Below are 115343 nucleotides of genomic sequence, written 5' to 3'. Positions count from 1 at the left end.
AATGACTCTCAAACTGGAAATGCTTACTCATCGAAGGTTTCTCTTCATCTATTCTGCGATTCTGAGCATACTGATTTGCAAAAACTACCGGACTTAGCCAGGTCGTTAAGAAATCGGCACCGAGACTCACAATTACTTTTGCATTTTCAAAATGATAAGCAGGAATTGCTTTTTTACCATAAGATGCCTCGTTCGCCAATATCATCCCGCTGTAAGAAACAGCATCGTATTGAACATGGCGACTCCCTGGATATTTTGCAAGAAATTCTGAAATAATTTGCTTGGTGGAGGGTGAAGTAATTGATGAGGTTAATAGTACAACCGGCTTTCCGGCATTAGCCGTCAATCCTGCAGCTAACATTTTATCTATTGCTTCAAACGTAGCTTCTTTCCCATTTGCCTGCGGATAGCGAAGGCGCGTTGTGTCGTATAAATCTAGTACTGACGATTGGCATTGTGCCGAGGTTCCGCCATTAGTAAGTGATGAAAGATCATTTCCTTCTATTTTAATTGGCCTGCCTTCTCTTTGTTTAACCACAACCGGAACAGCATCTCCATCGTTTATATACGTTGATGCGTAATAATTTGAAATACCCGGGATCATATCATCCGGCTTGTGCAAAAAAGGAATCACTTTTCGAACGGGCATTTCACAACTTGCAGCAAGGGCTGCTGCAGCGGTGCTAAACCCCATGTATTTCAAAAAATCTCTACGTGGAGTTTTGGCATTAAAAATATTCTCGTTAGATAAATCTTCAAAAGGAAGCTCTTCTTTAAATTCTTTTTTCAACTTCTTTTGCTCAGCTTCGTTTTGATTAAGCTCCTCAAAATTTTGCCAATACTTTTTATCACTCATTTATTTCTATTTGAAAATTCTAAAATCCAAAAATTTAAAAGGCTTTATTATGCACTTTGCATCTATTTTTAACAGCGGTTATATTAATAGTGGCATTTCATACATTCGGTCCCGCCGATCTTTTCAACCGTTACACTATCGTATTTATTATTTTTAATATCCTCGTGAAATTTTTCGTAAATGCTATAAAATTTATTACCATGCCCCTGTGCATCATTAAACTGTACGTTGGTAGAGCGGTGACAGTTGACACACCAGCCCATGCTGAGGTCGGCAAATTGTTTTACTTCATCCATTTTTTGAATTTCGCCATGGCAGGTCTGGCATTGTACACGGCCTACTTTTACGTGTTGTGAATGATTGAAATAAACAAAATCAGGAAGGTTATGAATTTTTACCCACTCAATAGGCTTGCCTGGTTTGTCATAAGTTTTTGTAGAAGGATTCCAACCGGCATATTGGTATAATTTTTCAATCTCGCCATTTGCATTTACCGCAGTTCCATCTTCTTTCACTAATGGCTTGCCACCGTAGCTTTTTACCGCCATATGGCAATTCATACAAACGTTAACTGCCGGCACGGTTGCGTGCTTACTATCCTGGGCATTACCATGGCAATATAAGCAGCTGATTTGGTTGTCGCCGGCATGCACTTTATGTGAATAATAAATTGGCTGAACAGGTTGATATCCTTTCATTCTGCCCAAGCCCATGGCACCTTCAACTAAAAAATATCCTCCAAATAAAAAGAGAACAATTATTGCCAATAACAAATAAGCTTTATTACGATAAAAGGGAACAGGTGTAGGAGATTTTAATCCGTCTTTTTCATCAGTTAGTTTTTTAAGATTGCTGTTTACCTGCAAAAGAACAAAACCTATTACAGCTAGTATCAGCGTAAGCAGACCATATAAAATTGAATTATCAGATTGTGGTTCAGTTACTGGACCTTCAGGCGTTCCCCCTGGCTTGGTATATTTGTCCGCCCAATCAAGTATTGCATCAATTTCTTCTTTTTTCAAATCCGGAAACGAAGTCATTACTACATTTCCAAATTGAGATTTTAACTTCATGGCATACGGATCGGTATTTACCATTACTGTTGTATTGGGAACCCATTTATATACCCAATCTTTTGATGGTTCTCTTTGCCTTGCACCTTTAAGTGCCGGACCTACATAAGCTTCAAGAGGCTTGTGGCAACTTGCACAGTTTGCTTTAAAAAGGGTCTCTCCATCTGCTGCAAACAACAATTCCCTGGAAGAAATTAAAGTAAGAAATAAAAGTATCGCGGTTATTTTAAGAAAAAGCCTGGTGAGTTGGTTCATACACTTAGTACCTATCTTGATAATGGAATAATTTCTATTGGGTGCAAAAATAAGGCAGGATGTTGACAAAGTGTTAACATTTTTAATTTTTTTTTAGCCTTACCCAGCCTGCATTGTAGAAGATCATTAAAATTATTGTAAAAGAAATGTCACATAAATTAATTAAATAAAACTGCGAGATTTTTTAAAATCTGTAGAGCAATTAAAATCAAAAAAAATGCATCTTTGATGATAGTAAGCTTTTATAAATAAAATTATAACGCGTGGCGAATACTTAGTAATTCTTCGTGATGAGTTTATATAAATGCTATCAATTAATTCAACCTAAAAAATGCAGCCCAGTTAATAAATGAAACAAGAAATAAAACATGTTGCCATTTTTGCCTCCGGAACGGGTAGCAATGCACAAAAAATTATAGACCATTTTAAATATTCGGAGAAAATAAAAATCAGCTTAATTGTTTGCAACAAAGCCGGCGCCGGCGTTTTAAAAATTGCAGCAAATGAAAACATGCCAGTGTTACTTATAGAAAAACAATGGTTTCGCCTTACAGGATATGTTTCGGAATTAAAAAAACAACACATAGATTTTATTGTACTCGCTGGCTTTTTATGGAAAATTCCACCAGTATTAACTGAAGCTTTTGAAAATAGAATTATAAATATTCACCCGGCATTACTACCGGATTATGGAGGCAAAGGAATGTACGGAAGTGCTGTACATGCGGCTGTGCTAGCAGCAAAAGAAAAACAAAGCGGGATTACCATCCACTTCGTAGATGAAAAGTACGATCATGGAAAAATTATTTTTCAAAGTACTTGTCCGGTTGATGAGAATGATACGGTTGAAAGCCTTTCCAAAAAAATACACGAGCTTGAGCATAGATTTTATGCAAAACAAATTGAGAAATTATTGGAAGCCGGCGAATAAGAGTTTTTTAAAGCCCGGCCTGCTTTTTAAAATGCAAGTTTCAAAAAGCAGCGTTAAAATAAATATCACCAGGTAATTTGATAAAGGCAATAATGTAATATTACGAATTATAAAAAAATTTGAAAAAAATTATACTAAGCAGGCTTTTACCCGTTGTATTTTTATTACTGTCGCTGCAACTTTCCAAGTCTTTTGGGCAGGTTAGAATCTCCGGAACTGTTTACGACTCTACAAAACTTTATGGAGTTCCCAATGTAGTTGTTACCAGCACTTCAGGTTCCGAAGTCATTACCGATTCTTTAGGTGCTTATCATATAAATGTACCAGAAAGCGATTCAATAAGTTTTTTCTTCAGGGGAAAATCTACGTTAAAGTTTCCAGTAAAATCCATTACTGATTATACTTCTTTTGATATCTCCTTACGGGTAAGAATAAACGCAAAATATAAATTACTCAGAGGAGTAACCGTCTTTTCAAACACTTACCATCGTGACTCGACAGAAAACCGAATGGAGTATTCAAAAATTTTTAATTACGAAAAGCCCGGTATACAATCATCCTTTGAGCCTGGAGGTGCAGCTGGCTTAGATCTAGATGCTCTGATCGGTATGTTTAGCGTGAGAAGAAGAAAAGAAAATCTTGCGTTTCAAAGAAGATTGGTTGAGGATGAGCAGGACCGATATGTAAATTACCGGTTCAGCCCAAAAGTTGTGCACAGAATTACGGGTTTAAGCGGGGATACGCTTACCCGCTACATGAAATTATATATGCCTTCTTACCAATTCGTAGTATCCAGCACTTTGGCAGAGTTTTATCAATACATTTTAAATACATCATACGCTTTTAAAAAAGAAGAAGGAATTCAATAAGTATTTCACAAAATTCTTTCATTGGTCTTTATCTTTAGTAAGCTGAAGAACTCTCTATTATTTACACGTATTTACATGAATAGTTTTTTATGAAATCTTATCTCTTTTTTATCACATTTTCTTTTTCCATGTTTTCAATGCATGTAGTGAATGCTCAATCTTATAAAAAAATTCATAGGCGTGCAATTCTTGTTGATACACATAATGATTTGCTCACGCAATGTTTCGAAAAAAATGTAAGGTTTGATGATAATCTGAAAGGTAAAACCCAATCGGATCTACAGCGCTTTGCCGAAGGCGGCGTGGACGTGCAGGTATTTTCAATTTGGTGTGATGGGAAAAAAGAACATCCTTATAACTATGCAAAAACGCAGATAGATACTTTATACGCGACGATACAACGGCATCCCGGCAAAATTGCCCTGGTAAAAAATTCGACAGACTTATTAAAAGCGGTTAAACAAAAAAAGCTCGCGGCAATGATAGGAGTAGAGGGCGGTCACATGATAGAAAATGACATAAGTAATTTGGATACCCTTTATAATATGGGCGTTAGATATATGACGCTTACATGGAACAACTCGACTCCATGGGCAACTTCGGCTGAAGAAGAAACTGATGATTCTTTATTACACCAGCCAAAAGGATTAAATGATTTTGGAAAAGAAATAATTCATCATATGAATGAATTGGGGATGTTGGTCGACCTCTCTCACGTTGGTGAAAAAACTTTTTGGGATGCTATAGCAACCACATCAAAACCTGTATTGGTCTCTCACAGTTGCGCATACACTATCTGTCCTGTATTCAGAAACCTTAAAGATGACCAGATAAAGGCAGTGGGGAAAAATGGCGGGATAATTGATATAAATTTTTATAATGCATTTCTCGACAGCAATTACATAAAACGCGAAATGGTTTTTTTGTCAAAACATAAAAATGAAAAAGATTCTTTACTTAAAATTTATCCCGATAAAGACAAAGGCATGGTCTTCGATATTTTAAATACAAAATATAAAGACGAATATTTTAATGTGAGGCCGCCATTGTCGTTAATAATAGACCATATCGATTATATCGTAAAACTAATTGGTGTGGATCATGTGGGCCTGGGTTCAGATTTTGATGGGGTAAACAATAGTACCCCGCAGCAGTTGGAAGATATTACAGGCTACCCACAAATAACTAAAGCACTGCTGAAAAGAGGTTATAGCAGGAAAGATGTTTTTAAAATCCTTGGCGGTAATTTTATAAGGCTACTCGAAGAGAATGAAGAAAGTAATTAATTAACAAGCAAAAAATTATTTTATTCCAAACTAACGTACCAATGTAAACGCAACTTTTTTGAACACCTTTGAAAAAAATTTCAATATCCGGTACTTAAAGATGTGAGAATTTAAGCATTAAACAAACCTGGTTTTTAAATGTTATTCCTGTATTTATCCAAAAAAAAGCAGCATGTTAAAAGGAACGATGTTACAATATTTTCACTGGTACCTCCCGGCGGATGGAACCTTGTGGAAACAAATAAAAAATGATGCACCCCGCCTTAAAGAGCTTGGTTTCACAGCTATTTGGTTACCGCCTGCCTGCAAGGCCTCAACTGGCGGACACAGCACTGGCTATGATATTTATGATTTATACGATTTAGGTGAATTCGATCAGAAAGGATCGGTTAGAACTAAATATGGAACCAAACAGGAATACATTGAAGCATTGGAAGCTATACGTGCTACAGGAATGCAGGCAATAGTGGATATTGTTTTAAACCACAAAGCCGGAGGTGATGAAATTGAAAAAATTCAGGTAGTAAAAGTAAATCCTGATAACCGTAATGAAATCATTTCAGAACCATTCGAAATAGAAGGTTTTACAAAATTTACTTTCCCGGGAAGACAAAAAAAGTATTCAGACTTTGAATGGAATTACATGTGTTTCACCGGGGTTGATTATGCTTCCAACCTCAGTGAAGACGGCGTTTTCAGAATACTAAACGGCAATGGAGATAGCTGGCAGGAAATGATTGGCGATGAAAAAGGCAACTACGATTACCTCATGTATAACGATATTGACTTTCGAAATCCCGCCGTTAGGGAAGAACTACATCGCTGGGGAAAATGGTATTTCGAACAGGCACAATTTGATGGCGTTCGGCTGGATGCGGTTAAACATATTCCTGCGTCTTTTTACAACGAATGGTTAGATAATTTACGACAAAGCACTGGCAAAGAAATTTTTGCAGTGGGTGAATATTGGGCTCCGGGACATTTACCTCTGTTGGTAAAATATATTGAAGCAACCCATGGAAGAATGAGCGTTTTTGATTCTTCGTTGCATCATAATTTTCATAATGCCTCCAATATGGGGAATGATTTTGACATGCGGACAATCTTTGATGACACTCTGGTGAAAATTATGCCGGACAAAGCAGTAACCGTTATAAGTAACCACGACACGCAACCTTTACAAGCTCTTGAAGCGCCGGTGGAACCTTGGTTCAAGCCTATCGCTTATGCATTAACGCTGCTGCGGGATGAAGGTTATCCATGCGTGTTTTACCCTGATTTATTTGGAGCCAATTACAAAGATTATGGAAAAGATGGCAATGAATATGACATCTGGATGCCGGGAGTTGAGAACATTGAAAAACTATTACAGGCAAGGCGTGAACATGCCTATGGAACACAAAGAGACTATTTCGACCATGCCAATTGCATAGGCTGGACAAGGGAAGGTGATGATGAACATCGTGGATGCGCCGTTGTAATTTCTAATGGCGACAACGGAAATAAAACTATGGAAATGGGGAAGCGTTATGCAGGAAAAACATTTATTGATATGATGGGAAAAAATAAAGCAAAAGTCAAAATCAATAAAGATGGTTGGGGCGAATTTTTTGCACCCGCCGGCGGCGTTTCTGTTTGGGTCCAAAAAACTAAGTGACTCAAAAATTGGAACTATTCATCAATTCATAAACCTCTTTTGCAAATTTATTAAGCGACTGTACCACCACACATCCCTAAACTTCTTTTGCATAATAAATTTTTTACTACTTTACTCTCAATTTCTGAACAACTGCGTTTAGCCTCAAAAGACTCCTGCAAATTTTAAATATTAAAATGATCTCATGAAGAATCTATTATTGCTTTTATACGCTCAATTGCTTTTTACATCTCTATTTGCGCAAACCGATGCTGGTTTATACCGATATCCTGACGTTTCAAAAACACAAATTGTTTTTACTTATGCAAACGATTTATGGATAATGCCCAAGCAAGGCGGCGAAGCAGTAAAATTAAGTTCACCAACCGGAGTAGAAAGTTTCCCAAAATTTTCTCCTGATGGAAAAAGTATTGCCTTTACCGGAAATTATGACGGCAACAAAGATGTGTATGTTATTCCAACTAACGGCGGAATTCCTGTAAGGCTTACTTCACATGGTTATCCTGATCGTGTTGTTGGCTGGCAACCTGATGGAAAGAAAGTTCTCTTTGCATCGGGAAGAGAAAGTGGCCGCGACAGGTTTAATCAATTATACACCATTGCGCCTACAGGCGGACCCGCACTAAAACTTCCCTTGGCTTATGGAGAGTTCGCCTCCTATTCTCCTGACGGAAAAGAACTGGCCGTTACATTCCGCACACAGGCATTTCGTAACTGGAAAAGATACCGCGGCGGATGGAAAGCCGATATTCATATTTTCAATCTTACTAATAATACATCGGAAAATATTACTGCTCTTGATACGGAGGCTGGCAATGAATTTCCTATGTGGCATAATGATGAAATTTATTTTCTTACCGATCGTGGACCGGAAGTAAGAATGAATTTATGGAAATATGATACAAAAACTAAAGTTGCCCAACAACTTACTCATTTCAAGGATTATGATATTCATTTCCCTTCTGCAGGCCCTGATGAAATTGTTTTTGAAGAAGGAGGAAATTTATATCTGTATAATTTTTCATCCGGTAAAACAAATGAAATAAAAGTTTCATTGATAAGCGATAAGACTTTATTGAAATCTAAAATTGAAAAAGTTGATAAGTATATTCAGCACGCCGACATAAGCCCTGATGGCAATCGTGTTTTAATGGAAGCAAGAGGTGATATTTTTTCATTGCCTGCTGAAAATGGATTTGTAGAAGACATTACAAGAACTTCGGGTAGGGCTGAGCGTTATCCCGCATGGTCTCCCGACGGAAAAAACATTGCTTACTGGAGCGATCAATCCGGAGAATATGAATTATGGATTACTCCATCGACCGAGAACAGGCCACTCAAGCTTACAAGTTATGGAGCAGGTTTTCGTTACAACCTTTTTTGGTCGCCAGATAGTAAGAAATTGGCTTTTATTGATAAAGCCATGAAAATTCAGATATATGATATTGAAACAAATAAAACCGTAACGGTCGATCATGCAATACATTACTTTCATGATGCTTTAGAAAATTTTTCATGCAGTTGGTCGCCTGATGGACGATACCTCACCTTCAGCCACGACCTTGATAATAATCACAGTGCTGTTTTTGTTTTCGATTATAAAATTAAGAATCTTCACCAGGTTACCACAGGTTTTTATAGCTGCGCCGATCCTGTTTTTGATAGCGAAGGAAAATATATTTACCTGCTTACAAACGAATCTTTTTCGCCAAATTATAGTGATATAGATAATTCATTTATTTATTCAAACTCAACACAACTTGCTGTTATTACCTTACAGAAAAAAACTCCGTCTATTCTTTTTCCAAAGAATGATACTGTAAAAATAATCGCGTCAGAACCTATAACTAAAGTTGTTGAAGTAAAACGCAAATTTAAAAGCGCAACAGATACCGTTCAAAAAATAAGAGTAAAAGTAAATGCAGTAAATATCGATTTTGATGGAATAGAATCAAGGCTTGAAATTCTTCCGTTGCCTGCTGGTAATTATTCTAAACCCGGTTCTGTAAAAAATAAAATCATTTATATTAAATCTCCGCCAAGAGATGAAGATAAAGGAAAGCCTTCTTTAAAAATTTATGATATAGATAAGAAAGAAGAAAAAACGATTCTGGATAATGTTGATAATTATAAAATGTCTGCAGACCGGTTAAAATTACTGGTTCACCAGGGTGAATCTTATGCAATAATTAAGCCTGAAGAATCACAAAAATTTGACAAGCCTCTTCGCATTGCTGAAATGCAGATGCTGGTTAATCCAATGGAAGAATGGAAACAAATTCTTACCGACGCCTGGCGCATTGAGCGGGATTATTTTTATGATCCAAACATGCATGGGGTAAACTGGAACCAGGTAAAAGAGCGATATACAAAAATGCTTGAAGGTGCCGGTTCAAGAGAAGAATTAAATTATATTATTGGTGAAATGATTGGTGAGCTTAATTCTTCGCATACTTACCAGGGTGGTGGCGATCTTGAAAAAGAAAATAACCAGAACATGGGTTACCTGGGAGTGGACTATGAAGCAGATGGAGATTTTTATAAGATTAAAAAAATTATTAAGGGAGCGGCGTGGGATGCGGAAGAAAGATCCCCGTTAGATATGCCCGGCGTTAATATTCCCGAAGGAAGTTATTTACTCGCGGTTAACGGAGTTCCACTAACAACAGCCCAGGAACCTTTCGCCGTTTTCCAGGGACTTGCGGATAAAACAATAGAGTTAACTTATAATTCTTCTCCTTCGTGGAAAGGCGCTAAAACCGCGATTGTAAAGGCTATGAAAGATGAAGGAAGATTGCGTTACCTGGCATGGGTAGAAGCTAACCGTAAGAGGGTAGACGAAGAAACCGCAGGGGAGGTCGGTTATATTTATGTGCCAAGTACAGGTATTGACGGACAGAATGAATTGATCAGGCAGTTTAATGCACAATGGGATAAAAAGGCTTTGGTAATAGATGAAAGATTCAATAGCGGCGGCCAGATTCCTGATAGATTTATAGAAATGCTCAATCGCAAACCGCTTGCCTATTGGGCAATACGCGATGGTAAAAGTAATCCATGGCCACCCTTCGCGAACTTTGGTCCAAAGGTTATGTTGATTAATGGATGGAGCGGTTCCGGAGGCGACGCTTTTCCCGATTATTTCCGTAAAGCAGGATTGGGTCCTTTAATTGGAAACCGGACATGGGGTGGATTGATTGGAATCAGTGGAACTCCCGATCTTATAGATGGCGGTGTGGTTACAGCACCTTCTTTCAGAATGTTTAATCCCGATGGCACCTGGTTTAAAGAAGGACATGGTGTTGATCCTGATATATTAGTTGATGAAGATCTTGGCTTAATGGCAAAAGGAATAGATCCTCAATTGGAAAGAGCGATTACAGAAATAAAATCACTGATAAAAGATAAAGGATACAAAATACCGATTACTCCTGCATACCAGGATCGCAATTAATAATTCTTTGAGTTATTAACCTCTGAAAATTTTTTTTCGAGTAAAGCCTTGAGCTCTTTATAATTTGATTTAAGTCCATTCGTCGAAATTCCAATCGGAGTAGTGCTGTATAAATTGTAATTGGCTTGCATGGCTTTTCTCTTAAATCCACTTTTTTGTCTATCAATATATACTTGAGGGTTTTTTACAACTATGTTTATAAATTTTTGATTTACAACTTTGGTTTCTTTAATAGCTATAATATCTGTCCAGGGAATAAAACCAGCGCTCACGCCACTCGAATTATCAGTTATTCCTTCCTCAGAAATAATTAATCCGGGCGATTTATCCCAAACCTTTTTGAAAAGAAAAACGCCGATAAATCCAAAAAATAAAATACCTAAAAGGCCAGCTATAAATATTATTGTAGGACTCCTCATAATAAAGCTCATATATTTTGATGGATTTATCACGAAAGCTACTCCTATCCCTGCAAAAAGAAAACAAACAAAAAGCATCAACATTAATTTGGCTTTACTAAGTTGTATTTCAATTTGCCTTGAATCGTTCATACTTTTTATCTGATAATTATTACTATTCCCAGGAATTATTCCCCCTGTTACTATCCGGCAACATAGCTGCAGGATCAATAGTTACAGATTGTAAAGGCTGCGTTGTTGGTAAATGAATCGTATGCACTGCGCTTTGCAGCCATGTTTCAACAGGTAATTGCAAATTTTGTTTGCTGCCATCTTTCAAAACAATTTCAATATTAAAAGGCATAGCCATTTTTTGAAGATTGACAATCGTTATATCTGCCCCGCGTTTATAATCATTATTTCTATAAGAAACTGATTGAATCGTTAAATCAAGTTGCCAGTTATTTTGAAACCATTCCCTCCAGAACCAGTTAAGATCTTCTCCACCTTCATTATTCATTGTTCTGAAAAAATCATCAGGAGAAGGATGTTTGAAAGCCCAATGTTCAATATATTTTTTAAATGCATAATCAAACCTGTCATGCCCAAGTATCACTTCACGAAGTAAAACCAACCCAAATGCAGGCTTAAAATATTCAATGGGATGGCGATATTTTTCTATGACAGCATCGGCCCGGGCCATCATAGTTGGAGCTTCGGCATCTTTTAAATATGGAATAATTTCGTCAGCAGGATTTCCCTTGCCCGGCGCATACTCACCATCCCGCTTGGGCGCATACTCACCTTTATTAAAATCATCTGCTGCATATACATCTATAAAAGTATTGAATCCCTCATCCATAAAAGCATACCTTCTTTCATTGCTGCCTACAATCATGGGAAACCAGTTGTGGCCTATTTCGTGCGCAGTTACCCAATATAACTCTCCTGCTTTATCACGCCAGCCATCAAAAACAATTCCCGGGTATTCCATACCACCGGCTGTACCCGCTTCATTAACGGCTACCGGCCAGGGATACACGAAATAATTAGTGGAAAAAAATTCAATAGATTTTTTAAGATATTCGGTAGCTCTTCCCCATGCGTCTTCACCGGCGCTTTCAACCGGGTATACCGACATTGCCAATGATTTTTTACCTCCAGGTAAATTAACCCTGGCGGCATCCCATACATAAGCTTTGGATGCACCAAATGCCACATCTCTCGAATTATACATTTTAAAGTGCCACATTTTAGTTCCGTTGCTTACATAATGCGCTGTTCTCCGATTTACTTCACCAACGGTCCTTATCATTACAGTCTTATCACTTTTTCTTGCTGCCGCAAGCCTTTGTATTTGTTGATCTGAAAGAACTTCATTTTCATTTTGCAATTCACCACTTCCTGCTACAATCATATCATTGGGAACAGTAACCGTGTAATCAAAGTCTCCATATTCACAATAAAATTCGCCGCTGCCTAAAAAGGGTAATGTATTCCAGCCTTCCAGATTATCATACACACACGCGCGGGGATACCATTGTGCCATTTCATAAATTTTTCCGTTTTTCGTCATCAGGTAATCCGTTCTTCCTCCGAAAATCGAAATACTGTAATGATATTTTATGCTGATATCAATTTTACTTTTAGAAGATAGTGCCCGTGGCAAACGAATCTGCATTCTTGTATCAGTGATTATATAATCAGCATTAAATGATTTTCCCTTATACGTGACCGTTATACTCTCAAACTGGAAACCTTTTGTGTGTTGCTCTGCCCCGGGTCCGGAATAAAAATTAGAGCGGGCATCTTCACGGTAAGTATTTTGATCAAGTTGAATCCATAGTGATGGCAGAGAGTCGGGGCTATTGTTAGTATAGTGAATAGTTTCATTACAACTAAGCTCGTTCTTAACGGTGTCTATCGCAGCCTGGAGGTTATAATCTGCACGGTTTTGCCAATACTTAGGTCCGGGTGCGCCATTCGCGGAACGGATTTCATTTCCTTTATTTTTATAAAAGTTTTGCGCAAAAACTTCCTTTGGATTATATAACGATGCAACTGTAGTTTGTTGCTGACCAAAAGAGTAAATGATTAACAAAGAAAAGAAAAGCGCGAAAAAAAGTTTTTTATATTTCATCAGAGATAAGGTTTTTTAAATTATGGAATGCAAAGTAAAAGATTCAAAAAACAAATCCGGAAAAATTTGTCATTTTATTACATAGTTCTATACGCTCCGTGTAAAATTGCGACAGCCTCTTTTTACAATTAACCCGCTCATCGGTTAACTTTTGAGTTTGATAATTCTATCGTTTGTAATGATTTGTTTTATGCACATTTTGCAACAAATTATTTACATGAAAACAGTCATCGCGTTTTCTATATTTATTGTTTTAAGTGCTTTAGTTAATGCTCAAACGGGCAATGGCGGTAGTATAACCGTTGCAATAAAAAATGAAAAACACAACGCGATAGAAAATGCCACGGTCGCCCTAATTAAAAGCAAAGATTCAACGTTGATAAAACTTGATATCACAAATGATAAAGGCATTGCTGAATTTGAGCTTGTCCCTTTTGGCTCTTATTTTATAAAAGCCACGTTGGTAAATCATGTTGCCGGGTATTCCGCTCCCATCAATGTTTCACCAGGCAATAAAAAAGAGGTAACGATTTTATTAAATCAAAAAACTGCTGAAATGAGAGAGGTGGTTATTGCAGCAAAAAAACCTTTCATTCAAAAATTATCAGATCGTATTGTGGTGAATGTTGATAACAGCATTATTAATACCGGCAGTTCAGCAATGGATGTGCTGGAACGTTCTCCAGGCGTAAATATTGATCAGAATGATGTTATCAGCCTGAGAGGTAAACAGGGCGTTATAATTATGATAGATGGAAAAACAACTCCAATGTCAGGTACGGACCTGGCGAATTATCTCCGCGGCCTTCCATCGGACGCAATAGATCGCATTGATATAATTACGAATCCTTCGGCAAAATATGATGCAGCAGGCAATTCAGGGATTATTGATATTCACATGAAAAAGGATCAGCGTTTAGGCGCTAACGGTAGTATCACCGCTGGCTATGGCCAGGGCGTTTATCCAAAGTCAAATGCAGGAATGTATTTCAATTATCGCAATAAAAAAGTGAATGTATTTGGAAACTATAATTACGCTTACCGCAAAGGATTAAACCACCTTATTCTTGATAGGAATTTTTATACCCACGGAGTATTCGACGGAGAAGATAAAAAAGACAATTACACAACATTTCCTTTAAACTTTCATGTAGCGAGGCTCGGCGCAGATTTTTTTATGGATAAAAAAACAATTATTGGTTTTGTTGTAAACAGCAATTTTGTCAACTATCATAACTTCAATACAAATAATTCTACGGTTATCGATAATCAAAAAAATCCTTCATATACGTTTCAAACTCACGAAAACAGCACATCAGGAAATAACAATACGGTAGGCAACATCAACTTCAAACACACTTTTGATAGCACCGGAAAGGAACTTACCGCAGATATAGATTACGGTGTATATCATTCAAATGCTTTAACCAACAACTCCACAGACTATTATAACCTGGATGGAACTAAGATGCAACCTTCCTACATATTGTTAGGAAATCAAAAAGGAAAACTTACTCTTAAAACTACGAAAGCAGACTATGTAAATCCTTTTAAAAACGGCGCAAAGCTGGAAGCCGGCTTTAAAACCAGCGACGTATCTTCAGACAATGATGCAAAGTTTTTTGATGCAAGCAACGGTACACCGCAAAATGATACCACCAAAACGAATCATTTTTTATATGAAGAATTTAATAATGCTGGATATGTCAATTTTAGCAAGGAGTATAAAAAATTTAATGTTCAGTTAGGGTTAAGAGGGGAGCAAACTATTCTTAAAACACACCAGGAGAAAGGAGATATTCATTTTGACTCCTCTTATTTTCAATTATTCCCCAGTGCTTTTTTTAATTATAAAATAAATAAAGATCAAACCTTAGGCGTTTCCGTTAGCAGGCGAATTGACCGGCCAAATTATGGCTTATTAAATCCATTTTTATTTTTAATAGATGTGAGCACTTATAATACTGGCAACACGGGTTTATTACCGCAGTTCACGTGGTCGTACGAACTAAATTATACCGTGAACAATTTCAATTTTGCCTTGAGTTATAGCCGCACAAAAGATGTGATGAATATTGCTATTGCTAAATTTAAAGATGTATTTCCCAATAGTCATTTTGCTGATTCAAATATAACAGTTGAGATCCCAGTTAACCTTGAATCTTCTGATTATGTAGGTTTATCTGTTTCAGCACCCGTTCACCTCACTTCGTGGTGGAATATGATTAACAATGCAGATTTTTACTATAATCATTTCCGTGGTAACCTAGGCGGTTCTGCTTTAAATAAGGGAGCACCGGCCGCCAACGTCAAGACAAATAACAATTTCACTTTTAAAAAAGGTTGGACTGCAGAACTAAATGTCAACTTTAATTCGGGTGGCCGTGATGGTTATATGGTTGCCAGGCCACAGTGGGCGCTTTCCCCAGGTGTGCAAAAAACAATTTTAAATAATAAAGGCACTTTACGTTTTAATGTTACAGATGTTTTCTGGACCAACCTGCCTAAAGCGGTAATTACTTACCCCGGGAAATATATTGAGCGCTGGCATGCTTTCCGTGAGAGCCGCGTTGGCACAGTAACTTTCACCTATAGGTTTGGTAAGAGTACCGTACAAGGCGCAAGAAGAAGAACCACGGGATCGGAAGAAGAAAGGCAAAGGGCCGGTAATTAATAATTGCTTACTCTTATAAAAGTTAACGTAATCCTTCCAATAATTTTAAATGTGGCCTTAAATTTTGAAGTGTTTTTTTCTGCAAAAATTTTTTAAGATGTTTATAAAAATGGCTTTTATCATAATATCCGTATAATGAAAAATGGAAGTCAGCCGGTGAAGTTGCAAGGTGATGCGTAGCCTTTCTGATACGTAAGATTTGCAGCGCCTGTTTACTGCTAATGCTGGTAGTTATTTCAAAATAACGTTGAAGCGTACGCGTAGAAATATTATATTTTGCAGCAAACGTTTGAATGGGCGTTATAAAATTATTGGTGGCGTTACACTCTTCTAATATTTCTGTAACAATGTGAATAGGCCGCAAATACACAGGATGTTTTTCAAGTATATCCCTGAAATGCGTGTTTAAAACAGACACTCTTTCATTGAAATCTTTTGCGACTTTAACTTTAGTAATAATAGCCTGATCGAGTAAATAGCTTAATGGGAAAATGTATTCACGGTATTCAGAAAAATTTATTTTCTTTTCAAATATAACAGGAGACACCTTAAACTTAATTCCAAATAAGTGGTTATCCTTACTATGAAAACATTCAATGGATTTGTTTCTCGGCAAAAATCCATCGGATTTCATTTCGAAACTTTTTTCGTCTACCTGCATCACAAATGGGGTGCCGAGGTTAATGAGATAAGTATAGCCAATATTCGGGAATAATGCATCAGAAAATCCCTGCGGATTTTCCCTGAGCAAATTTTCAAATTTTGTCTCCCAAAAAAAATCTACGAAATGTGCAACCTCTTTGCATGGCTTTACCCGGTGATAATAATTTTCAAAATGATTGATATCAAAAAACTCGATGTGCTGCACAAGTAACGGTATATGCATAAAGATATAGCCATCGAGCTCAAAAAAATTCAGTTTTATTTAAACGGCCTTATTCTAGCGTAAACTTCTTCATTAATAATTAATCAGTTTTTGAATCGTTTCATCAAGTCTTGATTTAGCAAGAAAATTTTTCTCAAGCTCAATATTAAATGGAACCGGCGTATCGAGCGATGCGCAGCGCATAACAGGCGAATCCAGGAATTCAAAACAATTTTGCGCAATCCATGCAGCAATTTCTCCGCCTATTCCACCAGTGTAGGTGTCCTCATGAAGCACCAGCGCTTTTCCTGTATTGTTTACAGAGGTTCTTATCGCCTTGTAATCTAATGGCATCAATGTTCTCAGGTCAAGAATGTCTATTGAAATTTCCGGATGCGTATCTGCATATTCCGTTGCCCAAATAACCCCCATGCCATAAGTAATTATACTAACGTCCCAGCCTATACGAACTTGTCGTGCCTTCCCGATTTCTACTTCATAATATTCTTCAGGTACCTCCCCAGTCATACTTCTGTATAACGCTTTGTGTTCAAAAAACATGACTGGATTGGGATCATTAATGGCAGCGATCATTAATCCTTTTGCATCATGAGGAGTGGACGGATAAACAACTTTTAACCCAGGCGTATGAACAAACCACGCTTCATTGCTCTGGCTGTGAAAAGGCCCTGCACCTACGCCAGCGCCTGTTGGCATGCGGATTACAACGTCCGCATTTTGTCCCCATCGATAATGGATTTTCGCAAGGTTATTTATGATTTGATTAAACCCTACGGTAACAAAATCTGCGAACTGCATTTCCATTACACTTTTAAATCCTTCCAGGCTTAGGCCTAAGGCTGTTCCAACAATAGCGCTTTCACATAATGGCGTATTGCGAACTCTTTCTTTTCCAAACTCATTTACAAAGCCTTCGGTCACTTTAAAGGCTCCGCCATATTCTGCAATATCCTGTCCCATTAAAATAAGATTCGGATGCTTCAACATTGATTGATGCAATCCTTCTTTTATCGCATCAACAAAGCGGGTTTCTTTTTTTGAAAAAACATAACCATCTACTTCTATAAGCCTTTCTGCCTTTCGAACGGGAGCATAAACATCTTTTAACTCATTTGCTGAATTAACAGATATACCGGACTCTTCCTCATGAGACAACGGGCTTGCTTTTAATCCTTCTTCAATCCTTTCTTTTAATTCATCGCGTATATGCGCAAGCGTTAGGTTATCCACAATTTCTTCTTCCAGTAGAAAACGTTCATAGTTTTTTATGGGATCCTTTTCTATCCATTCCGCAAACATTTCTTTGGGAACATATTTCACGCCGCTCGCCTCTTCATGACCCCGCATTCTAAAGGTCATGCATTCAATTAAAAAAGGTTTTTGATTTTGGATACAATAATCACGAACGCCCTTTATTGTTTCATAAACGGTTAAAATATTATTGCCATCAATTTGCACGCCCTCCATTCCATAACCTTTAGCCTTGTCCGCCAAATTCTTGCAACGGTATTGTTCATTAATCGGCGTACTTAAGGCATAACCGTTATTTTCAATTATAAATATTACCGGCAAATCCCACACGGCAGCAACATTCAAAGCTTCATGAAAATCACCTTCGCTTGTTCCTCCTTCGCCGGTAAATGCTACGGAAACTTTTTCTTCCTTTTTTAATTTGGCAGCAAGCGCTACTCCATCTGCAACGGCTAATTGCGGACCCAGGTGCGAAATCATTCCGCAGATATAATGTTCCTTATTTCCAAAATGAAAACTACGCTCACGTCCTTTACTGTAGCCTTCTTCGGCGCCCTGCCATTGTGCAATCAATATATGCAGGGGCATATTACGACCAGTGAACACGCCAAGGTTTCTATGCAAAGGCATTATCCATTCATCGGGCTGCAAAGCATAAGTCACACCAACAGATATTGCCTCCTGCCCGATGCCGCTAAACCATTTTGAAATTTTTCCCTGGCGTAATAAAAAAAGCATCTTCTCTTCAATCATCCGCGGATAAAGAAGCTTTTTATAAAGATCAATTAGTGTTCCTTCTGGAAGTTCGTTTCTCTGGAATTGCATAGTACAAATTTCAGCTATTCAATGGTAAATAAAAAAGACAGAAAGAATGATTATCAGATCTTCTTTTCAAGATTAGTTAACATTGAAGATAAAAGGGACAACAAAAGACCAAATATAAATGCCCATAAAAATCCTTCGATGTGAATTCCTTCTACCATTTTATCCGCAAGCATAATCATTAATACATTTAATACCAGCAGAAAAATACCCAATGTGAGAATGGTTATTGGTAATGTAAGAAGAATTAAAATCGGTTTCAATATAGCATTCAGAAATGCAAGTACGAGTGAAAAAATTAGTGCAGTTATGTAAGAATCTATAATTACGTGCGGGCTTAAAATCATGGATAAACCATAAGCTACAGCAGCAGTAATAAGCAGACGAATAAGAAATTTCATAGCATTTTTTATGAAAGCTAAATCAAATTACCACCAACTCAAAAAATTCTTCGGGTTGCAAATACTTATTTGCAAGCTCTTTTAGTTCTTCTGCTGAAATATTTTTTATGGTACTCATTGAATCATAAAAATATGTTTCATCAAGATCATTTAAGATTAAACTCTTCCATCTTGCTATAACCTGGAACGGGCCATCAATATCACCGAGATGGGCTCCCATGATATAATTTTTTACCAACAGCAATTCTTCATCATCAATTAACTCTTCTCTCAATATTTTCATTTCTTTATATACTTCTTCAATGGTTGCCTCGCAAACATCTTTTCCTGCTTCGGTACTGATAACCCATGCACTCTCACGAATATGATTTTCAAGAAAGCTATGTATGCCATACGTGTATCCTTTTTCTTCTCTTATATTACTCATAAGTCTTGAGCCAAAAAATCCTCCGAATAAAGTATTCAGCACCGATGCTCTTTTAAAATCAGGATGATGCCTGTTGGGAAAAGGGCGGGCAATACGAACTGCACCCTGTACGCCATTCGGATCATTATTTATTCTTGATTTTTTTTCTGCAACCATTTCTGTTTTGTGGATAACGGAAGTAATATTTTCATTGAGATGCAGCTCACCAAAAGATTCATTCAAAAGGTTTTCAAAATCTGCGGGAAGCTTGCCGGCTGCAAAAATTTTACAGCTTGCCTTACGATAAAAGTTTGCAAAAAAATTCACCAAATCTTCCCGTGTAATAGCCTGGATATCTTCAACGCTGCTTACTCTTCCATAAGGATGTTGGGCGCCATACAAATATTGATCTATAAGCCTATTCGCAACAAAATCACATTTCTTAAGATTAACGGAAAGGTGTTGAATACTGTTCTGCTTAAATATTGCCAATTCCTCTTCAGGGAAAACGGAATCTGTAAGTATTTCCTTTATTACCGGGAGCAATACGTTGAGATGTTTCGATAAACAATGAAGCGTTAGAACCGTCGTTTCATTATTGCAGGTGCGATTTAAATAAGCTCCATAATATTCAAAATGTTCATTTATTTCAAGCGCCGTTTTTTTACTGGTACCATTTTTTAAAAGATAATTAGTGGCCGAAGCGATAAGGTTTTTATTTTCAAAAGAATTGCCGGCATTAAAAACTATTTCAACAAGGGCCACTTCTTCTGTTCCATCATTAATGTAATATACCGGTGCTCCGTTTGAAAGAGCATATTTAGTATAAGGTTTTAATGTAAGATTAAATTCTACCGCATCTTTAATTGGGGGTGGTATTGTTCTGTTCAAAACCAAATTCGTATCTATAATGGGGTTCATTTTTTTTAATTTAGGGGAGTAATAATATTGGTTCAGTAATTTTCAGTCCAATTAATTATCACTTAAGTAATACATTGTGCTGCAGTTTTCATCAACAAAAACAGCTTTGCATTCCTTTTGAATTTCATCAACTGTTACAGCCTGGTATCTTTCCAATTCTTTATTCATTAAATCGGCATCGCCAAGTAGTTCATAAGTGGCAAGACTGTTTGCCCGGTTAACAAGACTAATATCTTCAAAAGCCATCAAACTTTCTGTTTTGTTTTTTACTTTTTCTAATTCCGATTTTTCAACTAATTGATTCTTAATTTTATCCAATTCAACATTAATTGCTTTTTCGGCTTGTTGCATTGTTATTCCTTTTACTAATTTTCCATCAATAAAAAGAAGACCTGCATCAATACTTCCAAAATGAGAACATTGAATATTACTAAACAACTGCTGCTCTTTTACGAGGCTTTGATATAATCTTGAAGAGGCGCCGCCTCCTAATATTTCAGTTATAAGATCCGTTGCATAATATCTTTGATCGAGCCTTGAAGAAATATGCCAGCATTTATATAGAGCATCTAACGGAACAGGCGCTTTCACTTCAAGAAAAGCCGGTTCGGTTTGCTTTGGCTCCTGAGGAAGGTTTCTTACATATTTGTTTCCTGCCGGAATATTCCCAAACCATTTTTCCGCAAGTCTTTTTACTTCGTCTACGCTTACGTTACCAGCCACCGTTAGTATGGCATTTGCAGGTGTATAATGTTTAAAAAAGAAATTTTTTACATCCTGCAGTTGTGCATTCTCAACGTGACTTAATTCCTTTCCGATCGTCATCCATTTATAGGGATGCACTTTATAAGCAAGCTCCCGCATCTTATGCCATACATCGCCATAAGGTTTGTTTATATAGTGTTCTTTAAATTCTTCAACAACAACTTTTCTTTGAACTTCCAGAGAATTTTCATCAAAGGCAAGAGAAAGCATCCTGTCACTTTCAAGCCAGAAAGCAGTTTCAAGATTTTCCGTCGGAAGCTGCAAATAATAATTGGTGAGATCGTTGGTGGTATATGCATTATTTTCTCCACCTGCCATTTGTAATGGTTCATCATAAGAAGGAATATTCACGCTGCCGCCAAACATCAGGTGTTCAAACAAATGAGCAAAGCCGGTTTTGCCGGGTTCTTCATCCCGGGCTCCCACATCGTAAATAACATCAAGAACTGCCATAGGCGTGCTTTTATCTACATGCACAATTACCCTGAGGCCATTATTTAAAGTGAATTTTTCAAATTTTATCATGGCAGCAAATTTGAGCCAAACCAATTCATTTTCCCAAAAAGAATTTGAAAAGTATTGCTAATATATGCGGCCAACATGGAATGAAAACAGCATTGGCACATTATTCCGGTAAACAAGCAGCGTTATTTTTTGGCCCACCACCTGCATTAAATTTTTATAAATATTTATATCGTTGCTGAAATTTGTGTTCACTGCAACAATTACATCATCTTTTTTAAGCCCGGCCTTGTACGCCGGGGATTTATTAATTACTTCATCCAAAACAATTTTTCCATCTACATAATACAGATTGAGACCGGTATACGAATAATCAAAATCATCGTTGAAATGGCTGTTGGGCAACAGGTGAATTTCCCGTTTTGCATAATTAAACACAACATTGAACCGGCGTAAAATGTCGTTGCCAATGACTCCGCCTAAAAAAGGATAGGAAGTTGCATTGAATTCATCATCGAGTATATTGGTTGGCACTTTCCTGAATTTATAAGGGCCAATTTGCACTCCTTTAATTATGGTGAGCAACATTTGTTTTTTTCCGCCAAGGCCCTGCACCTGGATGAAAACGGGCTTGCGGCTCTTTTTTAAAACCTGGCTATCTTCCTCAAATTGTTTACTCATTAGAAAGCAAAGACCCGCGCCGGTATCGATATAGAAATTTGCGTTAACTGTTCTTGCATCTTTAATAATGAGCGGCTGAATGGGCAATGCGGTGAAAAGCGGGTGTAACAAATACCCGCTTCTTGGATATGGAACTTTGCCCTGGCTATATACTTCAATTTTCAGGCTATCATAATTAATTTTTACAATATACCGGCTCAGAAAACTATACCCGATAATCCCATCAATTTTTTCGCCATACACACTACTGAGAATATCATAGTTATTAATGTAAAAATCAAGACTATCTACCGTAAGGCCGGGTAATACGAGTTTATTATTCTGGCTATAATCAACTTCGGTTGTGCCAGCAATACCATTTATTGTCTTCCCCGACGGAGCGTGTGGGATATTAAATTCCGCTGCTGTTGAAGAGTCAAGTGAAATTGCTCCGCTACCAGTGTCAAGAATAAAATTAAACGGCTGGGCAATATTATTGAACCGTGCCTGGACAAGAATAACACCACCAGTAAGTTGTTTAAAAGGAAATTTGGTAAGCAAATGTGCTGGCTTCTCATAAGTTATTACCTGGCCATTTGAAAAGCAAAAGAGAAATACGAATGTTATTAAAAGCAATCCCCTTATCATAGCAGTACTGAAATTAAGTTATATGCACGTATTTTTGTGCATGTTTTTACGAACGGTAAATACGTTTGATGTAAATAAAAGATTATGAATATTTCCCAGCTTCTTCAAAAAGCTATGCGATTTGAAGACCTCTCAGTTGAAGAAGGCACCTTTTTATTTAATAATGCTGCGTTGTCCGAGTTAATGCTCATTGCCAATGAGCTCAGAAAAATACAGGTGCCCCATAATAAAGTAACGTGGATTATCGACAGGAATGTAAATACAACTAACGTGTGCATTGCCAATTGCAAGTTCTGCAATTTCTATAGAGTTCCCGGCCATGAAGAAGCGTACATAACCGATATAGAAACTTATAAAAGAAAAATTGATGAAACCTTTCGCTATGGCGGCGAACAGCTTCTGTTACAGGGAGGCCACCATCCCGGCCTTGGACTTGATTATTACGTTGACCTCTTTAAGCAATTAAAAAAATTATATCCGAATTTAAAATTGCATGCACTTGGTCCACCGGAAATTGCACATATAACGAAGATTTCCAAATCAACACACCGCGAAGTTTTGATTGCATTGAAAGAAGCAGGTCTTGATTCCTTGCCTGGCCCCGGAGCGGAAATACTAACTGATAGGGTTAGACGCCTGATTAGCAAAGGCAAATGCGGCACACAGGAATGGCTGGATATTATGACCGAAGCGCATAAGCTTAATCTTACCACCTCGGCTACGATGATGTTTGGCCATGTGGAAACGATTGAAGAAAGATTTGAGCACCTGGTTAAATTAAGAGAGGTACAGGCAAAAAAACCTGAAGGCGCAAAAGGATTTTTAGCATTTATTCCCTGGACATTCCAGGACGTAGATACACTTCTTGCAAAAATAAGAGGCGTGCATAATCTTACTACACCAGAAGAATATATCAGGATGATTGCCATGAGCAGGATCATGCTGCCTAATGTAAAAAATATACAGGCAAGTTGGCTAACGGTTGGCAAGCAGGTGGCCCAACTGTGTCTTCATGCAGGCGCCAATGATTTCGGAAGCATTATGATCGAAGAAAATGTTGTAAGCGCTGCCGGTGCCCCACACAGGTTTACCAGCAAAGGAATCCAGGAAGCAATAAGAGAAGCAGGCTTTGAACCCCAACTAAGAAATCAACAATATGAATTCAGGGAAATACCTGAATTAATTGAAGAACAGACCATCAACTACTAAATGCATCTGCCACTTTAATAGCGTTACCGCTCCTGTAATCGTTCCATTTATTTTTGGCATAATTAGTATTTTACAACGCTAATTTATTTTTCAAATCTAACATTATAAATAATGAGGAAAATCTCGATTGCCATTATTTTATGCTTTTCTCTCTTTAAAGCAAGTGCCGATGAAGGGATGTGGCTTCCTATGTTGCTTGGCCAACAGGTATATGATGATATGGTAAAGCATGGACTTAAGCTTACAAAGGAACAATTGTATAGCATTAATAAGCCTTCCATAAAAGATGCCGTTGTTATTTTTGGCGGCGGCTGCACCGGTGAAATTGTAAGCAACCAGGGTTTAATATTTACCAATCACCATTGTGGCTATGGTGTTATTGCGGGCTCGAGCACGGTTGAACATAATTATTTAAAAGACGGATTTTACGCTTACTCGAAAGACCAGGAAATAAAATCTGATCTTACGGTAACTTTTTTAGAAAGAATAACAGATGTTACGAACGAGGTTGAAAGTGCCTTGAAAGGTTTGAACTACACAGACCGGGCGAAGAAAACCGCCGACGTTTATAAACAAATTACAGATAAAGTTTTAGACACCACTAATGGAATATCGGGTAAGGTTTACAGCATGTTTAAGGGTAATCAATACATTATGTACGTCTATAAAATTTATAAAGATATAAGACTTGTTGGCGCTCCTCCTGAAAGCATTGGCAAGTTTGGCGGTGATACCGATAACTGGGAGTGGCCGCGTCATACCTGCGATTATTCAATCTTCAGGATATATACAGCTAAAGACGGAAAGCCCGCTACCTACAGCGCCGATAATGTTCCTATGAAACCAAAATGGTTTTTACCTGTTTCTTTAAAGGGTTATAAAGATGGTGATTTTTCTATGATCTATGGGTATCCCGGCGGCACTAACCGTTATGAAACTTCTTATGGTATAAAATTGAAAAATGAAATTGATAATCCATCATTGGTACACCTTCGTGACATTCGCCTGAAATATATGCATGCAGAAATGATAAAAGATCCTGCAGTTAAATTAAAGCTTGCGGAAAATTATGCTTCTGTTGCCAACTATTATAAATTTTTTGATGGTGAAACCAAGCAGCTGGAAAAATATCATGTGTATGAAAACAAACAAAATGCAGAAGCAAAATTTGGTGCCTGGGCAAAAGACAAACCTGAATATCAAAATGTATTGAGTGACTACGAAAAAAATTATGCGGCATGGACGTCTTATGCAAAAGAAAGAATGTATGTGCTGGAAGGAATTTTAGGTTCGTCGCTCGTTGATTTTGCTTCTTCTTTAATGGCTGTCGAACGGGCTTTAACCCAACAGGGCAAAACGCAGGCTGATGTAAAAAAGGCCTTGGATGCTGCAAATGAAGAAAGAAAAACTTTCCTGGCAGAAGAAGACCTTCCCAGCGATAAAAAAATTGTTGCCGCAACTGCAATGATGTATTACACTGACGTGGACAAAAGCCAGCACCCCATAGGTTTTTACCAGGGCATAAAAGATAAGTTTGGCTCATTGGACGATGAGGCAACTTTTAGGGCGTGGGCCAATTCAATGTTTGAAAATACTATGATTTTGGATTCTGCTAAATGGGCGGCTTTTAATGCGAACCCCGATGCGGTTACTTTGCAAAACGATCCGGCCTTTGCTTATGCTTCCGCGTTTATACAAAATTATATTTTAAAATACAGCAAGGACTATAGCGATTTTGTTGCAAAGAATAATGACCTTGGCCGGTTATATTTAAAAGGCATTATGGAAATGAATCCTGCGGCGGTAAAGAAGATGTATCCCGATGCTAACTTCAGCATGCGGGTAAGTTATGGTAATGTAAAAAGCTATAATCCCCGTGATGCTGTTCATTATGATTATGAAACAACCAGCAAAGGTGTTTTAGAAAAATATGTTCCCGGCGATTATGAATTTGATCTTCCTTCAAAAGAAATTGATTTGTTGAAGAAGCGTGATTTCGGGCAATATATTGATAAAGCAAGAAATGATTTGGTTACTGACTTTATAACCACAAATGATATAACCGGCGGCAACTCCGGCTCACCAGTTATAGATGGCAAAGGCAATCTCATTGGCCTTGCATTTGATGGAAACTACGAAGCGCTCAGCCATAAAATTCAGTTTGATAAAGATTTGAACCGAACCATTTGTGTTGATATCCGTTATGTACTTTGGTGCATTGATAAACTGGGCAATGCAAAAAATATTATTAATGAATTAAAACTCGTTCGATAAAGAATTACCTATGATAATGAAATGCGTTGTCCGTTAAAGACAGCGCATTTTTTTCCTTGCCCCAACGCCTTTCTTTGGAAGAACACCTAACGGCCATTACTCACGTTAGTTACTTTTTAATTTAATTATTTTTGATAATGGCTTTACAAAATTTCACTCCTGATCAGGCAATACCTAAAATAAAACAGTACTGTGCCTACCAGGAAAGATGCCATGCTGAAGTAAAAGATAAATTGTATTCATTCGGTTTGCATAGAAAAGAAGTTGATGAAATTATTGCTCATTTAATAGGAGAAAATTATTTAAATGAAGAACGTTTTGCCATTCATTATGCAGGCGGAAAATTCAGGATAAAGCATTGGGGGAAGAATAAAATAAAGCAGGCGCTTAAACAAAAACAGGTAAGTGATTATTGTATTAAAAAAGCACTGAAGGAAATCCATGACGCTGATTATATAAAAACTTTTAAAAAGCTGGTTGAGCAAAAAATGAAAACACTCACAAGCGAAAAAAATATTTTTATAAAGAAAAAAAAGTTGCAGAATTTTTTATTGATGAAAGGGTATGAAAATGATTTGGTGAGAGTGGAGGTGGGGAAGATTGGGAAGAGAGTCTAAAGTAAAAGCTCAGTCTACACCATTAGAAAAAAATTTTTAACGGGTTGACCTGTCTATATTAAGGAACATGAGAATTGTATATTTAATTCTTCTACAAATTGAAAATCATTAATCCATCGAATGCCCATATTATCGCAGACGTTTGGAATTTTTATTCTTGTAGTTTTTGGAACGGTTACTTTTTCCTCTTTGGTAACTACGCAAGCATTTTCTTTTAAAGCATGAGCAATTACCCAAGGATCAGCCAAAGACCGCTGTTTTGTATTATCAACTAGATATTGATGAATTGGATTAGCAGCATAAATCCTCTTTAGGCAATTGGTAACATCGCCATCTACTTCAAATATTGGAATTTTGCTATTTTTTAACCATGTTGCTAACTCATCTTCTGTTCGTATTATTTCTTCAAAAACGTTTTGGGGAAGAAATATCTTTTCATTTTCACCGAAGTCATTTAGTAAACTCCAATAGTCAGAACAAAATTTAGGAGAATAATATTTTTGCCACGCCTGAATAAGTACGTTAGCGTCCAAACAATATTTCTGACCTGACATACTCATTTATAAAGAAACGCTTCAAGTTTTGAAAAATTATTTACTTGTGTGTTTAGTAAAGTACTTGCTTGTGTAGGTTGAATATATCCTCCACGAAATGCATCCATAACAACTTTGGTAAATAGATGACTATTTTTATTTACAAGTAACATAAAGTAATCAGGACCACCTTTCTTTTTTTCTTTTGTTTTATTTGCTTTCTCTTCTTCCCGCAATAAGAATGCTTGAAAGTCTTCATCTGCCTGTTTCTTTAGCTTTTTATATTTATCTAAAGAAATTAAGTCAAGTGAAAACGCTCTATAAAGAAACGTAAATGAGCTTACTCCTAACTTTTTTGAAATACTAAATATATCTTTTGAAGAATTAAAAACAGAGTGGTCAAAATTTTCCATTATTTCTGTGGGAAGTAAGGCATTCGCTGCTACTTCATTGCAGAATAATTCAATTGGATGTAATTTGTCTTTATGTTTTAATTCGGGTTCTATGTCATTCGATATACCTGAAGCAGCAATCCAGATATGGGCTAATTCATGCACTAAGGTAAAAAGCTGAGGTGCGTTCCAGTCTTCCGAATTAATAAATATAAATGGCGCAAATTTATCAGAAATTGCAAAGCCTTGCAATTCTTCGCTATCTAATTTTAGTCTTGTATGAATAAAGCTTGTCCTTGAAATAAAAATTCCCTTCGCCTCGGCTTTTGTTATCCATTCCCTAATTGGATTTTCAGTAAAGTAGTGAAGTGGGTCTATTTCAAGTGTTGCAAGAATATCTTTGGCTACATTTTGGGCACTTGATTTGATTGAATATTTTCCTACAAACGATAAGGGCGATTCTTCGTTTTCTGAATATAATTCACTAATCCAATTCTGTTTTTGCTGAATTTCACGTATAATGAATATGGATGCTGTTCCAAGCTTTTTTGCAGTTTGTCTACGAAAGTCTTGTAATGTTTGAAAATCTCTAGGGATTTCCGGAAGAAAAAATATTGCAAAGGGTCTTCTATACGCTTTTGCTAAAGACTCAGCCTGTTTAATTGTTGGGTGGCTTATTCCTTCTTCCCAATCTTCGAGTTTTTCAGAGCTTACAGAAATCTTCGAGGCCGCCGACTCTAAAGACATCCGGGCCGATTCCCTTGCCCATTTTAAGATTTTAGGGGTTACGAAGGCTTTGTCAGACATGATTATTTTTTGCAATAATAAGAGATAGATATAATATTCTGAACCTTGTCACACAATTCAGAGTAAATTTAAGATAAACCTTAACTTACCGCGACTAAAACTAATCTATTATCATAATCTTCCAAAATCACAGGTTTAAATCAGTAGATTTCTTATTGTTTCTCAATCCAATAACTTTACAGCATGTCATCTCTCACCATAAACATCATTCAAACCAATCTTCACTGGGAAGATAAAAAAGCAAACCTCGATATGCTTTCAAAAAAAATTGAAAGCATTAAAGAAAAAACTGAAGTAATTATTCTTCCTGAAATGTTCAATACAGGATTTAGTATGAAGCCTGAAATACTTGCAGAAGAAATGAATGGTGAAACTATCCAATGGATGAAAAAGATTGCTGTCGAAAAAAAAGTAATTCTTACCGGCAGTGTGATGATAAAAGCCACTCCGACTAACGCTCAGGATGAAAACAACTATTTCAATCGTCTTATTTGGATGTTACCAAACGGCGAATATGGCAGTTATGATAAAAGGCATCTGTTTGCTTACGGTAACGAACACACGCATTTTAAACCAGGAAACAAAAGATTGATTGCTTCTGTAAAAGGCTGGAAAATAAATTTACAGATTTGTTATGATCTTCGCTTTCCTGTTTGGGCGAGGCAATCTTCTTCCAACTCGGCCCTTGAATATGATTTGCTAATTTATGTTGCCAACTGGCCTGAACAAAGAATTCATGCATGGAAAACTTTATTAACTGCAAGGGCAATAGAAAATCAATGTTATGTTATCGGTGTAAACAGGGTTGGCGACGACGGTAATGGAATCCATCATAGCGGGGAAAGTATGATTATTGATCCGCTGGGCGAAGTCCTTTACATTAAAAAAGATGAGGAAGATATTTTTACTTATATGTTACAGAAAGACAAATTAAACCAGGTGAGAGAAAAATTTCCGTTTTGGAAAGATGCTGATTCATTCAACATAAATATGTAATCTATGCTTACCGCTTATTCAGCAGATAAACTTTTTACGGGACAAGAATGGCAAAATAATTCAGCAGTAATTATTGAACATAATCTTATTGCAGATGTTGTTTCGTTAAATGATTTGCCCGCTTCAATTAAAGTAATACAACATGCGCCAATATTAGCTCCCGCATGTATTGATATACAAATCTATGGTGCTTCTTCAAAATTATTTTCAGTGTCTCCTTCCGCAGATACACTTTATACAATGAAAGCGCATTGCAATAATGGAGGAACAAAATATTTTTTGCCAACCATAGCAACCAACTCAACAGAAGTATTTAAAAAAGGAATTGATGCGATACATGAATACTGGAAAAGCGGTGGGGAAGGAGTTCCGGGTTTACACATTGAGGGGCCATGGATTAATAAAATAAAACGCGGTGCCCACATAGAAAGTTTTATTCATTCACCCGGAATGAATGAAGTGAAAGAACTCTTGGAATATGGAAAGGGAGCTGTAAAAATGATAACACTTGCTCCTGAAGTCTGCGCCAAAGAAATTATTGACTTAATAAAAAGCTACGGTATAATTATTTCTGCAGGACATAGCAATGCGTCTTATAATGAAGCAAGTGATTTTTTTAAAGACATTCATCTTGCAACTCATTTATTCAATGCCATGAGCCCTCTGCATCACCGTGAACCGGGGTTGCCTGCTGCTATAATGCTGCATCCGGAAGTTATGGTAAGCATCGTAGCAGATGGTTATCATGTTGATTTTACAATGATACGTTTGGCAAAAAAATTAATGGGCGAAAGATTATTATTAATAACTGATGCTGTTACTGAAACAAATGATGGGCCTTATCCCCATGAACTAAAAGGCGATAAATATGAATCTAACGGAATACTTAGCGGCTCAGCACTAACGATGATAAAAGCTGTAAAAAATTGCGTGGAGCAATGTGATATTACTTTAGGCGAAGCATTAAGAATGGCAAGCCTTTATCCTGCAAAAGTTTTAGGAATTGATACGCAAACAGGTAATATTAAAAAAGGGTACAAAGCAGATTTAGTTTTCCTGAATGAAAAATTTGACGTGCTAAATTGCGTGTAAGCTTACAATCATTCTCCCTTTTCTTTAACGGTTTTTCTCACCCATTCCATCTTTGTATCAATGTCATTAATTATGTCTTTATAAACGGGAGTAATATAAACATCCGGAAGTACCCCGGAACCTTTTACATTAAGATGATTGTATTGCACAATACGAAAAAAAGGAAGGCGTACACGCAGTTTTGTATTTGGCAATTTAATATCAGGAATCATAATGCCCGAGTTTCCATACCATCCGCCGCCTGTTTCTTCGCCAACTAACGTAACGTTTTGCTGGCCTTTTACTGCGTTGCAAAAAAGTGTGGCGGCAGAAAAAGTTAGGCCATTGATAAGCACATAGACATTTCCATCGAAATGATTTCTTCGTTTAGGCATAAACGTATGTCGCTCCCAGTAACCAAAATGATAATTACCGTCCTTGCCCTTATGGGTTAAAACCGATAAGCCGATATTATTAAAAATACCCGACGTTATATATCTTGTATACGGTCCGAAATTTTTACCTTTTGACCAGGCTGAATCTGCAACTTTGAACGGCAAGTTTCTTAGAAACTTTGTAAGTAGTACATAATTATTAATATCTCCACCACCGTTAGCTCTTATATCAATAACTAAGTTTGTAATTTTCTTTTTACGAATTTTCCTGAAAGATCTTTTGAAAAAATACTTTAAGTGCCCTTTAGAAAAACTATTGATGGTCATCAATGCGAAAGTTGTATCAATTTGCAGTGACCGGATATTTTCCCGCTTACTGGTTTTATTTAATTTCTTTTCATTTTTTTGCTGCTTTTCAATTTTCTTTAATGAATCCGCCGGTGGGTTAAAATAAGGAATCGAAATATTTTTTTGTTCCCCGGCACTATCGATATAACCTATATTATATGTTTTATATAAGCCGAAAATATTACGGTGAAAATATGGGAAGCTCGTACTGAGCCGGATATAATTTACATTTTCAGAATAGCCGTCTTCAACCATATAATCGAACATGATGTTGACAATATTTGCGCTAGTTATTCCATTAATTGATGTGATAATGGTTCCTTTTTTTATAATGGAATCGTTTCTGTTGAGGTTATAAATAACCTCCATGGTATCCTTCCATATTTTTAAAAATAAAGGGAAAGAAGGTATTCTTTTATGTCTTATAAATTTATTCCAGCCTTTGCTCATGCTAAAACTGGTGTGGCCACAATGGATGACAGAAGTAAGCGGGGCCAGTATTTTCCAGCCAAATTGCAGTTCAGTCATTGAATCTTTAATTGATTTATAACCTTCCTTGAAAAAGTAATTCATGCTGTCCCTGGACGTGTACCAGTACAATGAAGGATGCTTTTTCCCCAATATCTTCAATAGTAAATTATAGTCTTCCTGTAATTCTTCTTTGGAATATTTTTTATCTGGATTATAATTTTTAGAAACCGAGCAGGAACAGAAAATAGTAACAATAAATAGGGTAAAAAAAAGCCTCATGGTTTGCAAAACTCTGTATAAATACTGTAATTCGATAGTAATACTTTAATATGAGATTTTTTAGAACAATAACATTTACTTAAATGCATTCCAGCCCTGCGCTGTAAGTTTATGAGTGTTCCCGCCTTTTGTAACCAGGAGACAGCCTTCCTCCTGTTCTGTTATATGACCCACTATACTTATGTTATCATTAGATACAATTTTATTGTAATCGTTCTGGTCAATGGTAAAGAGCAATTCATAATCTTCGCCGCCGCTGAGCGCACATGCTGTTGGATCGATCTCCAATTTATAAGCAAACTGCCGGGCCATATCGTTTACAGGAATTTTTTCTTCATACAAAACACAACCTGTTTTACTTTGTTTGCAAATGTGCAATATTTCACTGCTTAATCCGTCACTAATATCAATCATTGAAGTGGGAATAATTTTGTTAGCCGCAAAAAATTCAATAATGTCTTTTCTTGCCTCAGGTTTTAAAAATCGGCCGATTATATAATCCTGGTTTTCAAGATCAGGTTGCACGCCCTTCGTTTCCAGGAAAACCTTTTTCTCCCGTTCTAAAATAGTTAATCCAAGAAATGCTGCGCCCAGGTCGCCGCTCACGCAAATAAGATCACCAATTTTTGCAGTGCTTCTTTTTACATATTTATCCGGCGCAACTTCGCCAATTGCAGTAACACAAATAATAAACCCTTTTTGTGAAGAGGAAGTATCTCCACCAATTAAATCAACGTTGTAACGGTCGCAGGCCGCATAAACGCCCTCGTAAAATTCGTCTAAAGCTTCAACGCTAAACCTGTTACTAAAAGCAATGCTCATCGTTATCTGTTGCGGAGTTGCATTCATTGCGTACACGTCGCTGAGGTTTACGATTACACTTTTATATCCTAAATGTTTTAACGGCGTGTACATCAAGTCAAAGTGAATTCCTTCTACCAGCATATCTGTAGTAACAACCACCTGCTTTCCAAAATGATCAAGAACGGCAGCATCATCACCAACACTTACAATAGTGGATGCATTTTTAATTTCATTATTTTTTGTAAGATGATCGATAAGACCAAATTCGCCGAGTGATGATATTTCTGTTCTTTCTGCCATAGTTATTTATATGTACGAAGTACGATGTTTGATGTACGATGTCGCTAATCCCGTCATTCTATTTTTTTCTTAATGTTTTTTAAGTCGGAAAATCACTTTTAAAAGTTGTTCTCCTTCTTTATAATTCACCCCAACCCCTCTCCAAAGGAGGGGAAAACATCAACTAATATTCCCCTGCACCCATTCGATCAATTCATCATGAATTACTCCATTGGTCGCAATTATCCCCGGTTGATAGGGAGAATAAGTGTCTCCCTTTAAGTCTGTAACCTTTCCCCCGGCTTCTTCAACGATAATAAAACCAGCAGCGCTGTCCCACGCATTTAACTGGTGTTCATAAAATCCGTCGAAACGGCCTGCGGCAACCCAGCACAAATCTATCGCTGCGCTTCCAAGCCTTCTAACGGGAATTCCTTTTCTTATTAATCTTTCGAAAACCTGCAACGGTCCGTTAGGCTGATCTAAATACGTATAAGGAAACCCGGTAACCAAACAACTTCTTAGAACTTCTGTTTTATTGCTCACGGAAATTTTCTTATCATTTAATGTCGAGCCTTGTCCTCTTTCAGCAAAATAAAATTCCTTAAATATGGGATTGTAAACAGCGCCCATAAGCATTTTGCCATTTTGCTCCAGCCCGATACTGACACAGCAAATGGGAATGCCGTTGGCAAAATTAACCGTACCATCAATCGGGTCAATAATCCATTTGAATTCGCTGTCGGTTACCTTTTCTGCTGTTTCTTCGCTAACAATTCCATGACCGGGAAAAGATTTTTTTATTACTTCCTGGATTGCTTTATCAGCGGCATGGTCTGCTTCGGTCACTAAATTATTTATACCTTCTTTATTACTAATGGTAAATGTACCGTTAAAGAATCGCATGAGTTCCGATGCTCCGGCTTCTGTTGCTTCAATGAGAGTTTGTTTATACATTCCGCAAAGATTATAAATGTTTATTTATTTTGCGTGATTAATTGATTTATTGTTTAATTGCAAAGTGTTATCACCCTATATTTTCCAATTAATGAATAGGATTAATAATTATCCTTCAATAAACCAGTCAACTTTTTAACCAGTCAACTTTTTAATTACTCTTGCTCCTTTCCGTAATCATAGTAAATTATAACGTAAAATATTTCCTGGAGTATTGTCTTTTTTCGGTGGAGAAAGCGATGAAAAATATCGAAGGAGAAATATTTGTTGTCGATAATAATTCTACCGATGGAAGCAGGGATTTTTTTGAGAATAATTTCCCGCAGGTAAAATTTATATGGAATATAAAAAATGAAGGCTTCGCGAAAGCCAATAATATGGCGTTGAAGATGGCTTCAGGCGATTATATTCTTTTTTTAAACCCTGATACAATCGTTCCTGAAGATTGTTTTGAAAAATGTATTTCTTTTATTCAATCGAAAAATAACTCGATCGCCTGTGGCGTAAAAATGATTGATGGCTCGGGAAAGTTTTTAAAAGAAAGCAAAAGAGCTTTTCCTTCGCCATTGACTTCTTTGTATAAATTATCAGGACTTGCCCGATTTTTTCCGAGATCAAAGCTATTTTCGAAATACCATCTTGGTTACCTGGATGAAAATGTAAATCATGAAGTGGATGTGCTGGCCGGAGCATTTATGATAATTCCGAAAAAAATACTAGATACAGTTGGTGGTTTTGATGAAAGCTTTTTTATGTACGGTGAAGATATTGACCTAAGCTACCGTATACAAAAAGCCGGCTATAAAAACTTTTATTTTGCCGAAAGTTGCATCATTCATTTTAAAGGAGAGAGTACAAAAAAGGGGAGTCTTAATTATGTAAAAATGTTTTATAAAGCCATGAGTGTTTTTGTGAAAAAACATTATGGTGGAACCAGCGCGGGTTTATTTAATTTTTTTATACAGGTTGCGATTTTCTTCAGGGCTGCATTATCTGTTACGGCCCGATTTTTTAGAAGGAGCAAAGCTGTGGACAATTGCTTGAATGCTGAAATATCCAATGCGATTATTGCCGGATCAAGGGAAGATTTTAATGATCTTTCGGTTCTGTTTCAAACATGTGGAATTAATAAAAGAGCTGTGGGGCATATTTTGGCAGAAGTGCTGGCTGATCCTGAACAAAAGGCGTTTTCTAATAAAATGGTTGAAATTATATCCGCCAAAAAAGCTAACGAAATAATTTTCTGTGAGGGCCAGCTTTCTTTTAAGAAAATTATTTCCATACTGCCATATATACCTCAACAAATCGATATTATTTTTTTTGCGGCAAAACTGCATTCGCTAATTAGCAGCTCCAATAAAAACGAAGCCGGGAATTTTACTTTGAAAGAAAATAAATAGCGTGTATGCCAGCCCGCTGAATAATAGAGAGCGCAGCTAGTTATGAGCGGTTTGCGTAAATGCGCACACCTATTAACTAATATATTCGAGGCCAAAAAACTTGTAACAATTGCTACTTTTTTCTTTTGGCATTAAAGCTCAATGTGTTAATATCGTTATCAATTATTTATTTCCAATAACTATTTCCGAAATTTGCACGCTAAATAAATTAATGAATGGCATATAATAATTACAGACCGTCTCAAAAGGTTCCGCCGATAGTTTTAAATCTTATCATAATAAATGCTATTGTGTTTGTGGCTCAATTAGTTTTCGACAGTACTCTCGGACTAACGAATATTCTCGCACTATATCCTTATAACAGCGGATTGTTTAAGCCTTACCAGTTAGTAACACACATGTTTGCCCACGGAGGATTTTTACATATTCTTTTTAATATGTATGCGCTCTGGATTTTTGGCTCTGTGCTTGAGCGAATCTGGGGTCCGAAAAAATTCCTGATATTCTATTTGGTTTGCGGACTCGCTGCAGGTCTCACGCAAATGTTTTTTGTAACAACCGGTGCAGCTATTGGTGCTTCGGGCGCTATCATGGGACTATTGGCCGCTTTTGCTTATACATTTCCTAATACTGAATTTTTTATACTTCCTTTCCCTTTTCCGATTAAAGCAAAATATATGGCAGCCATTTTTGCGGCCTTTGATATTTTCGGAGGGTTTGCCGGGAGCGATAATGTTGCTCACTTTGCCCACCTTGGCGGCTTAGTTATGGGCCTCATCCTTGTTATCGTCTGGAACAAAACAAATAAAAAAACGTTTTATTAAATTTTAAAGAGAAGAAATTTACTCAAAGGAAATTGGTAATTTTATATCCCTTCCCTTATAAAACGAACAAGAACAAATGGGAGAATCCGAAAGATATATTGACCGTCGTGCTAGAAAGATAACCCTTGGCGAAGACAATAACGCTTTAGTGGCCCTTATTGCCATCAATGCATTTGGGCTTATTATTCCTGGCTTAATCAGGCTTATTTATATTCTTACTGATTCATCTGCTGCAGTTTTTGCTTCAAGAATTTTGCCCTGGTTTATTTTACCAGCTAAGCTGGCAACGCTTGCTAAAGCGCCATGGACGATACTAAGTTACATGTTTGTGCACACGCACATTATTGCAGCTTTCACCAATATGCTTTGGTTATGGGCGTTCGGTTCTATTTTGCAGGACATGGCGGGCAATAAAAAAATATTTCCTGTTTATTTATATGGAGGTATCGCCGGTGCTATTGTTTTTATTGCAACAAATTATGCGATTCCACAACTCAGACCATTTATTAGTTCTTCTTTTTTTGAGGGTGCCAGTGCGTCTATTATGGCCGTAGCCATTGCCACTACTGCGCTTGCACCTGATTATAGAATTTTCAGAATGTTGAATGGCGGCATTCCTCTGTGGGTTCTAACCATTTTATTTATAATAATAGATATTGCAAGCGTTGGAACTGCTGCTCCTGCATACCTTTTGGCGCACTTAACCGGCGGGCTTACTGGTTTTCTTTTTATTGTTGCCCTTCGCCGAGGATATGATGGAGGCGCCTGGATGCTTAGATTTTACAATTGGTTCCTTGACCTTTGCAACCCTGATAAAAAAATATTAACTCCGCAGAAAACAAAAGAAAAATTGTTTTACAAAACCGGGAATCAAAAGCCGTTTGAAAAACATTCAATTATTACCCAGCAAAGAATCGATGAAATTCTTGATAAAATAAATCAAAAAGGTTTTCATTTATTATCCGAAGAAGAAAAAAATATTTTAAAAAGAGCTGGAGAAAGTGATTTTTAATAACTGTTTCTTGTTTTCAACTACTCTTACTAAAGCGTTATAATGTAAATGGAAAAACCATTTCTGCGCAGGCTTGCAAAAATTATTTTTATTGCCATTAACTTTGTCGTTGCAATATTTTTCCTCGCGGGTGCCTATGTTAAATATTTTAATCCGGCTGGTTGGTGGTTTTTGGGATTATTTACTTTTGTACTTGCCTATTTATTAATTGCTCTTCTCTTCTTTTTTATATTCTGGCTTTTTAAAAAGTCTTTGTGGTGCTTCGTTTCTCTAATTACTCTCCTGGCTGGCTGGCATGCTGTTATTAATATTTTTCCTCTTCATTTTTCTTCTTCTTTTACTATGCAGAAGAAACCGGGGAGTATTCGTGTGATGAGTTGGAATGTTGAGCAGTTTAATATTCTGCATCACAAAGATCATCCTGAAATTAAACAGGAGATGTTTGATCTTATCAATAAATATGATCCGGATATTGCCTGTTTCCAGGAAGTAGTAGCCGGCGATAAAAAGAAAGGTATCAATTATTTTCCCGACATTCAAAAAGCATTAAGGTTCGTTGATTATTTTTATTCGTACAGCCTTAAAGATGATTTTGATAATAATCATCATTTTGGTAGAATTATTTTTTCGAAGCTGCCAATAATAAATAAGCAAACTGTAGTTAATTATCCTAATAATTATAATGCAACTTTTCAATATATCGATGTGCTCTCAGGCACTGATACTATTCGTGTTTTTAATATTCATTTGCAATCATTAAAATTTACAAAGTCCAATCTTAATTATCTTGATAATGCGGGGTTAAATAGTGATAGCAACATTACCGAATCGAAGAGCATCATTTCAAAAATAAAAACAGGCTTTATTAAAAGATCTATTCAGGCAAATTTTATTAAAGATGAAATTGACCATAGCCCATACCCGGTAATTATTTGCGGAGATTTTAATGACGTCCCTAATTCTTATGCTTATGAAACTATTGGCACAGGTCTTAAAAATGCCTTTGTAGAAAAGGGTTTCGGTATTGCAAGAACTTTCAGCACTATTTCTCCCACACTGCGCATCGATAATATTTTTGCTGATAAAGATTTTTCTATAACACAATTTATAAGAGTTAAAAAGTTGCTCAGCGATCATTTCCCGATAATAGCAGATTTAATTCCTCCGCAAAACACAAAATAATTTTTATCTTTATCGAAATGAATACAAGATTTTCTTTTCTTTTTTATTGTTGCTCCTGTTGCCCATAGGGCATACAACATACCTTTGCAGAATTACGCTTTCAAAAAAATTTATTTTTCGTTTTTTAAAGACAAGAGACTTATATGCCGCTTAAATTATATAACTCACTCACCAGGCAAAAAGAAATTTTCAAGCCCATAACTCCACCTCATGTGGGAATGTACGTTTGCGGCCCTACCGTTAGTGGCGAAAGCCACCTGGGTCATGCACGACCTTATATAACTTTCGATGTGGTTGTTCGATATCTTACTTACCTCGGATATAAAGTACGTTATGTCCGCAACATAACGGATGCCGGGCATTTCGAAGAAGAGGGCCGCGAAGCTGAAGATAAAATATCTAAAAAAGCGCAACTCGAAAAAGTAGAGCCGATGGAGCTCGTACAGAAGTACACTAATCTTTTTCATTGGGCAATGAAACAGTTTAATACGCTGGATCCAAATATTGAACCCACTGCAACGGGCCATATTGTTGAACAAATAAACATGATTGAAAAAATTATTGAAGCCGGTTATGGTTATGTTGTAAACGGATCAGTATATTTTGATGTAAAAAAATATGCAGCAACACATAACTATGGAGAGCTGAGCGGGCGTATTGTTGATGATCTTTTGGAAACAACCCGGTCGCTGGAAGGACAGGATGAAAAAAGAAACAAGGCCGATTTTGCTTTATGGAAGTCAGCTCCGCCACAGCACATCATGCGCTGGAAAAGCCCGTGGGGAGAAGGTTTCCCTGGGTGGCATATTGAATGCTCCGCTATGGCAACGAAATATTTAGGTTCAAGGTTTGATATTCACGGAGGTGGAATGGACCTGCAGTTTCCACACCACGAAAGTGAAATTGCCCAAAGCTGGATTTGCAATCATGTTGAGCCTGCAAAATACTGGATGCACAATAATATGATAACCATTAACGGGAAAAAAATGGGTAAGAGTTATAACAATGTTATAAAGCTTACCGAAATGTTTAGTGGCAATCACCCCTTGTTAACCCAGGCTTTTAACCCCATGACGATCCGGTTTTTTATATTACAAACTCATTATAGAAGTACGCTGGATTTTAGCAGTGAAGCCCTTGTTGCTGCCGAAAAAGGTTTAAAAAGATTATGGGAAGCCTATGAAATTTTAAAGAAGCTGAAAAGCGCGAATATTGATTTACCGGCCGATTCAGAATTAGACAATAAAATAAATAAGCTTATAGATGAATTTGATGAATTTATGAACGATGATTTCAATACTGCAAAAGTGTTAGCCAATATATTTGAAATTGTTCCTGTTATTAATTCATTGAAAGATGGGCTTATTAGAAAAGATGCAATTTCTTCGGCTACGCTTCACCGTACGAAAGATGTCTTTACAATTTATCTTGAGAATATTCTCGGGTTGCAATCGCTTTCTCAAAATAATGAAACCCTCAACGGGGTTATGGAATTATTGGCTGATATAAGGAAGGAAGCAAAGTCGAAAAGAGATTTTTATACTTCAGATAAAATAAGAAAACAGCTTGCAGAACTCGGCATCGAAATGAAAGATGAAAAGGATGGGAGTATCAGTTGGAGTGCCGGTTAATAAAGTAGAATAGAATATCATTACCTAATTATGGAACATATCATTCATTTATCACAAGATAAGAAACTTAAAACCCTTATTGATAAACAGGAACCTTATGTTTTATTAAAAAGAAACAAAGTCTATTTGCATTTATGCTCTTCTATTTTAAGCCAGCAATTGAGTACAAAGGTCGCTAAGGTTTTATACAACCGCTTTCTGGATCTATTTGGAAGCAAAGAACCTACTGCAAAACAAATTTTAGATATACCTGCGTCTGTTTTTAGAAGTATTGGTTTTTCAAATGCAAAAGCGTCTTACGTTCATAATGTTTGCCGGTTTTTTATAGAGAATAAAATAACCGATGCCCGGTTAAATAAAATGAGTAATGAAGAAGTGCTTGAATTACTTACTCAAATTAAAGGCGTTGGCAAATGGACGGTAGAAATGATTTTAATGTTTACGCTGGGCAGAGAAGATGTTTTTGCCATAGATGACCTTGGCCTTAAAAACAGTGTTATTAAACTCTATAAACTAAAAGAAACAGATAAAAAATTGTTGAGGGAAAAGATTGAAAAAATATCTCTAAAATGGTCTCCTTACAGGACCTATGCAAGCCGCTATTTGTGGGGCTGGAAAGATGGCGAATAAACTATTTCTTTTTCACCAAAGGATTATTTAACCCATTTACCACATTATCCACAACAACAAAATTGCGGAGTTTGGAAAAGAACTGCGTTAATGTTTTACATCCGTAAGTGCGCACATCAAAACTGGGATCGAGCTTTCTTAAATTAATACCGAGTGTTGAAATGTAAGCTTCATTACTTTCGTTTATGCTCATATCATAGGCCTTATTAATTAGTTTTATATTGATTGGCGCTTTTTCAACCTGCTTTTTTTCTGCTTCTTTTTTTGCAGGCATTTCTGCTTTGGGCTCGAGGTTCTCAACATAAGTAAAAATCTCACACGACTTTACAAACGCATTAGGTGTCTTTTGTTCACCGATTCCCATTACAAAAATTCCATCTTCCCGAATTCGCTTTGCAAGTCCTGTATAATCACTATCGCTGGAAACAATACAAAAACCATCTACCAGGTTATCATGTAAAATATCCATCGCATCAATAATTAATGCGCTATCAGTGGAATTTTTCCCGGTGGTGTAAGAAAATTTTTGAATTGGATTAAAAGCCATTTCGTTAAGCAGGCTTTTCCAATGATTCATGTGCTGCGTGGTCCAGTCGCCATAAACCCTTCGTATAGTAACCTTTCCATATTTGGAAGCTTCTTCCAGGATAAGGTCGATTAATTTTGCCTGTGCATTGTCACCATCTACAAGCAAAGCGATCTTTTGATTTTTAATATCCATAAAAAATAATTAGTGCAAAATTATGATTAAACGTCCAGAACGTCATTTCCGGCATTCGGGCCGCTGTTTAGAGGCCATTATAGAAGAAGCCAGCTTTGTTTCAATTTAATTTCTCTATATTGATTTCATTAATGCGAATCTTTTATCTTTGGCATTATTAAATATTTTTTATGAAGTTTATCGTTTCCTCAACACAGTTATTAAAACACCTTCAACAAATAAGCGGCGTAATAAATGCAAACACCGTATTACCAATTCTCGAAGATTTTTTGTTTGAGATTGAAAAAAATAAACTTACTGTGGTAGCGACCGATTTGGAAACTGTAATGAAAATAAATATAGATATAGAGGCAAAAGACAGCGGCAAAGTTTGTATCCCGTCAAAAATATTATTGGATTCTCTTAAAAATATTGCTGAGCAGCCTCTTACTTTTAATATCGATAAAAATTTTGGAGTTGAAATAACCAGCGATAATGGTAAGTACAAAGTAATGGGCGAAAACCCTGATAATTTTCCAAAAGAACCGGTTGCTGACGCCACTAATGCTTTTACGATGCCTTCATCTGCTTTAGTAACAGCGATAAATAAATGCCTGTTCGCAGTAAGCAATGACGATCTTAGGCCTGCTATGACGGGTGTTTTCTTTGAACTTTCTGATAAAGGAATTACGTGCGTTGCAACTGATGCGCATCGTTTGGTTCGTTTTACAAGGCTTGATGTGGCTTGTCCAAAAACGGATACTTTTATTGTTCCAAAAAAACCTTTGAATTTATTAAAAGGAGCGCTTCCTTCTAACGATGATGAATTGCAAATCTCCTACAACAAAAATCATTTATTTGTAAAACATGGCGGCACTGAGCTCGTTTGTCGCCTTATAGACGCAAGATTCCCGGATTATAAAGTGGTAATTCCAACTGATAATCCTTACAAGCTTACCGTTAATAAAAACGATTTCCAAAATGCATTAAGAAGAGTAAGCGTATTTAGTAATAAAAGCACCAACCAGGTTGCTCTCACAATTAGTGGAAGCGAATTGCAGCTTGCCGCACAGGATGTTGATTTTAGCTTTGAAGGAAATGAACGTATGACTTGCCAGTACGATGGTGAAGATCTTCAAATAGCTTTCAATGCTAAGTTTTTAATTGAAATGTTGAATGCTGCGGAAACAGAAGAAGTTGTTATTGAATTAAGTACTCCCACAAAAGCCGGCATTATAAAGCCTTCAGAAACAACTGAAGACGAAATTCTTTTAATGCTGGTAATGCCGCTTATGCTTAACAGTTAGTTTTACACATCCTTATATGGAATTGGTAACCGTAAGAACGTTTAGTAATTATTTTTCCGCAAATATTTTATTGGCAAGGTTAAGAAATGGAGGTGTTGAATGTTACCTGAAAGACGAATTCACTGTAACAATGGACCCATTGCTAACAAACGCCGTTGGCGGAATTAAACTCGTTGTTAAAAAAGAAGATGCGCCTGAAGTTTTTGAATTGTTAAAACAATTTGATAAAGACTATCAAAGCAAAGCCGTTTGCCCAAAATGCGGTTCACATAAAATTGACCAGGTTCCCAAAAGAGATGCCGCTAATATGATTACAGCAATTTTGAGCTGGATATTTTCAAGCTACGCAGTTTCGGCTGAGAATGTTTATAAATGCAGCAACTGCGGTTATGAAAGTAATACCTTACCAGAACCCTTAAATACAGATACCGCTATATTTAACCCGGAAAATTTGAATTAGTATTTTACACCAAAAAATAATCTGCCGGTAAAGGCTAAAGTTATATGAAATCAATTGCGCTTATTCCTGCCCGTTATGAAGCTACCCGTTTTCCCGGCAAGCTTATGAAAATGCTTGGTGAAAAAACAGTTATAAGACACACTTATGAAAACACGGTTGCCACATTATTATTTGATGAAGTAATTGTTGTAACTGACAGCCAGGTTATTTTTAATGAAATTGTAGAGAATGGCGGATATGCAATAATGAGCCGCGGTGAATACGAAAGCGGAAGCGAACGAATTGCAGAAGCTGCTGCAGATATTGATGTTGATGTAATCATTAATGTTCAGGGCGATGAACCTTTTGTAAAAAGAGAACCGCTTCAAAAACTCTTACAGGTATTTCAACATGATAATAACCATCATATAGAAGTAGCTTCTTTAATGCATGAAATAAAAGATGGCACTCTCATCGCCGACCCCAATTCGGTTAAGATTGTTGTTGATAAAAATTTAAATGCTTTGCTATTTAGCCGAAGCATAATCCCCTTTAAAAGAGATACAACAGCAAATGTTGTTTACTATAAACACATTGGCATATACGCATACCGAAAAGAAGCTTTGATGAATTTCACCCGTTGGAAGCAAACACCTCTTGAAACCTGTGAAAAACTGGAACAACTCCGGTACCTCGAAAATGGAATCAAAATTAAAATGGTACTTACAAACGAATCGCCGGTTTCTATAGATACACCTGAAGATCTGGAAAAAGCCAGGAAGCTTCTGATTTCTTATTAGAAATTTAATATCCTTAATCTTAGGCAGAATTATTGTAGATTTCAACACATAAATTATTGATATGCCTGGATTATCTTACTTAAAATTTTTTGTCTTTAGTGGTCTTATTATCGCCTTATCGTTTGGCTGTAATGAAAATGATAAAGCGAGCATAGAAAAATCTGCTTCGGTTTTTGATATAAAGCAAGCTGAAGCGTCCATTACACAAAGCAATGAGAACTTTATGAAATCGTTTAAAGCGGGTGATTCCCTGGCTGTGGCAAGTTGCTATACAACCGATGCAAAAATTATGGCAGCCGGCATGCCTACCATCAAGGGAAGTGATGATATAAAGCATTACTTCAACCAGTCGATGGAAAAAGGATTTAAGAAAATTGATATTTCTACAATAAACATTTGGGGAGACAGCAGTATCGTTGCCGAAGAAGGCACTTATAGCCTGTCCGACAGTTTAGGGAAACGAATTGATAAAGGAAAATATATCGTGCTTTGGAAACAGGAATCTGGTAATTGGAAGATGTTTCGCGATATCTGGACCACAGATCTTCCTGATACTGTAGCTATCAAAAAAATCAAACTTCATTAAACAAACTAACGGAAAGGATTAATCGAAAATATTGCCCGGAGTTTAATTTCGCTTTTTAAAAACCGGAACCGTACTGCAAGGCTCTCCGTACATTATACTTTGTACAACCGGTAACAATATTTTTGTTATTTCTGCATAAACCGAAGCGGGAATTTCTTTTTCGCCACAGCCTTTTATAACAACTCTTTTCCCCTCGAAATCTTTCGCATTTATTTTCCCAAGATTTTTTAAATATAATACTTCATGCATAAAAGATTCATTACCTACTACCACATCTTTGGCAACGGGCTGTAAGTAGCTTACGGCAAGCATATACGCCCATAAAGGAATTATTGCTTCTGCAGAGCAAATTATAGAAACATTTTTATTTTCATAAACCGACCAATCCTTCTTTTTAAGACTTTCCCGGTAATCTTTTTCTTTTAAAATAAGTTCCATGAATAAATAATCTTTCATATCGAAAACAATTGTGTCTCCTTCGGGGTAAAATTTCTCCAGGTCAATTGTCTCAAGGGAACTTTGAGATACTTTGTTTACAATTATTTCTTCCATATTTATATATTACTGTAAAGTTACGAACATCGCTTTTTATGATAAACAACTTAACAAACCGCTATAAAGGATTTCTAAAACGATAGACGTTCTTTAAAACAAAGAAGCCATCCGTTGTGGATGGCTCACTTTAAAAATATTTTTTTTTAAAAGAATTTACTTCTATAATCTTTTATGGTTGCCATCTTCTTTAGCGACCCGAAAGACTGCCCCATAGCTGATTGTAATGCCCGGTTTATTTCTGCAGTCTTTTGTTGTTCCGCCATTTCGGGAGTAACCGGCGGTTTGGCGGAAATGCTATTTATCTTAATTACAAACACACCGGTATTACCAGCAATTGCGGGAGAAACCTTTGATTGGTAAGTTTTATTAAAAGCAGCACCCGCAACCTTTGGTTCATTACCTACACCATTAATTAATTGTGCATCAAACGTAAGAGTTGAATCACCACCTGTGGTTAAAACCTGCTGGTTATAAACTTTCGCTGCGGCTTCTAAAGTGGAAGGATTATTTAATTTCCTTTTTATCTCTTCAGCCTTTTTCAGATTCCTTACAGTTGACTCAACCATCGGCCTGGCTGTCTTTACATCGGGTGTACCTTCTTTTATTTTCCTGTCGATCACCGCTACTATAAAGTCGTCTTTTATTGAAAAAGGTTCCGAAACTTCACCTTCTTTTGCATTGAAAGCCCATTTTACAACCTGTCTTGCATCCTGCAATCCTCCTAATTGAAAATCGTTTTCTTTAATTGGGGTCGGCACATCCACTTCTTTTAACCCGTTTTGAGCAACATATTTATCGAATGCCTGCTTATCTCTTGCTTGACCTGCAAGCTTGTTGGCCGCAGCGTTTGCATCATTAATCGTTTCATCGCTTGGAGCAATTTCTTTTGCCATGTAAGCAATTTTATAAGAAGGTTCCAAATTTTTCTTATCTAATATTTCTATATAATGCCAGCCAAATTGTGTTTTTACCACCTTTTTGGTTTCCCCTTTTTCATTCAATAAAAATTCTCCAAACTCTTTTGCAAAATCTTCACTTTGTATAGTGGTAAGATCAAAAGACATTACGCCTTTATCTTTATGCGCAACAGAGTCTGATGAAAATTTTGTTTCAAGCGAATCAAAATTAGCGCCGTTTTTAATTGCCGTTGCAATACTATCGGCTAATTTATGTGCGGTACTGTCGGGCATAGTTGGCTGGCCGGTTTGCCTGTCGCTCGTTGCGATTAATATGTGCCGGCATTTAATACTATCGGGTAATATTTTTGTTGAAACTTTTTTCGCTAGTACATAATTTTTTCCGTCAAGATATGGCCCAAAAACTTGTCCGTCCTGTAAATAAATAATTGAATCCTTAAATGGCACTTGCAGCTTTGATTTTGGTGTATAACCATCAAAATATGGAATGGCTGTAGAATTTCTTGCTAAAAAAGAAGAAGCGTTAGAATCGGCTCTGAGCTGAGGTTTCATGTCTTCTAAAGATTTCCTGATAGCCACGCTGTCTTTGCTATTTGCTGAAGCGCTAAAAGTTACGTAGGAAACCATCAGCCCGGCTTCCTGTTTATATTTTAATTTATTTTTATTGATGTAGCTTTCAATATCATCATCAGTTACCTTAACCGTACTGTCGCTAATTAAGCTATATGGTATGGCAACGTAAGAAATATTGGCAAAATTATTTTTTTGTTCATCCTGTTCTTTTGAAAGCCATTTTGGTATATATATACTTGCAGCAATCATAGCTGTATACTTTGTATAAAGGCTATTAAGGCGCATTGGTTCTATCACCTGCGAGTTAATTGCCTTTCTTTGCTCGTCATTTTTAGTTCTCTTTGTTTGAGCCCACCATTGTTGCGCCTGCACAATATCATATTCACCTGTCTGTTTATTCGTAAAAGCTTGCTTAAGCTGCTGAGGGGCATCGTTACTAAACATTATAGAACTCATTTCTTTGGGAGTGAAAGTAATTCCCAAATCATCAAATTGTTCTGTAACTATTTTTTCAGCAACCATTTGGTCCCAGGTAGATTGCCTTATTTGATCTGTTTGTGAGGAACCGCTATTTTGATATTGCTGTTCCATGTCTTTAACTTTGTCATTAAAGTCCGACAACTCTATCTTATCACCATTAACACTACCAATGGTTGTAGTATTTCCTCCACCGAATAATTTGCCCGTTCCGCTTCTTGAATCCATTAGTATAAATCCGATAAGGCTAATTGCGATGATGGCAATTACTATTACTGCTCCTCTCTCACGAATTGTCTGAATTATTGACATAATTTTTGTTCTCTTTATTTTAAATGGAGGGCAAAAATAGTGTAAAATAAGATAGGAACAAACTGTGGAAAACTCATATAAAATAGTACACGTAAGAGCTTCGGAGAAAAGTCTTTTAGCAAAAACTATTAATTTAATTGTCGTCTAAATTTTATCAACAATGTGTTGGGGGCAAATTTTATTTACTGTTAATAACCACGCATTTTAAAAAAATTGACCTTGATAAATTCTAATAAGAAAGCGGTTTTAGCAAAATTCTTAGTGATAATATTAAAAACAAACATTTTCTTCTTATTCGATTCACAAAAATATTGTACAAAATGAGCTGTTTTTTTATCCTCATAACTTTTTATCTACGTATGTTTATAAAACCCGTTCATGTAGAACCACATGTTAAAGATTGATGTTAAGTATTTGTGGAATGACGTGGATAAAACAGATGTTTTAATTTTGTATCAATTTAAAAATGCTGACTATCCACAAATTCACATACATAATAGTAATAAGCTATTAAATAAATAATGTATTAATATTAAATACTATGGCAGATATACACATTGAGGCCGCGAAAAAGAACTTAGAGAAAAAAGGTTTTCTTGATATCGATATTGATGTTAACTTGGACTTGTTTGCAGAAATTGAAAGATTAAAAAAGGAAAAAAATGCGATTATACTTGCCCACTATTACCAGGAACCCGATATACAGGATGTTGCAGATTTTATTGGCGATAGCCTTGGTCTTGCACAAAAAGCACAATCCACAGATGCTGATATAATCGTTTTTGCGGGCGTTCATTTCATGGCTGAGACAGCTAAAATTTTGAATCCGCAAAAAAAGGTTTTACTGCCTGACTTAAAAGCCGGTTGTTCATTGAGTGATTCCGCACCCCCTGAACTTTTTAAAAAATTCAGGGATAAATACCCGGATCATATCGTAATAACTTACATAAATTGTTCAGCGGGAATGAAGGCTTTAAGCGATATAATCTGTACCTCGTCCAACGCACAGGCGATAATCGAAAGCCTTCCAAAAGATCAAAAAATAATTTTTGCACCAGATAAAAACCTTGGTGCTTATTTGAAAAAGAAGACAGGCAGGGAGATGGTTTTATGGAACGGTGCCTGCATTGTTCATGAAATTTTTAGTCTTGAGAAAATTACTAAATTAAAAATCAGGCATCCAAAAGCAAAAGTAATTGCGCATCCGGAATGTGAAGAACCCGTACTACGAATAGCAGATTTTATAGGAAGTACTACGTCGCTTTTAAAGTACACTATTGAGAATGACGCACAGGAATTTATTGTTGTTACCGAAACAGGAATACTTCACCAGATGCAAATTCAATCTCCCGGAAAAACCTTTATACCAGCGCCTCCTGATAATATGTGTGCATGCAACGACTGCCCTTACATGAAATTAAATACGCTTGAAAAATTATATTTATGTATGGAATATGAAGAGCCGAAAATAATAATGGATGAAGAGTTACTAATTGCTTCAAAGAAACCAATAGAACGAATGCTTGAAATAAGCCACCGGTACGGTTTGTAAAAAGAAAAGTAAAAAAAAGAGGCATTTTTTTAATACCTCTTTTTTTAATACAGAATAGTAAAACTTACATTTTGGCCTTAATTGCCTGTATGGCGTCTAAATGTTTTTGAAGCGTGGGTAATGTATTAGTTATAAAATTTTTGATGTCATTATCTGATACATCTCCCTGTGCTTTTTTGAATGCTGCTATATCTTTTTTATGATCATCCACCATCATATCAACATAAGCCTTATCAAAGTCGGCACCTGTTTTTTTACTCAATTTATCAATATCTTTTCTTTGATCATCTGTAATAGCCGGAGGTAAATCTATATTTTTTTGAGTGGCAATCGTTTTAAGATTATCTTTTGCTTTAGTGTGATCATCCACCATCATTCTTCCAAAATTTTTTACCGCCTGGCTAGTTGCTTTTTGTTGTGCAAGGTTTCCAAGCTCAACTTCCAACATTCCGCCGGTGGCAGCATCTGCAGCAAAGCCTTTTGCTTTTGCATCTACCATAGCTGTCCCGGTTGTATTAGTCATCGTATCCATGCGGGTTCCCAAAGTATCTGTTGCTGTGGTTGATGTTGAATCACTTGTTGAACTTTCCGAACTTGTATTATGTCCATTACATCCATAAAATAAGCAGGAGCCCGAAAATAATAGAAATACGATCAAGAGCTTTTTCATTTTGTTAATTTTTAGTGTTAAGAATATTTTGATTTAAAATATAAAATCAAAATTCATTCCCATAAAATTTTCATTCTGGAAAGATGGTTCGTAAGCTGTAAAGTTTCTAAACTGTTGAAAATTTTAACCTATGTGAGCATGTTCCACAACACGTCTTATTTGAGAAGGGTTTAAGGATTGAATCTTAATAATCTTTCAACAGCTTCTGTTAAGGTGCTTTCTTTTTTTGCAAAACAAAATCTTAAAACATTTTTATCTACGCTGGCTCTATAAAAGGAAGATAATGGTATCGTTGCAACACGAGCTTTTTCTGTAAGAAGTTTCGCGAAATCAATTTCACTTAATTCGCTTACTTCAGAATAATTATAAAGTTGAAAATAACTTCCCTGCGAAGGAAGAGCCTTAAACTTTGTTTCTTTCATTAAACTATAAAAAAAATCTCTTTTTTGTTGTAGGATGTTCCCCAGCTCCAGGTAAATTTTCTTTTCTTTAAGAAATTCTGCAAGAGCAAATTGTACAGGAGAGTTGCAACTAAAACAATTAAACTGGTGGACTTTCCTGAATTCATTCATTAAATATGCTGGTGCGATGCAATAACCTATTTTCCAACCTGTGCAATTATATACTTTTCCAAAGGAAAAGGAAATAAAACTGCGGTTAAAAAGATCTGGATATTTTAAGATACTTGCATGTTGTCTTCCGTCAAAAACGATGTGCTCATAGACTTCATCGCTCATTATTAAAATTCCTGTACCGGAAACAATGGTTTGTAGCTGCAACAGATCATTTGCCTCAAGAATGTTACCCGTTGGGTTGTTCGGCGAGTTTATGATGATCATTCTTGTAGCATCAGAAATATTTTCTTTAACCTCCATCCAATTAATTTTATAATCCGGATACTGCAGTGAAATTTTTATAGCCTTTGCACCATTGATTTCGATATTTGGGATATAGCTATCGTAGGCGGGCTCAAAAACAATAACTTCATCGTCCTGCTGTAATACTGAAGTAAGGGCAGTATAAATAGCATAAGTAGCCCCGGGCGTTATAGTAATTTCAGTTTCAGGGTTAATATTTTTTTGATATAAAAAAGAAATTTTTTCGGATATGCTTTCCCGTAATGATATAAGCCCATCCATATGAACATACTGATTGTGATTGTTCTTCATGGCTGTATTAACCAGATCAATAAGTGTTTCATTCATTGGAAAATCAGGAAATCCCTGGCCAAGGTTTATTGCGTTATGCTTTACTGCAAGCGAACTCATTACCGAAAAAATAGTTTGGCCTGTGTTGGGAAGTTTGCTTTTAATAGATATGGTGTTCAATTGTATATTTTTTGAAGAAAGAGTAGTCAAAAGTATACAACGTTATTTTATTAAAAGAGCTTTTATTTTATACTCATATACAAGAAAGAGCAATGGAAAAATCCAGAGAATCTTTGAGAGAAATTTAGTTATAATTTGAAAAATTGATGCGTGCGGAGCCGGATCTGCATTAGGTTTTCCAAAAATAATAGGAGTAGCGTTTCCAAAGGTCCAGTTGAGATATTGATTGCCGCCTCTATAAAATTTTTTAAGAGAATCTGCAGAGCTTTTCCAATTGTTTTCTTTTCTTTCTTTAGGTTTGATTTTAGGCTCCAGATTCGAATCAAAAATATACCAGCTATTTTTAAAGAAAAGTTCAGTAGCATAGTGATGAGGAAAGCCAACACTCCTGAAAGGCACATTTTTTTCTTTCATAATACGCATCATCACGATGGCTTGTTGGGAGCACCCCGCATATGGAAATTTAAGTATTTCGTTAGGATCTACCGGTGAAGCCAAAGCTCTGCCTAAACTTGCTTGTGCAGCTACCGCAAGCCAGTTTTCTTGAAAGGTGTAATAGGAAAAGCCGTGGTAAAAACGCTTTCTTAAAATTGAACCAACTAAGATTCCATACTCTAATGTACCTATTTTTATGTGTTTGCAATTAGCCGAGCTATCAGAGTATTCAATAAGTTTATTTACTGAATTAAGCTTTGATAAAGAAGGATCAAACATTTCACTGTTATCATATACAGGTTTCTCACAGGCAGAAATATTAAACAAAAGAGGTAAAAATAGTAGCAGCGCTAAAAAAAGGGAAAATAGCTTCATGTGAAATTGTTAGGGACAAAATCGTGTAAAAGGAAAAAAACGAAAAAGCAGGAAATTTATTATCCTGCTGCATTTTTTGCCCCCAATCACTGAATTAGGATGAAATTAAAAACAGTAAAAGCTAAAGATATTTCTCGCCCTTGCTTCTTTTTACTTCAGCAACATATTCCTTAATGTGTTGCTCCTTTTCTTTTTTGCAAACCAATAAAACGTCTTCTGTATCAACTACGATAAAATCTTCGAGACCCTGTAAAAGCATAAGTTTATCATTATGAGAATGTACTATATTTTTTGCAGAGTCAAACAACATCACATTATTACCGGCAACGGCATTTTCGAGGTTATCTTTTTCGAGATTTTCGTAAGCGCTACCCCAGGTCCCAAGGTCACTCCAGCCAAATTCGGATGGAATAACATAAACGTTATCTGCTTTTTCAAGAATTCCATAATCAATAGAAATATTTACGCATTGAGGATAAATTGTTTCAATAGCTTCGTGTTCGAGGGATGTAGTTAGTTGTTTTTTAGCGCCATCAAATATTTCATGTATTTCAGGAAGATATTTTTCAAAAGCCTTAATTATATATTCAGTACGCCAAACAAATATTCCGGCGTTCCATAAAAAATCACCACTAATGAGAAACTGCTTTGCAAGTTCGAGGTCTGGTTTTTCAGTAAAGGTTTTTACCTTATAAACATTATCATTAACCGCGTATTGTTCGTGTTGTATATAGCCGTAGCCTGTTTTTGGAGAAAAGGGTTTCATGCCAAGTGTAATGAGCGCACTATTTTTTGCAGTAAACTCAAGGGCTTCCAGGCTTACCTTTCGGAACGAAGTATCATCGAGAATCAAATGGTCAGCAGGGGCACAAATTAAATTACTGTTGGGGTTTAGTTCGTTAAGCTTATAAGAAATGTAAGCTATGCAGGGAGCTGTGTTTTTTCTGGATGGCTCACATAAAATATTTTCAGGCTTTAATTGTGGTAACTGGCTTTCAACTATTTCTTTATATTGAGTAGAAGTTACTATATAAATATTTTCATTAGGAATGTATTGAGCAAACCTGTCGTAAGTGGATTGAATTAATGTCTTTCCAACATTTAATAGATCAATAAACTGTTTAGGGTAATTGAGCCGGCTTACAGGCCAAAAACGGCTTCCTATACCTCCCGCCATTATTGCAACATAATTGTTTTCGTTCATTTTTTGTTTTTATTAAATTATTCCTTCACGCACAAGATCGTGCAAATGTACAATACCCGCATACTTGCCGTTTTTAACTACTATTAGTTGTGTAATATTTTTTTTGCGCATAAGATCAAGTGCATCAACCGCCAGTTCAGAGCTTTCTATCGTTTTAGGATGTAAGGTCATTATATCATCGGCTTTTAAATTCTGCAATGAAATATTTTTCTCAAGCATTCTTCTTAAATCCCCATCAGTTATTATACCTAATATTTTTTGTTCATCGTCAACAATAACGGTGGCGCCTAAACGCATTTTTGTAATTTCTATTATAACGTCTTTCAACGGGCTATCTCGTTTTACAACGGGCTTTTCGTTGTTAATAATAAGTTCTGCCACACGCAGGTACAGCTTTTTACCAAGCGTGCCACCCGGGTGAAATTTAGCAAAGTCTTCGGTACTGAAGCCTTTGATTTCCATCAAGCAAATTGCTAAGGCATCGCCCATTACGAGTTGGGCAGTTGTACTGCTAGTAGGGGCGAGGTTATTTGGGCAAGCCTCTTCAGTAACTGTTGTATTTAAAACGATATCTGCTTGCCGAGACAGGTAGCTTTGCATATTGCCACACAAAGCAATAAGTATATTTTTAAAGTTCTTAATAAGCGGCACCAATATTTTTATTTCCGGGCTTTCACCGCTCTTGCTTAGGATCATAACGACATCATGTTGCTGAACCATTCCAATATCGCCATGTATCGCATCTGCTGCATGTAAGAAGATAGAGGGAGTTCCGGTGCTATTAAGAGTTGCTACAATCTTTTGGGCAATTATTGCGCTTTTTCCAATTCCACTCACAACAAGGCGTCCCTCGCAATTATTAATAGCTGTTATTGCTTTTTCAAAATTATCATCTAACAATTCTCCAAGTTCGCTGATAGAGCGGGCTTCGAGATCAATTGTTTTTTTGGCAATAGCAATAATTTTATTTTTCATTCTTAAGAGGTATGAAAAATTTTACGCATTAAGATAACTTCTAGTACATTTTAAAAAAAGCAAACCTACTTTAATTGCATGGTTGGGCAAAGTAAATGATTTAGGCCTGCTAATATAATTCTTCGTATCTTAACCATAATAATTTATATAAAAAAAGGTTATAATATCAGAAACCTCTTTTAAAAAATAAATTTAAAACGCATTTGGATTAACTTTGAAATCCTTTAAAAAACCAACGTGAAGAAGAAAAGAAATCATGCCTACAACTAAATTAAAACCCAAGAAAAATCCTGTAAAAAAAACTTCCGGCGGAGAAACAAAACCTGGAGATTCAGAAAGCCTCTCTAATCACCTTCAAAAGCATTTCGGTTTTGATGCGTTCAAAGAACCGCAGGAAAAAATTATTAAAAGCCTTTTGTCTGGTAAAGACACTTTCGTAATTATGCCAACAGGTGGTGGCAAAAGCCTCTGTTATCAATTGCCGGCAATTATCAGTAAAGGATGTGCAATTATTGTTTCGCCTCTTATAGCCCTGATGAAAAACCAAGTGGATTTGGTAAGAGGATATAGCAGTACCGATCATATTGCTCATTTTTTAAACAGCACCTTAAACAAGGGGCAACAGAAGATAGTAAAAGATGACTTAACGTCCGGAAAAACAAAAATGCTGTATGTCGCACCGGAGACACTGACAAAAGAAGAGAATATAGAGTTCTTTAAAGATCTTGAGATTTCTTTTTTTGCAGTAGATGAAGCACATTGCATCAGCGAATGGGGACATGATTTCAGGCCCGAGTATCGGCGATTAAGAGAAATCATGGACGAGATTGATAAAAATGTTCCCGTTATCGCGTTAACTGCTACAGCTACGCCAAAAGTTCAAAGTGATATTGTAAAAAATCTCGGCTTACGGGAACCTAATATATTTATTTCTTCTTTTAACAGGCCCAACCTTTATTATGAGGTGCAGCCAAAATTAAAGAAGGACCAGGTAGTTAAGAGTATAGTAAAATTCATTTCTCAAAACAAAGGAAAGAGCGGTATTATTTATACCCTTAATCGTAAGACAACCGAAGAACTTGCACAAATGCTTATAGCAAATGGTATAAAGGCTGTTGCTTATCATGCCGGTCTCGATTCCAAATTGAGAGCAGCAAGGCAGGACCAGTTTTTAGGTGAAGACGTTCAGGTAATTGTTGCAACGATAGCGTTTGGTATGGGAATAGATAAGCCGGACGTAAGGTTTGTTATCCATTACAATATTCCGAAGTCGATAGAAAATTATTACCAGGAAACCGGTCGTGCAGGACGCGACGGGCTTGAAGGAAAGTGTATTCTTTATTATTCTCATAAAGACGTGTCGAAATTAGAACATTTGATGCGTGATAAGTCTTTGTCTGAAAGAGAAGTGGGAGGACAATTAATTAACGAAACTGTTGCCTATTCTGAAAGTGCCGTTTGCAGAAGGAAATTGTTATTGAGTTATTTTGGAGAAGAATACGACAGCGATAATTGTGGGGGTAAGTGCGATAATTGTAAAACGCCTAAAGAATTGCATGAGGCTAAAACAGAGGCGTTGGTAGCTCTTAAAGCAATAAAGGAACTGGATGAACGGTTTCCAATTACTTATGTTATCCCTATAATTCTGGGTAAATTAAATCCGCAGATAAAAATGTATAGGCACGACGAGCTATCAGTATTTGCTACAGGAAGAGAAAAGGATGAACACTTTTGGAATTCCTTAATCCGGCAAATGCTTTTAGAAAATCTTATAAAAAAGGATATCGAAGATTACGGAGTTTTGAAATTAACCTTAAAGGGAGAGTCGTTTTTGAAAAAACCGACATCTTTCAAAATTGCGTTAAACCATATTTTTGAAGATAGTAGCGAAGAGGATGATGAAGAAAGCAATAGCGAATCGATAGCCACAGATGAGAAGCTTTTTGAATTATTAAAAAATCTTCGCCAGCAGGAGGCGAAAAAAAGGAACCTGCCGCCCTTTGTTATTTTTTTAGAAAATAGTCTTTTAGATATGGCGACGCTTTATCCAACATCCTTGAAAGAGCTTGAAAAATGCCAGGGAGTAAGCGTGGGCAAAGCATTAAAATTTGGTAAGCCCTTTGTAAATCTTATTGAAAAGTATGTTGAAGAAAATGATATAGAGAAACCCGATGATTTTGTGATGAAAAGTGTTGTCAATAAAAATAGCAATAAAGTTTTTATTATACAGAACGTTGATAAAAAAATGCCTTTGGAAACTATTGCTAAACATAAAACACTAAAGATTGAGGAATTATTGGAAGAAATGGAAACCATCGTTGCCAGCGGCACAAGATTAAATCTTGATTATGCGATTGAAGAGCTGGTCGAAGAGTATGAGCAGGAAGAGATAATTGACTATTTTAAAGGATGCCAGACCTCAAGTCTCGATATAGCCCGAGAGGAGCTTTCAGAAGGGAATTATAGCTTCGAGCAATTAAAAATTATGCGTATTAAATTTTTGTGTGAATATGGAAATTAAATCATGCAACTTTCTTCGTTTTTCATAAGCAGTAAAAATGAATTTTTATTTCAGGTGAATATTTATATTTTTGCCGCCCGTTGGTGCGGTAGCTCAGTCGGTAGAGCAAAGGACTGAAAATCCTTGTGTCGGCGGTTCGATCCCGCCCCACACCACTTTCAGGGGAAGTATACTTTAGGAATACTTCCCCTTTTATTTTTCTAAATGAAAGAGTTTTTCCTAATGACTGTAGCAACGGAACTAACGGTTATGGATAAACGTAATTATCTTCCGAAGTCATCCTGCACCCGAACAATATCTTCTTCATCGCTTGGATGATCCGGGTCTGTATGTTGCCAGATTTCTGCAACAATTCCCCACGAGTCAAGGCCAATGAGCCGGTGTCTTTCTCCCTGGTGAAGCGAAATAAGCGTATTTATTTTTTTAGTTTCGATAGGGCCTTCTACGTCAGTATTGCTTCTTTTTACACCAATCTCACCTCCAATAACTTTCCATATTTCCGATCTGCGGTGGTGGTACTGCCAACTCAGTCTTTTATCTCGTTCAACAATTAATATTTTAGGGCTTTGTTTACCTTTTCTTTCCTCGTTATCTTCCCCAGTCTCATTAAAAAAATAATGTTTGAATTTTGAGGATTGAGATTCGTCAATGACAAAAAACCCTCCCCAAGGCCGTTCCTGGTCGATTTTTATTATATTAAATCCTTTTTCAAGTAAAAATGTTTTTACCTTTTGAAAAACCTCTCTTTTCGAAGTTTGATTTGTAAATAAAAGATTCATTGAAAACTATTATAACAGTGTGTGAATGATCATCTTCCCATATATACCATAAGTATTTGCACATCGCTTGGATTTACACCACTAATGCGGCTCGCCTGCCCCAGAGTCTGGGGTTTTATTTTATTAAATTTTTGCCTCGATTCATTTGATAATGATTTTATTTTATCATAATTGAAATTATCGGGGATCACCTGACTTTCGAGGCTACTCATTTTTTTAACCATTTCTTCTTCCTTTTCCAGGTATACTGCATATTTTATTTCGATTTCTGCCTGTTCTATAACTTCTTCAGAAAAAGATTGTGTGAGCTCTTTCAGTACGGTTGAACAGCTTAAAATTCCTTTTAAACTAACATCGGGACGAACCAACAATTGTGCTGCTCTTGTTTTATGGTTTAATGATGATGAAGATAACCCGTCTAGGTAAGTATTAAGATCTGTTGGATCTAACTTAACATCTTGTAAAATTTGGATCAGTTGTCCTATTTCTAATTTTTTATTAATCACCTTTTCCAATCGTTCTGGTGAAGCGAGACCAAGCCTAAAGCTTTTTTCTGTTAAGCGTAAGTCTGCATTGTCCTGACGCAGTAGCGTTCTGAATTCAGCCCTGCTGGTAAACATTCTGTACGGTTCTTCCGTTCCCTTATTTACGAGATCATCAATTAAAACGCCTATGTAAGCTTCGTTTCTCTTCAGAACCAAAGGTTCTTCATTTATTACTGCCTGGTGGGCGTTAATACCGGCCATTAAGCCCTGACAAGCCGCTTCTTCATACCCAGTAGTGCCATTAATCTGTCCTGCAAAAAATAAGTTTTTAATTGACTTGGTTTCAAGACTGAGTTTTAACTGGGTTGGTGGAAAATAATCGTACTCTATTGCGTAGCCTGGTCGAAACATTTTACAATTTTCAAAACCTGGAACTTTTTTGAGGGCTTTGAATTGAGTCTGTTCAGATAAAGAGGAAGAAAATCCATTTACATAAACTTCTATAGTATTCCAACCTTCAGGTTCAACGAAAAGTTGATGTCTTTCTCTTTCTGCAAATCTGTTGATTTTATCTTCGATGCTTGGACAATACCTTGGTCCCTGGCCCTGTATTCTGCCTTGGAACAATGGACTTTCATGAAAACCAGATTGCAATAATTGGTGTACTTCCGGATTAGTATAAGTTATCCAGCAACTTAATTGTTTCTTAGGTTTTATAGTGTTTAGAAAAGAAAAGCCCTTAATTTCTAAATCTCCTTTTTGTTCGTCCATCTTTGAATAATCAAGCGAGCGGCCATCAATTCTGGGAGGAGTTCCGGTTTTAAGCCGACTACTTTCAAAGTCCCATTCAACTAATTGTTCAGTAATCCCTGAAGAAGATTTTTCGGCCATCCTTCCCCCTTTCGACTGTCTTTCCCCGATATGAATTATTCCATTTAGGAAAGTGCCATTTGTAAGAACGACCGATTTTGAATGAATTTCATGTCCCAGAGCCGTTTTTACACCCGTAATCGTGTCCCCCTTCTTAAGTAGACCAATTACAGAATCTTGATAAAAATCAAGATTCTGTATGCTTTCTAGCATTAATCTCCATTTTGCCGAAAATTGTTGCCGGTCGCTTTGAGCTCTAGGACTCCACATGGCAGGGCCCTTGCTTCTATTCAACATCCTGAACTGAATCATCGTTTCATCTGTCACGATGCCCGAAAAACCACCGAGTGCATCTATTTCTCGTACAATTTGGCCCTTCGCTATTCCCCCCATTGCAGGATTACAGCTCATTTGCCCCATGTTTTGCATGTTCATAGTAATAAGTAGCACCTTGCTACCTAAATTGGCGGCAGAGGCAGCGGCTTCGCAACCTGCGTGCCCGGCACCTACTACTAAAACGTCGTATTGTGGAAACATTTCACAAATTTACCCAATTTGAAATAAGTGGAGAATTTGTTTCACGTGGAACGTTTCACGTGAAACGATATTGAGAAAGATAAAAATTCTCTTTCTCTCGCATAATTTCCTTTTCTTTTGAGGAATGGTCCGAAAAGCCACATAGATGAATAATTCCATGAATCATAACCCGGTAAAGTTCTTCTTGAAAATCAATCTTTAGAGATTTTGAATTTTCAAGAACTCTTTCTATGCTAATATAAATTTCTGCTGTAAGTGGGGCTGATTTGTCTGATAATGTGAAAGTTATTATATCAGTGTAGGTATCATGATTCAAATATTTTCTATTCAATTCCAATAAAAATTCATCTTTACAAAAAATATAAGAGAGACGTTCAAAATCGACCTTTTCATCCGCAAATATTGAACGGAGAAAACCTTTCAATTTCTGTTTATTCTTTATTTCCGGAGACCCCCCTTGATTATAAAATTTTATTGTTTTCAAAACATGGTATTTCTAAAATCGAAAAAAAGTGTAAAGGATGAATGATATATTTACCTCAAGATTATTAAGATGAATTTATCGCAGGTAAAAACGGGTACAAAAGTAAAAATTAAGTCTTTTGAAAATGACGAGATTATATTGAAATTAATGGAGATGGGTTGCCTTCCGGAGGAGGAAGTTACAGTTTGGAAAAAAGCGCCCTTTGGTGATCCAATTTATATCATGGTTGCTGGTTATTCACTTAGCCTAAGATTAGATGAAGCGGAAAAAATTAATGTCGAATTCATATAATTACTAAAGAAAGATACCTTGAAAATCGGGTTGTATTTTGGGTCATTTAATCCAATTCACATCGGGCACTTAATTATAGCAAATCATGTTGCGAATAATACCACGTTAGATCAAGTTTGGTTTGTTATTTCACCGCAAAATCCTCTTAAAAACGAAATTTCTCTTTTGAATGAACATCACCGTAAACACTTAATAGATCTCAGTATAGAGGGCGAAAAAAAACTCAGAACATCGAACGTTGAATTCAAACTTCCAAAACCATCATACACAATCGATACCATGGCTTACTTGTCTGAAAAATATGCACAACACGCATTTTCGATAATAATGGGAAGCGATAGTTTTAGTAATATAAAACGTTGGAAAAATTTTGAAATGCTTTTAAAAAATTTTGAAATTTATATTTATGAAAGACCTGGATTTAAAGTACAAGTAACTCATGGCGCAAGGCTTACTATACTTACTGCACCTTTACTTGAAATTTCGAGTACCCATATCCGTGAGTTAATTCAATTAAAAAAATCTATAAAGTTTCTCGTTCCCGATATAGTAAAAGAAGAGATCGAACGGCACCAGTATTATAGCTGAGAAATTAAATAATTAACCCGAGAAGCAAGCATCCGATTACGATATAAGGAGAACGGATTTTCGTAAAGTTTAGGAGTAAAAAAGTACCTATAATAACAAAAATATTTACAAAACTTACTGTATTTAGTGCCGTAATCGAAATGTCTTTTAAAAGATAGAGAAAGGCAGCCCCCATTATTCCCACAACAACAGCATTAATTCCTTCAAGGGCCCTGAAAACAATTACATACTTTTTTAAATTATGCCACACAGGATAGAAAAACAGCACAAGCAAAGCACTCGGCAGAAAAATTCCAATACAACCAATTACACATCCTAGTAGCTGCATGTATTTTCCCTCGTCTCGTAACACCATTCCTCCCGTATATGAAGCCACGGAGAAAACCGGGCCAGGTATTGCACGAACAAGCCCCCACCCGGTCAGGTATTGCTCTTTGGTCATGTATTGGGTTTTTTTTCTTACCACATATTGCTCGTACATCATAGGCATAAGAACATCACCGCCGCCAAAAACAAGGCTTCCAAAACGATACACATTTTCTGTAAGATTAAATGCACGTTTATCTTTCCAATCGTGCCTACGGGCTGTTTCACTTAAAAAACCAACTATAATAAACAAGAGAACAAACAGCCAAATGTTGGTCCATTTTATTTGTTTGGGCCTTATGCTTTCTCTTTCCGGAATTCTTTTATCACTAAAGTTAGTAACAACGCCGCCTAGTATAATTAGAATTGGAAATACCCAAGGCGTCTTAAACAACAGGTAAGTTGCTAATACTCCAACAAGCATAATAACAAAAGTGATCGTGCTCTTTATGGATATTTTATACATTCTAAAAGCCGCAAAAGCAATGAAACCAACGGCCATAGGTTGCACATAAGAAAATATATTGAGGGTAACATGATAAGTATTTATGTAATACACAAGGAAGGAAAATGAACCCATTAATATACTTGCAGGTAGTATCCAGATTATAAGTGTAAGCACCGCTAAAGGAACCCCGCCTCGTTTGTATCCTATTAAAGTAAGAGTTTGGGTTGAAGTGGCGCCGGGTAACAACTGACAAAACGCAACATATTCCATTAATTCTTCCCTGGTAATATCCCGTCGCCTTTCAACAAAGGTTTTCATCATCATTCCGAAATGTCCCTGTGGACCACCAAAGGCAGAGATTGTATAAAAAAAAACCGCCTTTAAATACGGAACATGCCTGAACAATACCATTTTTGACTGCTATAAACTTTTAATAATATTTTATTCTAAATTTTATTGATAAAAATAATTTTATTTTTTTAACCCAATTTCTCTTAGTCTTTCGTCAAGGTATTCGCCTGCCGTGATATCCTTATAAACTTTACGGTGTCCTTCATCAACACAGCTTTCAAGAGCAGCAAGGCTCATGGCAGATTTTGGATGAAGAAAGAATGGAATTGAGAACCGTGAAGTATGCCATAATTCTCTCGGCGGATTTACAACACGGTGTGTTGTGCTTTTTAATTTGTTATTAGTTAAACGTTGCAACATGTCGCCAACATTTACTACTATTTGATCCGGAAGAGAAGTGACATTCACCCACTCATTCTTTTTAGTAAGAATTTGTAACCCATCTGCCGATGCGCCTACAAGTAAGGTTATTAAATTTATATCTTCATGTTGTTCAGCACGTATCGCACTTTTTGGTTCAGAAGTTATCGGAGGATAATGTATTGCCCTAACTATAGAATTCCCTTCTTCAATAAAATCATCAAAATAATGTTCATCTAAATCTAAATATAATGCGATTGCTTGTAACAAAAATTTTCCTGATTTTTCAAATGCCCTGTAAGCGTTCAAGAATGTTTCATTAAACCCAGGAATATCATCAACTTTTACGTTATCAGGATATTCGGATTTTAATCGATGGTCTTGCGAAACAATTTGTCCATATTGAAAAAATTCTTTCAAATCCGGCGCATTGCTTCCCTTTGCATGTTCCTTTCCAAATGAAGTATAGCCTCTTTGCCCCACCAACTCTGGATTTTCGAAATTCTTTTTCTTTTCCGACGGAAGAGAAAAAAATTGTTGAACAAACTTGTATAAGTCTGCAATAAGTTCTGATGGAATGCCATGATTTTTTACTGCAACAAAACCAACATCTTCATACGCTTTACCAAGCTGCTGAACGAAGGCCGATTTTTGTTTAGAAGCTCCTTTTACAAAATCTCCTAAATCCACAACAGGAATATTCATATTGTTATTATTTTCAAATTAAAATTGTGAATGTAGTTTTGAGTATGACAAATTACAAAAGAAATTTTTTATTAAGAGTTTTAATAATTGTTATTTTATTTGTTCCCTTCTTTTATACATCTTCCTGTACCACTCAAAAATATATTAGATCTATTAATTATAATTTTAAAAAAGATAATAGCAAACCAGATTACAGCAAATTAAATTATTGGGCTGCACATCCTTTTAAATATGATCCATCTGATAATATCCCGAAAGGGATAAAGGATAAATCAAAAGACTCCTTAGCAGATGTTTTTTTTATTTATCCAACTACATACACGGATAAAAAAATGCCCATGGGATGGAATGCAGGTATTAATAATAAAAAGCTTAACAAGAAAACAGACAACTCAACTATACTTTACCAGGCAAGTGTTTTTAATAAGTATTGCCGGGTGTTTGCTCCCCGATACAGGCAGGCAAATATTGGGGCGTTTTATACTTTAGATACGGCAAAAGGAGAAGAGGCTTTTAACACTGCTTATGAAGATGTGAAAGCAGCGTTTATATTTTATTTAAAGAATTATAATAATGGACGGCCGATTATAATTGCCTCCCACAGCCAGGGAACATTGCACGCCGGAAGATTGCTTAAAGAATTTTTTGAAGGAAAGCCTTTACAGAAACAATTGGTTTGTGCATACATTATTGGTTTGCCGGTTTTTGATAACTACTTTAGCCAATTGAAGCCCTGCTCAGTTTCGACAGCGACAGGATGCTTTATTAGTTGGCGAACATTTAAAGAGGGCTATACGCCTGGGTATGTTAAAGAGGAAACTTTAAAAGCCGATGTGATAAATCCTCTTACCTGGACCATGGATACAACAAAGGCGCCGGTACGTTTAAATAAGGGAGCAGTTTTAAAGAATTTTAAGAAAGAAAATGCAGGGTTGGTTCATGCACAAATTCATAAAAACATTTTATGGGTGAATAAGCCTAAATTTTTTGGAAGTGTTTTCCTAAGAATTAAAAATTATCACATCGCCGACTATAATCTCTTTTATGAAAATATAAGAGAAAACGTTGGAACAAGAATATATTCTTTTTTAGAAAGAAATAAACGTCTTAATTAAAAATCAGCATTCTTTGGAAATCTTGGAAAGGGAATTACATCTCGAATATTAGTCATACCGGTAACGAACTGAACCAGGCGTTCAAAGCCAAGCCCAAAGCCGGCATGCGGGCATGTCCCAAATTTTCGGGTATCAAGGTACCAAGACAATTCTTTTACAGGAATGTTCATTTCTTTCATCCGCTCTTCAAGTTTTTCTAATCGCTCTTCTCTTTGTGAGCCGCCAACAATTTCACCAATTCCGGGTGCAAGAATATCCATTGCAGCAACTGTTTTTCCATCATCATTTTGCCGCATATAAAATGCTTTAATTTCCTTTGGATAATTGGTTAATATCACAGGTTTTTTAAAATGTTTTTCTACTAAGTAACGCTCATGCTCACTTTGCAGATCAACGCCCCACTTGTCAATTAAAAATTGGAATTTCTTTTTCTTGTTATGATTTGATTCTTTTAAAATTTCTATGGCTTCAGTATAGGTAATTCTTTCAAAATTATTATTGATTACAAATTCAAGTTTTTCAATAAGCCCCATTTCATTACGTTCATTCTGCGGCTTCTGTTTTTCTTCGTCCAAAAGGCGGGAGGCGAGAAAGTCAAGGTCTTCGCGATTATTATCTAACGCATATTTAATAATATATTTTATAAACTCTTCTGCCAGATTCATGTCATCCTCAAGATCACTAAAAGCCATCTCAGGCTCAATCATCCAAAACTCAGCCAGGTGACGGGCAGTATTAGAATTTTCTGCTCGAAAAGTTGGACCAAATGTATATACGTCGGACAATGCCAATGCACCAAGTTCTGCCTCAAGTTGCCCACTTACAGTAAGGTTTGTAGGGCGGCCGAAAAAATCCTCTTTATAATTTATAGTACCATCCTCATTTTTGGAAGGATTTTCAAGGTCAAAATTTGTTACATGAAAAGTTTCACCGGCCCCTTCCGCATCAGATGCTGTTATTATGGGTGTATGTAAATAAATAAAACCCTTATCATTAAAAAACTTATGAATCGCATAAGCTAACGAATGTCTTATCCTAAAAACTGAACCGAAAGTGTTTGTTCTAAACCGCAAATGGGCAATTTCCCTCAAAAATTCAAGGCTATGTTTTTTAGGTTGTAATGGAAATTTCTCAGCATCACTATCACCTATGACTTCGATGATTTCTGCCTTTAGTTCAAATTTTTGTCCTTTTCCTAAAGAAGGAATAATGGTACCCTTTACTTTTAATGCAGCTCCGGTTGTAATTCGTTTTAATAATTCCTCATTGTAATGGCCAAGTTCTGCAACAACTTGTAAATTATTATTGGTACTACCGTCATTTAAAGCAATAAACTGGTTGTTTCTGAAAGTTCGAACCCAGCCCATAATAGTTATGTTATGGTTAACCATATCACTACCCAGAACTTCTTTTATACGTATTCTATCGTTCAGCATTTTATTTATCAATTATTGCAAATATAAAATAACACGAAAGAGAATCAAGTAAGAAAATTTTAATAAGCTTTGTAATGTGATTAGCCAAAAAACACCCAAAATGATTTATAAAAATTAATAATATTTTTCTTTTTTTGTAAATTTGGCGTATTATTGCAAAAGAAAGCTGACTGTTACTTTCTTTGCTACGGTCTCATAATAGTTTTTTTAATAGAATCCATTCCATAATAAATCATCAAAATTTAGATTTTGCAATTTTCAGGCTCGTTTGATAATTAATCTACACGTCTCTTTATGTATGACATTTTACAACTGAACGATATGCTCGTTCCGGAGTTGCTCGATATAGCTGAACAACAAAGCATTTCCAACGCAAACACATTAGAAAAGCAGGAATTAATTTATAAAATTCTTGATAAACAATCGATAATGAATAACACCGAAAAAAAGCCGCTTGAGACTGAAAAGCCTAAGCGGAAAAGAATAGTTAAAACACCATCTGCTGAAGCGGCTCTTGATGAAGCTGTAATTGCAGATCCGGCAAAAGAAATCAAACCTAAGAAGATTGAGGAAAAGAAAAAGCACGTAAAAAAACATAAGGACGAGGAGTCTGAGATAGTTAACGAAAACGAACAACCGATCAAAGTAAGAGAACAACTTTCAGACCCAAAATCTATTGCTCCAAGCCTTGTAGAATTATTGAATGATGAAAATGAGGAAGAGTTACAGGAACCGCCTTTAAACACAAATTATCAATCTCAACAAAAAACATTTCAACAAAAAAAAGAACCGGCGTTTAATATAGAATTTGATGGAGTTATTTTGGCCGAAGGTGTTTTGGAAATGATGCCGGACGGTTATGGATTTTTACGAAGCAGCGATTATAATTATCTTTCCTCCCCTGATGATATATATGTTTCACCGTCTCAAATAAAATTATTTGGCCTGAAGACCGGCGATACCGTTTACGGCTCTGTTCGTCCGCCAAAAGAGGGTGAAAAATATTTCGCCTTACTAAAGGTGGAAACCATTAATGGTAAAGGACCCGATGAAGTTCGTGACCGTGTTCCTTTTGATTATTTAACACCTCTCTTTCCGTTCGAAAAACTAAATCTATTTTTAACACCAAACAATCTCTCTACCAGGATCATTGATTTATTTACTCCGATTGGAAAGGGACAAAGAGGTCTGATTGTTGCCCAGCCTAAAACTGGTAAAACAATGTTGCTGAAAGAAATTGCTAATGCAATTGCAGCAAACCATCCGGAGTGTTACTTAATGATTGTATTGGTTGATGAAAGGCCTGAAGAAGTTACAGATATGGAACGTAGTGTAAAGGCTGAAGTAATAGCTTCAACTTTTGACGAACCCGCTGAAAAACATGTGAAAGTAAGTACTATGGCTCTTCAGAAAGCTAAGCGACTTGTTGAATGTGGCCATGATGTGGTAATTCTGTTGGATAGTATAACCCGTCTTGCCCGTGCCCATAATACCGTTGCTCCAGCAAGTGGAAAAGTTTTATCGGGCGGTGTTGAAGCAAATGCGATGCAGAAACCCAAGCAATTTTTTGGTGCAGCAAGGAAAATAGAATTTGGCGGTTCACTAACCATTATTGCTACAGCTTTGGTGGATACAGGAAGTAAAATGGATGAAGTTATTTTTGAGGAATTTAAAGGAACTGGTAATATGGAACTTCAACTCGACCGCAGACTATCAAACCGCAGAATTTTCCCTTCCATCGATATTGTTGCTTCATCTACGAGGCGTGATGATCTTTTACTTGACAAGGAAGTATTACAACGTATGTGGGTATTACGCAACCATATGGCAGATATGAACCCGGAAGAAGCCATTAATATTTTGATGAAAAATATGAAAGGCACAAAAGATAATATGGAATTTCTTACTTCAATGAATGGATAATTTATAATTAAATTTCAAGGATATTTATGAAACCACTTTGAAAAGTGGTTTTTTTGTTTAGAAAAAATTTCGATGAATGCCAATTGAACAAATTGATATTGAAAATTTTTTGCGACTCTCAAATGAAAGCCCCATTTTAGATGTGAGAAGTCCGGGTGAGTTTTCGCATGCGCATATTCCGGGAGCCGTATCATTGCCTCTTTTTACTGATGAACAACGAAAAATAATCGGCACAGCATATAAACAACAAAGCCGGCAAATAGCAGTAAAAATGGGACTTGAATATTTTTCGGAACGGATGAAACTTATTCCTGAAGAGGTAGAAGAAATATGCAAAAGCCGGCAAAAAGCAAAACTAAACGGGCAACTTAAAAGTGTTTCTATATTATTACATTGCTGGCGCGGGGGAATGCGCAGCGGTGCAGTTGCATGGCTTTTGAACTTATATGGCTTTAAGGTTTATACATTAAAAGGTGGTTATAAAGCTTTTCGAAAATGGGCTCTTGCACAGTTTGAAAATGAATATAAATTAAATATTCTTGGTGGATATACAGGATCGGGGAAAACCATGCTGCTGCAGGAAATGAAAAAAGTTGGAAATCTTGTAATTGATCTTGAAAAACTGGCCAATCATAAAGGGTCAGCTTTTGGTTCCCTCGGCGAAGAAGATCAGCCAACACAGGAGATGTTTGAAAATCTTTTTGCAACTGAATTGTACAAAGCAGTTGAAAGCGGAAAAGACATTATGACTAACGGAGAACATTACACGAAAAACTCAAGCGAAATCTGGCTCGAAGATGAAAGCAGGCATATAGGAAGGGTTGGCATTCCTAATAGGCTTTGGGATGCCATGAGAAAAAGCCCGTTATATTTTCTTGATATTCCTTTTGAAGAAAGACTTAAACATGTTATCGAGATATATGGAAGATTTGAAAAGGAAGAACTGGAAAAATCTATATTGAGAATACAGAAAAGGTTAGGGGGTCTTGAAACTAAAAAGGCAATTAATTTTTTGCATGAAAATAATTTGCATGAATGCTTTTCTATTTTACTTAAATACTATGATAAGTTTTATATGCATAGCTTGTATAAACGAGAAAATCTAGAAAGTGTTTTAAATAAAATATCCTGCGCAACCGTTGATTTAAATAATGCCCGAACCTTTTATAATCAAAGTGCGTGAGTTATTTAAAAAATAAATTATAACTATGAAAATTTTACTGGTTCTTTTTCTTTTGCCGTTAAAGCTTTTGGCACAAGATGTTACCGGTGTTTGGACGGGTACACTTTATAGCGATACAACAAAACAATATTTAAAATATGAGTTGGCAATAAGTGAAGATAATAGAAAACTTAGCGGTTATTCTTACACTATTTTTTTAATTGACAGTATTGAAAATATTGGTATAAAATCTATAAAAATAAAAAGATCCGGTAATCATTATTTTATAGAAGACAACAAGCTTATTGATAATAATTATAGTCAACCCCCGGCAAAAGGAGTTAAAACATATAGTGATTTGGTATTGTCAGAGACCGATAGCACTTTAATACTTAGCGGCCCCTGGAAAACCAACCGCACTAAGTTTTATGAAAGTATTACGGGTAATATTCTGCTTCATAAGAACAAGAAAATACTGGAAACTTTAATCATTCCCAAATTAATAAAATTAGGCCTTGCAAATACTTTGTCTTTTATGCGATACGATACCTATTCAAAGGATTTGACAATTAAAGGTAAGCCCGTGATAAATCCGGTGGAAAATAAAAAGCCTGATCAGAATCTTGAAAAAGATAACTCAACGGAGAAAAGCACTTCTTTTAATTCTCCCGGTAAGAAAGAAATGGAAAGCAAAGTTAGACCAACTTACACAGACACACAAAATGTAGCCACTATCAATAAACCTGCTTTAAATAACCAGATAAATAAAAGTCCGGGAAAGGATATTATAAACAAGAATCTTTCTGCAGATAACAAACCTTTAAACTCTTCGGAAAATAAAAAAATTCAAGGTAAGGCTAAACAGGTTTACGACAGCAGCTCTTTAAATATTACATATAATGCGGATCAAAAGAATCGACCCGATAATAATAAAAACGTAATTGAAGATTCTGACTTACATAAAAAAAGTGATACAACATTTTTAAGAAATAATGTAGCTATCAATAAAAAGGAACCTATAAAAACCATCAATAAAAAAGATAAGGAAATAGTAACGGAACGTTCATTAATCACTAAACCGGGTATCTCCAAAAAAGATGTATCAAAAATTCCATCAATAAATACAGAAAGCGGAGAGAATAAAAGCAAAAAGAAAAATGATCAATTGATTACTGCAAAAGATCTTTCCACGAATAAGGAAGTAATTCATCCTTATGCACCTCCCGTTATTAAGGCCGCTGCAGAAATTTCTTCAAGACAAATTGAAACCGTGAGAAGTGTGAATATAAAAAATGACAGTTTACTACTTACACTTTATGACAATGGAGAAATTGATGGCGATACGGTAAGTGTCTTATTGAATGGAAAGGTTATATGGCCAATGCAAGGCCTTACGGCTAACGGAATAAGTAAAACAATTTATCTTACGCCTCAGATGGGCGATTCTCTTGAATTAATTATGTATGCCGAAAATCTTGGAAGCATTCCTCCTAATACCGGGCTACTTGTTGTTCATGATGGGGATGCTGTTTATGAAATTCGTTTCAGTGGAGATCTTAAGAAAAATTCTGCAATTATTTTAAAAAGAAAGAAAAAATTAAATTAGTTAAACTGCGTTTAGTCATGACCGATATATTAAACTATACCGAAAAGGAAATTGCAATAAAGCTTACACAATTTTCTCATGGGGCCGGCTGCGGATGTAAAATATCACCACAGGTTTTAGACAAAATATTACACAGCAATCTTGTATTTCCTGATAATAAAAGATTAATAGTTGGTAACGATACCAAAGATGATGCAGCTGTTTATGACCTTGAAAACGGAACAGCGTTGATAGCAACAACAGATTTTTTTATGCCAATCGTGGATGATCCTTTTGATTTTGGCCGCATTGCTTCAGCTAATGCTATCAGCGATGTATATGCAATGGGGGGGAAGCCTGTTCTTGCTATAGCAATTTTAGGATGGCCTATAAACAAATTATCGCCGGAGGTTGCCCAAAAAGTTATTGAAGGCGCAAGAAGTATTTGCCTCGAAGCGGGAATTTCTTTAGCCGGTGGACATAGTATTGACAGCCCTGAACCAATTTTTGGACTCGCTGTAAATGGACTAATATCGATTGAAAATATCAAACAGAATAACAAATCGAAGGAAGGTGATTTACTTTTTTTAACGAAGCCTCTTGGCGTTGGAATTTTAACGACTGCAGAAAAGAAAGGGCTGCTCCTGGAGGAACATAACGGTATAGCAGCCACGCAAATGATGCAATTAAATAAGATCGGAGAATTATTGGGTAAAATGGAAAATGTGCATGCAATTACCGATGTAACCGGCTTTGGTCTATTAGGGCATTTGGTGGAAATGGCAGAAGGAAGTGGACTGAGTGCTGAAATATATTTTGATAGTATACCAGTTATTACTAAAGCAATAAAAGCTTATGTAGAGAATGATTGTATTCCGGGAGGAACAACCAGGAACTGGGATAGTTATGGAGAAAAAATAGGTTCGGTTACTAGCTTCCAAAAGGCCCTGTTGGCAGATCCACAAACCAGCGGCGGGTTATTAATTGCAGTAGATGCAAGTGAGGTTTCGAAAGTGCAAAGTTTATTTGCACAACATGGTTTAAATAAATTCATAAATCCTATTGGAAAATTTATTTCTAAAAATGAGAAGGTAATTATTGTAAAAAATTAAAATGAATTTTAACGATTGGATTGGAAGCCTTGGGGTTGCCATATTATTACTGGCATTTGTTTTAAACCTTACCAATAAGATTTCGAGGTCTGGATCAGCCTATTTAATAATGAATTTTATGGGAAGCGGCCTGGCCGCTATTGCATCATTTCTTATAAATTATGTTCCTTTCATAATATTAGAAATTGCATGGATGATTGCATCATTATTTGGAATATGGAAGCTCTATATAAAAAATACTTCACGAAGAAAATTGTTATAATGCATCAATTATTTTCGAAAGTTTTTGATCCTTTTCTGTAACTGTATTTCCTGCATCGTGAGATGATAACCAGATTTCCACTTTGTTATATTCATTTGTCCATTTCGGGTGATGGTCCATTTTTTCTGCTGCTAATGCAACACGAGTCATAAAAGCAAAAGCCTCAGAAAAATTTTTGAATTCAAATTTTTTATGAAGTGAATTATTTTGTTCCTGCCACATAAATTAAATTATTTTATTAAAAGATCAGATGTTGTTTATTTTTTATTTTTTCATTGGTTAGTTCTGTAATGAGTTGAACAGAAGGTATTGTTCTTATGGAGCTTGTAAGCAAACCTACATCATCATCATGCATAATATCGTCTTTAATAAGCCACAAAAAATCGAGGTGCTTAAATTCGGGCAATAAATATTCTCCATCATCTTCATTGTTATATAAATAATGTTTTATGGTACCTGCCTGTTCACCATATTCGTAAATAGGGAAAAAATATTTACGTGCTTTTTTATTTAATTGTATTTCTATACTATTATTTATTCTGAAATTGAAATTCAACATTTGATTGAGGTGCCAGCAAAACCGGTATTGTTCAATAGGCGCTACAATACCCAGCAGACGTGTATCTGCAAAAAATTCTTCTACCATTACATCGTTATCTATCCTAAGCTTCATTATTAAAACCGGGTTGCTTCACTTAAAAAACAATTTTAAAATTTAATTCATCTTTTCCCCTCATTACAGTTACTGTTGTTGAGTCTCCCTTTTTATATTTACTTAAAACATTCATATAGGAATTTAAATCAGTAACGGAATTTTCGCCCAGCTTAATAATAATATCACCTTGCTTCATTCCTGCTTGCTGAGCCACTTTTCCATCTATTATACCATCAGCACGAACGCCTTTGCCGCTAAAAGTATAATCAGGCATAATGCCTAATGTTACGGTAAAGCGTTTACCCTCGAGCTTAGGCTCACGCGTTTTTAAAAAGGAAAGTTTTCCAAGTTTATTGGTTTCTTCAATTACATGATAGATATATTTAATTACATCAAGTTCACCAGTAAAATTTATTTTATCTACATCATCACTTGGCTTGTGATAGTCTTTATGTATTCCTGTAAAGAAAAATAAAACAGGAATATTTTTTAAATAAAATGAAGTATGATCGCTTGGCCCAATCCCGCTCGAATCAAATTTTACACTAAATGCTTTTGTTTTTTCGTCTAAAATATTTCCCCAGGTTGGTGAGGTTCCAAATCCGCCAACTGTTATGGTATGCGAACTATCATTTAACCTTCCTACCATATCAGAATTGATCATATAATTTGCAGAGCTAAGATCGATTGTGGGATGTTCGGTAAAATATTTCGAACCAAACAAGCCCAACTCTTCGCCTGAGAAGCAAATGAAAAGATAATTGTTGTTTTTGAGTTTTGACTTTTTTAGCATTCGGGCAAGTTCAATAACAGCAGCAGTTCCACTGGCATTATCATCTGCTCCGTTGAAAATAGCGGGCGCACCTGTCCATAAAGAATTATGATCTTCTCCATATCCGAGGTGATCATAATGAGCACCAATAATTATCGTGTTGGCGGCACCGTTATTAACGAAGCCACTTACATTATGGCCGGTTCTTTTTTTGTCACCGAATGCTACTTTAAGATTTATTTCAAAGTCGGAAGTCTTATCATTTAAAAATTTTTCAGTCACATCCTTTGTAATAAAAACCACGGGTATTTTTACAGGCTCCACTTTCTCTTTGCTTTCAAAATTTAAACCATCGTCTATTGTATTAGTATTATAAACAATTACGGCTGTGGCTCCTTTAGCGGCAAAATCAATCGTTTTGTTTTTTATTGCTTCTTCAAGATCGAAATGCGGGTTAGTTTTATTTTGTTCAAGAATATCTTTTATATCCCAAAACCACGGGCTGCCTTTCTCAAGCAAAGAAGGAGACGCATTTGCTTCCACTGAACCCTCGGCACTAAAAATAAGGGGAAAAAAATCCTTTTCAACAGTAAGCGTGTTGCTGTTTATAGCAAGGCGAGTTGAAGGAAGAATTTGCTTTCCTTCGTTTATTTCAAAACTTTGTAGGAAAGAATTATTATCGCCCTTCGGGGTTAATCCTATTTTTTTAAATTGATCTGATAAATATTCGTACGCCAGCTTTTCACCCGGCGTTCCTGTTTTTCTTCCTTCAAGCTTGTCACTTGCGAGATAACCAATTTCGTTATGAAGATTATCAATTATAATTTTATCAGATTTCTTTAACCTTTGCGCAGCAACAACCTGTGTAAAAAGGATTAAAAAAAATAAAGCGTTTTTCATTTCGAATACAAATTTTTTGAAAACAAAAATAATATGAATAACCCAGTGAAGTAAATGATAAAAAATTTAACTTTTAAATCTCTTTTCTAAATTCGTAAGGCTCTCGTATCAGTTACTTTTAAATTTACCGATTATTACTTCGTAACTTGAACAAACAAATAAATATTGCATTAGTAGGAAATCCCAATAGCGGTAAGAGCTCATTATTTAATTCATTAACGGGCTTAAACCAGAAAGTTGGAAATTTCCCAGGGGTTACGGTAGATAAGAAAACAGGGATCAGTAAAATTTCTGAAAAGATTTCGGCCAAAATAATTGACCTGCCCGGAACTTATAGCTTATATCCAAAAAGAAATGATGAATGGGTAACTTATAAAGTTTTAATGGATGACGATAAGGAAGTGAAAGCTGATATTATCGTCCTGATTGCTGACGCTTCCAACCTTAAAAGAAACTTACTTTTTTGCTCCCAGATAATAGATCTTAAAAAGCCTGTGGTTGTAGCGCTAACGATGATGGATATTGCAAAGAAAAACAACATCCAGGTGGATATCCCGGGCCTGGAAAGAGAATTGGGAATATTGGCAATACCTGTAAATCCCAGAAAAAATAAAGGAATTCTCCAGCTAAAAAAAGCTATTGAGCAAACCGCGGAAAATATAAATAAGATTCCTGAACGTGATTTCATTAATGCAAATTCATTCGCTCCCGAGGCAATTAAAAAGGTGCAAAAAATTTTCCCTGAAATTAGCGATTACAGGGCTATTCATTATTTGATTAATCATGAATCATTTGCGCTGGAACAACCAATTCAGGAAGCCATAGGGAATATTGAGATAGAAACGAATTTTAATCCATCAAAAACACAGGCTGAAGAAATATTACAACGTTATGGAAAAATAAAAACGATTATGCAACAAACGGTAGTGGAGGCTGATCCATTACACAAAGCTTTATTTACCCAGAAGCTTGATGATATTTTGTTACATCGCACGTGGGGGTATGTTATATTGATAGGCGTTCTTTTCTTGTTATTCCAAAGTATTTTTTTGCTGGCACAATTTCCAATGGATGGCATTGAATGGACTTTTGCAAAAGCCGGCGGCTGGCTTGGAAATGTTTTGCCACCAGGCTGGTTTAGTGATCTTTTTATAAATGGACTGCTTGCTGGCCTCAGCGGGATATTGGTTTTTGTTCCACAAATAATGATTTTATTCGGGCTAATCACTTTATTGGAAGACACAGGTTATATGGCAAGAATAAGTTTTTTAACGGACAGGGTTATGCGTAAAGTTGGCCTGAATGGAAAAAGTGTTATGCCAATGATAAGCGGGTTCGCCTGCGCAGTTCCTGCAATTATGAGCGCACGAAACATAGAGAATAAAAAAGAACGGTTGCTGACTATTATGTGCACGCCATTAATGAGTTGCAGTGCCCGTCTTCCGGTGTATACCGTATTAATTGCATTGGTTATTCCTAATAAAAATTATCTTGGCTTTATAAGTTTGCAGGGTTTGGTTATGATGTTAATGTATTTGACAGGAACAGTAATGGCACTGGTTTCGGCTTACGTGATGAAGTGGTTTATAAAAAGCAAGGAAAGAAGTTTTTTTATATTAGAACTCCCGGTTTATCGCGAACCAAGATGGAAAAATATGTTTTACACTATGGTAGAAAAAGCCAAGGTGTTCGTATTTCAGGCGGGGAAAGTTATTATGGTAATAAGTTTGTTGCTTTGGTTGTTAAGTTCGTACGGGCCGCCTGCAAAAATGAAAATTGTTTCAGAAAAATATGCATCTCTCAACCAGCAGCAGCCGGAGAAGTCAACTGAATATGATAAATTAAAAAGAACAGAATTGCTGGAAAATTCATATGCAGGAATCTTAGGTAAAACCATTGAACCTGTTATCAGGCCTCTTGGTTATGACTGGAAGATTGGTATCGCTCTCATTACATCTTTTGCTGCACGGGAAGTGTTTGTGGGCACCATGGCAACACTGTACAGCGTGGGCGATGCTAAAGATGAAAATAATGCAACGCTCCGTCAAAAAATGAACGCTGCAGTGAGATCAGACGGAACCAAAGTATATACACTTGGCACTGGTTTGTCTCTTTTAATTTTTTATGTATTGGCCATGCAATGTATGAGCACGCTCGCGGTTGTAAAACGTGAAACGCATAGTTGGAAATGGCCACTCATTATGCTAACGTATATGACCGGCCTGGCGTATGTAATAAGTTTTATAACATATAATTTGTTTAAATAAAACATTTTCGTTTGTTTATGGGAGATTTCCAGCAAAGCCATCTAATCGTTTTATCTTTCTCAACGCTCCTTTGTCTATATGTTTTACTTTCTTTTTAAAAAATTTTGAGCTCTTCAAATTGGATGGTTGTCTTCGGTAAAAGAATAATTCTTAATGATGATTCAGCGTTATTCGTTTCTAATACCATTTATCACAAAATATTCCCACTCATAAATTTTTAAAAAATATTTTTCTTTATTCAAAATATTCCAAATCCTTATTTGGCGAGGGTTCTATTGCGCGAACAGAAATATTTAATGGCGGCTACCTTAAAAAAGCAGGTATTATGTATTGCATAGTATTATAAAACAATATATCTTTGTGTAAGAAATGAAAATTTAAGAAGGTTAATTCGAATAAAATTTAAAAAAAATGAATATAGATAACACTGCAAGCCAAATGCGAAAAGGGGTATTGGAATTTTGCATTTTGTCTGTTATAAAATTGGGGGAAGCTTACCCCAGTGATATTATAGATAAAATGAAAGCCGCCAATCTCAATATTCTGGAAGGCACTCTTTATCCACTGCTAACCAGGCTTAAAAATGCTGACTTTCTTACCTATAGATGGGTGGAAAGTAATAGTGGACCTCCACGTAAATATTTTTCGTTAACAGATAAAGGCGCCGAATTCTATAAAGAGCTTGAAAGTACCTGGCTGGAACTTGCGAATGCAGTAGAAGAAATAACCGGTAAGAAAAATTAACCAATTCAACTTCAACAAAAAATAAAAAGATAGTCATGAAAAAAGTAATTAATATAAATTTCCAAGGAGCTGTAGTTCCTATTGAGGAAACTTCTTATGAATTGCTGAAACAATATACAGAAAGCTTGCGCCAATATTTTGCTAATGAAGACGGACGGGATGAAATTATAAATGATATTGAAAGCCGTATCAGCGAGTTGTTTCAGGAACGATTGAAGAAAGGTTCTACCTGCATAACTGATGATGATGTAAACGCCATTATTAAAAATATGGGCCGACCCCAGGATTTAGAAGATGCTGAAGGTGGCGAGCAAGAAGCCACTAAAGAAAAAACAACTAACCAGAAAGAAGAAAGTACTTTCCAGGATAGCTGGAACTGGAAAGGTCCCGGCAAGCGCTTGTACCGCGATGAAAACCATAAAGTATTGGGAGGTGTTTGTAGCGGTATTGCTGCTTACTTCGGCATCGATCCTGTAATTGTAAGAGTATTATTTATCGTTTCCGGAATTGGATTTTTACTATATCTCCTTTTATGGATATTTGTTCCGGGTAGTAATATGCTTGTAAATGGCGTTCGCAAAAGATTATACCGTAATCCCGATGGAAAAATAATCGGTGGAGTTTGTAGCGGAATGGGCAGTTACTTTAATGTAAATCCATGGTTGCCCAGGATCATCTTTCTAATTCCATTTATTTCTTTCTTTTTTAGATGGGGTCATGTTGGTCCGCTTACTTTTCCAAATTTTCTCAGTTTCTCTTTCAGCCCCGGCACTTTTATAATCTATATCATTCTATGGTTGGTAATACCAGAAGCAACTACTACCTCAGAAAAGCTGGAAATGAAGGGAGAAAAAGTAGATCTTACTTCAATTAAAAACTCAGTGGTAGAAGAAATGAAAGGTGTAAAAGAAAGAGTTAATAAACTGGGTATGGAAGCGGGGAATATCGCAAAGGAAAAAGGGAGCGAAATTGGAAAGGAAATGCAATATGCGGCAAAGAGAACCAGTGGCGCTCTTGGTAATATAATCGTAACCCTTTTTAAGATTTTTGCATATTTCGTTTTAGGCTGTATTGCCTTAGCACTTATTATTGCTTTGTTTTCTATAGCAGTTGTGTCAATTGGATTATTTCCCTTAAAAGCATTTGTGCTCACTGATGGATGGCAAAGTGTGCTGGCATGGGGAACGTTAATCTTTTTTATAGGAGTTCCGGTAGTAGGCGTTATCACGTTTATAATAAGGCGAATTGCCAAAATAAAGAGCACGAATAGAATGATGCGCTTTTCTTTCTTAGGCTTGTGGATTTTGGGAATTATTTGTTTTGTGTCATTGATCGCTTCGGTTGGTAATGACTTCAGGAGAAGTAGTTCGATTACTGAAGAAAAGATAGCCTTAACCAATCCTGGTGTTCAAAGCCTTGAAGTGACCTCATTCAACAATAACAGGTATTATAGAAGCGACAGTTGGTTTCGGTTTGAGCCCTTTGCTAATTTCGATGACGATACTGTTTTCATCGGTAATGTGAGGATTAGAATTGAAAAGTCACCTACGGATAGCTTCGAGGTTGGCCTTATAAAAATGTGTAGCGGCGATACAAGGAGAGATGCTGATACATTGGCTGCTCTCATTAATTTTAATATATCACAAAGTGATTCAATATTGTTTTCCGATAGAGCAATTTCAATTAATACCAAAGACAAATTCCGTAATCAAAGCGTGGAAGTTATTGTGTACGTTCCGGTAGGCCATCGTATCAAAATCAATAAAAATATGAGTTATAACAGGATAAGAATAAATGGGCCATGGTGGAACAACAATGATTGGTATGACTGGGAGAATAACGATGATTACGATTACAAATATGATGAAACATATATAATGAAAGAAGATGGCTTATATACCTTAGATGGCATCCCGGCAAACAAAGAGAGTGATTACCGCAGAGACTGGAACTCTGACTACGATGAGGACCAAAACCCTGGCACGCTTCCTAATGATCAAAATTACCGATACAATCAGCATGATAAAATTGATTCATTGAGCAATGCCAAGAAATTGCAAATAGAAAAAATACAGGCTTCCTTGGATTCCTTAAAAAAAGAAAAAGAAAAAGAAGATACCAGGTTAAAAGATTCCTTAAATAATGCAAAGGAAAAACTGGAACAAAAAATTGAGAAGCTGGATGCAAAAACCGGAGCGTCAGCTTACATACGCATTGATAAACCGTCGTACAATTTTGTTATGCACATATAATTCGCTGAAACTTTTTAAGGTTGAAGTTGAAAGAAGGGCTTCATGTTTCGTACATGGGGCTCTTTAGTTTTATGGTATATATCTCCAAAACAATTTGGTTTTAAAATCAAAATCGGCATAACCTTAATTTTCGCATAAATTTGCACGCCTTAAAAAATTTTATGAAGAAAACTCCTTTCACCCAAAAACATATTCAGCTTGGAGCTAAGATGGCAGAATTTGCAGGATATAATATGCCTATCAGCTATACGGGTATTAATGAAGAGCATGCGACAGTTAGAAAAAACGCAGGTGTTTTCGATGTAAGCCACATGGGGGAATTTATTTTGAAAGGAGAAAAAGCGCTGGCGCTTATTCAAAAAATTACCAGCAATGATGCATCAAAGCTTACTGCCGGAAAGGCCCAATACAGTTGCTTTCCAAATACAACCGGAGGTATTATCGATGATCTTATCGTCTATTGCATAGAAGAAAACAAGGTGTATATGCTTGTTGTAAATGCTTCTAATATTGACAAGGATTGGGAGTGGATTCAGAAAAACAACAATGAAGATGTCGAATGCCACAATGTTTCCGACAAAACATGTTTATTGGCTATTCAGGGTCCTAATGCAACTAAAATATTGCAGCCACTAACTGAGATAGACATTATGAATCTTAAATATTACACATTTTTTAAGGGCAAATTCGCAGGAGTAGATAATGTTTTAATAAGCGCAACAGGCTACACGGGTTCTGGCGGAGTAGAAATTTATTTTGAAGATAAGGAAGGAGCTGCAGGTATTATCTGGGATAAGATTTTCGAAACAGGAACTCCTTTAGGACTTAAACCAATAGGCCTGGCTGCAAGAGACACGTTAAGGCTTGAGATGGGATATTGCCTCTATGGAAATGACATAGACGATACAACCTCTCCACTAGAAGCCGGGCTTGGATGGATAACAAAATTTACAAAAGATTTTACGGCAAAAGAATTTTTAGAAAAACAAAAGACAGAAGGGATAAATAGAAAGCTGGTTGGTCTTGAAATGGTGGAAAAGGGAATACCAAGAAAAAATTACGAAATAAAAGACAGTGAGGGCGCTGCGATTGGACGAATAACCAGTGGAACTCAGGCTCCCTCGCTAAATAAAGCAATAGCAATGGGATATGTTGATATAGCTTATTCCAAAATTGATACGCAAGTTTATGTAAAAGTTAGAGACAAATTACTTACAGCGAAGGTTGTAAAGATGCCCTTTGAATAATTTGCCAAAACAGTAAGCGTTTATATTAATGAAAGCAGAAAAAAACAAACTTCCTTCACTTAGTACCTGCCTTTCTCCGTCTTTATTGCATCTATACGATGTAAGTAGCAGCATAGTCGTAATAATTGATATCTTAAGAGCCACTTCTACTATTGCAACTGCACTTTACAACGGAGCTAAAAGTATTATACCAGTTGACAGTGTTGCTGAATGTATAAAGCTTGGTAAGCAAATGGATGTAATAACAGCGGGCGAAAGAGACGGTAAAATTGCAGATGGATTAAAGTATGGTAATACTCCGTTACAATACCAACCTGAATTTATTAAAGGAAAAACTTTGGTGCTTACTACAACCAACGGAACACGGTTATTACATATGGCATTAGCGGAAGGAGCCCAGGGAATTATCACCGGCTCATTTTGTAACCTTTCTGCAGTTTGCGATTATTTAGCCGTTCAAAAGAAAAACGTAATTCTTGCTTGCGCAGCCTGGAAAGATCGGGTTAATATTGAAGATACTTTATTTGCCGGAGCAGTTATAAGTAGGATAAAGAATAATTTTCATCAAAATTGCGATGCAAGCCAAATTGCTGAAACTTTATATCACCAGGCAAGTAACGATCTTTTTGCATTCATGAGAGATAAAAACGCCTCTCATTACCTGCGATTAATGGGTTATGGCCTTGCAGAAGATATTAAATTCTGCCTCACTACGGATAATGCCAATATCCTTGTTGTGTATGAATCCGGAAGACTCCTGCTACGTTAAAATGTATTTAAACAGCATCAAATTTTGCAAAAAACCCATTATCTAAAGTCACAGCCCACTAATTTTTCATACTTTTGCAAATTGACCTTTTTTAACTGTAAACGGCAGATCGATACCTGCAAAAATGTAAACAGAAGACATCTTGGCCCTACCTCATTTAATCAAATATGTTTATAATTCCGGAACTGATGAAGTAATTCGCAGGGGGAAAAAAATTCATTCTTCAGGTTATGTTGAATTAGTTGAGCATGATGAATTAATGCATACCGTTACTTTTAGAATTAAGGATGACAGTTACGCAACTTTTTATAAAGTAACGGTTCAAAAGTATGATGATCCTAAGTCTCTTTCTGTACGATGCACATGCCCGTACAACTTAGGCGATATATGCCGTCATGAGGCGGCAGCTTTATTCCAGTTACAGGATCTTGTAGACAGAAATTTGCTCACATCAGATAATATTTCTGTATACAATCAAAAGCACACTGTTATTAAAATGAAGTTTATTGATCTGAAAACTATCAGGATGCTGACAGGGCCAGACAACTATGAAGCAGCTGAAGTTATACTCAGAACCAATAAACTAAATATACTCAGCGCCAAAAATGAAAGAGTAGAAGCAAGTCTTGATATTGATGGAGAAAAATATTATTTGATTGTTCAAAAAAACGAAGAAAAGAATTTTGATACCTCCTGTACCTGCAGCGAAAACTTACACGCTTTATGTGAACATAAAACAACCTTGTTTCTTCACTTGTTAAATGCTTATGGCCCTTATTATTTTGATTCTATTCGAAACTGGGATAAAGAAAAGAATAAGTTACTTGAACTTTACGGCTATAGTTTAAATGAGGAACTCTCCGGCAAATTCGAATTCATTTATAAAGATGGTAAGCCATTTCTAAAAGTTCTTGATCCCTCAATTAAAAAAATAACTCCTGTTACTTCCAATTTCCCAAAGAGTTATGAACCGGTAACTCAATCGGCGGAAATTGCTATGGCTGTGGCAGTAAAGCGCAAAAAAGTAGCCATTGTATTTAATGCAAATCAAAAAGAATTTCCATTTTTTTCAATTGACGCCATACAGGGTGATTATGATGAAGACGGAGAGAAATTTATTGGCCGTGTTGAAAAGCTCGACCTTGGCAAATTTATTAATACAGATGTTTTTTCGATTAAGGACAAACAATTGATACAGCAAGCCCGAAAGCTACAGCAATCAGAAATTAATAAATATTTAAACCGCAATTCACCCTTTAGTGGTTTTTGGGAAAATATTATTCAACAGGAAAATGAAGAACTTCCTGAAGAAACTAAGTTGCTTATTACCGAATATATTCACCCTAAGCTAAAAAAGATTTTCCAGGAGCAGAATATTACCTTGTATTTACCTGCAGGAAAAAAATTTAATACAGAAAATTTGCAAAGCGTTGTTACTTCAGATGTACATCCTTTTGTACAGTTTGAGGTAGCAGTGAAAGACGATGAATATTTTTTGAATGCCGCCATTAGAATTAATAACGAAACTCTAAAAGCAAGCGACAATCAATGGGATAATTTTTTATTGTTTTTATACGACCAGGAAATCTTCTTATGGAAAAAGGCAGAGGATGCACTTATCGCCAAAAAATTTAATAAAACGCTTCATATATCCGAAAACGAATGGCCTTCTTTTTTAAAAGAAGTAATAATGCCGCTTACAAAAGAATATGAAGTAAAATTTGATGATCAGTTAGTAAAAGAAACTAAAGATGGCCAACCGGACATAAGCCTGATGCTTATAGAAAAGGGAGATTACCTCTTATTTCAACCCGTATATAGTTATAAGGGATTCAATGTCAGGCCGGGCGATAAAGAAACCATTATAGTTCCTGAAGATGGCAAAATATTGATGGTGCATCGGAATAAAGAAGCCGAACAGGAATTTCACAATAAACTTGCCGGCTTACATTCTCAGTTTTCAACTAAAGAAAATGGAAGCCTGGTTTTAAAGGGAACCGATGTACTTAAGAATAACTGGTTTTTTCTATTTGTGGATGCCATGAAAGAAATGAAAATCCCTGTATCGGGATTTAATGCATTAAAAAATTTCCGGTTTAACACCGCTAAACCATCTACGCAAATCCATTTGAGCAGTGGCCTGGATTGGTTTGATGCAAAAATTGAGCTTTCTTTTGGCGAGCAAAGAATTGGCATCTCTGAAATAAAAAAGGCTTTAATAAATAAGCAATCTTTTGTACAACTAAACGATGGCTCCCTCGGGATACTTCCGGACGAATGGATAAATAAATATTCGCTGCTTTTTAAGGTTGGCCAGGGAAAGGAAAATAAACTCAGGCTTTCTAAATTTCATCTTAGCGTAATAGATGATTTATATGAGAAAAGAGATGAAAAAGAACTTTCTTTTGAATTAGACGAAAAATACGCACGGCTAAGAAATTTTAAAAGTATCCCCGAAACTGAAGTGCCGCAAGAGTTAGAAAATAAACTAAGGCCTTACCAGGTTTCAGGATTTAACTGGCTTAATTATCTAAAATCTGTGGGCTGGGGCGGTATTCTTGCAGATGATATGGGATTAGGGAAGACGGTTCAGGCTTTGAGCATGTTAAGCCATTATGCAAAAGAGGAAGGCGGTTTAAAAGCTTTGGTAGTATGTCCCACCACACTTATTTATAATTGGGAGAATGAAATAAGAAAATTTACGCCATCACTTACCTGGTGCATACACCATGGAAGCTTACGTACGAGGAATCCAGCGGATTTTGAAAATTATAATGTAATAATTACCACCTATGGAACTTTAAGAAGCGACATTCAGTTAATGATGAAGATTTTATTTGATTATGTAATCCTGGATGAATCTCAGGCAATCAAAAATCCTTCTTCTAAGGTTACTAAAGCTGCTTGTTTACTTACTTCAAAAAACAGGCTGTGTATGAGTGGTACGCCATTACAGAATAATACTTTTGACGTATATGCTCAAATGAATTTTTTAAATCCCGGCCTGTTGGGTTCTGTCGAATTTTTTAGGAATGAATTTTCAACCCCCATTGATAAATTTGGTGAACAGGAACAAAAAGACCACCTGCGTAAACTCCTTTATCCGTTTATACTTCGCAGAACAAAAGAGCAGGTAGCTAAAGACCTCCCCGAAAAAACAGAAACTATCCTTTTTTGCGAAATGGAGGATGAACAGAAAGAAGTGTATGATGCGTATCGAAATGTTTATCGCGATAAAATTATGGGTGTAATTGAGGGAGAAGGAATTGATAAATCTCAGCTCACTATTTTGCAAGGATTAATGAAGCTACGGCAAATATGTGACAGTCCTGCTATCCTTAACGAAGAAGAAAAATACCCTAATCATTCGATCAAGCTTGACGAGCTTACAAGAGAAATAACTGAAAATATTGGCGAACATAAAGCCCTTATATTTTCCCAGTTTCTTGGCATGCTCGCATTAATTAAAGAAAAACTAACAGAAAATAATATTGAATTTGATTATTTCGATGGAAGTACTCCTCCTCAAGAGAGAGAACGTTCTATTCAAAATTTTCAAACAAACGATAATTCCCGTGTGTTCCTTATTTCTCTTAAGGCTGGGGGCGTAGGGCTCAACTTAACTGCTGCAGATTATGTTTATATTGTTGACCCGTGGTGGAATCCCGCGGTTGAGCAGCAGGCGATAGATAGAACCCATAGAATAGGACAAACTAAGAATATTTTTGCCTATAGAATGATTTGCAAGGATACAATTGAAGATAAAATTTTGCAGCTCCAGGAACGCAAACGTACCCTTGCAAAGGAATTAATTTCTGATGACCAGACTTTCGTAAAAAGCCTTAGTAAAGAAGATGTAGAATATCTCTTCAGTTAAGAATTAAGAGGTAATAAAATCCTTTAACCTTTGAAATTCTTTTTTATTGCCTGATTCAAAAAGTGCAATAAAATTTTTTGAAAGAGTGCTGAAGAACACTGAGAAGGCGGTTTTTTTTTGGTAAACTTGATTTTTCATAAAACTTGGTTTTAAAGAGGATTATTATATTTATTTCTGTACTCTAAAGTAAAAACATAGTCCCTTCTTTTGCAATAGCATAACCACTCAATTCCTGTTTCCGTAAATTCCGAAAGCATTTCATTTCCAAAATTCTCACCATGTCTTTTTCTGATTATAGGATTTATAACGGCTTTTAGTATAATGCCTGATATTATAAAATTCCGGGTTTTGCGTTAGTTTCCCAATGAAACCTTTTACAATACAACGGATTTGATCCATAGAACCAGTAAGATTTTTAATGTTCATAATAAGGAATTGGAAAATATAACGCATCAAATTAAAAAATTATTGTACCTAAGCTCAGTCTATTTAACGTGCGTTAGCTTTTTATTGCTGTAGTCAGGGCACAAAAAAAGGCAATTCGTAAAATATGGTTTTACAAATTACCTCTTACAAATTTTCTGAAAACTTTTTATTCGGTTCTTTCTAATTTTTTATTCAATCTGATAACACCTGTGGCATCTGATTCGATATTATACCAGTTTTTATTGTCTTCTAACACTATGTTATAAGTTACATTTTCACTATTGGAAACCTCTGTTATCCCAAATATTTTTTTACCAGGATATTTTTCATTCACTTTTGCCCTGATAGCGGGTGGAAGATTCTGTTCGGTATAATATCTTGTTGTGCTTAACAGGATTCCATCCGGGCTGTAATCAATTCTGCAGGAAGAGTTATCCGGGTTAGTAAAATATACTTCATAATAATTATCAAAAGTGTACCATGAAGGTTTTTTAACTTCCGGAAATGCTTCATGAAAAACTTTTAAAACTTTTTCAGTTACAAGAGATTTTGGAGCTGCAAAAACTGATGTTGCTGACACTATTGTTACAAGACATGCAAAAAAGATCTTTTTCATACTTTAATTTTTATTGGTTAAGGAATCGGAGGTAAAATTAGGAGTCTTTATAAAAGCGGGCAAGCAATTTGGTATCGCCGGTAATTCAGTGTGGGAGAGGCTTTCGTTAATGTAACGTTAACGAAAAAGATGAAGCATGGAAATAAGAAACTGAAGTCATAATTTTTATAGGTAAACACGTATTTAAATTAATCTAAAACGTAAAAATTAATTATCATTTTTTTTAAAAATATGGATAAATGGCATTTGTGATTTGAGAACTATAAGATTATATATTGCATCTTCAAAACCTTTTATGTTTCAGTAACTTTGTGCTATGCAGGTATATTTAGAGGGATTAAATGAGCAACAGCGCGAAGCTGTGCTACACCGCGATGGGCCTATAATGATTGTTGCAGGTGCTGGTAGCGGTAAAACGAAAGTACTTACTACGCGGATTGCTCACTTATTAGCAACAGGGGTAGATCCATTCAATATTTTAGCGCTCACTTTTACCAACAAGGCTGCGGCAGAAATGAAAGAACGTGTAGAACACATTCTTGGGAACAACGAAGCAAGAAATATTTATATAGGCACCTTTCATTCAGTGTTTGCAAGGATATTACGGGCAGAAGCAGAAAAACTTGGCTATCCACGCAACTTTACGATTTATGATACTGATGATGCAAAAAGTGTTGTAAAAACGGTAGTAAATGAATTGGGTCTTGATGATAAACATTATAAACCCAATACAGTTTACAACCGGATATCTTCTGCAAAAAACGCATTAATAACTCCTGAAGAATATATAAATGATTACGGACTTCAGCAGGAAGATATGCGGTCAAACCGGCCAATGATTGGCCAAATATATGATGCTTATTGTAAGCGCTGTTACAAAAACGGCGCAATGGACTTTGATGATTTGCTTTTGAAATTTTATTTGCTTTTGAAAACCCATCCTGAAAGCCTGAGCAAATACCAGCGAAAGTTTAAATACATAATGATTGATGAATACCAGGATACCAATACCGCCCAATACCAGATTATAAAACTATTGGGGGCCATGCATGAGAACGTGGCAGTAGTGGGTGACGATGCTCAAAGTATTTACAGTTTTAGAGGTGCTACTATTGAAAATATTCTGCAGTTTCAAAAAGATTATGATGAAGTTAAGGTGGTTATGTTGGAACAAAATTACCGCAGCTCTCAAAGTATACTTCATGTGGCCAACAATGTAATTGCCAACAATAAAGGACAGCTTCCCAAAAAGCTTTGGACCAGCAATGCAGAAGGAGAAAAAATAAAACTAGTGCGTACCGCTACCGATAACGACGAGGGAAAATATGTCGCCGACGCCATACAGGAACAGAAGCTGCGCAATCATTACCGGAATAATGATTTTGCTATATTATACAGAACCAATGCACAAAGCAGGAGCTTTGAGGAAAGTCTTCGCCGCATGAACATTGCTTACAGAATTTATGGGGGTATTAGTTTTTATCAAAGAAAAGAGATCAAAGATTTTCTTAGTTACCTGAGAGTTATTTTAAACCCGGGGGATGAAGAAGCGTTGAAACGTATTATCAATTTCCCCGCCAGAGGAATCGGAAAAACAAGTGTCGAAAAAGCAGTTCTCTTTGCAAACCAGAATAATGTTTCTATGTGGAACGTGCTGGGACAGGCTGCACAGTTTGGTTACAAGGCATCCACGCTTGAAGTGATCAACAACTTTGTCATCATGATAAAGATGTTTCAAAGTGAATTGCAGAAAAAAAATGCTTACGATCTTTCCATACTTGTTGGCAAAAATACCGGGCTGGTTAAGGAACTTTTTAATGATAAAACTACAGAAGGTCTTGCCCGTTATGAAAATATCCAGGAGTTACTCAACTCAATTAAAGAGTTTACAGAAACGCCTACGGAAGATGGTGAGCTATTAGATAAAAGCCTTGGAAGTTATCTTCAGCAAATAACTCTTTTAACTGATGCTGATGATGATAAAGGAGAAAGCGATGTGGTTAAATTAATGACTATTCATGCCGCAAAGGGGCTTGAATTTCCTGTTGTTTTTGTTGGAGGCTTAGAAGAAACGCTATTTCCTAACGCAATGTCAATTAATACCCGGGAAGAGCTGGAAGAAGAAAGAAGATTATTTTATGTAGCGATTACAAGAGCCAAGCAAAGGCTTTGGCTAACGTATGCGAATACACGATATCGCTTTGGCAATCTTACACAAAATGATCCAAGCAGGTTTATTGAAGAGCTGCCTGAAGAACGACTTGATAGGGCTTTTGCCGGAGGGAATATGCGTAATAATCAAAGTAATCAATGGAATTCATTTGATAAAGCAAAAACTGGTTTTCGTACATCATCACAGGAGAATCGTAGTGCTACAAAGGAAAAGCCAGCCTACATGGTTACCTCGCCTGTTGTAAAAATAAAAGAACATACACCCACGGAGGGATTTACACCAAGTGACACCAGCAATTTGCAGGAAGGGCAAAAAATCGAACACCAGAAATTTGGATTTGGAGAAGTTATAAAAATGGAAGGTGCGGCTCACAACCCAGTGGCAACGGTAAAATTTGAACATAATGGCGAAAAGAAAATTATGCTGAACTATGCTAAACTTCGTATTGTAGAATAAAATTTAAATAAGCACACTTTCGTAAAGCGGAAAAAATATAATTATAGGCGTTACTTAACACACCCGGTGTTACTATTCAACCCAATATTATTAGCTTTGTAGACTCAATCTTTTATTATGATAAAAACAGGAAATACACTTATCAGCATTTATACCGAAATGACTCCTAACCCGGAAACAATGAAATTTGTTGCGAACAAGCTTTTATACCCTGGGAAAAGTGTAGACTTCCAGGATGAAGAAAGTGCTAAGGCTTCCCCCCTCGCTATGGAGTTATTTAGCTTTCCTTTTATAAAATCGGTATTTATTGCCAGCAATTTTGTTACGCTGACAAAAACAAATGAAACTGAAGACTGGCAGGATGTTATTCCTTCGATAAAACAATTTTTAAAAGAATATCTCGAAGAAGGTAAAATTATAATTAATGAGGAAGAAATAGCATCAAGAAAAACAGTAAGCTCTAATGAAGTAAGTCTCGACGATGGTGATGTCGTAAAGCGGATAAAAGAATTGCTCGAAAATTATGTAAAGCCGGCAGTGGAAATGGATGGCGGCGCCATACAATTTAAAAGCTATGAAGATGGTAGAGTAAATTTAATGTTGCAAGGCAGTTGCAGCGGCTGCCCCTCTTCGATGATTACTTTAAAAGCGGGTATTGAAGGAATGATGAAACGTATGATTCCGGAAGTTAGGGAAGTAGTAGCGGAGGCAGATTAAATTTTTTTTTCAACACTATAACAGGCATCTTATCAAAGGATGCCTTTTTTATTTCATTGTATACTATTTTTGACAATCAACATTTTATTTGAGTCTTTCAGAAATTTACCGCCAGTTTATATCCGACATGCAGCATACTTCTTTGCTGGAATACATTGCCGTATTCTTTGGAATAGCAAGTGTATGGTATAGCCGTAAAGAAAATATTCTAGTGTACCCGGTAGGGTTAGTAAATACCATTATTTACGTTTATATAAGTGTAAATGGAAGTTTATTGGGAGAAGCTTCCGTTAATTTTTATTATACCGTTATGAGTATATATGGCTGGATTTTATGGGCAAGAAAAAATCAACAACAGGAGCATATTGTTTTAATTACAAGTTCGGACCTAAAGGAATGGTTGAGGCAATTACTTTTCTTTACCGTTTTTTATATTGGCATATTCAGCGGACTTACGTATCTGAAAAAAGATTTTGCTCCGGGCGCTATTCCATGGGCTGATGCATTTGCGAGTGCCACAGCGTTTACGGCTATGTGGTTAATGGCCAGGAAAAAAGTAGAAAGCTGGTATTGGTGGATTGCTACTAATGTTGCGTCTATTCCTTTGTATTTTGTAAAGCATTATGTATTTACGAGTATTTATTATATCATCCTCTTGATAATGGCTTTTTGGGGATTAAAGGAATGGATAAAAAGAGCAAAAAAACTCGTTGTTGCAAAAGAAGAAATACCTGAATGGAAACAATAAAAAAATTCGTAGTTATTGGTCCTGAATCAACAGGCAAAAGTACTTTATGCACCCAGCTTGCAGAATATTATAAAACTATTTGGGTGCCGGAATATGCACGCGAATATCTTGAAAAAAATGGAACAGAATATTCGTATGATGATCTACTGACTATTGCAAAAGGACAAATTGATTTGGAAGAATCCTTCGACAAGCTCAGGATGACAAACTCTTTATTATCTGTCACTCATCCTTCGCCACTTCTTTTTATTGACACTGATATGTATGTAATGAAGGTTTGGTGTGAATTTGTTTTTAATAAATGTCATAACTGGATATTAAATCGTATAGCCGGGCGGGGTTATGATGGTTATCTTCTCTGTGATACTGATCTGCCATGGGTTAAAGATAATTTACGAGAGTATCCTGACGTAGGCACAAGGAATAAATTGTACCATTTTTATAAAGACCTGTTAATTAATCAATCGGTGCCCTGGGTTGATATAAGTGGTAGTTATGAAGAAAGATTTGAAAAGGCGATACTGTTTATAAATGCCCTGACTGAAGAATAAAAAAAAGACTATTTAATCAATTCCTTTATATCAGGATCTGTCTCAAGATTATTCATCTGCCGCAATATCCACGGATAACGGGAAGCCACATGAGCAGACAATGGTTTTATCGTGTATCCCTTAGGGTTAGGCAGGCAGGCGGCTATTAATGCAGCCTGTTTCCTTGATAGATCTTTTGCATGCTTATTAAAATAATGCTCGGAAGCAGCTTCTACTCCAAATATTCCTTCTCCCATTTCAGCTACATTCAGGTACATTTCAAGAATCCGCTGTTTACTCCAAAAAGTTTCTATCATAAATGTAAAGTATACTTCAAGTCCCTTTCTCAAATAACCGCCATGCTGCCAAAGAAAAACGTTTTTTGCAACTTGCTGGCTTATGGTACTTGCACCACGCAATGATTTACTTTTTCGATTATGCTTCATTGCTTTTTGAATACTTTTAAAATCGAAGCCGTTATGATCGGGAAATAATTGATCTTCACTTGCCATTACCGAGAGCTTTACGTTAGAGTTCATTTCGTCGAACTTTACATACGTTCTATGTAGCCCATGGCCCTGTAGCAGGCTTCCGATTTGTGTAAGAGTAATTGGCGGGTTTATCCATTTGCAAAATAAAATGTACAATACAGAGAAGAGAAACCCGTAAACGATGGTTTTCAAAATGATTCGGAAAATTCTTTTTGCTAATCCTCTTTTATTTGTTTGTTTGGCCAATAAATCAATTTTTATTTCACAGCAATATATTCCAGGGTATATTTTTTACCAAGTAACTTATTTCTGCCGCTGGATTTTGCAAGAAGATAACCGATACCTGCAAGCAGGGCTGCTCCTCCCACAAGATAAGGACTTGCATAATATCTTGTTTTTGGTTTCGTAAATAGCCAGGTTCCCAGGCCAACTGTTGTTAGCAGTGTTCCTCCCCCTAGTAAAGCTCCACCTGAGCCGGACCAATTAAATTTTTTATTTCCAAATCTTCCAAATCCTGTTATTTCTTTATAATTAACAGCAAAGGGATAAGTACCTAACGTGTCGAGAATATATACACCAAGGCTGGTTGGCACCTGCTTTATATCATACTGAATAAGAAATAAAGAATCGTGATTTATTGATTCTATAAAGGCATCATAATATCTTGTTGATGTGTTGAAAATTATTTCATTGCCAGGAAAAAACGTTTGTATTGTACGGTTATTTTTTTTCAGAATTAGTAAATCAGATGACTGCGCTTCGCATGAAACAAATGAAAAAAATCCGATACAAAATAGAAATAAGGTTTTCATTGATTGAGGTGTTTTTTTACAAAGAACAACACGCCCAAAAGCAATACTGTACCAAAGATGAGTAGTATTAAACCCGAAATTTTATTAATAAGCCTTATGTTATGGACAGTAAGTTTGGACCTCAGTTTTCCTGCGAGTTTCACTTTTGCAACATCGGCACTCATATTTATAAGAAGTGTAGTTGTAAAAATAATAATGCGCTCTTTCACCGTATGGGTAACGGCAATAGCTGTAGCGGCAGTGAGCCAAAAAGCAATAACAGCAGGATTTAGTGTGTTTAGTAAAAACCCCTGTATTGCAATTTTTGCATGGTCGCTTGCTTTTAGCGGAGGTAAAGAAACATCTTCAGGATGTAACGGAACTTTTTTGAAAAAAAGATAATGCACTCCCATTGCAATTAAAAAAAGACTTCCTGTAATGCCAATCGGCTTTTTAAAATCGAGAAGACGTGTTACTATTTCTGAAAAAACATTACTTAAAACCACCAGTAAAAGATCGCTGACCCAAACTCCTATTACAAAACTAAACCCGCCTTCCTTTCCGTTATTAATACTTTGCTTGATGATTGTGAAAATTACCGGCCCTACAGAAATTACCAGTAGCAGGCCCATCGCAAGACCTTTGAGTATTGCTTCAAGAACATCTACCATTTACACGTGTGGTATTTAAGTTTTTAGAAATAGAAGGATTATAAAACTACAATTTAAATTACAACCTATGAAAAGGATAGAATTAATAAAAAGAAAAAATTAAACTTTTTCGCCCGTTAAAAATTTTTGCCAGTCTTCCAGCATTTTTCCTTTTAAGACCCTGGGAAACTTATGCTGGCCGCCAACCTTGCCTTTGGCTTTCATAAAATTCATAAAGGTTTGTTCACTTAGTACGTCAACAATAATTTCTTTGAGTGCATGTTTTCGCTCTACTTCATAATCATCATTGAGTTCTTTAAGCCTTTCATCGATCATGATTTTTAAGTTTTCGGAATTTACATTGTCATCAGTTGAGATGAACCAATGGTGGGCAAAAAAGTTGCCATAAGGTACACCGGCTACAGTAAACTCGCCAATGGAAATATTAAGTTCTTCACTTACAAGTTTAATGGCCTCGTTCATATTTTCCACGCTCAGGTGTTCTCCAACGAGGCTTAGAAAATGCTTCGTTCGCCCGGTTATAACTATTTCATTTTTTTCGAGATCGACAAACTTAACGGTGTCGCCAATCAAATACCTCCAGGTGCCGGCATTGGTGCTTATAAGAATTGCGTAATTTTTATTTTCTTCTACCTCGTGAATCATCAACACTTCAGGATTTGCAACCATATTGCCTTCGCTGTCAAAGTTTTTATAGTCGAATGGAACAAACTCAAAAAAAATATTATTATTGAGAGCGAGTTTCATCCCTTTAGCATCTTGCCTGTTTTGATAAGCAAGAAATCCTTCACTGGCAAGGTAAGTTTCAATATAAGTAATGGGCCTGCCTAAAAGTTTATTAAATCCTCTTTTATATGGCTCAAGAGCTACGCCACCATGAACATAAAAGGCCAGGTTAGGCCATATTTCATGAATATTTTTCAAGTTGTAACGTTCGATCACTTTTTCCATGCAAAGTTGAACCCATGCAGGTACCCCCACCAAAAAGGCAATATCCCATTCAGGGGCTTTTTCAACTATTTCATCCAATTTTTTTGACCAATCTGTATTTTTTGCAATTTTTTTCCCGGGTTTATACATGCTCTGAAACCAGAAAGGAATGTTTTTAGCTTGTATTCCGCTAAGATCACCAGCATAATATGTGGCAGATTTTTGTAAATGAGTACTGCCCCCAAGCATCAGCCAGCCCTTACCTACAGAAGATTTCGGTACATTATTATACGAGGCAAGGCTTATAAGTTGTCGAATACTGGTTAGCGTATTAGCCCTTATCAATTCTTTTGTAATAGGAATATATTTACTGGAAGATTCGCTGGTGCCACTACTTAAAGCAAAAAACTTAATTATACCGGGCCAGCACACATCCGGCTTCCCATCCAGTGCCCGATGCCACCATTCATGAAAAATTTTGCTATAGTTATAAGTTGGTACTATTTGTTGAAAAGCCTTACCTGGATGCTTGCTTAAGAGAATTTCGTCGAAAAGATATTTTTGACCAAATTCCGTAAAACGGGATTTTCTCAACAATTTTATAAGCACCTTCAACTGTTGCCGCTTGGGCGAACTTACTGGTATATTAAGTGCTCTTGAAATTGATTTTGGTAATTTGAATTCTATTAATGCCATTCAATTATTAAGTTGAGAGTAGAACAAATTTAGTGAATACTAAACGTCCATGTAACATTAATTTATAAGTGGTTTGTAACAGTAAAGCTATAAAAAAAATATTGTAAAAATTGCCGCTTGATAAGTGGGAGTTGCCGTTTGCTAAATGGAAGAATTTTTTTAAAGAAAAAGATAAATCTTAGCGCTCTGAAAGCCCTGGCAAATTGGACTTTCGCAACGAAAAGAAAATATTATAACAGATTTCTGGGAATAAAAAGTGTGTGTAGTTTTTAATCAGGAGGCTCCCGGCTCGTTTTGGCCGGGAGTTTTATTTATCGGGAGCCTGGAAATGTTGCCTTCTTTTAACACAATTTTTCAAACTGATATAACTTTCTTTCGGGGCTTATTTCTAAATTATTTATCGCGATAGAAAAATTACACTAATTTTATCCTAATTACGGTTAACCTATCTTTACATCAGGTAAACTGGATTCTTTCCGGATAATGCCCCTAAATAAAAATTAAATTACAATTCTTAATGTATAATCACATCTGGAAAAAATATCTACCCATTATAAGGATATTAATGAAGAAATCTGCCACAGAAGACCAGGTTCTGGACCTCAACAGGGTAGATTTTGAAAGAGCCGGTACAGGTCGAAAAGCCGGATATAAATTTACTATTGAATTTACAGATGGGAAAGTTGGAAATGTCATAAGTGGTTCAGCACTTGCAATGAATCTCGCATCTGTGATTCTAGAGGATGATAGCGCGAAGCAAATCATTAGTGAAAATAACTATGAACTAAGCCTCAATACTAAGTTTCAGCTATCTGTTAGGAACGTAAGTGCTGCAATTGATAGAACTCCCGCGAAAAAGAAAGGCAAAACTGCTGAGGAAGAAACAGAACAGTAATGATTGAAGAATCCTCGAGAATTCGATCTTCTATTTCAAGATGCCAATTTCGAAAAGAAAGATTATACTACAGTAAAGCAAACAGGTTTAAGAATACTGTTGTGGAAAATAAATCCTACATCATTCAATAAATCCTATGCCTGGTTAATTTCTTCCTCATGATCTACTGGGTTTTCCCGCAAAAAAATACTGTCAAAAATCAACCGATTCTGAATGTTAAATCTTTGGTTACATCATCAATAGGTTTAGGGTGTATGGTATGAGTAATTTTATAACGGTATTGGATTAAGTTTTACCGTTATTTTTTTTGAAATTATTGGCCTGGCGTTTGAAATAAGGCTTTTAAAATTATACATGCCTGAAGGTCCTTCTATAATAATTTTAAAGGAAGCAGTTCAACAATTTAAAGGAAAGAAAATTTTAAAAGTACTGGGAAACAGTAAAACGGATATTCAAAGAATGTCCGGAGAAAAAATAATTGATTTTAAAAGTTGGGGAAAACATTTCTTAATATGTTTTAAAAAATTTACGCTGCGTATACACTTGATGTTATTTGGAAGTTATCGCATTAACGAGCAAAAAACCACTGCTCCGCGTTTAAGCCTGCTTTTTAAAAACGGGGAACTTAATTTTTATGCATGCTCTATTAAATTTATTGAAGGTGATATTAATGAAGTTTATGACTGGAGTTCAGATGTAATGAATGATAAATGGAACGCCAAAACAACCAGGGAAAAACTACAACTTATGCCCGAAACGCTTGTCTGTGACGCTTTGCTGAATCAAAACATTTTTGCAGGAGTAGGAAATATTATTAAAAATGAAGTGTTATATCGGACCAGGCTTCATCCGGAAAACAAACTTAAAGATATTCCTTCGCGAAAAATAAATGAGCTTATTAAAGAAGCCCGCACGTATAGTTTCGATTTTCTTAAATGGAAAAAAGAATTTGTTTTGAGAAAACATTGGCTGGTTCATACAAAAAAAATCTGTCCGGGTAGCAACATTCCGGTTATTAAAAAATATTGCGGGCAAACAAGGCGAAGAACTTTTTTTTGCCCCGGTTGCCAGGTGTTGTATTCAAAAGAATAACATCAATAACTCTTAAATTTCTGCAGAAGAACTGGTTGAAACGGACAGGCGATTATAAATGGCATGCGTGTTGTTTTTCTTTTCCATAAAAAGTTATACAATGATTCGAAAATTAAAATCAGGTGAATACAGGTTGTATTCAAAGAAAACAGATCCCACAACAAAAAAGAGAAAAAATTTAGGAACTTTTAAAACAAGAGCTGCAGCAGAAAAACACGAAAAGGAAATTCAATATTTTAAAAGGCATTAAAATTTATCGCATAGTTACTGCGCCTGTGGCAAAAGTATCTCCCTGGCCTAAATCTCCTGTTTCATAGCCTTTTTTAAACCAATACATTCTTTGGGCTGAAGTGCCATGGGTAAAGGCATCAGGAGTAACTGTGCCCGTTGCTGCCTTTTGTAGCCGGTCGTCTCCAATGGCATTAGCGGCAGTTAGCGCTTGTTCTATATCGTTAGGATCAATTACATTTTTCATTTGCTGATCGTAATGTGCCCATACTCCAGCGTAAAAGTCTGCCTGAAGTTCCAGCTTTACAGAATATTTATTGTATTCTGTTTCGCTTACTTCCTGTTGAATCTTCTGCAGTTTTTGAGTAGTTCCAAGTAAGTATTGAACGTGGTGGCCCACTTCATGGGCAACAACATAAGCCATGGCAAATTCTCCGCCTACATTAAAGCGATCATTTAATTCTTGGGCAAATGAAAGATCAATATAAACATCATGATCAACCGGGCAATAAAAAGGCCCACTTTGAGAACTTGCCTCCCCACAACCTGAAGTGGTCGCGTCTCGAAAAAGCACTAAAGTTGGCTTAGTATAAGTTTTGCCCATGTCGCCAAAAATTTTGGACCATACGTCTTCAGTATCTTTTAAAACCACTTTTACAAAAGAGGCTTCTTTATCGTCTGCTGCTTTTTGTTCGGCAGTCATTTCCTGCTGTTGTGGTTGCTGCTGTTGCAAATCGTGCTGTAATTGATTTACATCTCCGCCGCCTAAAAGGAATTTAGCCAGAATAAAAATTACACCAATAATTCCTCCGCCAAAAGCTACGTGCCCGCCGGTTATACCTCTGCGGTCATCTACATTATCACTTCCCTGTCTTCCTAGCCATTGCATAATTAAAAGTTTAAAAATTAATAGGAACTATAACGCAGATAATTTTGTGCCAAATTTATTGAGAAATCTTTTTAGTAAGCATCAGTCCGCAACCTTTATAAAGTATTCCATTATATTTTATGATTACCTTATATTGATATAAGAGGTCACTCATTCCGTCATTGCAAAATTGGGGTAATATTGTAATGCGCCATTTTGTTGTGTCAGATTTTAATTTATAAACCGTACTGTCTCTGTCTATTGCTGGTTTTTGAATGCCTGCGATTACCGGCCTTTTCCAATCGGCGAGTTTAAAAACTATCGATTTTTGAAAATCGATCTCAAGGTTCCAGAAAGGCTCATTGCCAATCGCAACAAAGTCTATACCCGCCAAACGTTTTTTATTCCAGACAGGATTATCATCTGCAAGATTTCTTTTAGTAAGGCTATATTTAGATGAATCATTAACCATCACCCCGTTTATTGTCACTGCAAATAATGTGTCGTCTTTTTTATCAAAATCTATAACGGGTTTATTATTTTGAGTTAATTCTATTTTACCGTTTTTCCGCTGCCAGCTTCCTTCACTTATTTTTGGAGATTCATTTTTGCTCCAGATCATTTGTTCTTCCCTGAAAGTTCCGTCACTGTTGAAAAGAATCGTTTGTTGTATTCCATCACAATCTTTACATGGAAAAATTCCCTGGTAAGCGTCCAAAGGTAGGCTGTCTGCAATTGTTGAACTTAAAATAGAATCCTTTACAATTATAGTGTCCTGAATTTTTGTAGTATCCTTAATGATAACCGTCCTCTTAGCAGGTGGGCTTCCATTGCAGGAAAATAAAATTATAGCAATGAGTGTTATAGCGGAGATAAATTTCATTTGCTAAAATTTCGTGTTATGAAAGTAAAATAAAAACCTGAAATTGTTATCGCAGTTTTGAACTGGAAAAAAGGGGTTTGCATCTTTTATTAAAACAAAAACAACTAATATTTTTGTCAATAAATACTAAAGAAATTAGTGTTGATAACTTATAATATATATCTTTGTACATCTAATAACTTTACAGAATTATAAAAAGATCAATTAAATTTTTATGGCAAATACTGAAAAAAACGTAGATAAAAGTTCTGAAAAACTTAAGGCTCTAAGGCTTACTATTGATAAAATAGATAAAGATTTTGGCAAAGGAAGTGTGATGATGATGAACGAGCGTTCGCAGGAACCGCAAGCGGTAATTTCTACTGGCTCTATTGGACTTGATGTTGCATTAGGTATTGGCGGATTACCAAAAGGAAGAGTAGTTGAAATATATGGACCGGAATCTTCAGGTAAAACAACTCTTGCAATTCATGTAATTGCCGAAGCACAAAAGAAAGGTGGCATGTGCGCAATTATCGATGCCGAGCATGCTTTTGACAGCGCCTATGCTAAACGGTTAGGCGTAGACGTAGATAATCTTTTAATAAGCCAGCCCGATTATGGAGAACAAGGGTTGGAAATTGCAGACAGATTAATTCTTTCCGGCGCATTAGATGTGGTAGTTATAGATTCTGTTGCCGCGCTTGTGCCCAAAGGCGAATTAGAGGGCGAGATGGGCGACAGCAAAATGGGCTTGCAGGCAAGGTTAATGAGCCAGGCTTTAAGAAAGCTAACTGCTACAATAAGTAAAACAAATTGCTGCTGCATATTTATAAACCAGCTTCGTGATAAAATAGGAATTGTATTTGGAAATCCCGAAACCACTACCGGTGGAAACGCTTTAAAATTTTATGCATCTGTCCGGCTCGATATTCGTCGTATGGCACAAATAAAAGATGGCGATGAATCAATAGGTAACCGGGTAAAAGTGAAAGTGGTTAAAAATAAAGTAGCGCCTCCATTTCGTATTGCGGAATTTGATATAATATTTGGTACCGGTATTTCAAAAACAGGTGAAATAATAGATATGGGCGTTGAAATGGGCATCATACAAAAAAGTGGAAGCTGGTTTAGCTATGACACAACAAAACTTGGCCAGGGCCGCGATGCTGTAAAACAACTGCTGACAGATAACCCAGAACTGGCAGCAGAACTCGAAGGAAAAATAAGAGCAAAGATTGCGGAGATGAATGCTGCATAATTTTAATAAATGATTTTTTTACAAAAGCCATCTGTTTTAAACGATGGCTTTTGTATTTTTAATAACACGGCGAAAAGAAGTGATAATTATGTATACTTTTAAATTGCAAAGATCTTTTTAATAAATATGGTGAAAATTGAAACTCATCCTTTCGAACCATTCATTCCAATCAATGCAACCATACTTATTGTTGGTAGTTTTCCGGGAAGAGATATTACTCAAAAATTTTTAGGAGAAGACGATTGGTTTTATGGAACGAAGCGCAACCAGTTTTGGAATATTATTTCAGGCGTTTACAATATTGAATTAAAAAAGGCCACAGATAAAAAAGAGTTATTTAGAGTAAAGGGAATTGCCATTGCAGATATTATTTTAAAGGCGCGACGGAATGCAACAAATAATTCTGACACCAGTCTTGAAGTGGTTGCTTACAATGATAAAGCCATTAAAAACATTTTGGCGCAAACATCATTTCGAAATATATTTTTCACGAGCAGGTTTGTAGAAAAACATTTCTTAAAATATTTCCGGGAATAAAAAACGGCGAATGTCTTCCGTCGCCATCGCCACGATTTGGGAGAATGAGCGTGAAGGAGAAGATTGCCTATTATAAGATGATGTTGCCAGTTTGATGTTATCATTTCAACCACAGCTCCGCCACGCATTCAATATGATGTGTATGCGGAAACATATCAACAGGTTGTAATTTTTCAACGGAAAATTTATCACCGAGCAATTGAAGGTCTCTTGCCTGCGTGGCAACATTACAGCTTACATATACAATTTTTTTTGGAGCAATTTCTAAAAGCTTTTGAACTAGTTTTGCGTGTAGCCCTGCCCGTGGTGGATCAACAATTATTACATCAGGCCTGCCATGTTTATTAAAAAAATCATCGTTACATATTTCAATCACATCGCCACAAAAAAATGATGAATGCATGATACTGTTTAGTGCAGCGTTTTCTTTTGCATCTTTAATTGCATCTTCAACAACATCTACCCCAATAATTTTTTTAGCATCGTTACTTAAAAAAATTCCGATGCTGCCGGTGCCGCAATACAAATCATAAACAATTTCATTTCCATTTAATTGAGCAAAATCTTTTACAACATTGTATAATTTTTCCGCCTGTTTGGTATTCGTTTGAAAAAAAGATTTTGGTGAGATTTTAAAATTGAAATCCCCCAGCTTCTCAATTATATATCCTTTCCCGGAAACGATGTTTGTTTCTAGGTCATAAATAGTATCGTTCCATTTGGCGTTTATTGTATAAAGCAACGTAGTTATGGATGGAACTTTTTCCAGCAAAAGCTTGCAAATCTTTTCTCTTTCGTTTTTATCATCATAACCAAAAACAATATTTACCATCAATTCACTGGTTGTACAAATTCTTATGATAATATTTCTTAGCCAACCTTTATGTTCTTTAATATCATAATAGCTATATCCATTTGCAATGGAAAAGTCACGCATGGCATTGCGTATTGTATTATTTACATCATCCATTAACCAGCATTCGTTGATGTCAATTATTTTATCATACAAACGAGGGACATGATACCCTAATGCACCGCCCGGCCAGGTGTCATTTTGAAGTTCTTCTAATTGTTGTGGCGTTAAGAACTTTTTATTGCTGAAAGTGAACTCAAGTTTATTGCGATAATGAATTGTATTTTCGGAACCGATAATAGGCAACATCGATATTTCAGTAAGCTTTCCAATTCTTTTAAAAGCATCTGCGGCTTCCTGTTGTTTATATTCAAGTTGCTTTTTGTACGGCAGCATTTGCCATTTGCATCCGCCGCATATTCCAAAATGAATACAAAAAGGTTCAACCCTTTCGTTACTGAATTTTTTTATTTTTATTGCCTTCCCTTCTGCCCAGTCTTTCTTATTCCTGGTTATAAAAACATCAGCAACATCACCGGGTACGGCGCCTTCTACAAAAATAACCTTTCCCTCTACACGGCCCAGGGCCTTTCCTTCTGCTGCATACCCGGTTATGGGCAAATCTTGCAGTGTAATTTTTTTTCGTTTCATTACGTTATATCAGCCGTAAAAATACTATATGTGCACGATGCTTATGGTGGTTACTATAAAATGTTAAGTATTTTGCATGAACATTTGTTTTTAATCAATTTGAATAATTTTACCTCCAATTCAAAATCAATGAGAATATTCTTTAGCGTAAGCGTTCTTCTTATGTTATCTGCAGCTACAATTGCGCAGGGTTTTAAAGTTACTTTGCAATCACCCAATTATAAAAACGGGTTAACATATCTCACTTATTATTATGGCAAAAATATTAACATAGAAGATTCCGCAATTATTAGCGATAAAGGTGTTGCAATTTTTGAAAAAAAGGAAAAATTACAACCCGGCGTTTACTCGATAGTTTTTCCCGGCAAAAATAAATTATATGATTTTTTGGTTGATAAGGAGCAGGTAATTTCTATAAAAGCTGATACGTCAGATCTTATTAATAAAACAATTGTAACGGGTTCCAGGGAAAATATACTCTTTCAAAAATATCAAAAATTTGTCGCGTCGAAGGGGGACAACCTGCAGAGAGAAATTACTGCTTATAAAAATTCGAAAACCAAAAGTGACAGCCTTTTGCATGAAAAGAATTATAATGAGCTTAATAAAGAGCTGAATGATTACAGGGATAACATTATAAAGGAAAACCCTGAATCTATGTTAGCCGCCTTGCTCACCAGTATGAAAGAGCCAAAGATTTTAAATGCAAAGCCGGTTACCAGGCAAGATTCGATTGACAATTACGACTATTATAAAAAACATTATTGGGATGGAATTTCGTTTATGGATGACCGTATAATACGTACGCCGTTCTTTTTACCAAAGGTTGAAAGATACTTCCGGGAAGTTTTATCGCCTTCCCCCGATTCCATTATACGGGAATCGGATTATTTATTGCTGAGAGCAAGAACGGCCCCTGAAATGTATAAATTTTTATTAAACTGGCTTACGGATGAATACATCAATCCTAAATATATGGGTCAGGATGCTGTATTCGTGCACCTGTTTGAAAAGTATCATTCAAAAGGAGTTTCATCATGGTTGAATGAAAAGCAAATGACTGCAATTTCCAACCGGGCGTATATGCTCATGTCGAACCTTATTGGCGAGCAGGCAGCAAACTTAGAAATGGTTGATTCTACCGGTAATCCGCGCTCGCTATATGATGTGAATGCACCATATACTATTGTTTGTTTTTGGGATCCCACCTGCAGCCACTGTCGTGAAGAGGTACCTAAGATGGATTCAATTTTCCATGCCAAATGGGAAAAAGAGGGCGTAAAAATGTATGGTGTGCTTACTGATACTAAAGAACAACCAAAATGGAGGGAATTTATAAATAAGTACAATTTACAAAGCTGGATAAACGTTTATCAGACCGAAGGACAAAAGAAAATTGAAGAAGATGCTAAGAAACCATCTTATAAGCAATTGTATGATGTTACTCAAACACCCACTTTATATTTGCTCGACAAGGATAAACGAATTATTGCAAAAAAATTAACCTGGCAACAGATGGATGATGTTCTCCAAATGAAAATTAATAATAAACCTCTAAACAATACTAACAACGCTCAAAAATAAATGGCGATGATTAAACAAAGTTTAGTCATAGAAATGTTTATTACCGACCCAATAAATTCTGTCTGATGAAAAAACTTTTTTTGTTTGTTGCATTTATACTCCTTATTTCAATTACTTATAGCCAGGTGCTTTTTACTTATGGCAGTCATTCGGTTAGTAAAGATGAATTTTTGCGGGCATACAATAAAAATAAAACCGCTACTACCGACCCCGAACAAGCAATGAGGGAATACCTCGATCTTTACACCAAATTTAAACTGAAGGTCCAGGCCGCTAAAGACATGCATCTTGATACACTTCCTTCCTTACAATCAGATCTTCAAAATTTCACAACGCAAATAGAAAATAATTATTTGCAAGACGAGAAGGAAGTAGATGCTTTGGTTAATGAAGCATTTAACAGGAGCCAGAAAGATATTCATGTGCAACATTTTTATGTGTTGATTAATGATAAAATGTCACCTGCAGACACGCTTAAGTTATATAAAGCAATTAATGAAGCATATGATGAATTAAAAAAAGGCGGAACTGATTATGATGAAATAGTTTCCGAAATAAAAGAAAAAATTGCGCCGTTGCAGGGTAACGATTTAGGCTGGATTACCGTGTTTACGCTGCCGTATGAATTTGAAAATATTATTTATGGTTTAAAGCCTGGCCAGGTAAGTAAGCCTTACCGCTCTAAAAAAGGCTGGCACATTTTTAAGAATGAAGAAGAAAGGCCTGCGGTTGGAAAAATTAAGGTTGCCCAGATCTTATTCGCCGTGCCGGCCGGTAATATCAACATGAGAGATCATGCAAAACAATTAGCAGATTCTGTTTATAACGCACTGAGATCGGGAGCTGACTTCGGTGAATTGGCTAAGCAATACAGCAATGACAGAAGAACTTATATGAACGATGGAATATTACCGGAATTTGGTGTAGCAACTTACGACGGGGGTTTTGAGAAAGTTGCTTTTTCACTAAAGAATGATAGCGATATTTCAAAGCCATTTCAAACTGAATTTGGTTATCATATTATTAGGCGAATCTCACGCTCACCGGTACCCGAAAATAAAAGCGATGAAGCCTATATTGCCAACCTTAAACAGCAAGTGCTTGCCGATAGCCGTATTGCGCTAGCCAAAGAAAAATTTTTAAAAGAAGTACTTGTAAAAACAGACTACAAAAAAAATAATGCAATAAATGAAAAAGATCTCTGGAAAATAACAGACACTTTCGCTATTTCTAATAAGAAAATTTCTTCAGGTAATATAAATGAAAACACTACCCTGTTTTCTTTTAATAACGCAAAAGTAAAAGTTGGCGATTGGATGCAATATGTAAAAAATGTAAAAAACGCGTACGCTGCTCATGCATCTCAAACTCATGATGAGCTTTATAAAAGTTATGTGTCCCTGGCAGCATTAGAAAATTATAAAAGCCGACTGGAAAAATTTAATCCTGAATTTAAATACCAGGTGCAGGAATTTAAAGACGGCAATATGCTTTTTGAGGTTATGGAAAGAGAAGTTTGGTCCAAAGCTTCGGCTGACAGTGTGGGGCTTGAGAAATATTACAATGATCATAAAACTAATTACAAATGGAATGCGAGCGCAGACGCTGTTTTATTTTCATGCGCTAATGCCACTGCGGCAAAAACGGCAGTGGATGAAATAAATAAGGGAGAAAAGTGGAACGATCTTGTAAAGGATAATTCACAGATACAGGCAGACTCTGGACGATATGAACTTAGCCAGATTCCGGTTAAAGAAAAAACCAATTTTACTGCAGGTCTTGTAACGGCCCCGGTTGTAAACAGTGGTGACGGAACATCCATATTTTCATTAATCATTAAAATATATCCTGAAAACGAGCAACGCAGTTTTGCCGATGCACGCGGGTTAGTAATTAATGATTATCAAAATTTTCTTGAAAAGAAATGGATCGGGGAATTGAAGAAAAAATACCCCGTTAAAGTAAATGAAAAAGTTTTTCTCTCTATCAAACAATAAAACATATTTTCTTTTTTGTTAAATAAATAAGAAAATCTATTTGGTTATTCACGGCCAAATGCCTTTATGATAGATACGCCATGTTTAATATTCTTTTGTAAACCTGTCGATATTTTCAGATTGCTTACTGGCAACATATTTGAAAGTGTTGAATCCGTAAACCGTATAAATTTATTTGAAAACTAAAACTTAATCAATGAAAAAATTATTAATGATTGCAATGCTTTCGGGAACTATTACCTTGGCAAAATCTCAAGTGTATGTTCAGGGAGGAGTTAATCTTGCCAATATAACTCAAACAAAATCTGGTGAAACGCAGGATAACAATATGCTTACAACATTTAATGCAGGCATTTTAGGAAGGTTTAATCTTTCAAAACCTGTTGACCTTGAAAGTGGATTATTGCTACAGGGAAGAGGCGCTAAAGCCAATACTTATTTCTCCGGCTCCACTGATGATAATTATGTGAAATCAAAATTCAATCCTTTATACCTTGAGGTTCCTTTAAATGTAATTGTGAGACTTCCTATTCAAAAAGATATGAATGTATTTTTGAATGCCGGACCTTATGCCGCAATGGGCTTTGCAGGAAAATCTAAAACGGAAAGCAAGATTTTAGGAGCAACATCCACATCTTCTGAAAATATAAAATTTAGCAACGACAATCCTTTTACCTCACAACAGGATGACGCAGCTTATAATAAAATTAAACGCTTTGATTTCGGATTGAATTTCGGCGGAGGATTGGATCTTGGGAAAGTTTTATTAAAACTTAATTATGGCTTTGGTATTACAAAAATAAATTCAACTCAAAGTAATAACAGTGCAGATAATAAAAATAAATATCGTACACTAAGCATTTCACTTGGCATACCGCTAAGCTGATTATTATCAAAGAAGTTAATTAGAAGAGATAATGGCCGCTTGTAAGGTTTACAAGTGGCCTCTTTTTTTGGGGAAGAAAAGTTCACACCAGTTCTTTTACCACGTTTGCAATAACGTGAGGCTTACCTAAGGTATAATAGTGCAAAACAGGCACGCCGGCTTTTTTTAATTCGTTTGATTGGGCCAGCAGCCATTCGGTGCCTACTATTTCTACATCGGCGTCTGTTTTACATTTAAGGATTTCATTACTGAGTTCTGTGGGTATATCCACATGGAAAGTGCGGGGTAAAACTGAAAGTTGTTTTTTTGAAGTTATAGGCTTAAGCCCCGGAATGATTGGTATTTCTATTCCTGCTTCCCGGCATTTTTTTACAAATTCAAAATATTTTTTATTATCAAAAAACATTTGTGTAGTTACATAATCAGCACCAGCATCAACCTTTAACTTAAGGTATCGCAAATCGCTTTCCATATTAGGCGCCTCAAAATGTTTTTCGGGGTAGCCGGCAACGCCAATACAAAATTTTGTTTTATAACCATCTCTTATATCCTCTTCCAGGTAAATTCCATTGTTTAGATTTACGGTTTGCTTTAAAAGATCTAACGCATAAGCGTGCCCGTTCTTTTCAGGCTCAAATAAAGTTTCATTTTTTGCAGCATCTCCACGTAACACAAGTACATTATCAATTCCTAAAAAAGCAAGATCGATCAATGCATTTTCGGTTTCCTGTAAATTAAAACCGCCACATATTAAGTGTGGTACAGCATCAATTTTATAATGATTCATTATGGCGGCGCATATTCCTACCGTTCCTGGCCTTTTGCGCACTTCTACTTTTTCAAAAGTGCCATCTGCTTTCTTTTTAAAAACCTGCTCACTGCGGTGGTAAGTTACATTTATAAAAGCAGGATCGAATTCCATTAAAGGATCGAGATGATTATAAATCGATTCAATCGTTTTCCCCTTTAGTGGCGGTAAAATTTCAAAAGACACCACGGTATCTTTAGCCTCTTTTATATGATCGGTAACTTTCATTTTTACAAAATAGATGCAAAAGTAGGTTGTAATGTAATAACAGCAAAGAACGGCCTTATCATTAACAGACTGGAAAATATTATTGCCATTTCCGATATTGAAAAGTGTTAGCATAGTTTTAATGTTCATTCACTTATTTTTGTTTTAAATAAAAAGTATTGAACCAGACTATTTACGCAAAAGAACTCACAAAAAATTATGGTAAACGAACCGTTACCAATAAGGTTTCTTTTGAGGTAGGCCAGGGAGAAATTGTTGGTCTCCTTGGGCCAAATGGTGCCGGTAAAACAACTTCTTTTTACCAGGTTGTTGGCCTGGTAAAACCTGATGATGGCGACGTATTTCTGAACGATATCAACATAACAAAACTGCCCATGTATAAAAGGGCAAAAATGGGACTTGGATATTTGCCGCAGGAAGCCAGCGTTTTCAGGAAACTTACCGTGGAAGATAATATTGCTGCGGTTCTTGAAATGACAAAGCTTTCACGAAAAGAACAAAAAGAGAAACTGGAAACATTAATAGTTGAATTTAACCTTGCTCATGTCCGCAAAAGTAACGGAGATGTATTGAGCGGCGGTGAAAGAAGGCGCACAGAAATTGCCCGTGCATTGGCTGTAGATCCAAAATTTATTTTATTGGATGAACCTTTTGCCGGTATTGACCCGATTGCCGTTGAAGATATACAAACGATAGTTACCCGCTTGAAATATAAAAATATCGGGATTCTTATTACAGATCATAACGTAAATGAAACCTTGTCCATTTGCGACAGGGCATACCTGCTTATTGAAGGTAAAATATATAAACACGGTACAGCGGAAGAACTTGCAAAAGACGAACAGGTGCGTCGTCTTTACCTTGGAAGAAATTTTGAGCTGAAAAGAAAAGATTACCTGCATACAGATGCTCTGAAATAATTTGTAATTTGTTTAGTTTAAATTTTACGAATGCTTTGTCCAATATGCAAATCATTAAGTAAATCATCTAATACTTTTACCTTTATAAAAATAACTATCAAAAGTTTATATGAAACTGCTGAGTCCTGCCATATCACAATTAGCAAGACTTCGCCTTTGGCGGGTTCAAAACTGGATTAGTTTCCCGGTTGCTACTCAGCGTAATGTTTTACAAAACCTGGTAACGCAGGCCCAATACACCGAATTTGGCCGTAAGTATTCTTTTTCAAAACTGTTTACTATTAAAAATTTCAAAAATCGTGTGCCTATCCAGGAATACGACGATATAAAGCCTTATATATTGCGAATGATGGACGGGGAAGAGAATGTGCTATGGAATACACCAATTAATTGGTTTGCAAAAAGCAGCGGTACTACTTCAGCAAAAAGTAAATTCATTCCAATAAGTGAAGAAACGCTTAATGAAACTCATTTCAAAGCATCGAAAGATGTACTCAGCAATTATTATAAGAATTTCCCCGATAGTGATTTACTTACAGGAAAGAGCCTCGTTGTTGGCGGCAGCCACCAGGTAAGCTCATTAAATGAAGAAATACAATATGGCGACCTCAGTGCAGTTTTGATGCAAAACACTCCCTTTTGGGGACACTGGATTCGAACTCCTGAACTAAGCATCGCATTACTTGATGAATGGGAAAGTAAAATCGAAAAACTGGCGCAAAATACAATTAATGAAAATGTAACATCTCTTGCGGGGGTTCCCACCTGGACGATTGTTTTAATTAAACGTATACTGGATATTTCAGGAAAGAAGACTTTAAAAGAAGTGTGGCCCAATCTTGAATTATATATTCATGGAGGGGTTTCGTTTACGCCATATCGTGAGCAGTTGCAAAAGCTTATTGGAGCTCCGATTAATTATCTCGAAATTTATAATGCAAGTGAAGGCTTTTTTGCTGCGCAGAATATGCCGGAGGGCGAAGGAATGTTACTCTTTGCCGACCATGGAATATTTTATGAATTTATGCCGGTTGAAGAATACGGGAAACCTGACGCAAAGACCTTCGGTCTCGACCAGGTGACGCTTAATACAAATTATGCATTGGTTATAAGTACCAATGGCGGCCTATGGCGGTATCTTGTCGGCGATACCATCCAGTTTACATCTATTCGCCCTTTTAAAATAAAAGTTACCGGAAGATTAAAGCATTACATGAATGCATTTGGTGAGGAAGTAATAGTTGACAATACTGACAAAGCAATTGCTATAGCGGCCGCAAAAACGAATGCTATAGTAAGCGACTATACTGCTGCACCCGTTTTCTTTAGCGAACAGGAAAATGGCGCACATGAATGGCTGATAGAGTTTGATAAGTTACCGGATGACATGGAAGAATTTACTTTTGCTTTGGATGATGCACTAAAATCAGTGAACAGTGATTACGAAGCAAAGCGCTACAAAAGTATTGCATTGAGAATGCCGCTTTTGCATGTTTTAGAACCGGGAACTTTTAGAGAATGGCTTAAACAAAAGGGAAAACTTGGCGGACAACATAAAGTTCCCAGGCTGAGTAACGAAAGAAATTTAATCAACGAGATTATGGGAATGGTTAATGCCTGATGAATGAATATTATGTTACACAATAAAATATTTTTACAAAAGATAACAGATTTTAATTATGAAATTATTGGATAATAAGGTAGCAATTGTAACGGGCGGTAGCCGCGGGATTGGAGAAGGTATTGTTTTAAAACTTGCGGAAAGCGGCGCTCATGTTGCTTTTACTTATGTAAGCAGCGATGAAAAGGCTAGGTCACTTGAAGATAAAATAAAAACATTCGGGGTAAATGCTAAAGCATATAAGAGTAACGCAGGCATATACGCAGATTGCGAGGCAATGGTAAATGATGTTGTTAAAGAATTTGAGACAGTTGATATTTGTGTAAACAATGCAGGAATTTCAAAAGATAACTTACTGCTTCGGATGACACCAGAGCAATGGGATGAAGTAATGGCAACGAACCTTAAAAGCGTTTTCAATATGACGAAGCAGGTTATTCGTCCAATGATGAAATCAAAAAAAGGAAGTATAATTAATATGAGTTCAATCGTAGGCATGCGTGGAAACGCAGGACAGAGCAGCTATGCAGCGAGTAAAGCCGGCATTATTGGATTTACAAAATCAATTGCTGCGGAACTGGGAAGCAGAAATATAAGATGTAATGCAATTGCGCCCGGGTTTATTGAAACTGATATGACGCACTATTTAAAAGAAGGTGAAGCAGCCAAATCTTTTCTTGATAAAATTCCGCTTGGAAGATTTGGTAGCGTAGAAGAAATTGCAAATGTTACCGTATTTCTTGCAAGCGACATGAGCTCTTATATAACGGGACAGGTAATAAGTACCTGCGGCGGATTAAATATGTAATTACTCTAACTAAAAAATCAAGGCCAATTAACAGGAAATGTAGCGGCTAAATTTAATTTATGACTTCATACGAAAAATTACTTTCAGATAATAAAACATGGGCAAATAAACAAGTTGAAAATGACCCGGAGTTTTTCAAAAGATTATCTGCTTTACAAACACCGGAGTTTTTGTGGATCGGGTGCAGCGATAGCAGGGTTCCCGCAGATAAAATAACGGGTACACAACCTGGTGAAATTTTTGTTCATCGCAATATCGCCAACATGGTTATACATACCGATGTAAACCTTTTGAGTGTACTGGATTTTGCAGTAAATCATTTAAAAGTTAAACACGTTATTGTGTGTGGACATTATGGTTGCGGAGGCATTAAAGCCGCTATGACGAATCATGATTATAAATATGTGCTTAACATGTGGCTCAGGAATATTAAAGACGTTTACCGATTGCATCGTGAAGAATTAATGGCGATTACGAATGAAGAACGCCGTGCTGACAGACTTGTAGAGCTAAACGTAAAAGAGCAGGTAATGCATCTTTCCAAAACATCAATTATTCAACGGGCCTGGCAGAACGAACAGCGTCCTCATTTACATGGATGGGTATATGGATTAAAGGATGGCTTAATTAAACCTGTTTTTGAAATGGAAGCGGGTACTCCTATTGATCCGCTATATGAATACGATGACCTATAAAAGTTTATTTTATTTTAAGCTTAAATTTTTCGATCGCATTTTTACTAAAATCGTTCAAAATTAATTTGCCACTTATTGCAGCTCTTTCATTAAGCAGCGCATCCCAGTTTTCTGTTCCTTTCCAAAACATCTTCTTCATTTCGGCTATTGCTTCAGGGCTTGAGTGGGCCAGTGAGTTGGCAAGCCTGTAAACAGATTCGTCCATATTTTGAACAGTTTCATGAACTTCGGCGAATAATCCCTTTTTCTTTGCCCAGTCTGCGTTCCTCCATAACGTTGCATCTATTGCAAGCTGCGAAAATGCCGATGTACCTATTTTTCTTTCTATTGCCGGGCCAACAACGAAAGGTCCGATGCCAATAGAAAGTTCGCTTAATTTAATTTCTGTTTTATTTATGGCAATTGCATAGTCTACTGCTGCTGCAAGGCCTACACCACCGCCTACACATTTGCCTTGTATTCGCCCAATAATAAATTTGTTGCACTTACGCATCGCATTAATAACGTTGGCAAATCCCTGGAAAAAATTCTGGCCTTCTTTCTCATTTTTAATTGCACTCAATTCATCAAAACTTGCGCCTGCGCAAAAAGCGTTATCACCGGCACTTTTTAATATTACCACTCTTGTATCGTGATTACCGGCGTAATGTATCTCCTGCGTTAGTTCATCAAGCATTTTCAATGGAAGGGAATTACTTTTCGGATGGAAAAATTCGATGGTGGTAATTCCATGTTCTGTGTGGGAGCTTACATATCCGGTTTCTGGCATACTTTATAATTAATTTAATTCAAAAAATGGTTGCGAAGTTATAATCATTTTTATTTTCAAATTGTAAATTTCTTGTCTTAAACGTTTTTAGAAAAGTAATAAAATTTCAATTTGTATTTTTCTTTTTCACCATGGTCAAAATAGTTGCTACGCCAATTACAGGCGTTTCCGTTTCATCCAAAATTTCAACATACCACTTTACAATGCCTCTTGGTATATCGCTTCCTTTTACAAAAGGTACGTCAGGGTTTATGTCTTTTAATTCCTGCTGAATTTTTTCTTTGCAGGTAAAACGAACATAAATTTCATCTCCCGGATAAACCGGTTTTGTAAAACGCAATTCATCAATTCCGTAATTAAGCAAAACAGGATTTTTCTCAACACTATCTACAAAGAGACCTGCAGCAGCGCTCATTATAAAATATCCATGAGCCACTTGTTGCTCAAACATAGTATCATCAAAATCGGTTGTTTTTATATGCGCATAAAAATGATCTCCACTCAGGTCGGCAAACTTATCAATATCGTCAGAAGTAATTTTTCTTTTATCCGTGATTAACTGGTCGCCTATTTTAAGTTCTTCAAAATATTTTTTAAAGGGATGAATAGTAGTACGATTACCTTTTGCATTCGGCTGATAAACATTTGTTATCGCCGTAAGCATGGTAGGTGAACCTTGCACCGCTACCCTTTGCATGTAATGTTTAATACCTCGCAGTCCTCCCATCTCTTCGCCTCCACCGGCACGCCCGGGTCCACCGTGAATAAGTAGTGGCAGCGGTGAGCCATGTCCTGTGCTTTCTTTGGCGTCTTCACTATTGAGCACTAAAATTCTTCCATGAAAAGTGCCTGCTCCTAATACATAATTTCTTGCAAATTGTTTACTTGAAGTAACCACTGAACTACACAAGGAACCCTTCCCTTTTTTTGATAACTCAATTGCTTCATCGATGTTTTTATAAGGCATAATAGTACTTACCGGTCCAAAAGCTTCAACATTATGCGCCTCTTCGCTTTTAAATGGAGTTTCATTCAACAATAATAAAGGACTAATAAATGCGCCTTTATTTATATCTGCATCAATTAACTCAACGCTGTCAAGGCTGCCATAAATGAGTTGAGAAGAAGCTAAAAGTTTTTGTACCTGATCCAACACTTCCTTCTTTTGTGTTTGCCCGGCTAAAGCACCCATTCTTACTTTTTCATTTTCCGGGTTTCCAATAGTTGTCTGTGCCAAAGATTTGCTGATGGCTTTCCATACATCTTCCATCTTATTTTCTGTGACAAAAATTCTTCTTATCGCCGTGCATTTTTGTCCCGCTTTTGATGTCATTTCTTTTCTTATCTCTTTAATAAAAATATCCCATTCAGGCATGTCAGGCGTAACGTCGTTGCCAAGAACAATACAGTTCAATGAATCTGCCTCGAGATTGAAAGGCACATTTTCTCTTAAAATATTTGGGTTTGATTTTAGAAGTAAACCCGTTGAGGCAGAACCGGTAAAAGTTATTACATCCTGGAATGTTACATGATCCAGTATATCACCAGCGCTTCCACATATTAATTGCAAGGCTCCTTCGGGTAGAATTTTTGAAGAAATAATTTCCCGTACAACCATCTCCGTTAGATAGCAAGTAACAGAAGCTGGCTTTACGACTGCGGCTACGCCTGCCAGTAAGTTTACGGCAATTTTTTCCAGCATGCCCCACACGGGAAAGTTAAAAGCGTTGATATGAACAGCCACTCCTTCTTTGGGTAATAAAATATGTTGTGCAGCAAAAGTTCCGCCTTTACTGAGCCCGATATTATCGCCATCAAGTGCAAAAACTTCATCGGGTAATTTTCTTCTTAATGATGCGTTAGAAAAAAGATTACCAATGCCTCCTTCAATATCAACCCAACTATCAGCGCGGGTTGCACCGGTTTTATAACTAAGCGTGTAAAATTTTTCCTTATGTTCCAGCAAGTGTAGCGCCAGCGCCTTTAGCATTCTTCCTCTTTCATGAAAAGTCATTCTTCGAAGCGTGCGGGTTCCCTTTGTTCTTCCGTAATTTAATATCGATTTAAAATCGAGCCCTTGTGTTGTAGCCGTTGCTATAATGTCGCCATTTACTGCATTAAATAGTTGCTGGCCATCTCCATCTCCTTCAATCCAATTACCAGTGATATAGTTTCCGAGTTTTTTCATTCTGATATTTCTTTTCAAAGTTAATTATAGTTAAGCGAAGGCATTTAACAATACTCTTAAGATTTATTAAATTTGAGGTGCAAAATTTTTTACTATGAGCGTAGCAGAAATGAAAAAAGAAATAAATGAAAAGATTGATAAGTTAAATGAAGAACAGCTAAAAATTATTTTGAAAGTAATAGAAGAAGCTAGTGTTGAACAAAAAAAAGCAAAGTTTGATGCGGAGTTATTTTTTGAAGAAGTTGTTTTAAAATATGGAAATGTTTTGCAAAAATTAGCTCAATGATTTCGAAATCAGAAATTATCAAACTTCATGAATTATCTATTAAAAAATATGGAGGCTCATTTGGTATAAGAGATGAAGGATTATTAGATTCTGCAATAGCAAGGCCTTCTCAAACTTTTGGTGGTGATGATTTATATATTTCAACAATAGAAAAAGCAGCAGCAATTGCAGAGAGTATCATTAATAATCATCCTTTTATTGATGGTAATAAGAGAACCGGTTTCTTAACGATGTTAGCAATATTAAAGATTGGTGAACTGAATTTAATCGCAGGTGAAGAAGATGCATATCAATTCACCATCTCCATTTCTACTGGCGAAATAAAATTTGATAAAATTGTTGAGTGGCTAAAGAAAAATACACAAGCCGGTTAATTACACCAATCCAAATTGTTTTAAATGATGCATGGCATGCTTATGCAACAATTGCACATTCATTTTATAATCTAGATCTCCAAAAAATGGATTATGTGTTTTTAGATCAGGATGCTTTCCAAAAAGCTCAAAGAAATAATCAAGCTCCTTTTGCACCCGGTTAATCGCAGTTTCTATATCTGGTTTGCGTAATTTAAAACCATCTTCGGGAATAAGAGGGTTTTTTGTATTTTCTTTAAAGGGCTGCTCACTCATTAAAAACTCCCTAGATTTTTGTAACCTTTCTCCCTTATTTAAAAGAGGAAAATACAATTTTCCGGTTGCATTTTTTACGGCATCTGCAAAATGCTCAACCATTTGCTGGGCGCTCATTTTACCCCATTTACCTTTTTCATTTGGTTTTAATTTTTTCAACATGGCAACAAAATTTTCCTTTAGAAAACTCTCTTTGCTAATATTCATGTAAAAAAATTTTAGAATGAGTAAATATAAATTGGTTTATTTTTTTTTCATCCTTGAGTCAATCTCTTTTGTGAGGCTACCAAATATATCATCTACTGTTCCCTCACCTTTTACCAAAATTACTTTGTTTGACTTTTTATAATGATCCGCAACCGGGGAAGTTTTCTTATGGTATTCCTGTATGCGTGTTCGTATTACCTGTTCATTATTATCATCGGGGCGGCCACTGGT

General features: G+C 36.2%; 101 protein-coding genes and 1 tRNA gene (2 of these 102 only partly in view). 56 read left to right on the top strand and 46 right to left on the bottom strand.

The window, feature by feature from the left end; all coding sequences use genetic code 11:
* Window positions 1–856, bottom strand: the 5' portion of a protein-coding gene (locus tag FW778_RS08420; protein WP_150414154.1) for a TAT-variant-translocated molybdopterin oxidoreductase. 2360 nt of this gene lie to the left of the window's left edge; 856 of the gene's 3216 nt are visible here — the first part of the coding sequence; it begins with the start codon at window positions 854–856; its stop codon lies beyond the left edge, outside the window.
* 83 nt (window positions 857–939) lie between these two features.
* Entirely contained in the window at window positions 940–2184 is a 1245-nt protein-coding gene (locus tag FW778_RS08415) for a c-type cytochrome (protein WP_150414153.1), read from the bottom strand.
* A 349-nt stretch (window positions 2185–2533) separates the two neighbouring features.
* Here FW778_RS08415 and purN point away from each other — a divergent pair, with 349 nt between their 5' ends.
* The 5 genes from purN (at window position 2534) to FW778_RS08390 (ending at window position 10381) form a co-directional block, all read left to right on the top strand.
* Window positions 2534–3115 (top strand): phosphoribosylglycinamide formyltransferase, encoded by a 582-nt coding sequence (purN, locus tag FW778_RS08410; RefSeq protein ID WP_150414152.1) that lies wholly within the window; start codon window positions 2534–2536, stop codon window positions 3113–3115.
* Between the two features lie 119 nt (window positions 3116–3234).
* The gene (locus FW778_RS08405) at window positions 3235–3984 is read left to right on the top strand and encodes a hypothetical protein (RefSeq protein WP_150414151.1); all 750 of its coding nucleotides are present in this window, start codon (window positions 3235–3237) and stop codon (window positions 3982–3984) included.
* A gap of 89 nt (window positions 3985–4073) precedes the next feature.
* Window positions 4074–5270, top strand: coding sequence for a dipeptidase (locus FW778_RS08400; protein ID WP_150414150.1), 1197 nt, complete (start codon window positions 4074–4076; stop codon window positions 5268–5270).
* A gap of 172 nt (window positions 5271–5442) precedes the next feature.
* Window positions 5443–6927 carry an alpha-amylase gene (locus FW778_RS08395; RefSeq protein WP_150414149.1) on the top strand — a complete coding sequence of 495 codons (1485 nt, stop codon included), beginning with the start codon at window positions 5443–5445 and terminating at the stop codon, window positions 6925–6927.
* A gap of 184 nt (window positions 6928–7111) precedes the next feature.
* Window positions 7112–10381, top strand: coding sequence for a S41 family peptidase (locus tag FW778_RS08390; RefSeq protein WP_150414148.1), 3270 nt, complete (start codon window positions 7112–7114; stop codon window positions 10379–10381).
* Here FW778_RS08390 and FW778_RS08385 read toward each other — a convergent pair.
* Window positions 10378–10932, bottom strand: a complete 555-nt coding sequence (locus tag FW778_RS08385; protein WP_150414147.1) for an STM3941 family protein — start codon at window positions 10930–10932, stop codon at window positions 10378–10380. The genes FW778_RS08390 and FW778_RS08385 overlap by 4 nt on opposite strands.
* A gap of 22 nt (window positions 10933–10954) precedes the next feature.
* A complete protein-coding gene (locus FW778_RS08380) occupies window positions 10955–12919 on the bottom strand; it encodes a M1 family metallopeptidase (protein ID WP_150414146.1) in 1965 nt (654 codons plus the stop codon).
* Window positions 12920–13136: 217 nt separating this feature from the next.
* Between FW778_RS08380 and FW778_RS08375 the strand changes: the two genes are divergently transcribed.
* Window positions 13137–15593 carry an outer membrane beta-barrel family protein gene (locus tag FW778_RS08375; RefSeq protein WP_202552115.1) on the top strand — a complete coding sequence of 819 codons (2457 nt, stop codon included), beginning with the start codon at window positions 13137–13139 and terminating at the stop codon, window positions 15591–15593.
* A 22-nt stretch (window positions 15594–15615) separates the two neighbouring features.
* On the opposite strand, the gene FW778_RS08370 is transcribed toward FW778_RS08375, so the two are convergent.
* The 6 genes from FW778_RS08370 to FW778_RS08345 form a co-directional block, all read right to left on the bottom strand.
* Window positions 15616–16479, bottom strand: a complete 864-nt coding sequence (locus FW778_RS08370; RefSeq protein ID WP_150414144.1) for a helix-turn-helix domain-containing protein — start codon at window positions 16477–16479, stop codon at window positions 15616–15618.
* 72 nt (window positions 16480–16551) lie between these two features.
* A complete protein-coding gene (locus tag FW778_RS08365) occupies window positions 16552–18555 on the bottom strand; it encodes an alpha-ketoacid dehydrogenase subunit alpha/beta (RefSeq protein WP_150414143.1) in 2004 nt (667 codons plus the stop codon).
* 53 nt (window positions 18556–18608) lie between these two features.
* Window positions 18609–18953, bottom strand: a complete 345-nt coding sequence (locus tag FW778_RS08360) for a phage holin family protein (RefSeq protein WP_150414142.1) — start codon at window positions 18951–18953, stop codon at window positions 18609–18611.
* 22 nt (window positions 18954–18975) lie between these two features.
* Window positions 18976–20280, bottom strand: a complete 1305-nt coding sequence (locus FW778_RS08355) for a M16 family metallopeptidase (protein WP_150414141.1) — start codon at window positions 20278–20280, stop codon at window positions 18976–18978.
* Between the two features lie 51 nt (window positions 20281–20331).
* Window positions 20332–21570 (bottom strand): M16 family metallopeptidase, encoded by a 1239-nt coding sequence (locus FW778_RS08350; RefSeq protein WP_150414140.1) that lies wholly within the window; start codon window positions 21568–21570, stop codon window positions 20332–20334.
* Between the two features lie 57 nt (window positions 21571–21627).
* Window positions 21628–22815 (bottom strand): aspartyl protease family protein, encoded by a 1188-nt coding sequence (locus tag FW778_RS08345; RefSeq protein ID WP_235906160.1) that lies wholly within the window; start codon window positions 22813–22815, stop codon window positions 21628–21630.
* Between the two features lie 84 nt (window positions 22816–22899).
* Here FW778_RS08345 and mqnC point away from each other — a divergent pair, with 84 nt between their 5' ends.
* The 3 genes from mqnC to FW778_RS08330 all read left to right on the top strand — a co-directional run bounded on the left by mqnC (window position 22900) and on the right by FW778_RS08330 (window position 26915).
* The gene (gene mqnC, locus FW778_RS08340) at window positions 22900–24024 is read left to right on the top strand and encodes a cyclic dehypoxanthinyl futalosine synthase (protein WP_150414139.1); all 1125 of its coding nucleotides are present in this window, start codon (window positions 22900–22902) and stop codon (window positions 24022–24024) included.
* Window positions 24025–24135: 111 nt separating this feature from the next.
* Window positions 24136–26298 (top strand): S46 family peptidase, encoded by a 2163-nt coding sequence (locus tag FW778_RS08335; RefSeq protein WP_150414138.1) that lies wholly within the window; start codon window positions 24136–24138, stop codon window positions 26296–26298.
* A 137-nt stretch (window positions 26299–26435) separates the two neighbouring features.
* Window positions 26436–26915 (top strand): regulatory protein RecX, encoded by a 480-nt coding sequence (locus FW778_RS08330; RefSeq protein WP_150414137.1) that lies wholly within the window; start codon window positions 26436–26438, stop codon window positions 26913–26915.
* A 53-nt stretch (window positions 26916–26968) separates the two neighbouring features.
* Here FW778_RS08330 and FW778_RS08325 read toward each other — a convergent pair whose 3' ends face one another.
* Together FW778_RS08325 and FW778_RS08320 are read right to left on the bottom strand one after the other, a co-directional pair.
* Window positions 26969–27469, bottom strand: coding sequence for a DUF4411 family protein (locus tag FW778_RS08325; RefSeq protein WP_202552114.1), 501 nt, complete (start codon window positions 27467–27469; stop codon window positions 26969–26971).
* 2 nt (window positions 27470–27471) lie between these two features.
* Window positions 27472–28647 carry an XRE family transcriptional regulator gene (locus tag FW778_RS08320; protein WP_150414135.1) on the bottom strand — a complete coding sequence of 392 codons (1176 nt, stop codon included), beginning with the start codon at window positions 28645–28647 and terminating at the stop codon, window positions 27472–27474.
* A gap of 183 nt (window positions 28648–28830) precedes the next feature.
* Between FW778_RS08320 and FW778_RS08315 the strand changes: the two genes are divergently transcribed.
* Window positions 28831–29643, top strand: a complete 813-nt coding sequence (locus tag FW778_RS08315; protein WP_150414134.1) for an amidohydrolase — start codon at window positions 28831–28833, stop codon at window positions 29641–29643.
* A gap of 3 nt (window positions 29644–29646) precedes the next feature.
* Entirely contained in the window at window positions 29647–30735 is a 1089-nt protein-coding gene (nagA, locus tag FW778_RS08310; protein WP_150414133.1) for an N-acetylglucosamine-6-phosphate deacetylase, read from the top strand.
* Window positions 30736–30743: 8 nt separating this feature from the next.
* Here the strand turns inward: nagA and FW778_RS08305 are convergent, their stop codons facing one another.
* From FW778_RS08305 to FW778_RS08295, 3 genes are all read right to left on the bottom strand, one after another.
* Window positions 30744–32207 carry a S41 family peptidase gene (locus FW778_RS08305; protein WP_150414132.1) on the bottom strand — a complete coding sequence of 488 codons (1464 nt, stop codon included), beginning with the start codon at window positions 32205–32207 and terminating at the stop codon, window positions 30744–30746.
* Between the two features lie 75 nt (window positions 32208–32282).
* Complete coding sequence (gene thiL / locus FW778_RS08300) at window positions 32283–33311, bottom strand: thiamine-phosphate kinase (protein ID WP_150414131.1); 1029 nt, start codon at window positions 33309–33311, stop codon at window positions 32283–32285.
* A 159-nt stretch (window positions 33312–33470) separates the two neighbouring features.
* Window positions 33471–34247, bottom strand: coding sequence for an inositol monophosphatase family protein (locus FW778_RS08295; protein ID WP_150414130.1), 777 nt, complete (start codon window positions 34245–34247; stop codon window positions 33471–33473).
* A 161-nt stretch (window positions 34248–34408) separates the two neighbouring features.
* On the opposite strand from FW778_RS08295, the gene FW778_RS08290 reads away from it, so the two are divergent.
* From FW778_RS08290 to FW778_RS08265, 6 genes are all read left to right on the top strand, one after another.
* Window positions 34409–35647 (top strand): glycosyltransferase family 2 protein, encoded by a 1239-nt coding sequence (locus FW778_RS08290; protein WP_150414129.1) that lies wholly within the window; start codon window positions 34409–34411, stop codon window positions 35645–35647.
* A gap of 215 nt (window positions 35648–35862) precedes the next feature.
* Complete coding sequence (locus tag FW778_RS08285) at window positions 35863–36471, top strand: rhomboid family intramembrane serine protease (RefSeq protein ID WP_150414128.1); 609 nt, start codon at window positions 35863–35865, stop codon at window positions 36469–36471.
* Window positions 36472–36547: 76 nt separating this feature from the next.
* Window positions 36548–37483, top strand: a complete 936-nt coding sequence (locus FW778_RS08280; protein WP_150414127.1) for a rhomboid family intramembrane serine protease — start codon at window positions 36548–36550, stop codon at window positions 37481–37483.
* A 48-nt stretch (window positions 37484–37531) separates the two neighbouring features.
* Window positions 37532–38665: an endonuclease/exonuclease/phosphatase family protein gene (locus tag FW778_RS08275; RefSeq protein WP_150414126.1), complete on the top strand. Its 1134-nt coding sequence runs from the start codon at window positions 37532–37534 to the stop codon at window positions 38663–38665.
* A 143-nt stretch (window positions 38666–38808) separates the two neighbouring features.
* The gene (cysS, locus tag FW778_RS08270; protein WP_150414125.1) at window positions 38809–40296 is read left to right on the top strand and encodes a cysteine--tRNA ligase; all 1488 of its coding nucleotides are present in this window, start codon (window positions 38809–38811) and stop codon (window positions 40294–40296) included.
* Window positions 40297–40326: 30 nt separating this feature from the next.
* Window positions 40327–40926, top strand: coding sequence for a DNA-3-methyladenine glycosylase family protein (locus tag FW778_RS08265; protein ID WP_150414124.1), 600 nt, complete (start codon window positions 40327–40329; stop codon window positions 40924–40926).
* A gap of 1 nt (window position 40927) precedes the next feature.
* Here FW778_RS08265 and FW778_RS08260 read toward each other — a convergent pair whose 3' ends face one another.
* A complete protein-coding gene (locus tag FW778_RS08260) occupies window positions 40928–41647 on the bottom strand; it encodes an NYN domain-containing protein (protein WP_150414123.1) in 720 nt (239 codons plus the stop codon).
* Between the two features lie 170 nt (window positions 41648–41817).
* Here FW778_RS08260 and dnaN point away from each other — a divergent pair, with 170 nt between their 5' ends.
* The 4 genes from dnaN to FW778_RS08240 all read left to right on the top strand — a co-directional run bounded on the left by dnaN (window position 41818) and on the right by FW778_RS08240 (window position 44758).
* Window positions 41818–42933: a DNA polymerase III subunit beta gene (dnaN, locus tag FW778_RS08255; RefSeq protein ID WP_150414122.1), complete on the top strand. Its 1116-nt coding sequence runs from the start codon at window positions 41818–41820 to the stop codon at window positions 42931–42933.
* A gap of 16 nt (window positions 42934–42949) precedes the next feature.
* A complete protein-coding gene (locus FW778_RS08250; RefSeq protein ID WP_150414121.1) occupies window positions 42950–43393 on the top strand; it encodes a hypothetical protein in 444 nt (147 codons plus the stop codon).
* Window positions 43394–43437: 44 nt separating this feature from the next.
* Entirely contained in the window at window positions 43438–44172 is a 735-nt protein-coding gene (kdsB, locus tag FW778_RS08245) for a 3-deoxy-manno-octulosonate cytidylyltransferase (RefSeq protein WP_150414120.1), read from the top strand.
* Between the two features lie 61 nt (window positions 44173–44233).
* Window positions 44234–44758, top strand: a complete 525-nt coding sequence (locus tag FW778_RS08240; protein WP_150414119.1) for a YybH family protein — start codon at window positions 44234–44236, stop codon at window positions 44756–44758.
* Window positions 44759–44800: 42 nt separating this feature from the next.
* Here FW778_RS08240 and FW778_RS08235 read toward each other — a convergent pair whose 3' ends face one another.
* Both FW778_RS08235 and FW778_RS08230 read right to left on the bottom strand, forming a co-directional pair.
* Entirely contained in the window at window positions 44801–45310 is a 510-nt protein-coding gene (locus FW778_RS08235) for a DUF2480 family protein (RefSeq protein ID WP_202552113.1), read from the bottom strand.
* A gap of 146 nt (window positions 45311–45456) precedes the next feature.
* Window positions 45457–47592, bottom strand: a complete 2136-nt coding sequence (locus FW778_RS08230) for a SurA N-terminal domain-containing protein (RefSeq protein WP_150414117.1) — start codon at window positions 47590–47592, stop codon at window positions 45457–45459.
* A 541-nt stretch (window positions 47593–48133) separates the two neighbouring features.
* Between FW778_RS08230 and nadA the strand changes: the two genes are divergently transcribed.
* Window positions 48134–49144, top strand: coding sequence for a quinolinate synthase NadA (gene nadA / locus FW778_RS08225; protein WP_150414116.1), 1011 nt, complete (start codon window positions 48134–48136; stop codon window positions 49142–49144).
* A gap of 64 nt (window positions 49145–49208) precedes the next feature.
* Here nadA and FW778_RS08220 read toward each other — a convergent pair whose 3' ends face one another.
* The 5 genes from FW778_RS08220 to FW778_RS08200 all read right to left on the bottom strand — a co-directional run bounded on the left by FW778_RS08220 (window position 49209) and on the right by FW778_RS08200 (window position 54131).
* Window positions 49209–49814 carry a DUF4142 domain-containing protein gene (locus tag FW778_RS08220; protein WP_150414115.1) on the bottom strand — a complete coding sequence of 202 codons (606 nt, stop codon included), beginning with the start codon at window positions 49812–49814 and terminating at the stop codon, window positions 49209–49211.
* Between the two features lie 170 nt (window positions 49815–49984).
* Window positions 49985–51142: a methionine aminotransferase gene (locus tag FW778_RS08215; protein ID WP_235906154.1), complete on the bottom strand. Its 1158-nt coding sequence runs from the start codon at window positions 51140–51142 to the stop codon at window positions 49985–49987.
* A 42-nt stretch (window positions 51143–51184) separates the two neighbouring features.
* Complete coding sequence (locus tag FW778_RS08210) at window positions 51185–51952, bottom strand: hypothetical protein (RefSeq protein ID WP_150414114.1); 768 nt, start codon at window positions 51950–51952, stop codon at window positions 51185–51187.
* A 121-nt stretch (window positions 51953–52073) separates the two neighbouring features.
* Window positions 52074–53156 (bottom strand): mannose-1-phosphate guanylyltransferase, encoded by a 1083-nt coding sequence (locus tag FW778_RS08205; RefSeq protein ID WP_150414113.1) that lies wholly within the window; start codon window positions 53154–53156, stop codon window positions 52074–52076.
* A gap of 12 nt (window positions 53157–53168) precedes the next feature.
* A complete protein-coding gene (locus tag FW778_RS08200; protein ID WP_150414112.1) occupies window positions 53169–54131 on the bottom strand; it encodes a KpsF/GutQ family sugar-phosphate isomerase in 963 nt (320 codons plus the stop codon).
* Between the two features lie 256 nt (window positions 54132–54387).
* On the opposite strand from FW778_RS08200, the gene recQ reads away from it, so the two are divergent.
* Together recQ and FW778_RS08190 are read left to right on the top strand one after the other, a co-directional pair.
* On the top strand, window positions 54388–56652 hold the full coding sequence (recQ, locus tag FW778_RS08195; RefSeq protein WP_150414111.1) for a DNA helicase RecQ: 2265 nt from the start codon (window positions 54388–54390) through the stop codon (window positions 56650–56652).
* 82 nt (window positions 56653–56734) lie between these two features.
* Window positions 56735–56807, top strand: a tRNA-Phe gene (locus tag FW778_RS08190).
* 108 nt (window positions 56808–56915) lie between these two features.
* On the opposite strand, the gene FW778_RS08185 is transcribed toward FW778_RS08190, so the two are convergent.
* Genes FW778_RS08185 through ybeY form a run of 3 tightly spaced genes read right to left on the bottom strand, consistent with a single transcriptional unit; the run spans window position 56916 to window position 59807 of the window.
* Window positions 56916–57431: a cupin domain-containing protein gene (locus FW778_RS08185; RefSeq protein WP_150414110.1), complete on the bottom strand. Its 516-nt coding sequence runs from the start codon at window positions 57429–57431 to the stop codon at window positions 56916–56918.
* Between the two features lie 29 nt (window positions 57432–57460).
* Window positions 57461–59323, bottom strand: a complete 1863-nt coding sequence (gene mnmG / locus FW778_RS08180) for a tRNA uridine-5-carboxymethylaminomethyl(34) synthesis enzyme MnmG (protein ID WP_150414109.1) — start codon at window positions 59321–59323, stop codon at window positions 57461–57463.
* A 55-nt stretch (window positions 59324–59378) separates the two neighbouring features.
* Window positions 59379–59807: an rRNA maturation RNase YbeY gene (gene ybeY, locus FW778_RS08175; RefSeq protein ID WP_150414108.1), complete on the bottom strand. Its 429-nt coding sequence runs from the start codon at window positions 59805–59807 to the stop codon at window positions 59379–59381.
* A 69-nt stretch (window positions 59808–59876) separates the two neighbouring features.
* Between ybeY and FW778_RS08170 the strand changes: the two genes are divergently transcribed.
* Window positions 59877–60098, top strand: a complete 222-nt coding sequence (locus FW778_RS08170; RefSeq protein WP_150414107.1) for a FeoA family protein — start codon at window positions 59877–59879, stop codon at window positions 60096–60098.
* 18 nt (window positions 60099–60116) lie between these two features.
* The gene (gene nadD, locus FW778_RS08165) at window positions 60117–60686 is read left to right on the top strand and encodes a nicotinate (nicotinamide) nucleotide adenylyltransferase (protein ID WP_150414106.1); all 570 of its coding nucleotides are present in this window, start codon (window positions 60117–60119) and stop codon (window positions 60684–60686) included.
* Window positions 60687–60690: 4 nt separating this feature from the next.
* Here nadD and chrA read toward each other — a convergent pair whose 3' ends face one another.
* Both chrA and FW778_RS08155 read right to left on the bottom strand, forming a co-directional pair.
* Window positions 60691–61911: a chromate efflux transporter gene (gene chrA / locus FW778_RS08160; RefSeq protein WP_150414105.1), complete on the bottom strand. Its 1221-nt coding sequence runs from the start codon at window positions 61909–61911 to the stop codon at window positions 60691–60693.
* 60 nt (window positions 61912–61971) lie between these two features.
* The gene (locus FW778_RS08155) at window positions 61972–62916 is read right to left on the bottom strand and encodes an isopenicillin N synthase family dioxygenase (protein WP_150414104.1); all 945 of its coding nucleotides are present in this window, start codon (window positions 62914–62916) and stop codon (window positions 61972–61974) included.
* Window positions 62917–62942: 26 nt separating this feature from the next.
* Between FW778_RS08155 and FW778_RS08150 the strand changes: the two genes are divergently transcribed.
* Window positions 62943–64031 (top strand): DUF3089 domain-containing protein, encoded by a 1089-nt coding sequence (locus tag FW778_RS08150; protein ID WP_150414103.1) that lies wholly within the window; start codon window positions 62943–62945, stop codon window positions 64029–64031.
* Here FW778_RS08150 and asnS read toward each other — a convergent pair.
* Window positions 64028–65467 carry an asparagine--tRNA ligase gene (gene asnS, locus FW778_RS08145; RefSeq protein WP_150414102.1) on the bottom strand — a complete coding sequence of 480 codons (1440 nt, stop codon included), beginning with the start codon at window positions 65465–65467 and terminating at the stop codon, window positions 64028–64030. The genes FW778_RS08150 and asnS overlap by 4 nt on opposite strands.
* A 294-nt stretch (window positions 65468–65761) precedes the next feature.
* Between asnS and rho the strand changes: the two genes are divergently transcribed.
* The 5 genes from rho to FW778_RS08120 all read left to right on the top strand — a co-directional run bounded on the left by rho (window position 65762) and on the right by FW778_RS08120 (window position 71511).
* Complete coding sequence (rho, locus tag FW778_RS08140) at window positions 65762–67390, top strand: transcription termination factor Rho (RefSeq protein ID WP_150414101.1); 1629 nt, start codon at window positions 65762–65764, stop codon at window positions 67388–67390.
* Window positions 67391–67466: 76 nt separating this feature from the next.
* Window positions 67467–68573 (top strand): tRNA 2-selenouridine(34) synthase MnmH, encoded by a 1107-nt coding sequence (gene mnmH / locus FW778_RS08135; protein ID WP_150414100.1) that lies wholly within the window; start codon window positions 67467–67469, stop codon window positions 68571–68573.
* A 25-nt stretch (window positions 68574–68598) separates the two neighbouring features.
* Window positions 68599–70158 carry a hypothetical protein gene (locus FW778_RS08130; protein WP_150414099.1) on the top strand — a complete coding sequence of 520 codons (1560 nt, stop codon included), beginning with the start codon at window positions 68599–68601 and terminating at the stop codon, window positions 70156–70158.
* Between the two features lie 17 nt (window positions 70159–70175).
* Window positions 70176–71249: a selenide, water dikinase SelD gene (selD, locus tag FW778_RS08125; protein WP_150414098.1), complete on the top strand. Its 1074-nt coding sequence runs from the start codon at window positions 70176–70178 to the stop codon at window positions 71247–71249.
* 1 nt (window position 71250) lies between these two features.
* The gene (locus tag FW778_RS08120; protein WP_150414097.1) at window positions 71251–71511 is read left to right on the top strand and encodes a CBU_0592 family membrane protein; all 261 of its coding nucleotides are present in this window, start codon (window positions 71251–71253) and stop codon (window positions 71509–71511) included.
* On the opposite strand, the gene FW778_RS08115 is transcribed toward FW778_RS08120, so the two are convergent.
* The 3 genes from FW778_RS08115 to FW778_RS08105 are packed head-to-tail and all read right to left on the bottom strand — an operon-like array spanning window position 71506 to window position 73838.
* Window positions 71506–71733 (bottom strand): 4a-hydroxytetrahydrobiopterin dehydratase, encoded by a 228-nt coding sequence (locus FW778_RS08115; RefSeq protein WP_150414096.1) that lies wholly within the window; start codon window positions 71731–71733, stop codon window positions 71506–71508. The genes FW778_RS08120 and FW778_RS08115 overlap by 6 nt on opposite strands.
* 16 nt (window positions 71734–71749) lie before the next feature.
* Window positions 71750–72184 carry an IPExxxVDY family protein gene (locus FW778_RS08110; protein WP_150414095.1) on the bottom strand — a complete coding sequence of 145 codons (435 nt, stop codon included), beginning with the start codon at window positions 72182–72184 and terminating at the stop codon, window positions 71750–71752.
* 22 nt (window positions 72185–72206) lie between these two features.
* Window positions 72207–73838 carry a M20/M25/M40 family metallo-hydrolase gene (locus FW778_RS08105; RefSeq protein ID WP_150414094.1) on the bottom strand — a complete coding sequence of 544 codons (1632 nt, stop codon included), beginning with the start codon at window positions 73836–73838 and terminating at the stop codon, window positions 72207–72209.
* A gap of 146 nt (window positions 73839–73984) precedes the next feature.
* On the opposite strand from FW778_RS08105, the gene feoB reads away from it, so the two are divergent.
* The 6 genes from feoB to FW778_RS08075 all read left to right on the top strand — a co-directional run bounded on the left by feoB (window position 73985) and on the right by FW778_RS08075 (window position 84994).
* Complete coding sequence (feoB, locus tag FW778_RS08100) at window positions 73985–76105, top strand: ferrous iron transport protein B (protein WP_150414093.1); 2121 nt, start codon at window positions 73985–73987, stop codon at window positions 76103–76105.
* 411 nt (window positions 76106–76516) lie between these two features.
* Window positions 76517–76849 carry a PadR family transcriptional regulator gene (locus FW778_RS08095; RefSeq protein WP_150414092.1) on the top strand — a complete coding sequence of 111 codons (333 nt, stop codon included), beginning with the start codon at window positions 76517–76519 and terminating at the stop codon, window positions 76847–76849.
* A 35-nt stretch (window positions 76850–76884) separates the two neighbouring features.
* A complete protein-coding gene (locus FW778_RS08090; RefSeq protein ID WP_150414091.1) occupies window positions 76885–79101 on the top strand; it encodes a PspC domain-containing protein in 2217 nt (738 codons plus the stop codon).
* A 161-nt stretch (window positions 79102–79262) separates the two neighbouring features.
* Entirely contained in the window at window positions 79263–80348 is a 1086-nt protein-coding gene (gene gcvT, locus FW778_RS08085) for a glycine cleavage system aminomethyltransferase GcvT (RefSeq protein ID WP_150414090.1), read from the top strand.
* A 28-nt stretch (window positions 80349–80376) separates the two neighbouring features.
* Window positions 80377–81117, top strand: a complete 741-nt coding sequence (locus tag FW778_RS08080) for a 2-phosphosulfolactate phosphatase (protein WP_150414089.1) — start codon at window positions 80377–80379, stop codon at window positions 81115–81117.
* A 142-nt stretch (window positions 81118–81259) separates the two neighbouring features.
* Window positions 81260–84994, top strand: a complete 3735-nt coding sequence (locus tag FW778_RS08075; RefSeq protein ID WP_150414088.1) for a DEAD/DEAH box helicase — start codon at window positions 81260–81262, stop codon at window positions 84992–84994.
* Between the two features lie 273 nt (window positions 84995–85267).
* Here FW778_RS08075 and FW778_RS23425 read toward each other — a convergent pair whose 3' ends face one another.
* Entirely contained in the window at window positions 85268–85420 is a 153-nt protein-coding gene (locus FW778_RS23425) for a hypothetical protein (protein WP_235906152.1), read from the bottom strand.
* A 166-nt stretch (window positions 85421–85586) separates the two neighbouring features.
* Window positions 85587–86036 carry a hypothetical protein gene (locus FW778_RS08070; RefSeq protein ID WP_150414087.1) on the bottom strand — a complete coding sequence of 150 codons (450 nt, stop codon included), beginning with the start codon at window positions 86034–86036 and terminating at the stop codon, window positions 85587–85589.
* A 316-nt stretch (window positions 86037–86352) separates the two neighbouring features.
* Here FW778_RS08070 and FW778_RS08065 point away from each other — a divergent pair, with 316 nt between their 5' ends.
* The 4 genes from FW778_RS08065 to FW778_RS08050 all read left to right on the top strand — a co-directional run bounded on the left by FW778_RS08065 (window position 86353) and on the right by FW778_RS08050 (window position 90681).
* Complete coding sequence (locus FW778_RS08065) at window positions 86353–88665, top strand: ATP-dependent helicase (RefSeq protein ID WP_150414086.1); 2313 nt, start codon at window positions 86353–86355, stop codon at window positions 88663–88665.
* A gap of 117 nt (window positions 88666–88782) precedes the next feature.
* Entirely contained in the window at window positions 88783–89382 is a 600-nt protein-coding gene (locus FW778_RS08060; RefSeq protein ID WP_150414085.1) for a NifU family protein, read from the top strand.
* 88 nt (window positions 89383–89470) lie between these two features.
* Window positions 89471–90130, top strand: a complete 660-nt coding sequence (gene pnuC, locus FW778_RS08055; protein WP_150414084.1) for a nicotinamide riboside transporter PnuC — start codon at window positions 89471–89473, stop codon at window positions 90128–90130.
* Window positions 90118–90681 (top strand): AAA family ATPase, encoded by a 564-nt coding sequence (locus FW778_RS08050; protein ID WP_150414083.1) that lies wholly within the window; start codon window positions 90118–90120, stop codon window positions 90679–90681. Before pnuC ends, FW778_RS08050 begins: the two co-directional genes overlap by 13 nt.
* Before the next feature lie 8 nt (window positions 90682–90689).
* Here FW778_RS08050 and mtgA read toward each other — a convergent pair whose 3' ends face one another.
* From mtgA to FW778_RS08030, 4 genes are all read right to left on the bottom strand, one after another.
* Window positions 90690–91397, bottom strand: coding sequence for a monofunctional biosynthetic peptidoglycan transglycosylase (mtgA, locus tag FW778_RS08045; RefSeq protein WP_150414082.1), 708 nt, complete (start codon window positions 91395–91397; stop codon window positions 90690–90692).
* Between the two features lie 11 nt (window positions 91398–91408).
* Window positions 91409–91963 (bottom strand): hypothetical protein, encoded by a 555-nt coding sequence (locus FW778_RS08040; protein WP_150414081.1) that lies wholly within the window; start codon window positions 91961–91963, stop codon window positions 91409–91411.
* On the bottom strand, window positions 91960–92613 hold the full coding sequence (locus FW778_RS08035) for a LysE family translocator (RefSeq protein ID WP_150414080.1): 654 nt from the start codon (window positions 92611–92613) through the stop codon (window positions 91960–91962). Before FW778_RS08035 ends, FW778_RS08040 begins: the two co-directional genes overlap by 4 nt.
* Window positions 92614–92712: 99 nt before the next feature.
* Window positions 92713–94239 carry a GH3 family domain-containing protein gene (locus tag FW778_RS08030; protein WP_150414079.1) on the bottom strand — a complete coding sequence of 509 codons (1527 nt, stop codon included), beginning with the start codon at window positions 94237–94239 and terminating at the stop codon, window positions 92713–92715.
* Window positions 94240–94756: 517 nt separating this feature from the next.
* Between FW778_RS08030 and FW778_RS08025 the strand changes: the two genes are divergently transcribed.
* The 3 genes from FW778_RS08025 to FW778_RS08015 all read left to right on the top strand — a co-directional run bounded on the left by FW778_RS08025 (window position 94757) and on the right by FW778_RS08015 (window position 96476).
* On the top strand, window positions 94757–95134 hold the full coding sequence (locus FW778_RS08025) for a hypothetical protein (protein WP_150414078.1): 378 nt from the start codon (window positions 94757–94759) through the stop codon (window positions 95132–95134).
* A 354-nt stretch (window positions 95135–95488) separates the two neighbouring features.
* Window positions 95489–96226 (top strand): DNA-formamidopyrimidine glycosylase family protein, encoded by a 738-nt coding sequence (locus FW778_RS08020; RefSeq protein ID WP_150414077.1) that lies wholly within the window; start codon window positions 95489–95491, stop codon window positions 96224–96226.
* A 100-nt stretch (window positions 96227–96326) separates the two neighbouring features.
* Complete coding sequence (locus FW778_RS08015; RefSeq protein WP_150414076.1) at window positions 96327–96476, top strand: hypothetical protein; 150 nt, start codon at window positions 96327–96329, stop codon at window positions 96474–96476.
* Between the two features lie 3 nt (window positions 96477–96479).
* On the opposite strand, the gene ypfJ is transcribed toward FW778_RS08015, so the two are convergent.
* Both ypfJ and FW778_RS08005 read right to left on the bottom strand, forming a co-directional pair.
* On the bottom strand, window positions 96480–97343 hold the full coding sequence (ypfJ, locus tag FW778_RS08010) for a KPN_02809 family neutral zinc metallopeptidase (RefSeq protein WP_150414075.1): 864 nt from the start codon (window positions 97341–97343) through the stop codon (window positions 96480–96482).
* A gap of 55 nt (window positions 97344–97398) precedes the next feature.
* Window positions 97399–98205, bottom strand: a complete 807-nt coding sequence (locus FW778_RS08005; protein ID WP_150414074.1) for a copper resistance protein NlpE N-terminal domain-containing protein — start codon at window positions 98203–98205, stop codon at window positions 97399–97401.
* Window positions 98206–98419: 214 nt separating this feature from the next.
* Here FW778_RS08005 and recA point away from each other — a divergent pair, with 214 nt between their 5' ends.
* Together recA and FW778_RS07995 are read left to right on the top strand one after the other, a co-directional pair.
* A complete protein-coding gene (recA, locus tag FW778_RS08000) occupies window positions 98420–99445 on the top strand; it encodes a recombinase RecA (RefSeq protein ID WP_150414073.1) in 1026 nt (341 codons plus the stop codon).
* Window positions 99446–99571: 126 nt separating this feature from the next.
* Entirely contained in the window at window positions 99572–99982 is a 411-nt protein-coding gene (locus FW778_RS07995) for a uracil-DNA glycosylase family protein (protein WP_150414072.1), read from the top strand.
* Window positions 99983–100082: 100 nt separating this feature from the next.
* Here the strand turns inward: FW778_RS07995 and rlmD are convergent, their stop codons facing one another.
* Window positions 100083–101486 (bottom strand): 23S rRNA (uracil(1939)-C(5))-methyltransferase RlmD, encoded by a 1404-nt coding sequence (gene rlmD / locus FW778_RS07990; RefSeq protein WP_150414071.1) that lies wholly within the window; start codon window positions 101484–101486, stop codon window positions 100083–100085.
* 129 nt (window positions 101487–101615) lie between these two features.
* Between rlmD and FW778_RS07985 the strand changes: the two genes are divergently transcribed.
* The 3 genes from FW778_RS07985 to FW778_RS07975 all read left to right on the top strand — a co-directional run bounded on the left by FW778_RS07985 (window position 101616) and on the right by FW778_RS07975 (window position 105953).
* On the top strand, window positions 101616–103070 hold the full coding sequence (locus FW778_RS07985) for a TlpA family protein disulfide reductase (protein WP_202552111.1): 1455 nt from the start codon (window positions 101616–101618) through the stop codon (window positions 103068–103070).
* A gap of 65 nt (window positions 103071–103135) precedes the next feature.
* A complete protein-coding gene (locus FW778_RS07980) occupies window positions 103136–105067 on the top strand; it encodes a peptidylprolyl isomerase (protein WP_150414069.1) in 1932 nt (643 codons plus the stop codon).
* Window positions 105068–105263: 196 nt separating this feature from the next.
* Window positions 105264–105953: a porin family protein gene (locus FW778_RS07975; protein ID WP_150414068.1), complete on the top strand. Its 690-nt coding sequence runs from the start codon at window positions 105264–105266 to the stop codon at window positions 105951–105953.
* 82 nt (window positions 105954–106035) lie between these two features.
* Here the strand turns inward: FW778_RS07975 and FW778_RS07970 are convergent, their stop codons facing one another.
* On the bottom strand, window positions 106036–107118 hold the full coding sequence (locus FW778_RS07970) for a methylenetetrahydrofolate reductase (RefSeq protein WP_235906150.1): 1083 nt from the start codon (window positions 107116–107118) through the stop codon (window positions 106036–106038).
* A 29-nt stretch (window positions 107119–107147) separates the two neighbouring features.
* On the opposite strand from FW778_RS07970, the gene lptB reads away from it, so the two are divergent.
* The 4 genes from lptB (at window position 107148) to FW778_RS07950 (ending at window position 111033) form a co-directional block, all read left to right on the top strand.
* A complete protein-coding gene (lptB, locus tag FW778_RS07965) occupies window positions 107148–107909 on the top strand; it encodes an LPS export ABC transporter ATP-binding protein (RefSeq protein WP_150414067.1) in 762 nt (253 codons plus the stop codon).
* A 109-nt stretch (window positions 107910–108018) separates the two neighbouring features.
* Window positions 108019–109530, top strand: coding sequence for a GH3 auxin-responsive promoter family protein (locus tag FW778_RS07960; protein WP_150414066.1), 1512 nt, complete (start codon window positions 108019–108021; stop codon window positions 109528–109530).
* A 58-nt stretch (window positions 109531–109588) separates the two neighbouring features.
* Window positions 109589–110338, top strand: coding sequence for a 3-oxoacyl-[acyl-carrier-protein] reductase (gene fabG, locus FW778_RS07955; protein ID WP_150414065.1), 750 nt, complete (start codon window positions 109589–109591; stop codon window positions 110336–110338).
* Window positions 110339–110397: 59 nt separating this feature from the next.
* Window positions 110398–111033 carry a carbonic anhydrase gene (locus FW778_RS07950; RefSeq protein ID WP_150414064.1) on the top strand — a complete coding sequence of 212 codons (636 nt, stop codon included), beginning with the start codon at window positions 110398–110400 and terminating at the stop codon, window positions 111031–111033.
* A gap of 4 nt (window positions 111034–111037) precedes the next feature.
* On the opposite strand, the gene FW778_RS07945 is transcribed toward FW778_RS07950, so the two are convergent.
* Both FW778_RS07945 and paaZ read right to left on the bottom strand, forming a co-directional pair.
* On the bottom strand, window positions 111038–111802 hold the full coding sequence (locus tag FW778_RS07945) for an enoyl-CoA hydratase/isomerase family protein (RefSeq protein WP_150414063.1): 765 nt from the start codon (window positions 111800–111802) through the stop codon (window positions 111038–111040).
* A 106-nt stretch (window positions 111803–111908) separates the two neighbouring features.
* The gene (gene paaZ, locus FW778_RS07940) at window positions 111909–113990 is read right to left on the bottom strand and encodes a phenylacetic acid degradation bifunctional protein PaaZ (RefSeq protein WP_150414062.1); all 2082 of its coding nucleotides are present in this window, start codon (window positions 113988–113990) and stop codon (window positions 111909–111911) included.
* Between the two features lie 94 nt (window positions 113991–114084).
* On the opposite strand from paaZ, the gene FW778_RS07935 reads away from it, so the two are divergent.
* Window positions 114085–114276, top strand: a complete 192-nt coding sequence (locus FW778_RS07935; protein ID WP_150414061.1) for a hypothetical protein — start codon at window positions 114085–114087, stop codon at window positions 114274–114276.
* Entirely contained in the window at window positions 114273–114650 is a 378-nt protein-coding gene (locus FW778_RS07930) for a type II toxin-antitoxin system death-on-curing family toxin (protein WP_150414060.1), read from the top strand. The genes FW778_RS07935 and FW778_RS07930 overlap by 4 nt, the downstream gene beginning before the upstream one ends.
* Here FW778_RS07930 and FW778_RS07925 read toward each other — a convergent pair whose 3' ends face one another.
* Both FW778_RS07925 and FW778_RS07920 read right to left on the bottom strand, forming a co-directional pair.
* On the bottom strand, window positions 114651–115112 hold the full coding sequence (locus tag FW778_RS07925; protein WP_150414059.1) for a hypothetical protein: 462 nt from the start codon (window positions 115110–115112) through the stop codon (window positions 114651–114653). It abuts the gene before it with no gap.
* Window positions 115113–115148: 36 nt separating this feature from the next.
* Window positions 115149–115343, bottom strand: the 3' end of a protein-coding gene (locus FW778_RS07920) for an adenylate kinase (protein ID WP_150414058.1). The gene runs 390 nt beyond the window's last position; only the last 195 of its 585 coding nucleotides appear in the window; its start codon lies off the right edge, out of view — the gene reads right to left on this strand; it ends in the stop codon at window positions 115149–115151.

It is taken from the genome of Ginsengibacter hankyongi (genome assembly GCF_008710285.1).
In the GTDB taxonomy this organism is placed as follows: Bacteria; Bacteroidota; Bacteroidia; order Chitinophagales; family Chitinophagaceae; genus Ginsengibacter; species Ginsengibacter hankyongi.
The sequence above is the reverse complement of the archived record's forward strand: the minus strand, read 5'-3'. Positions and strand labels throughout refer to the sequence as shown.

Bases quoted from the DNA above. Each gene is read 5' to 3' on its own strand.
- FW778_RS08415 (WP_150414153.1), bottom strand. From the start codon at position 2,184: ATGAACCAACTCACCAGGCTTTTTCTTAAAATAACCGCGATACTTTTA.
- purN (WP_150414152.1), top strand. From the start codon at position 2,534: ATGAAACAAGAAATAAAACATGTTGCCATTTTTGCCTCCGGAACGGGT.
- FW778_RS08400 (WP_150414150.1), top strand. From the start codon at position 4,074: ATGAAATCTTATCTCTTTTTTATCACATTTTCTTTTTCCATGTTTTCA.
- FW778_RS08395 (WP_150414149.1), top strand. From the start codon at position 5,443: ATGTTAAAAGGAACGATGTTACAATATTTTCACTGGTACCTCCCGGCG.
- FW778_RS08390 (WP_150414148.1), top strand. From the start codon at position 7,112: ATGAAGAATCTATTATTGCTTTTATACGCTCAATTGCTTTTTACATCT.
- FW778_RS08385 (WP_150414147.1), bottom strand. From the start codon at position 10,932: ATGAACGATTCAAGGCAAATTGAAATACAACTTAGTAAAGCCAAATTA.
- FW778_RS08380 (WP_150414146.1), bottom strand. From the start codon at position 12,919: ATGAAATATAAAAAACTTTTTTTCGCGCTTTTCTTTTCTTTGTTAATC.
- FW778_RS08375 (WP_202552115.1), top strand. From the start codon at position 13,137: ATGAAAACAGTCATCGCGTTTTCTATATTTATTGTTTTAAGTGCTTTA.
- FW778_RS08370 (WP_150414144.1), bottom strand. From the start codon at position 16,479: ATGCATATACCGTTACTTGTGCAGCACATCGAGTTTTTTGATATCAAT.
- FW778_RS08365 (WP_150414143.1), bottom strand. From the start codon at position 18,555: ATGCAATTCCAGAGAAACGAACTTCCAGAAGGAACACTAATTGATCTT.
- FW778_RS08360 (WP_150414142.1), bottom strand. From the start codon at position 18,953: ATGAAATTTCTTATTCGTCTGCTTATTACTGCTGCTGTAGCTTATGGT.
- FW778_RS08355 (WP_150414141.1), bottom strand. From the start codon at position 20,280: ATGAACCCCATTATAGATACGAATTTGGTTTTGAACAGAACAATACCA.
- FW778_RS08350 (WP_150414140.1), bottom strand. From the start codon at position 21,570: ATGATAAAATTTGAAAAATTCACTTTAAATAATGGCCTCAGGGTAATT.
- FW778_RS08345 (WP_235906160.1), bottom strand. From the start codon at position 22,815: ATGATAAGGGGATTGCTTTTAATAACATTCGTATTTCTCTTTTGCTTT.
- mqnC (WP_150414139.1), top strand. From the start codon at position 22,900: ATGAATATTTCCCAGCTTCTTCAAAAAGCTATGCGATTTGAAGACCTC.
- FW778_RS08335 (WP_150414138.1), top strand. From the start codon at position 24,136: ATGAGGAAAATCTCGATTGCCATTATTTTATGCTTTTCTCTCTTTAAA.
- FW778_RS08330 (WP_150414137.1), top strand. From the start codon at position 26,436: ATGGCTTTACAAAATTTCACTCCTGATCAGGCAATACCTAAAATAAAA.
- FW778_RS08325 (WP_202552114.1), bottom strand. From the start codon at position 27,469: ATGTCAGGTCAGAAATATTGTTTGGACGCTAACGTACTTATTCAGGCG.
- FW778_RS08320 (WP_150414135.1), bottom strand. From the start codon at position 28,647: ATGTCTGACAAAGCCTTCGTAACCCCTAAAATCTTAAAATGGGCAAGG.
- FW778_RS08315 (WP_150414134.1), top strand. From the start codon at position 28,831: ATGTCATCTCTCACCATAAACATCATTCAAACCAATCTTCACTGGGAA.
- nagA (WP_150414133.1), top strand. From the start codon at position 29,647: ATGCTTACCGCTTATTCAGCAGATAAACTTTTTACGGGACAAGAATGG.
- FW778_RS08305 (WP_150414132.1), bottom strand. From the start codon at position 32,207: ATGAGGCTTTTTTTTACCCTATTTATTGTTACTATTTTCTGTTCCTGC.
- thiL (WP_150414131.1), bottom strand. From the start codon at position 33,311: ATGGCAGAAAGAACAGAAATATCATCACTCGGCGAATTTGGTCTTATC.
- FW778_RS08295 (WP_150414130.1), bottom strand. From the start codon at position 34,247: ATGTATAAACAAACTCTCATTGAAGCAACAGAAGCCGGAGCATCGGAA.
- FW778_RS08285 (WP_150414128.1), top strand. From the start codon at position 35,863: ATGGCATATAATAATTACAGACCGTCTCAAAAGGTTCCGCCGATAGTT.
- FW778_RS08280 (WP_150414127.1), top strand. From the start codon at position 36,548: ATGGGAGAATCCGAAAGATATATTGACCGTCGTGCTAGAAAGATAACC.
- FW778_RS08275 (WP_150414126.1), top strand. From the start codon at position 37,532: ATGGAAAAACCATTTCTGCGCAGGCTTGCAAAAATTATTTTTATTGCC.
- cysS (WP_150414125.1), top strand. From the start codon at position 38,809: ATGCCGCTTAAATTATATAACTCACTCACCAGGCAAAAAGAAATTTTC.
- FW778_RS08265 (WP_150414124.1), top strand. From the start codon at position 40,327: ATGGAACATATCATTCATTTATCACAAGATAAGAAACTTAAAACCCTT.
- FW778_RS08260 (WP_150414123.1), bottom strand. From the start codon at position 41,647: ATGGATATTAAAAATCAAAAGATCGCTTTGCTTGTAGATGGTGACAAT.
- dnaN (WP_150414122.1), top strand. From the start codon at position 41,818: ATGAAGTTTATCGTTTCCTCAACACAGTTATTAAAACACCTTCAACAA.
- FW778_RS08250 (WP_150414121.1), top strand. From the start codon at position 42,950: ATGGAATTGGTAACCGTAAGAACGTTTAGTAATTATTTTTCCGCAAAT.
- kdsB (WP_150414120.1), top strand. From the start codon at position 43,438: ATGAAATCAATTGCGCTTATTCCTGCCCGTTATGAAGCTACCCGTTTT.
- FW778_RS08240 (WP_150414119.1), top strand. From the start codon at position 44,234: ATGCCTGGATTATCTTACTTAAAATTTTTTGTCTTTAGTGGTCTTATT.
- FW778_RS08235 (WP_202552113.1), bottom strand. From the start codon at position 45,310: ATGGAAGAAATAATTGTAAACAAAGTATCTCAAAGTTCCCTTGAGACA.
- FW778_RS08230 (WP_150414117.1), bottom strand. From the start codon at position 47,592: ATGTCAATAATTCAGACAATTCGTGAGAGAGGAGCAGTAATAGTAATT.
- nadA (WP_150414116.1), top strand. From the start codon at position 48,134: ATGGCAGATATACACATTGAGGCCGCGAAAAAGAACTTAGAGAAAAAA.
- FW778_RS08220 (WP_150414115.1), bottom strand. From the start codon at position 49,814: ATGAAAAAGCTCTTGATCGTATTTCTATTATTTTCGGGCTCCTGCTTA.
- FW778_RS08210 (WP_150414114.1), bottom strand. From the start codon at position 51,952: ATGAAGCTATTTTCCCTTTTTTTAGCGCTGCTACTATTTTTACCTCTT.
- FW778_RS08205 (WP_150414113.1), bottom strand. From the start codon at position 53,156: ATGAACGAAAACAATTATGTTGCAATAATGGCGGGAGGTATAGGAAGC.
- FW778_RS08200 (WP_150414112.1), bottom strand. From the start codon at position 54,131: ATGAAAAATAAAATTATTGCTATTGCCAAAAAAACAATTGATCTCGAA.
- recQ (WP_150414111.1), top strand. From the start codon at position 54,388: ATGCCTACAACTAAATTAAAACCCAAGAAAAATCCTGTAAAAAAAACT.
- FW778_RS08185 (WP_150414110.1), bottom strand. From the start codon at position 57,431: ATGAATCTTTTATTTACAAATCAAACTTCGAAAAGAGAGGTTTTTCAA.
- mnmG (WP_150414109.1), bottom strand. From the start codon at position 59,323: ATGTTTCCACAATACGACGTTTTAGTAGTAGGTGCCGGGCACGCAGGT.
- FW778_RS08170 (WP_150414107.1), top strand. From the start codon at position 59,877: ATGAATTTATCGCAGGTAAAAACGGGTACAAAAGTAAAAATTAAGTCT.
- chrA (WP_150414105.1), bottom strand. From the start codon at position 61,911: ATGGTATTGTTCAGGCATGTTCCGTATTTAAAGGCGGTTTTTTTTTAT.
- FW778_RS08155 (WP_150414104.1), bottom strand. From the start codon at position 62,916: ATGAATATTCCTGTTGTGGATTTAGGAGATTTTGTAAAAGGAGCTTCT.
- asnS (WP_150414102.1), bottom strand. From the start codon at position 65,467: ATGCTGAACGATAGAATACGTATAAAAGAAGTTCTGGGTAGTGATATG.
- rho (WP_150414101.1), top strand. From the start codon at position 65,762: ATGTATGACATTTTACAACTGAACGATATGCTCGTTCCGGAGTTGCTC.
- mnmH (WP_150414100.1), top strand. From the start codon at position 67,467: ATGCCAATTGAACAAATTGATATTGAAAATTTTTTGCGACTCTCAAAT.
- FW778_RS08130 (WP_150414099.1), top strand. From the start codon at position 68,599: ATGAAAATTTTACTGGTTCTTTTTCTTTTGCCGTTAAAGCTTTTGGCA.
- selD (WP_150414098.1), top strand. From the start codon at position 70,176: ATGACCGATATATTAAACTATACCGAAAAGGAAATTGCAATAAAGCTT.
- FW778_RS08120 (WP_150414097.1), top strand. From the start codon at position 71,251: ATGAATTTTAACGATTGGATTGGAAGCCTTGGGGTTGCCATATTATTA.
- FW778_RS08115 (WP_150414096.1), bottom strand. From the start codon at position 71,733: ATGTGGCAGGAACAAAATAATTCACTTCATAAAAAATTTGAATTCAAA.
- FW778_RS08110 (WP_150414095.1), bottom strand. From the start codon at position 72,184: ATGAAGCTTAGGATAGATAACGATGTAATGGTAGAAGAATTTTTTGCA.
- FW778_RS08105 (WP_150414094.1), bottom strand. From the start codon at position 73,838: ATGAAAAACGCTTTATTTTTTTTAATCCTTTTTACACAGGTTGTTGCT.
- FW778_RS08095 (WP_150414092.1), top strand. From the start codon at position 76,517: ATGAATATAGATAACACTGCAAGCCAAATGCGAAAAGGGGTATTGGAA.
- FW778_RS08090 (WP_150414091.1), top strand. From the start codon at position 76,885: ATGAAAAAAGTAATTAATATAAATTTCCAAGGAGCTGTAGTTCCTATT.
- gcvT (WP_150414090.1), top strand. From the start codon at position 79,263: ATGAAGAAAACTCCTTTCACCCAAAAACATATTCAGCTTGGAGCTAAG.
- FW778_RS08080 (WP_150414089.1), top strand. From the start codon at position 80,377: ATGAAAGCAGAAAAAAACAAACTTCCTTCACTTAGTACCTGCCTTTCT.
- FW778_RS23425 (WP_235906152.1), bottom strand. From the start codon at position 85,420: ATGAACATTAAAAATCTTACTGGTTCTATGGATCAAATCCGTTGTATT.
- FW778_RS08070 (WP_150414087.1), bottom strand. From the start codon at position 86,036: ATGAAAAAGATCTTTTTTGCATGTCTTGTAACAATAGTGTCAGCAACA.
- FW778_RS08065 (WP_150414086.1), top strand. From the start codon at position 86,353: ATGCAGGTATATTTAGAGGGATTAAATGAGCAACAGCGCGAAGCTGTG.
- FW778_RS08060 (WP_150414085.1), top strand. From the start codon at position 88,783: ATGATAAAAACAGGAAATACACTTATCAGCATTTATACCGAAATGACT.
- FW778_RS08050 (WP_150414083.1), top strand. From the start codon at position 90,118: ATGGAAACAATAAAAAAATTCGTAGTTATTGGTCCTGAATCAACAGGC.
- FW778_RS08040 (WP_150414081.1), bottom strand. From the start codon at position 91,963: ATGAAAACCTTATTTCTATTTTGTATCGGATTTTTTTCATTTGTTTCA.
- FW778_RS08035 (WP_150414080.1), bottom strand. From the start codon at position 92,613: ATGGTAGATGTTCTTGAAGCAATACTCAAAGGTCTTGCGATGGGCCTG.
- FW778_RS08030 (WP_150414079.1), bottom strand. From the start codon at position 94,239: ATGGCATTAATAGAATTCAAATTACCAAAATCAATTTCAAGAGCACTT.
- FW778_RS08025 (WP_150414078.1), top strand. From the start codon at position 94,757: ATGTATAATCACATCTGGAAAAAATATCTACCCATTATAAGGATATTA.
- FW778_RS08020 (WP_150414077.1), top strand. From the start codon at position 95,489: ATGCCTGAAGGTCCTTCTATAATAATTTTAAAGGAAGCAGTTCAACAA.
- FW778_RS08015 (WP_150414076.1), top strand. From the start codon at position 96,327: ATGATTCGAAAATTAAAATCAGGTGAATACAGGTTGTATTCAAAGAAA.
- ypfJ (WP_150414075.1), bottom strand. From the start codon at position 97,343: ATGCAATGGCTAGGAAGACAGGGAAGTGATAATGTAGATGACCGCAGA.
- FW778_RS08005 (WP_150414074.1), bottom strand. From the start codon at position 98,205: ATGAAATTTATCTCCGCTATAACACTCATTGCTATAATTTTATTTTCC.
- recA (WP_150414073.1), top strand. From the start codon at position 98,420: ATGGCAAATACTGAAAAAAACGTAGATAAAAGTTCTGAAAAACTTAAG.
- FW778_RS07995 (WP_150414072.1), top strand. From the start codon at position 99,572: ATGGTGAAAATTGAAACTCATCCTTTCGAACCATTCATTCCAATCAAT.
- rlmD (WP_150414071.1), bottom strand. From the start codon at position 101,486: ATGAAACGAAAAAAAATTACACTGCAAGATTTGCCCATAACCGGGTAT.
- FW778_RS07985 (WP_202552111.1), top strand. From the start codon at position 101,616: ATGAGAATATTCTTTAGCGTAAGCGTTCTTCTTATGTTATCTGCAGCT.
- FW778_RS07980 (WP_150414069.1), top strand. From the start codon at position 103,136: ATGAAAAAACTTTTTTTGTTTGTTGCATTTATACTCCTTATTTCAATT.
- FW778_RS07975 (WP_150414068.1), top strand. From the start codon at position 105,264: ATGAAAAAATTATTAATGATTGCAATGCTTTCGGGAACTATTACCTTG.
- FW778_RS07970 (WP_235906150.1), bottom strand. From the start codon at position 107,118: ATGAACATTAAAACTATGCTAACACTTTTCAATATCGGAAATGGCAAT.
- FW778_RS07960 (WP_150414066.1), top strand. From the start codon at position 108,019: ATGAAACTGCTGAGTCCTGCCATATCACAATTAGCAAGACTTCGCCTT.
- fabG (WP_150414065.1), top strand. From the start codon at position 109,589: ATGAAATTATTGGATAATAAGGTAGCAATTGTAACGGGCGGTAGCCGC.
- FW778_RS07950 (WP_150414064.1), top strand. From the start codon at position 110,398: ATGACTTCATACGAAAAATTACTTTCAGATAATAAAACATGGGCAAAT.
- FW778_RS07945 (WP_150414063.1), bottom strand. From the start codon at position 111,802: ATGCCAGAAACCGGATATGTAAGCTCCCACACAGAACATGGAATTACC.
- paaZ (WP_150414062.1), bottom strand. From the start codon at position 113,990: ATGAAAAAACTCGGAAACTATATCACTGGTAATTGGATTGAAGGAGAT.
- FW778_RS07935 (WP_150414061.1), top strand. From the start codon at position 114,085: ATGAGCGTAGCAGAAATGAAAAAAGAAATAAATGAAAAGATTGATAAG.
- FW778_RS07930 (WP_150414060.1), top strand. From the start codon at position 114,273: ATGATTTCGAAATCAGAAATTATCAAACTTCATGAATTATCTATTAAA.
- FW778_RS07925 (WP_150414059.1), bottom strand. From the start codon at position 115,112: ATGAATATTAGCAAAGAGAGTTTTCTAAAGGAAAATTTTGTTGCCATG.